Raw genomic sequence first — 114,416 nt, 5'->3', positions numbered from 1 at the left:
CGACGCGCAGCAAAGTTGACTTTCCCGATCCATTTTTGCCAGTCAAAACCAGCGCTTGGCCTGCTTCCAAGCCGAATGAAAGCCCCTCAAAAATCAGGTCTTCGCCCCGGCGCGCAGCCAGATTGGCAGCCTCAAGATGCATGACTTTTCCGTGGTTTAATTTTTCAGTCATCGCAATGCAAAAAAATCCGAAATGGGTCACGCACTCTCTGGCACCTTTCATAGAAATTATCTATAAGACCCGCAACCACGCCAGCGGTCGGCGTGAATTTCATCCTTGCGCCGAACATGGGCTTCGCTCCACGTGCGGACAGCGGAAATGGCCGTACCCGCATCCTGATGTGCATTACGTGCATAGGCGTCCGCACGATTGTGTTCGCTATCAGAAACGGGGTCTCTCGTGTCTAAATCTCTTGACAGCTTCAATTGTCGTTCCACGCTCACCGTGAACGGTAAGGACTACGTCTATTACAGCCTGCCCAAGGCTGAGGCGAATGGCCTGCCGGGTGTTTCGAAGCTCCCTTACTCGATGAAGGTTCTGCTCGAGAACCTGCTGCGCTTCGAAGACGGCCAGTCGGTGACGAAGGAACACATCCTTGCTGTGGCCGAATGGCTGAACAATAAGGGCGCTGTCGAAAACGAAATCGCCTATCGTCCAGCGCGGGTGCTGATGCAGGATTTCACTGGCGTTCCCGCCGTCGTCGACCTCGCCGCGATGCGCGACGCGATGGTGTCGCTCGGTGGCGACCCAGAGAAGATCAACCCGCTGGTTCCCGTCGACCTCGTCATCGACCACTCGGTTATCGTCGACGAATTCGGTACGCCGCAGGCATTTGCCAAGAACGTGGAACTGGAATACCAGCGCAACGGCGAGCGCTACCGCTTCCTGAAGTGGGGCCAGCAGGCATTCAAGAATTTCCGCGTCGTTCCTCCGGGCACCGGCATCTGTCACCAGGTCAACCTCGAATATCTCGGCCAGACCGTTTGGACGAAGGAAGAGGACGGCGAGACGATCGCTTATCCGGATACCTGTGTCGGCACCGACTCGCACACGACGATGATCAACGGCCTTGGCGTTCTCGGCTGGGGCGTCGGCGGTATCGAAGCGGAAGCGGCCATGCTCGGTCAGCCGGTCTCGATGCTCCTGCCTGAAGTCATCGGCTTCAAACTCACCGGCAAGCTCAAGGAAGGCGTCACGGCGACCGATCTCGTGCTGATGGTCGTGCAGATGCTGCGTAAGAAGGGCGTTGTGTCGAAGTTCGTTGAATTCTTCGGCCCTGGCATGGACAACATGCCGCTCGCCGACCGCGCGACGATCGGCAACATGGGTCCGGAATACGGCGCGACCTGCGGCTTCTTCCCGGTTGACGGCGAAACCATCAACTACCTCAACATGTCCGGCCGCACGAAGGACCGCATCGCGCTTGTCGACGCTTATTCGAAGGCTCAGGGCATGTGGCGCGAAGGCGACGGCTCCGATCTCGTCTTCACCGACACGCTGGAACTCGACCTCGGCGACGTCGTGCCCGCCATGGCCGGCCCGAAGCGCCCGGAAGGCCGCATCCCGCTCGAAAACATCGCGTCGGGTTTCGCCGGCTCGATGGACGCCGACTACAAGAAGCCCGGCCAGCTCTCGAACCGCTATGCGGTTGAAGGCACCGACTTCGATCTCGGCCATGGCGACGTGGCCATCGCAGCCATCACCTCCTGCACCAACACCTCCAACCCGTCGGTTCTGATCGCCGCAGGCCTTCTCGCTCGCAATGCCGTTGCCAAGGGCCTGAAGACGAAGCCGTGGGTCAAGACGTCGCTAGCGCCCGGATCGCAAGTCGTTGGTGAATATCTGGCGAAGTCCGGCCTGCAGGCCGACCTCGACAAGCTCGGCTTCAACCTCGTCGGCTTCGGCTGCACGACCTGCATCGGCAACTCCGGCCCGCTGCCGGCGCCGATCTCGAAGACGATCAACGACAAGGGTCTGATTGTTTCGGGCGTTCTTTCGGGCAACCGCAACTTCGAAGGCCGTATTTCGCCCGACGTTCAGGCGAACTACCTGGCATCCCCGCCGCTCGTCGTTGCCTACGCGCTCGCAGGCTCGGTCCAGAAGGATCTGACCAAGGAGCCGATCGGCGAAGACCAGAACGGTAAGCCTGTTTACCTCAAGGACATCTGGCCGACCTCGCACGAAGTGCAGGACTTCATCCAGAAGTACGTCACTCGCGAACTTTACGAGACGAAGTACGCCGACGTCTTCAAGGGCGACGAAAACTGGCAGGCCGTCAACGTGCCGGCCGGGCAGACATATGCCTGGGACGACAAGTCGACCTACGTGCAGAACCCGCCCTATTTCGTGGGCATGGGCAAGACCGGCTCGGGCATTTCGGACATCAAGGGTGCTCGCGTTCTCGGTCTCTTCGGCGACAAGATCACCACCGACCACATTTCGCCGGCCGGTTCGATCAAGGCTGCGTCTCCGGCTGGTGCTTACCTACTCGAGAACAATGTCGGCGTCGCCGACTTCAACCAGTACGGCACGCGCCGTGGCAACCATGAAGTGATGATGCGCGGCACGTTTGCCAACATCCGCATCCGCAACCACATGCTCGGCCCGAACGGCAAGGAAGGTGGCTACACCATCCACTACCCCTCCAAGGAAGAGGAATCGATCTACGACGCGGCCATGCAGTACAAGACCGAGGGCGTTCCGCTCGTCATCTTCGCAGGTGTCGAATATGGCAACGGCTCGTCGCGCGACTGGGCAGCGAAGGGCACCAACCTGCTTGGCGTCAAGGCCGTGATCGCGCAGTCCTTCGAGCGTATCCACCGGTCGAACCTGGTCGGCATGGGCGTCATCCCCTTCGTCTTCGAAGAGGGCACGACCTGGCAGAGCCTCGGCCTGAAGGGCGATGAGATCGTCACCATCGAAGGTCTCGAGAACATCAAGCCGCGCGAAAAGAAGATCGCCAAGATCACCTATGGCGACGGTTCCGTGAAGGAAGTACCACTGCTGTCGCGCGTCGATACGCTCGACGAAGTGATCTACCTTAACAACGGCGGCATCCTGCAGACGGTTCTGCGCGATCTCGCTGCCTGATTGTTAACAGACTTCCATGACAATGACCGCCGGAAAGAGATTTCCGGCGGTTTTCGTTTGAGCGAGAAGTCTGAATACCTGGTCACGACGATGTGTCTCAGCTTGGCTTGTCCGAAGCATGCTCTCACCCGTTCGTGACTTTCCGTTTCGACCGAGAACCACTATCTCTACCCTCAGATATCGGAACCTGCAGTGAAACTTGGCGGCAGGTACTGAAGAAAAAGGTGCAGTGAATGTCCGCGAGGTTTTTGATTTCTGTGGTTGCAGGTGTGGCGCTTGCCGGCCCACTTTTCGCCCAGGAGACGCCGAAGGGCGTAGTCGAACTTTTCACCTCTCAGGGCTGTTCTTCTTGTCCGCCCGCGGATGCGGTTTTCCGTAAGATTGTCGAGGCTGGTGGGGTTATCGCGCTCGCCTATCACGTCGATTACTGGAATTATATGGGCTGGGCCGACACGCTGAGCTCGAAGGAAAACACGGAGCGGCAGTATGGCTACGCTCAGACGATGGGTCGCGCCAATGTCTATACGCCGCAGGTCATCATCAACGGCCGTGACCACGTGGCCGGCGCCGACCTTGGCGCGATCAACAAGAAGATCGATGGCTATGCCGCCGAAGGAATGGGTCTTTCCGTGCCGGTGAAGGCCGAGATGCGCGGCGACCAACTCGAGATCAAGATCGGAGCAGGGCAAGGCAAGGCCAATGTCGTCATGGTGTATTTCAACCGTGAGAAGACCATCGATGTCGAGAAGGGCGAGAACAGCGGCCAGAAGATTGCCTACCTGAATAGCGTTGCCGATGTGGAGACGGTCGGCATGTGGGAGGGCAAGGAAACGAGCTTGACGCTGCCGGCAAGCGTGATGCAGAAGCCGGACCTCGAGGGCTGCGCGATTCTACTTCAATCCTCCACCGCCGATGGCAATCCATCCGCGATTCTCGGAGCGACGGTCGTCATGGCCGGGAAGAACATCTAGCCGTTTCATCTGCTTCTGTGGATGGAAAACGGGGCGGCCCGGCTGATCGTATTCGGGGCTGGGGTTAAGGTCGATACGGTCAGCCGGGCCCTTTGGCGCGCTGGCGCCAAACTCAGGCATAACCTTTTATGCCTATAAAATCAGGCAAAGATCATGCACGAATCGGGTGCGACGTAGGTCCGAACGGGCCCGCGGCGCAGTCGTGAGGGAATTTCCCTTGCAAATGAGGCGCTGTTTTGACTGAATTGCGGCGCTCGGGAGATTGCACAGAGTATGATTAATGTGACCGATCGCCTGCTTGCAATTTGTAAACGCTAAGGCAAACTGTCATTTACCTGTCACGAGTGGAGGCACCGGGAGACTGATGACAGATCAGCCGGATTTGCGGCGCGGCGAAAGCCGGTCAGCCGAGAGCAGTTCCTCAGTCGTCGTGGATCTCAAGGAATACAAGCAGAGCAAGGATCCCGCTCCGGTCACGTTCCACCGGCGCGAGCTCGATGCGATTCTGTGGATCTATGGCCGCATGGTCGGCGAGGGGGAATGGCGGGACTATGCGATCGATCATCTGAAAGACCGGGCGGTCTTCTCGGTTTTCAAGCGATCGGGCGAAATGCCGCTCTTTCGCATCGAGAAGAATCCGAAGCTTGCAGCCAAGCAGGGCGCCTACTGCGTTATCAACACGCACGGCGTCATCCTGAAGCGCGGGCACGAGCTACAGCAGGTCTTGAAGGTCTTCAATAAGGCTTTGAAGCTGGTCGAGAAGTAAAGCGACTCAGGCTTTGAACAGAGTGCCGGGATAGGTCGAAGCATCCGGGTCCGAGGCCGCGCCCTCGCCAAGGGCACGTTGCATGATCATCGTGTCGAGCCAGCGTCCGTGTTTGTAGCCTGTTGCTTTCAGACGACCGGTCTCCTCAAAACCCAAGGCGCGATGCAGGGCAATTGATGCCGGATGCGCGCCACCGATCACGGCTGCCATCTGACGAAAGCCGAGATCGCTGCAGCGTTGGATCAGTTCGGTAAGCAGCAGTCTTCCGATTCCCCGACCGCGTGCCTCAGGCCCAAGATAGATGGAATCCTCCACCATCCAACGATAGGCCGGTCGTGTACGGAAAGCCGAGGCATAGGCATAACCAAGCAGGTTGCCACCCTCGTCGATCGCGGCGATGTACGGATAGCCCTGGCCCGTGATTGCGGAAAATCGCGCCGCCATCTCGTCCTGTTCGGGCGGGACGAGCTCATAGCTTGCGACACCATTCAGAACGGATTCTCGATAGATCGTCGTAATAGCCGGGAGGTCGGATGGGAAAGCGTCGCGCAGTGAGATGGGCATTCGGTCAGCCGGCGGATTTGACTAAGGACGTTTCCAGAAATCATTCTCAGGATGATCTAGCAACAAAAAAGGCGGCCGAAGCCGCCTTTTCGATAGTGTCCCTGTTCCTTATTTGCGGTTGCCCATGAACTGCAGGAGGAACATGAAGAGGTTGATGAAGTCGAGATACAGGGTCAGTGCGCCCATGATCGCCTTGCGGCCGGCAACGTCTGCGCCGTCTGCTTCGTAGTACATTTCCTTGATACGCTGCGTGTCGTAGGCGGTGAGGCCCGCAAAAATCAGCACGCCGATCACGGAGATCGCGAACTGCATGGCAGACGACGCCAGGAAGAGATTCACGAGCGACGCGATGATCAGGCCGAAGAGACCCATCATCAGGAACGAGCCCATTGCAGAGAGATCACGCTTGGTCGTGTAACCATAGAGCGAGAGTGCACCGAAGGAAGCGGCCGTTACGAAGAACGTCTGCGTGATGCTCGACTGTGTGTAGACCAGGAAGATCGACGAAAGCGACAGGCCCACCAGCGCGGCGTAGACCCAGAAGGTCGTCTGCGCAGCGGCAACACTCATCCGGTTAATCCTGAAGCTCAGGAAGAACACGGCAGCCAGCGGTGCGAGAATGACCACCCAGCGCAGCGGCGATTGGAAAAGCAATACGCCAAACTGCGTCAGTTGGCCGTTCTGGACGGCGAAATTGAAGCCCAGATAGGCCGCTACACCCGTGATCGCCAGACCCAGCGCCATCAGGTTGTAGACCTTGAGCATATAGCTGCGTAGGCCCTGGTCGATCATCTCGCCAGTCTGTACGCGGCCTTGGTAATTACGAAGGTCAGCCATAGTTTCCTCTTACAAGCTCCGGTGTGGACACGGTGTCGGGCGCAAAAACCCGGGCGCCGCTGCGGAGCCCAGCATGCCTGCACACAATATGAGCCTTTCGGCTTTCGCAAACAAGGCCCTTGCAACCCGAGATCGGGTTAAATCGCCGTAAGGTGAAGGGAATTTCTCCGTTCGGTCAATCAGAGTTCGCGCAAAACGGGTGCTGCCTTCTGCCCTAAGATACGCCACGTGCCGACGAGCCCTATGCCCACGGTGAGCACCAGGGCAGTGACGAGCGTCAGCCCGGCGACGTCAGGCAGGAAATGGGATGGGATACGCATGATCCGGGCAGTGATGAACCATGCCGCGACGCCGCCGGCAAAGAGAGCGAATACCGCAGTCGCGGCGCCAAGGATGAGGTACTCGTAGCAGAATGCGCGGATCAGCATTCGCCGCGTCGCGCCAAGTGTCTTGAGGACGACCGCGTCATGGGTACGAGCGCGGTTGCCGGCGGCAAGTGCGCCCGCGAGCACGAGGACCGATGCGATGAGGGCAACGGAGGCGGCGGCGCGGATCGCTGTGGCCAGTTGCCCCACCAACGCATTGACGATGTCGATTGCGTCCTTGACCCGGACGCTGGTGATCGTCGGATAGGTGTTCGTTACCGACTTCAGGATTGCGGCCTCCGCGGCGGAGGTTGCCGTCGGGTCGGTGAGTGTCGCCAGCCAAGCATGCGGGGCGCCGCGGAACGTATTCGGCGAGAAGATCATAACGAAGTTGATGGAAAGCGATTCCCATTCGACCTTGCGGAGATTGGCGATCTTGGCGGTGATGTTGCGGCCAAGCACGTTGACGGTGACGGTGTCGCCGATCTTCAAGCCGAGTTCCTTGGCTTCCTCGGCGGAAAAGGATACTAGCTGCTCGCCGCTGTATTCCTTCGGCCACCACGAACCCGCGGTCAATGATGCATTTTCCGGCAGCGCTTCCGAATATGTGATGCCGCGGTCGCCGCGCAGTACCCACTGGCCGCCAGGTGGGACCTTTCGCTTCGTCACATCCTCACCGTTGAAGGCAAGGATGCGTCCGCGCAGCATCGGCACTTCGACCAATTTGCCGTCCGGGGAGCCGGCTTTGACAACGCTCCGGAATTTCTCGAGTTCGGATCCCTGAATGTCGACGAAGAAGAAGTTCGGCGCGCCGGCGGCCATGCGTCCGGTCAACTGCTGCCGCATGTTGCCGTCGATCAGGGTGAGGGTGACGAGCAGCGCGAGCCCAAGACCGAGCGACAGCACGACGGAGGGCGTCAGCGCGCCGGGGCGATGGATGTTGCCGATCGCGAGGCGCAGGGCCGGCGAGTTGACACGCGGACTGCGGCGCGCGAGCCACGCAATACCGGCCGCGACCAGCCGCAGGATAACGAAAGCGAAGGCGATTGCCCCGACAAAGATGATGGCAATAAAGCGATCGTAGGCGGTGGCGATGGCGAGACCGGCAAGCGCAAAGAGAAAGGCTGCGGCAAGGAGGATGTAAGGCCAGGAGGGAAGGCCGCGCGCTTCAAAACCCTGCTCGCGGAACAACGCTGTTGCCGGAACCTCGCGGGAATGTCCGAGCGGCATGATGGCAAAGGCCAGCGTTGTCAAAATGCCGAACAGAACCGCGAGGGCCAAGGCTCCGGGGTAGAATGTGAGGTCGGTGGAAACGGGTAGGAATTGCGCCAGAAATTGCGATGCGACGATCGGCGCCAGCGCACCGATGACCAAGCCGACGACAATGCCGCCGAGAGCAATGATTGCAATCTGAAAAAGGTAAATCAGAACCACCGTCGCCGCCGGTGCGCCGAGGCATTTGAACGTTGCGATCGTCGTGCGCTTGGAATCCAGGAAGGCGCGGACGGCATTCGCGACGCCGACACCGCCGACAATCAGCGCCGTCAGTCCGACCAAGGTCAGGAACTGCGAGAAACGCTCGATGTTTTCAGTCAGTGAAGGGGCCGCGCGATCGCTCGTACGAATCGACCAGCCGGCAGACGGAAATTCCTTCGTCGCCCGATCGCGGATCGTGGATCTCTCGTTGGGATCGTCCATGCGGATCTTGTAAACGTGTTCCACCAAGCTACCCGTCTGGATGAGGCCCGATGCCTTGAGAGCGTCCCTGCTCACGAGAAGGCGCGGCGCGAAACCGAAGCCTTCCGAAACTGCGTCCGGTTCGGTCTTGATCGTCCCGGTAATGTTCAGAATGGCACTGCCGAGCAGGATTTCATCGCCAATGGAAAGACCGAGACGCTCCAGGAGGAGCGGCGCCGCCACCGCGCCAAACGTCCCGCTCTGTCCGGATAGAAGCGTGTGTAATGGGTAATTCGGGGCGGCTTCGAAGGCGCCGTAGAGTGGATAGGCGCCGTCGACCGCCTTGACTTCTACCAAGGCCTGATCCGAGCCGTCGGGCTTGCGCGCCATCGAACGCAGGCCAGTCGAGACTGACACGTTTCCGAAGCCGCGCAGGAAGCCCATTTCTGCTTCCGTCGCCTCGCGGTTATTGAGCTCGAAGCGCACGTCGCCGGCGAGGATCTCCTGGCCCTGCGTTGCGATCGTGTCGGCAATCGACTGCGAAACGGAGTTGACCGCCGCAATGGCGCCGGTGCCGAGAGCAATACAGGCGAGAAAGATGTAGAAGCCACCAAGCCCACCGCGCAGCTCCCGAAGCGCGAGGCGAAAGGCGAGCGAGACACGCGCGGTCACCAATGTCATGCAATCGCCGCCTCAGGCTGCACTGGCGCGCTGTCGCCCTCGATCTGGCCGGACCGAACCCGAATCTGCCTGGAGCAGCGTTTGGCGAGTGCCGCGTCGTGAGTGACGAGCAGCAGCGTCATGCCACGCTCAGCCTGCTTCGAAAACAGCAGATCGGCAATCTGGCGGCCGGTGTCGGTGTCGAGGTTGCCGGTTGGTTCGTCGGCGATCAGCAGTGCAGGCGAGGGTGCGAGCGCGCGTGCAATGGCCACACGTTGCTGCTCGCCCCCGGAAAGCTGGCCGGGATAGTGGTTCAATCGATCGCCGAGCCCCACGGATTTAAGCTCACGCCGGGCGATATCGAAGGGATTGGGAAGGTTGGCGAGTTCGAGCGGTACGGCGACGTTTTCCAGCGCCGTCATGTTGGCAATCAGATGAAAGGACTGGAAGACGATACCGATGTTGCGCCCACGGAAGTCGGCCACCTGGTCTTCACTTAGCGCATGTAATGGCGTGCCGCTGACGTTGATCTCGCCACTATCAAGCTTCTCAAGTCCCGCAAGCACCATCAGCAATGTCGATTTGCCGGACCCCGACGGCCCCACGATACCGACCGACTCGCCGGCGGCAATCGTCAAGTCGATGCCTTTCAGGACATGGACGGAGGCGGCGGCACTGCCAAGCGTCAAATCGGCGCGCTTCAACTCGATGATGGTTTTTGCCAACAGTATTCGCCCTATATAGATGCCGATCGTGCTGCCAATCTAGGGAAAGCAGAATGAGATTTAAAGTTGCCGGCCTTCACATCGCCGTCATTGTTGCTTCGCTGATCTTCGCGGTCGCCGCCAGTGCAAGGACAATCAGCCTGGTTGGCTTTGGCGACAGCCTGATGGCGGGCTATCAACTCCCGCCCGGCGACGGCTTTCCAGAGAAGTTGCAGGCAGCCCTGAAGGCCAAGGGAGTGGATATCTCGATCGCCAATGCAGGCGTGTCCGGGGACACGACGACCGGCGGTCTTGCACGCATCGACTGGTCTATCCCTGGCGGCACCGATGGCGTTATTCTCGAGCTCGGTGCCAATGATGCGCTGCGCGGCATCCCTCCACAAGAGAGTGAAAAGAATCTTGATCAGATGATTGCCCGGCTAAAGGAACGAGGTATTGCGGTCCTTCTTGTCGGCATGCTGGCGCCGCCGAACATGGGCGGAGACTATGCGGCACAGTTCAACTCCATCTACCAGAAACTTGCGCAAAAACATGGCGTTGCGCTTTATCCTTTCTTTCTCGATGGGGTTGCTCTCGATGCCAGTCTGAAGCTTGATGACGGCATGCATCCGAACAGCAAAGGCATCAATGTGATGGTCGAAAAGATGGAGCCGGCTATCACGCAATTCTTGGGAACGATTTCTACTGTGAAGAATTAGGGACTTGCGCAGGTGTTCAATGCGTGATTCCGTGTGAGCACCTGCAAAAGATTCGGGGAGTGCTCGTTATGCCGAGACTGTTTACCGCCCTCGAAATTCCGCGCAATGCCGCAATGAGCCTCTCATTGCTGCGCGGTGGTCTCCCTGGTGCAAGATGGATCGATGTGGAAAACTACCACATCACTTTGCGGTTTATCGGCGATGTCGACGGCCGTACGGCAGACGAAATTGTCGATCGGCTCGACCGCATTGACCGGCCCGAATTCCAGATACGTCTTGATGGTATCGGCGCCTTCGGATCCAAGAAGCCGCATTCGGTTTGGGCCGGTGTTTCGCCTTCGCCTGAGATGCATGCTCTGCAGGCGGAAATCGAGCGGATCTGCCAGCGCATCGGATTGCCGCCGGATCCCCGTAAGTTCACGCCGCACGTCACGCTCGCGCGGCTGAAATCATCTCGCGTCGATGACGTGGTGCACTATCTGGCGGGTCGCGGCAATTTCCAGACTTCGGCCTTCACTGTTCCGCGTTTCGTGCTGCTGTCGTCACGGGAATCGGTTGGTGGCGGTCCCTATCTGACTGAAGAGATTTTCCCCCTCCATGAGGCATTGTCTGTTCCCAGCCCCTCCAGCAGCTTTCTGCAGCCGGTGAAGAGCCTGGCGTAGACAAGTTCGAAGTCCTCCCGGTCGCCGTAGTAGGGGTCGGGAATGTCCTCGCCGGTTTCAAGCGCAATGTCACCGAACAAGTGGACATTCATGGCTTCTGGATGCCTGCGACGAAGTTCGGATAGGTTTTCCTGATCCATCACGAGGATCAGGTCGAAATGGCCGAAATCCTCCATCGTGATCTGGCGAGCGCGTTGCCGAGAAATGTCTATCCCGTGTCCTTTCGCTGTTATGATCGAGCGCCGATCGGGATGATCACCTTGATGCCAGCTGCCCGTGCCGGCAGAATCGATCTCGAAACGACCAGCAGAGCCCGCCTCGTCGACAAGATACGAGAAGATGCCCTCGGCGAGAGGTGAACGGCAGATATTGCCCATGCAAACAAACAGGATGCTAATGCGTTTCATCTGTGGTCCATATTACAAAAGAGGAGGGACGATCGCATGAAACGGGAAAAACTGGAACGCCAAGCTATCGCCGTCGAACTTTCCAAACTTGACGGCTGGTCGCTCGATGAAAGCGGCGCAGCGATATCGCGAAGCTTCAAATTCCGCAATTTCGTCGAAGCGTTCGGCTTCATGACGGAAGCTGCGCTCGCGGCGGAACGGCTCAATCATCATCCGGAGTGGTTCAATGTCTATTCGCGCGTCGACATCAAGCTGAACACGCACGATGCAGGCGGTCTGACCGAGCTGGACTTCAGGCTGGCCGCGGAAATGGAGAAAGCGGCGGCACGCCGGCTTGATTGAATCCGGTGCCATCATCACCATTTGTGCGCGTGAACAAGAGGACCAATCTGGAATGGACGACGTCAAATTCGGTGAGATCCTGCTGCCGGGCGACGAGGATACGCAAAGCCGGCGAGAGCAGACTGTGCGCAAGAAATTCTGGCCGACCTTCAAGAAGGCCGTGCGGCAGATTCCATTCACACGCGATGTCGTCGCAGCATTCTATTGCGCAATGGATCCACAGACGCCCACGCGGGTGCGTGGCGTGCTTCTTGCCGCGCTTGCCTATTTCGTCATGCCGATCGACATGATCCCGGATGTGTTCGCGGTGATCGGTTTTTCGGACGACGTTGCGGTTCTTTCGGCAGCCTTCGCCATGGTCAGCAGGCATTTGCAGCCAAGGCACTATGAAGCAGCGGATCGCGCGCTTGCCGACAAGCCCGAAGGCATGAAGACGATCTAGCCGTGTCGGCGCATCAGGCGCCCTCGGCCTCAAGTATCTTCCTGAGCTTTCCAAAGGCCAACCGGATACGGGACTTGACCGTTCCAAGCGGCAGGCCCGTCGCTTCGGCGATCTGCGAATGCGATTGACCGAGAAAGAAGGCGGCGCGCAGCATTTCCCGTTGCTCTTCCGGCAGTTGACGGACAGCGGCGCGCACGTGGGCGTCACGGTCGTCGTTCGCAAGGATTTCGTCCGCGCCGGTTTCCGCAACCGGTCGCAAAGCCGGATCTGCATGATCGAGGACGCGTGCATTGGCCCGGCGCTGCAGATCGATTCGGCGGTTGCGGGCAATGCGAAAAAGCCAGGTCGACAGCGACGATCGGCTCGCATCGTAGAGCCCGGCCTTGTGCCAGAGTACGATCATCACTTCTTGGACGAGTTCCTCGGCCTCGCTGCTCGCCATTCTCTGGCGTAACAGCCAAGATTTTAGCCGCGGCGCAAAGTAGTCGAACAGCACGGCGAATGCCTCTTGGTCGCGGCGTTCCGCAACGGCCCTGACGAGGGCGGCGAAGCGCTGTTTCTCCTCGGCATTCATATCCCGTGCAAAGTCCCCTGCCGCAGCGAATTCTCCAACGGATTTCCAACGCTTATTGACCTACAACGGTTTCTGAAAAGGTCAAACTCTTGCCTGAATCTTTATGTCTTAAATCATTCGTGACGATGGTCTGCGTGCGCACACAGTACTACGCCACCACGGGCGAGGCGCCAGCGCCCGGCGTTGACACTTGGGTGAGAATGGCACAGGCAGGGACTTCTCGCAGTCCCTGTTGACGCTTTGGTAACCTGAATTAAGTCAAAATAAAGCAGATCGTGATTATGCGCCGCCCGCTCGCTTCGGGCTCGAATCGCAAGAACCGGCAGGATATCCATGTTTCGTAAAACTACCGCAATCGCCATTTCCCTCGTTCTCGCCAGCGCCGGCATTGCATCCGCTCAAACCAAGAAGACGCAGCCCGCGGCACCGGCAGCGCAGCAGCAGGCTGCTCCGGCTTCGACAGCGCCGACGCGGATACAGCAGTTCCAGGCCTGGGGCGCCTATTCGTACAAGTCCGGCGCGAGCACCGTTTGCTATGTGTTGTCCGTACCGACGGAAAAGAAACCAGCGAACATCGATCACGGTGACAACTTCTTCATCGTCTCGCAGCGCCCCGGGCAGAACATTTCCTACGAGCCGCAGGCAATGATGGGCTACATCGTCAAGGAAAACTCGAAGATCGATGTCGTTATCGACAACAAGACCTTCGTGATGTTCACCAAGGACAAGGCCGGCTGGGTCGAGAATGCGGCCCAGGAGCCGGCGCTCGTCGCCGCCATGAAGAGCGGCCACTCGATGACCGTCAACGCCACATCGCGCAAGGGAACATCGACGTCGTACAGCTACTCGCTGTCCGGCATCTCCGCCGCACTGAAGCAGGTTGAAGGCTGCAAGTAAGCGCCTGCCTCGGTAGCGAAATTTCAGGAGGCCGGCCTTGCGCCGGCCTTCGTCGTTTCCATCTATAGTGACGCGCGGTGAAAATGATGCTAAAGGCCCGCGCAACAGCGGATAGATCGCGGCTTTGCCGCCGGTTCCGCATTCAATTTCTGCCATCATGCCTGTCGTGCCCGCAAGTCATCCGGCTTACCGGGGCGATCGCATGTTGAATTCGGGATAAGAGACTATGTCCGTCATGGATGCGATGACTGTTACCAAGCCTGCCGGCACGCTGCCGCAGCTCGACGCGGGCCAGAAGCCCTCGCTGATCGGCCTCAGCCGTGAAGAGATGGGCGCTGCGTTGCGCGAAAAGGGCGTGCCGGACAAGCAGATCAAGATGCGCGTTGCCCAGCTCTGGAATTGGATCTACGTGCGCGGTGTGTCCGATTTCGATCACATGACAAACGTCGCCAAGGACATGCGCGAGATGCTGAAGCGGCATTTCACCATCGCGCGTCCCGAGATCGTCGAAGAACAGGTTTCCAATGACGGTACGCGGAAGTGGCTCCTGCGTTTCCCTCCGCGCGGAGCCGGGCGTCCAGTCGAGATCGAGGCGGTCTACATCCCGGAGGAGGGCCGCGGCACGCTTTGCATCTCGAGCCAGGTCGGCTGCACCCTGACCTGTTCCTTCTGTCATACCGGCACGCAGCGGCTGGTACGCAATTTGACGGCCGAGGAGATCCTTTCACAGCTTCTCCTGGCGCGCGACCGGCTGGGCGACTTCCCCGATCGCGAAGCGCCGCAGGGCACGATCATGCCGGCGGAAGGCCGCAAGGTCAGCAACATCGTGATGATGGGCATGGGCGAGCCGCTCTACAATTTCGATGCCGTGAAGCAGGCGCTGCTGATCGCGACCGATGGTGATGGGCTGTCGCTCTCCAAGCGTCGCGTGACGCTCTCGACCTCGGGCGTCGTGCCTGAAATCTTCCGTACCGGTGACGAGATCGGCGTGATGCTGGCGATCTCGCTGCATGCCGTGCGCGACGACCTGCGCGACATCCTGGTGCCGATCAACAAGAAGTATCCGTTGAAGGAGCTGATCGACGCCTGCCGCAAGTATCCAGGGCTTTCGAACGCCCGACGCATCACCTTCGAATATGTGATGCTGAAGGACGTCAACGACAGTCTGGAAGACGCCAAGGGTCTGATCCAGTTGCTCAAGGGCGTGCCGGCGAAGATCAACCTCATTCCGTTCAACCCCTGGCCGGGCACCAACTACCAGTGTTCCGACTGGGCGCAGATCGAGAAGTTCGCCGATTTCATCAACTCGGCCGGATATGCCTCGCCCATCCGCACCCCGCGCGGCCGCGACATTCTCGCCGCCTGCGGTCAGCTGAAGTCGGAGTCGGAGCGCATGCGCAAGACCGAGCGGCTGGCCTTCGAGGCGATGATGATTGCCAATCACGGCGCGGATGATTGATCAGCAAGTTTGATCTTTCAAACACCTCCGGACGATTGATTTCATGGCCTGCTTTTCCTAGAAGCAGGCCAAAATCATATCTGGAGGATACCCAATGCGTTCAATTCTGCTTGCTGTCGCGGCCACGCTGGCCCTGACCCTGCCTGCCAAGGCCGAAGATGTCACCGTCGCGGTCACGGCGATCGTCGAGCATCCGGCTCTCGATGCAGCGCGCAAGGGTGTCCTCGATGTACTGACGGCCGCCGGCTACAAGGAAGGCGAAAACCTGAAGTTCATGTTCGAGTCGGCCCAGGGCAATCCGGCCACGGCTGCGCAGATCGCACGCCAGTTCGCTGGCGAGGGCCCGAACGTCATCGTTCCGATCTCCACGCCGTCAGCTCAGGCCGTCGTTTCCGCGACGCGCGACATTCCGGTTGTCTTCACGGCCGTTTCCGATCCGCTCGGTGCGCAGCTGGTGAAGAACATGGACAAGCCCGGCGGCAACGTCACCGGTCTGTCCGACATGTCGCCGGTTGCCGAGCACGTTGCGCTGATCAAGGAAATCCTGCCGAACGCCAAGACGATCGGTTACCTCTACAACTCCGGTGAAGCGAACTCGGTGTCACTGCTTGCCGTCCTGAAGGTGGAGGCCGAGAAGGCCGGCCTGAAGGTTGTTGAATCAGCCGCCACCAAGTCCGCTGAAGTGCAGGGCGCTGCCCGCGCGCTCGTCGGCCGTGCCGATGCGATCTACATCCCGACCGACAACACGATCATCTCGGCACTCGAAGGCGCCGTTGCCGTTGCCGAGGAAGCCAAGCTGCCGCTCTTCACGGCGGATACCGATTCCGTTTCGCGCGGCTCGGTCGCGGCGCTCGGCTTCAACTACTACGATGTCGGCAAGCAGACCGGCGAAATCGTCGTTCGCATCCTCAAGGGCGAAAACCCGGGCGACATTCCGGTGAAGGTTGCCGCTGGTAGCGATCTCGTCATCAACAAGGGCGCGGCCGCCAAGATGGGCGTTACGCTGCCGGAAAGCGTGCTGAAGCGCGCAACCAAGACGATCGACTGATCACCGCATATTTAGAGAAACTTGCCATCCAGCCGCTCCCGTTTTACGCGGGGGCGGCTGATGGTATTAAAAGCTTGAGCCCGGCAATAGGCCGGACAAGTCAGAAGAAAGGGCAGGAGCCTTGAGTCAGATCGCATTCTGGGGAGCCGTGGAGCTGGGGCTGGTCTATGCCTTCGTTGCGCTCGGCGTTTACCTCGCATTTCGTGTGCTGGATTTTCCGGATCTGACGGTTGACGGCTCTTTCCCACTCGGTGCTGCGGTAACGGCGGTTCTCATCATCGCTGGCGTAAATGCCTGGCTTGCTGCGCTTATTGCGATGGTTGCGGGCGCTGCGGCCGGTCTCGTAACCGCGATGCTCAATGTGCGCTTCAAGATCCTGAACCTGCTTGCGTCGATCCTGACGATGATTGCGCTCTTCTCGGTCAACCTACGCGTCATGGGCAAACCCAACGTCGCTCTGATCAATGCGGATACAATGATCAGCCCGTTCTTCGGTCATGGTCTGCGTGATTTCTATGTACGGCCGCTCTTCGTCGGCGTCCTCGTCGTCGTTGCCGTGATCGTCGTTTGGCGCTTCCTTGAAAGCGACTCGGGTCTGGCGATGCGCGCGACCGGCGCAAATGCCCGTATGGCCCGCGCGCAGGGCGTCGACACAAGCCGCCAGATCTATCTCGGCATGGCGATCTCGAATGCGCTGGTTGCCTTCGGTGGCGCGCTCTTCGCGCAAACCAACGGTTTTGCGGACGTTACTTCGGGCGTGGGAACGATCGTCGTCGGTCTTGCGGCCGTCATCATCGGCGAAACGCTGCTCGGTCGCCGTGGCCTGCTGATCGCGCTGGTCGGCTGCGTGCTCGGCTCGATCCTCTACCGCATCGCCATCCAGCTGGCACTCTCGACCGATGTCATCGGGCTGCAGGCATCGGACCTTAATTTCGTGACGGCCGTTCTGGTTACAATAGCGCTTATTCTTCCCCGTCTTCGCCGCGGAGGTGCCGCATCGTGATCACGCTCAAGGATATCAAGGTCGTCTTCGGCAAAGGTACGCCGCTGCAGAAACAGGCGCTGAACGGCGTCAGCCTGACAATCGAAGAAGGCTCGTTCGTCACTGTTATCGGCTCGAACGGGGCGGGCAAGTCGACGCTGCTCGGCGTTCTTGCCGGCGACGTGCTCGCCAGCGAAGGTCAGGTTCTCATCGGCAAGACCGATGTCACGCGCAAATCGACTGCCGCGCGTGCGGGCCTCGTTGCCCGTGTCTTTCAGGATCCACTGACGGGAAGCTGCGGCTCGCTCTCGATCGAGGAAAACCTTGCACTTGCCGCGCGTCGCGGTGAAAGGCGGGGGCTCGTCTCCGCGCTGGGTCCGAAGCGGCGCGAGCATTTCCGCGAGCGGATCGCCGAACTTAATCTCGGCCTCGAGAATCGGATGCGGGACCGCATGGACCTGCTTTCAGGCGGTCAGCGTCAGGCGGTGTCGCTTGTCATGGCGACGCTCGCGGGCTCCGAAGTGCTTCTGCTCGACGAGCATACGGCGGCGCTCGATCCTGGCATGGCCGAGTTCGTCATGGGGCTCACGCAGAAGATCGTCTCGGAGCGCAAGCTGACGACGCTGATGGTCACCCACTCCATGCGACAGGCGCTCGATTATGGCCACCGCACGATCATGCTGCATGGTGGCGAGATCGTTCTCGACGTCAGCGGCGACAGCCGCAAGACGTTGCAGGTCGAAGACTTGATCGCGATGTTCCGCAAGATGCGCGGCCAGACGCTTGACGACGATGCGTTGCTGATCGGCTGACGATAGACAATTTTCCGGGAAGTCAGACTTCCCGGAGATCTCTTAGCGCGCCTGCGTCAGCAGGATTTTTGCCGCGAAGACGGAGAAGACGCCGGCGAAGGTAAAGTCCATGCCGCGCAAGACCTTCTTGTTGTTCTGCAGCCAGCTGGCCAGCCAGTCGGCCGCAAAGACCACAGCAGCGTTGACCGGCATGCCGATCAGGATGAAGCAGAAGCCAAGAAACAGCAGCTTCTGCGTCACCGTCGGATCGCCGGCGCTAACGAACTGCGGCAGGAAGGTCATGAAGAAGATGATGACCTTCGGGTTCAAGAGGTTGACCCAGAAACCCGAGGAGATGTTGGCAAGCGGCGTACCTGCTGCCGCTTCCACCTTGTTGACCGAAAGCTTCGAGCCGTAGCGGACCGCCTGGACGGCAAGCCAAAGCAGATAGGCGGCACCGCCGGTCTTCAGGATCAGAAAGGCGGTCGGCGACGCGGTAATCAGGGCCGAGACACCGAATGCGACCAGCATTGTGTGGACGACGATGCCAAGACTGGTGCCGAGCACGACGAACAGCGCCGCCTTCTTGCCCTGCGCCAGAGCGCGGCTGATGGACAACGTCATGTCTGGCCCGGGCGTTGCCGCAAGCAGCAGAGTCGCGGCAGCAAAGGCGAGAAGCGTGGCGAAGCTGGGTAGAAAGTCCATGATACACTCTGAAAGCCGGAAAAACGTTGCCTGCTTTTACCCGGCTCCCGGAAAATGTCTAATCAAACCTTCTAATACAACCTATTCCTTCCGCTCGAGATAGGCCTTGAACTTGTCGGAATAGTCCTTGTGCCAGCGCGAGAGCGGCGGGCGGTTTTCGATGACGTCCCCCATTGCCCAGGCCATGCGGCGTTCGTCCACCGCGCGAGCCACGTCGTTATCGGGGCAGAGGATGTAGAAGTCGCCGCGTTCCAGGCTTTCAATCATGAAGTCGACGGTCTGTTCCGCGGTCCACGCGGCGGCTGGTTTTTCGGCGCGATCGCCCTTGGTGAGACCGGTGAAGACGAAGCCGGGGATTAGTAGGTGGGCTGAGATCTTCGAGCCCTCGGTGTTGCGCAATTCGTGCTCGAGCGCTTCGGTGAACACCTTCACGCCGGCCTTCGAGACATTATAAGCCGGATTGCCGGGTGGCGTAGTGATGCCCTGCTTGGAACCGGTGTTGATGATCAGGCCCGGTTCGCCGTGGGCAAGCATGTGTTGGCCGAAGGTCCTGACGCCGTGGATGACGCCGAGCAGGTTGACGCCGAGGAGACTGTCCCAATTCGCCTGGGCGCTGAAGATCGACGTTTCGGGGCCGATACCGGCGTTGTTCATGAGAATGTGTACCCGGCCGAACCGCTGGATCACGGTCCGTTCAAGGGCTTCCAGAGACTCCTTCTGAGCGACGTCTGTTTCGACGGCGAGTACATGCTCCTCGCCCGAGATGGCTTTCAGTTCCTCTGCGGCCGTTGCCAACCGGTCGCCGCCGAGATCGGCGATGGCAACGCTCATGCCCGCACGGGCGAAGTGCTTTGCCGCCGCAAGCCCGATGCCGGAAGCACCGCCGGTGATGACGGCCACGTTGGATTTCTTGATGATGTCTTGGATTTTCGTCACGGCCAGCCACTCCTCAGCATTGTGCGGACGCTGGCAGATATGGGCTGCGCTCTCGGCCTGTCAAACATTATCCGAGCCGCGTAGGGCCGCCGTTGCCCTTGCGTCCTGCGCCGATCTCGCTAAAAGTGCCGAGCCATACCGGGCTTGGCGGGCTTGCCGCTGCCCTTTTGCAACGGACCTCATCATCATGGCATCGCACAAAGACGTAAAGAAAGTCGTCCTCGCCTATTCCGGCGGTCTCGACACCTCGATCATCCTGAAGTGGCTGCAGACCGAACTCGGCGCAGAAGTCGTGACCTTCACCGCCGACCTCGGCCAGGGCGAAGAGCTGGAGCCGGCGCGGAAGAAGGCCGAGATGCTCGGCATTAAGGAAATCTACATCGAGGACGTCCGCGAAGAGTTCGTGAAGGACTTCGTGTTCCCGATGTTCCGCGCCAATGCCGTCTATGAGGGCGTCTATCTGCTCGGCACCTCGATCGCCCGTCCGCTGATCTCCAAGCACCTGATCGATATCGCCCGCAAGACCGGCGCCGATGCGATCGCGCATGGCGCAACGGGCAAGGGCAACGACCAGGTTCGTTTCGAGCTCTCCGCCTATGCGCTGAACCCCGATATCAAGATCATCGCGCCTTGGCGCGACTGGTCGTTCAAGAGCCGTACCGATCTGCTCGCGTTTGCCGAAGCCCACCAGATCCCGGTCGCCAAGGACAAGAAGGGCGAAGCGCCGTTCTCCGTCGACGCCAACCTGCTGCACTCCTCGTCCGAGGGGAAGGTTCTGGAAGATCCGGCACAGGAAGCCCCCGAGTACGTGCATATGCGCACGATTTCTCCGGAAGCGGCTCCCGATAAAGCAACCACCATGAAGGTTGGCTTCGAGAAGGGTGATGCCGTTTCGATCAACGGCGTACGCATGAGCCCGGCAACGCTGCTTGCGGCGCTCAACAACTACGGCCGCGACAACGGCATCGGCCGCCTCGACCTCGTCGAAAACCGCTTCGTCGGCATGAAGTCGCGCGGCGTTTATGAGACGCCCGGCGGCACTATCCTGCTTGCCGCGCACCGCGCCATCGAATCCATCACCCTCGACCGCGGTGCTGCGCACCTCAAGGACGAGCTGATGCCGCGCTACGCCGAGCTGATCTACTACGGCTTCTGGTTCTCGCCGGAGCGCGAAATGCTGCAGGCTCTGATCGACAAGAGCCAGGAGCATGTCGAAGGCGAAGTGACGCTGAAGCTCTACAAGGGCAATGTCATGGTCACCGGCCGCGAGAGCCCGAAGTCGCTCTATTCCGACAAGCTGGTTACGTTCGAAGACGACCAGGGCGCCTACGACCAGAAGGACGCTGCCGGCTTCATCAAGCTTAACGCGCTGCGTCTGCGCACGCTGGCCAAGCGCAACCTCTCGAAGTAATCGAGAGCTGCCGCAAGAGATCGAAGGCCCGCCTCGTGTGGGCCTTTTTCATTCGTCTGCTGTGGCGTGGGAAAGTGTTGCGGCGCGTTGCGAGGCGCGCACGAACCAGACGTAGCTCACGATCGAAATCAGCGCCATGATCGGGATCACGGTTCCGAACGCAAGCAGCGGCATGCCGATCAACGAACCCGCGACGCCGCCGGCAAAGCCGCCACCCATCTGAATAAAGCCCATCATCGCCGAGGCCGAACCGGCGATATGCGGGAAGGGGTAGAGGCCCGATGTCGTCATATGCGGTGTCAGGAACGCCAATCCGAAGGCCAGAAACGCGATCGGCCCCATGATCGAGAGATAGGAGGGCGTTACAAAATGGACTGATAGCGCGATCATGATTGCGGCGAACCCTAGCAGGCCAAGCCCGCCGCGCACGGAACCGTCACCGCCCAAGCGGGGTGCGGCGTACCGAAGGCAGACGGAGCCGAGGAAGTAGGAACCCGATTGCATCATCATGCCCAGGCCGAAGGCGGTCGGTGAAAGGCCGACGACGTTGATCAGGATGAACGGGAGCAGCGTCGCCTGCGCGTAAAGCGCGCCGATCGAGCCTCCGAGAACGAGCGAGGCGGAGACGAAGCGGGTTTCGCGTGCAAGTTCCAGATAGGCGCGAAGCAGCGGGACCGGGCGCGCGCGGCGTGGATCCGGCACGCTCGTTTCGCGCATGAAGACGATCACGCCGAAACAGATCAGCAGTCCGAAGCCGATCAGGAGGAAGAAGACGGATTGCCAGCCGAAGGCGGCCAGGGCCAGCCCGCCGATCGTCGGCGCCGCGGCCGGTCCGATGGCAATCATGATGCCAATCAGGTTCATGATGCGAGAGGCTTCCGTCCCGGTGAATTGGTCACGCACGATGGCGCGCGCCACAGTTATTCCGACAGAGGCGCCGACGCCCTGGATTAGGCGGCCGGCAAGCAGCCACTCGATGCCGGGCGCAAAGGCGGCAAGCAGGCTGCCGACCACATAGATGCCGATGAAGAGGAGGGTGGCGGCGCGGCGGCCGAAGGCATCGGAGAGCGGACCGGCAAGCAGCTGCGCAACCGAGAAGCCGGCGAAATAGACTGACAGCGTCATCTTGATCGCGGAGTCTGATGTCTGGAACGCATGGACGAGCTCCGGCATTGCCGGCGTATAGATCGACATCGAGATCGGGCCGATGGTTGCGAGGAGCGCGCCGAGCATGCTCGTTCGCCGTTCGCTCATCCGGAATGGGGGCATAAGGGTATTCGGTTCTGGTGACATGCACGGTCGGTGCGAAGGCTGCGGCTTTTCTTCTGTCGGAAGCCGCGTGATCCGGCAATTCAAAAATATGATGGATCGCCATGACAGCTTGACGCCTTTCGATTGGCGCATAAGCTGCGGCTGACCTTTCCGGAGTTTCTCGATGACGCAATCCTTGCTCGCGGGCGCCTTTCTGGCAGCCCTTCTCTACGTGCTCATTCCAGGTCCTGCCTTCCTGGCGTTGCTCGGCATCGGCGCCGGGCAGGGCCGCCGTGCCGGCGCAATGTTCGTCAGCGGCCATCTGGTCGGCGATCTGCTGTGGGCATCGCTGGCGCTGATCGCGATAATCGGGGCGAAGACGATAGGGACCTTCGTGTTCGACGCGCTCGGCCTTCTCTGTGGTTTCTATCTTGCCTGGATCGGCTGGAATGCCGTGCGGGCAAAGCCGAAGGGTGAGGGGCAGGCGCTGATGGTGGTGGAGCGACCATTCCGTCGCGGCCTGATCTTCGGCGTCACCAATCCCAAGGGATATCCGGTGGCGCTGGCGACGTTTACCGCGCTCGTCGCGGGCTCGGCGAGCGCGCTGCAATTTCACACCCTGCCCATCCTGCTGGCGGTTTCGTTCCTTGGCTTCATCGTTGCCGACATGATCCTGATCACCATCATCGGCGCGGGAACGGTCCGGCGGTTTTACCGTTCGCACGAACGGCTGATCGTGCGCTGCTCGGGCGTGCTCTTCATGGGTTTTGCCGCGCAGGCGCTCTGGCATGCAACGCCCGGGCTGCTCGGGTGGCGCAAGGCCTGAAATCAGACGTCGAGGAAGCTGACGACGGAGTCGAGCCGTGCCACCGTTTCCGGGTCGCCGATCGAGATCGCGATCTGCAGCTGATCCTTGTAGTAGTCCCGGAAATTGAAGCTCGTCGCGTCGGTCACATCGGACAGGTCGAGGATGTTGCCCGACGGATCGATCGTACGCATCGGCAATGGCTCGGAAATCGTAGCAAACGTGTCCTGGTTGATCGCGCCGGCGTCGAAGCTCTGCCTAGCATATTGCCGCAATTCGTTGGCGCTGATCGCGGAAAAATCCGGTGTATCTGCGTTGGTTTCATTCACTTGGAACGCCGCCGAGGGCGTCTGCTCCGTGCTGAATAGCGCGTCTAATTCACTGTAATGACTGGAGCTATCTGAGTTTCTTCGAAAAAGAAAATTCGGCGAAGACCGCACAGAAAGGATTTCCATGGCGCGTATCCACTTGCAAAGAGATGATGCGCGAAATTACCGCGCGTGGCGAACGTGCGTCAATCCTTAACGATTAGTTAATTCTCACGCATGATTTCTTGCCATGAACTTTTCGTAGTCCGGCCGGGAGATGTGCGTCTGATCTGCAATACCAATTGCCAATGCGCGTCCCTATATTGCCTGTTCAGTTGCCTGCGACAAAGGATTTCCGAATGCCTTCCACACCAGAATTCAACCCGGCACTCGTCGAATGGAACGGTCTTCACGGCTTGCCGCGTTTCGATGCTCTCAATGATGGCGACTTCGCTCCTGCCTTCGATGCAGCGCTCGCTGCGCACGAGAAAGAGATCGACGCGATCGCTGGTAACGCCGAGGCGCCGACATTCGAGAACACCGTCGCTGCTCTCGAGGTCGCGGGCGATGAACTGTCGCGCGTGTCGGCGCTGTTCTGGAACCGGGCGGGCGCGCATACCAACGATACGATTCAGGCGCTGGAGCGGGATATCTCGCCGAAGATGTCGCGCCACTATTCCAAGATCGGCATGAATGCGGCGCTGTTTGCTCGCATCGATGCCTTGTGGGAGGCGCGCGAAAGCCTTGGCCTGACACTGGAGCAGACGCGCGTGCTGGAGCGGCACTGGAAGGGCTTCGTCAAATCGGGCGCCAAACTGCCCAAGCCTGAGCAGGAGAAACTCGCTGTCATCAACGAGAGGCTAGCCGGTCTCGGCACCCAGTTCGGCCAGAACGTGCTTGCCGACGAGAAGAGCTGGGCACTGATCCTTTCCGATGGCGCGGATCTCGACGGCATTCCGGAATTTCTCAAGGATGCGATGGCGGCGGCTGCGCGCGAGCGTGGCGAAGAGGGCAAGTTTGCCGTCACCCTGTCGCGTTCGATCATCGAACCTTTCCTGACCTTCTCCGAGCGGCGTGACCTGCGGGAGCAGGCCTTCAAGGCCTGGGTTGCGCGCGGCGAGAACGATGGCGCCACTGATAATCGCGGCATTATCAGGGATACGCTTGAGCTTCGCGATCAGGTCGCGAAGCTCCTGGGTTACGGCAACTTCGCTGAACTGAAGCTCGACAACACCATGGCGAAGACGCCCGACGCCGTAAACCACCTGCTTCGGGAAGTATGGGCAAAGGCGGTCAAGCGCGCCGGCGAGGAAGAAGCCGACATCGCCAAGCTGATCGCGGACGAAGGCAAGAACCATGACGTCATGCCCTGGGACTGGCGGCACTATGCCGAGAAAATCCGGGCGCAACGGTTCAATTTCTCCGAGGCCGAGCTGAAGCCCTATCTGCAACTGGAGAAGATCATCGATGCCTGCTTCGATGTTGCCGGCCGGTTGTTCGGCATTCGCGCCGTCGAGAAGAAGGGTGTTCCGGCCTACCATCCCGATGCGCGCGTGTTCGAGATCCGCGATCGCGAAGACCGGCTGGTCGCACTCTTCCTCGGCGACTACTTCGCGCGCAGCTCGAAGCGCTCGGGCGCCTGGATGAGCTCGTTCCAGTCTCAGCACAAGCTGCCGCTGAAAAACGGTCGCAGCGGCGAACTGCCGATCATCTACAATGTCTGCAACTTCGCGAAGCCCGCCGAAGGCAAGCCGGCGCTGCTGTCGCTCGATGACGCGCGCACGCTGTTCCACGAGTTCGGCCATGCCCTGCATGGAATGCTGTCAAACGTCACCTACCCCTCGGTTTCGGGCACGGGTGTTTCGCGCGATTTCGTTGAGCTGCCGTCGCAGCTTTACGAGCATTGGCTGACAGTGCCGGCGATCCTGAAGCAATATGCCGTGCACTTCGAAACCGGCGAGCCGATGCCGCAGGCCCTGCTCGACAAGGTTCTCGCAGCGCGCACCTTCAACTCCGGCTTCAACACGGTCGAGTTCACCTCGTCCGCGCTGGTCGACATGGCATTCCATACCCGCGACAAAGTCGAGGATCCGATGGCCGTGCAGACCGAGGTGTTGTCGGAGCTCGGCATGCCGAAGTCCATCGTCATGCGCCATGCCTCGCCGCACTTCCAGCATATCTTCTCCGGTGGTTATTCAGCCGGCTACTATTCCTACATGTGGTCCGAGGTTCTCGATGCGGATGCTTTCGCCGCCTTCGAGGAAACCGGCGATGCGTTCAATCGCGAGATGGCGGCCAAGCTCAAGGATAACATCTATTCGGTCGGCGGCGCGATCGACCCTGAGGATGCCTACAAGGCTTTCCGCGGCAAGTTGCCGAGCCCGGATGCCATGCTGGTGAAGAAAGGGTTGGCGACGTTAGAAGAACTGTCGGGCAGCGACGCCTGAGACGACAGCTATCGCGCGTCAACGATGCGCGAGGGCTAAAGTATTGACGGAAGACTGCATCTTGCTGCTTCGTCACATGACTGTCACTGAACGTTAATAAGCAACCGGCATCGATTTTCAACCGATGCCGGTTTTTTCATGGCCCCTCAACCTTCAGAGACCAATGCGGCCGTTTCGACGGCCGGCGTGGAATTGCACTATGGGGCGACGCCCGTTCTGAAGGGCATTGATATCTCGCTTTCCAAGGGCAAGACGCTGGCGCTTCTCGGGCCGTCCGGCTGCGGAAAGACTACTCTGCTGAGGCTTGTCGCCGGGCTGCTCGCGCCGACAAAGGGCTCGATCGCGATCGCCGGGCGCACCGTTGCCGATGCCGCAAGCGGCGCCTTCTCGCCGCCGGAAAAGCGCAATCTCGGCATGGTGTTTCAGGATTATGCGCTGTGGCCGCACATGACTGTTGGCGGCAATGTCTCTTTTCCCCTCGAAATGCGCGGTGTCGGCAAGTCCGAGCGGGAATCCCGGACGATGCGGGCATTGGAACGCGTCGGCCTCGGCGCCTATGCGGACCGCAGGCCGAGCGATCTCTCCGGTGGCCAGCAGCAGCGTGTCGCGATCGCGCGAGCGATAGTTGCCGAGCCGCAGCTCATTCTCTTTGACGAACCGCTGTCCAATCTCGATCGCGAACTGCGCGAGAACATGGTGGGCGAACTTGCCGAGCTGATCGCGACACTTGGCCTGACGGCAATTTACGTCACGCACGATCATAGCGAGGCGCTGACGCTGGCGGACGACGTCGCTGTCATGCGTGGCGGGTTGATCGAGCAGCTGGCGTCGCCCGATGAGTTGATCGAGAAGCCCGCAACGCCTGAGGTCGCTGACTTCCTGCGCCTCGGCGGTGTCGCCGAGCTCGAATATCGCGACGGGCACTGGTTCTTCAAAGGCAGCAGCCTCGCGCTGCTGCGCGGTGTCGATGGCGTCGATTGCGCCGTTCGCGTCCTCATCCCCACCGGATCGATCACCGCAGGCGAGATCCTGCCGGGTACGCTTGCCGCAACCGTTCTGCGTTCGCAGTTCCGCGGCGATGGCCATCTGGCGACCGTCTCCCTGGTCGGCGCCGAAAAGATAGAATTGCAGGTTTTGAGCCGCGCCAAGCTGCGACCCGGCGAGGGCATCGGCCTGTCGATCGACGCCAGCCAGATCCGCTGGTTCGGCAAACAGGTTTATTCGTCCAAAGAGGAGAATTTGGAGCATGTTTAAGTCGTTGAAGAGCATCACTTTCGGCGTTCTCGCCGCAACGTTGATGGCGGGCGTCGCCCATGCCGACATCACGGTCTACACCGCCGGTCCGCAGGGGCTGATCGACAAGCTGTCCGTCGGCTTCACCAAGCAGACGGGCGTCAAGGTCAACGTCTTCCAGGCAACGACCGGCAAGGTCATGGCCCGTATCGAAGCAGAAGCCTCGAACCCTGTCGTCGACGTTCTCATTTCGGCTTCCTGGGATACAGCGACCGACTTCGCCAAGCGCGGCTGGCTCGTATCCTACACCAGCCCGAACGCCGCCAAGGTTCCTGACTTCCTGAAGACCGACACGGCTGTTGCCCAGGGCATCTCGGCGCTCGGCATCGCCTGGAACACCAAGAGCGGCACGCCGAAGCCGGCCGAGTGGGCAGACCTGACGAAGCCTGAATACAAGGACATGGTCAACATTCCGGATCCGGCGCAGTCCGGCTCGTCCTTCGAGTTGACGGCGGCTCTTGCCGGTCAGGACGGCTTCAAGCTCTTCAAGGACCTGAAGGACAACGGCGCAATCATCGCCGGCGCCAACGCCGAAGCCCTGAACCCGGTTCTGCAGGGTGCGAAGGCTGCCGTCTTCGGCGCCGTCGATTACATCACGCTCAATGCCAAGGAAAAGGGCGAGGCCATCGATGTGATCTTCCCGGAATCCGGCACCGTCATCGCGCCACGTCCGGCCATGATCCTCAACTGGTCCAAGAACCAGGACGAGGCGAAGAAGTTCATCGATTACATGCTTTCTGACGAGGGCCAGAAGCTCGTTGCCGACCAGATGCTGATGCCGGCCCGTACCGACATTCCGGCAAACCGTCCGCTGATCAGCGATCTGAAGCTGCTGAAGTACGACACCGCTGCCGTTTACGGCAAGCGGAAGGAAACGCTGAAGCAGGTCACCGACACGTTCGGCGGCAAGTAAGGGCAGGGCGATGAGGACGAACGATAGTAGCGGTGCTGCGCCTGCCGCCTGGCTGGCGATCGCAGGATTGACTGTTATCGTCGTCGTTCCATTCATCGCCGTTGTACTTCAGGGCATCTTCCCCAACATCGGACAGGGCTCGTTCGCGGGCCCTTTCTCCTCGTTTGTTGCGACGCTTTTCGATAGCGCATTGATCGGCATGGCCGGCAACACCATTCGGCTCGGCAGTTGCGTGGTATTGGCCTCAGCGCTGGTAGCGGTGCCGCTCGGGGTGTTTCGGGCGCTTTATCGCATCCCGCTCGCGCCGCTCTGGGATGTGCTGCTGCTCGTTCCATTCATGATCCCTCCCTACATCGCGACGCTCGGCTGGATCATGACACTGCAGCCGCGCGGCTATCTTCAGCAGATCGCGGGATTCAACCTCGCGCCCTTTCTCTTTTCGCTTTTCGGCATGACCATGGTCATGGCCTTCAATACCTTTCCAGTCGTCTATTTCGCCGTATCGCGCACGGTCGAGGCCGTCGGTGCACGCTATGCCGATGTCGGCCGGGTGTTTGGCGCGTCGCCGGCGCGCGCCTTCTGGCGGATCACGCTGCCGCTGTCGGCGCCGGGGCTCGTTGCCAGTCTGATGCTGGTGTTTGCTGCGGCGATCGAGGAATACGGCACGCCGGCAGCGCTTGGTCGCCGCGCCGGTTTCCAGGTGCTGGTCACCGGCATCGACCTGCGGATCTCGGATTGGCCGATCGATCTGCCGGGAGCGGCGATCCTGTCGATCCTGCTCGTCGTCATGTCCCTGCTGACATTCCTGCTGCAGCGATGGATCCTGGCCCGCCGGTCCTACCAGACCGTAGGCGGCAAACCTGCTGCCAAGGACAAGCGACCGCTTGGGGCGATGAAGGTTCCCGTTATGATCGCCTTTGCCGTGGTTGCCTTCCTGGCGACCGGCGTGCCGCTGCTCTCGATTCTGTTCACGGCGCTGTCGCGGACGATTTCCGGCGGTCTGGCCCTCGACAACATCAGCGCCGAGAACTTCCTGTCCGTCTTCAACAACAGCGCCGGTGCTCTAGTGGCGCTTCTCAACAGTTTCTCGCTGGGCATTGGTACAGCGTTGATTACCGGCCTCATCGGCGTTCTGGCCGCCTATACCGTGGTCAAGACGAAGATTCGTGGGCGCGTGGCGATCGACACGATGACGATCCTGCCAAATGCGCTGCCGGGCATCGTCGTTGCCGTCGGGCTGATCCTTGCTTGGAACATGCCCTGGTTGCCGGCGACCCCCTACAACACGGCATTCATCCTGCTGCTTGCCTATTGCTGCATCCTGCTGCCGCAGCCGGTGCGCTACACGACGGCAGCCTTCCAGCAGATCGGGGACAGTCTGGAAGCGGCAGCCCGAGTCTTCGGCGCCAGCGGAGTGATCGCCTTTCGCCGCATCCTCCTGCCGCTCGTCTTCCCGAGCCTTGCTTCGGCGATGCTGCTGGTCTTTGCGCTTGCCTCGCGCGAACTTGTGGCCTCGGTTGTCGTGGCGCCTGTCGGCATGCAGACGATTGCCACCTTCATCTGGCGTCAGTTCGAGCAGGGATCGATCGGGCTCGGCATGGCGATGGCCTTCATCGCCATCCTCATCACGACGCTATTGCCGCTTCTGCTGCTGACGCTGCCTCGCCGCAGCGGATTGGTGGCGGAGTAGCAATTCTCTCTCGGCCGTCGTTGCACGTAACAAAACTGTCGCTGAAGTTTCGAAAAACCGTCATGCCGTCTTCAAGTGGATGACATGACAGCCGCCATAGGTTCGGCCCTCCCGTTAGCCGGATAGACCTTGGCATGACATTGACTGAAACGACCCGCCGACGCTTCCTCTCATCCATGGGCGCCGTTGGCGGATTTGCACTGGCGGGGCTGGCTATGCCCTACTACGCTCGAGGCTCTTCCAGCCGCCGGTCTTTACCGCAGGCGTGCAATCAGGCGATGTCGATGCGAATTCCGGCGTGGTCTGGGCGCAGGTAAACCGGCCGGCGCGGCTCTATGTCGAATATTCGACGAGCGACCGGTTCGCCAATGCGGTGCGTGTCGCGCCTCTAGATGTGACGCCCGATACGAATCTTGCGGGAAAGCTGCTGCTTCAGGGCCTCCCTAACGATCAAGAGATATTCTATCGCTTCCGCGCGGTCGATCTGCAGGACGTCAACGACCTGTCGGAGCCCATCAATGGACAGTTTCGTACGGCGCCATCGGGCAAGCGCAGCATCCGTTTTGCATGGTCCGGCGATACGGCTGGCCAGGGCTGGGGCATCGACGACGAGGGAATGCGGACCTATTCGACGATTGCCTACCATCGCCCCGATTTCATGATTCACTCCGGCGATACCATCTATGCCGACAATCCCATTGCCGACGAAGTCAGGCTTCGAGACGGCGGCGTCTGGAAGAACCGTATCGTCACCGAGGCAAAGCGCGATATTGCGCAGACACTCGACCAGTTTCGCGGCCAGTGGGCCTATAATCTGCTCGACGATCACGTGAAGGCGTTCAACGCGGTCTGTCCGGTGTTCTACCAATGGGACGATCACGAGGTGCTGAACAACTGGTCGCCCTCGACCGACCTTCGTGATGACGATCGCTACAAGGAAAAATCGATCGCCACGCTTGCGGCCCGCGCCAGCCGTGCTTTCCACGAGATGACGCCGATCCGCGACGTGGCCGATGAGCCTGGGCGGATCTACCGAAAGGTGTCTTACGGTCCGCTGCTCGACGTCTTTTTCATAGACCTTCGCTCCTATCGCGGCCCGAACAGCCATGGGCTCGATACCGAGCCGACGCCGGAATCTCGGCTCCTGGGTGAGCGCCAGGTGGCGTGGCTGAAGCGCGAGCTGGTCCGCTCGACGGCGACCTGGAAGGTGATCGCCTGCGATTTGCCGATCGGGCTGGTAATCTGGGACGATTACGGCAACCGCACAGGCGGCGAGTCGATCTCCAACGGGGACAATGGCGCCCCGCGCGGTCGCGAGCTGGAGTTCGCCGATCTGCTGCGCTTCATCCGGGATGCCGACATAACGAACATGATCTGGCTGACGGCCGACGTGCACTATACGGCTGCGCATTACTACGATCCCGGCAAGGCCAAGTTCCGCGAATTCCTGCCGTTCTGGGAGTTCGTGGCGGGTCCGTTGCATTCCGGAACCTATGGTCCGCAGGAACTCGACATGACTTTCGGGCCGCAGGTGAAGTTTATGAAAGCCGCACCCGGCGGTGCGGAGCAGAACCTGCCGCCGTCGGCCGGCATGCAGTTCTTCGGGCTTGTCGACATCGACGGGCAGACCGAGCAACTGACCGTGAGGCTGATGGATCGGAACGATACCGAGCTGTGGCGGACGACGCTCGATCCGCAGATATCGAGTTGACGTCCATGCATGGCAGGCAATCCGGCCTCCCCCCTTTCGCATTCGCGAAAAACACTGTAAGAGCCGCCCAAATGAAATTGGCGCCTTCTCCCAGCGCGGCGCCCCAGCTTCAGAGATATAGACATATGGCACTTCGCAACATCGCGATTATCGCGCACGTTGACCATGGCAAGACGACACTGGTTGACGAGCTCCTGAAACAGTCCGGTTCGTTCCGCGAGAACCAGCGCGTTGCAGAACGCGTCATGGATTCCAACGATCTGGAAAAGGAACGCGGTATCACGATCCTTGCCAAGGCGACCTCGGTCGAGTGGAAGGGCGTTCGCATCAACATCGTCGACACCCCCGGCCACGCCGACTTCGGCGGTGAAGTCGAGCGTATCCTGTCGATGGTGGATGGCGCGATCGTTCTGGTTGACTCGTCGGAAGGCCCGATGCCGCAGACGAAGTTCGTCGTCTCCAAGGCGCTGAAGGTCGGCCTCCGTCCGATCGTCGCGATCAACAAGATCGACCGTCCCGATGGCCGCCATGAGGAAGTCATCAACGAAGTGTTCGACCTCTTCGCCAGCCTCGACGCGACCGACGAACAGCTCGACTTCCCGATCCTTTACGGTTCCGGTCGCGATGGCTGGATGAACGTCAACCCTGAAGGTCCGAAGGACCAGGGTCTCGCGCCGCTGCTCGACCTCGTGCTCAGCCACGTTCCGGAGCCTACGGTTGCCGAAGGCCCGTTCACGATGATCGGCACGATCCTGGAAGCCAACAACTTCCTCGGCCGTATCATCACCGGCCGCATCAATTCCGGCTCGATCAAGCCGAACCAGGCCGTCAAGGTTCTCGGCCAGGATGGCAAGCTGATCGAAAGTGGTCGTATCTCGAAGATCCTCGCCTTCCGCGGCATCGAGCGCACCTCGATCGACGAAGCACATGCAGGCGACATCGTCGCGATCGCCGGCCTCTCCAAGGGCACGGTTGCCGACACCTTCTGTGATCCAGCCATCACCGAAGCGCTGACCGCGCAGCCGATCGATCCGCCGACCGTTACCATGTCCTTCATCGTCAACGACAGCCCGCTCGCCGGAACCGAAGGCGACAAGGTCACCTCACGCGTCATCCGTGACCGTCTGTTCAAGGAAGCCGAAGGCAACGTCGCGCTGAAGATCGAAGAAGCCGAAGGCAAGGATTCGTTCTACGTGTCCGGCCGCGGCGAATTGCAGCTCGCCGTTCTGATCGAAACCATGCGCCGCGAAGGCTTCGAGCTTGCCGTATCGCGTCCGCGCGTCGTCATGCACCGCGACGAGAACGATCAGCTGATGGAGCCGATCGAAGAAGTCGTCATCGACGTCGATGAAGAGCATTCCGGCGTCGTCGTGCAGAAGATGTCCGAACGCAAGGCTGAAATGACCGAGCTGCGTCCTTCGGGTGGCAACCGCGTTCGCCTCGTGTTCAATGCTCCGACCCGCGGCCTGATCGGCTACCAGTCGGAACTGCTGACCGACACGCGCGGCACCGCCGTCATGAACCGCCTGTTCAAGGACTACCAGCCCTTCAAGGGCGAAATCGGTGGCCGCACGAACGGCGTTCTCCTGGCGAACGCTCCGGGCGAAGCCGTTGCCTACGCCATGTTCAACCTTGAAGATCGCGGTCCGATGATGATCGAGCCAGGCGAAAAGGTCTACATGGGCATGATCATCGGCATCCACAGCCGCGACAACGACCTCGAGGTCAACGTCCTCAAGGGCAAGCAGCTGACCAACATCCGCGCCGCCGGCAAGGACGAAGCCGTCAAGCTGACGCCGCCGATCCGCATGACGCTCGACCGCGCTCTCTCCTGGATCCAGGACGACGAGCTGATGGAAGTGACGCCGAAGTCGATCCGCCTGCGCAAGATGTATCTGGATGCCAACGATCGCAAGCGCTTCGCCAAGGCAAAGACCGCCTAAGTCGAGCAGGCTCATCCAAGACTTCGAAACCCCGGCCATCGCGCCGGGGTTTTTTATTGTGTGCCGCGTCGAATCTCGCTTGTCGCAATAGTTAAAGAAGCGTTAAATTTCAGTTGTCGTCCACATGTTAAGTCTGTGGGCAAGCAACCTGAATGCGCGGTGTGCGTATGGTTAATTGCCGGCAATCGGACCAGAGTACGCGTTATGAAGACGTTGTCGATCGATGTTCGGCGGGCCGAGCCGCACGATTCCCGAGCCATTTCGGAAGTGCATCGGCTTGCGTGGCAGCACACCTATGCGGGGATCATCCCGCACCGTGCGTTGCGGCAGATGATCGAGCGTCGCGGTGAGAATTGGTGGCGCAAGGCCACCCGAGGGCCGGCAACGCTTCTCGTTCTCGATGTGGCCGGCACCGTCGCGGGCTATGCGACGCTTGGCCTCAATCGCGCCCGTGCTCTGCCTCAGGAAGGTGAGATTTACGAACTCTACCTTCGCCCAGAATATCAGGGCATTGGTCTCGGACATATGCTTTTCGGCGAAGCGAGACGCCTTCTGAAGTCATTGGGCTGCAAAGGGCTGGTTGTTTGGTGCCTTGAGGAGAACGAGAACGGGGCTCACTTCTACCGCAGCCACGGTGGTATCGACTATTGCGAAGGCATGGAAACCTTCGACCGGAAGCAGCTAAAAAAGATCGGCTTCATCTGGGGTTGAGGGCCCGCCTCGCCTTATCGCTTTTTCAGCGAAAATGACCGCTGTGGTCGTCACGAAAACTTGCAAATAACATTCAACTTATATAAGTCGCGGCTCACGTTCTTGGCGCGTGAGGGGGACAGGCATGTTGGATGGCTTTTGGACGCGTCTCGACTGCGGCGGTGACCGGGCCGCGCTCCTGCTGCCGTCCCGGCCTGCCGTCACTTACAGAGAGCTTGCCGATCGCGTAGCAACGCTGAGCCGCGCTCTCGGTACCAGCAAAAAGCTGATCGCCGTCGAAGCAGCGCAATCCGAGCATTCGATTATCGCCTATCTCGCAGCCCTTGCCGGCGGGCATGCCGTCGCGCTGCTGCCGTCCGAGGACCGCGTCGCCTGGTCATCGTTCCTGGAGCGGTTTGCGCCCGAGATCGTCTACCGCCGCGAGGGCGGGCGCTGGCGGCTCACCGAAACAAACCTTGGTTCCGGTGGTGTGCCGGTGCATCCTGATCTTGCCCTGATGCTCGTGACGTCGGGTAGTACGGGCAGTGGCAAGGCCGTGAGGTTGTCAAAGACAGCCGTCGCCGCTAATGCAGAGCAGATCGCCGGCTATCTTGGCCTGCAGGCAAGCGACGTTGGTGCCTTGGTCCTGCCACTTCATTACTCGTACGGTCTGTCGGTTCTGAATTCCCACCTTGCCGTCGGTGCCGCCGTCTGGATGCCCGGGACATCGGTCCTTGAGTCGACCTTCCTCGATGATTTCAGAACAGCGCGATGCACGAACTTCGCAGGCGTTCCGCATTCCTACGAGCTCCTCGAGCAACGCGGGTTTCGCGAGCAGCACTATCCCGATCTCCGTTTCATGACGGTTGCCGGCGGACGTATGGAGTCGGAGGCGGTGCGGCGCTACCACGGGTGGCTGCAATATGAGGGCCAGCGCTTCTACGTGATGTATGGGCAGACAGAAGCGACCGCACGAATTGCTTACGTCCCTCCTGAGCATCTGCCTGGGAGTGCAGATCGGATCGGGACCGCGGTGCCGGGCGGTGAGCTGTGGCTGGTCGACGAGAAGGGTGCAATAATCACGGACACCGACGTTGCCGGCGAACTGGTCTATCGTGGGCCCAACGTCATGCTCGGCTACGCCGACACCCGTCAAGATCTGGCGCGCGGTGCTGATATTGAGGAGCTTCGGACCGGTGATCTGGCCGCGCGCGACGCGGACGGACTGTTTCGGATCACGGGCCGTTTGCGGCGGATGTCTAAGATCGGCGGTGTCCGTCTCGGCCACGATGCGCTTGAAGCCGCGCTGGCTGCGAAAGGCATCACAGCCGCGGTCGTGGGCAACGACCAGCAGCTGCTTGCGGCCTTTGCAGGGTCGCAACGCGAGGAGGATGTTCGTGAGGCGCTGGCGGTGATTGCAGGCATCGGCTTGCCACAGGTGCGCGCGATCGGCTTTGAGGAGCTGCCGCGGCTTGCCAACGGTAAGATTGACTACGAACACCTCCGTTTACGCATGGAATCCCCGACGGCGTGCGAGCAAGCCACGGTCTTGAGCCTGTTTCGCGAAGTGTTTTTTCCCCGACGCATCTCGCCCAACGACAGTTTTGCAGAGCTTGGCGGGGATTCATTGCGTTATCTCGAGCTTACAGTTGGTCTCGAGCGGCTGCTTGGCAGGGTGCCGGATGGTTGGGAAAAGATAACTGTCGGTGTGCTGGCGGGTCTATCGCATTCGACGAACCCCCAACGAACGATCGCCAGTGACATTCTCCTGAAATCCATTGCAATCCTGCTGGTGGTGCTCCATCACGCCACGCCGTGGCCCATTCCTGGCGGTGCGGGCACAATGTTGGTGCTGTGCGGATACGGGCTGGCGCGCTTCCAGTCCAGTGCGCTTTTCGCCGGGGACCTGAGGCGTTTTCTGCTGCCGCTTAGCCTAGTTCTCTGGCCGTACTATCTTGTCGTCCTGGGTTTTAGTATTGCCTGGGGTGCAATACCGTGGGCCTCGGTCTTCCTGGTTGGCAACCTTGGCTTCGCTGAGCCTGATCGCCATGAAATGCTGCCTTATCTCTACTGGTTCGTGGAGGCTTTCGCGCAGCTTCTGATGCTTTGGGGAGCCTTGTTTGCTGTGCCGAGCATTCGCCGTTCTGCGGCAAGGGATCCTTTCCGTTTCGGCATGCTGTTTTTGGCGTTTGCCGTCCTCGCGCATTTCGCGGTCCCGGTGCTCTCGCCAATTGGGCAGCGGCAGATATTCACCCTTGCCTGGGTGTTGCACCTTGCGGTTTTCGGATGGTGCGCGGCTTTTGCAAATTCGAGGAGACGACGACTTGCGGTAATCGCCGCCGGATGCGCGGTGATGCCGCTTATGGCCTATACCGGCGGAAACTGGGCAGGGTCCTGGGTCCTCTATGGTATGCAGTTACCGGTACTTGCCGTCCTTCTCTACGTGCCTCGGGTCAAGCTGCCCACGACGCTTGCCGCCGTGCTGGTTGCGGTCGCGGCCGCGAGCTATCACATTTACCTGCTACACCGGATTCTGCCGGAGGCCTTGTTTGATAGCGCCGATCCCGCGACCTTTAACGCGCCGCTACCGGTCGCAGTATCGGTCGTGTCCGGTCTATTGAGCGGCATACTTGCCCATCAGCTCCAGCGTCGCGTCATGCTTGGCCAACGCTTGTGGGCAGGGTTGAGCCGGTTCGGCGATTACCTGCGCCAGTCAGGCCGACAGGGGATGTCGTTCGGATCGAGTCGGCCCCTTGTAAGGGAACAGCAGAGAAGCCGCGTGTCGCCTTGATGACCTCCTAGAGGGGCCCAATCCACATTGGCGTGTTGCGTTGCGGGATGATTCCCAGTATCTGGCAACCATCGACTTAATCTTTAGAGGGAAGCTCTATGCGCATCGACGCCGTTTCCATTGGCAAGAACCCGCCGGAAGATGTCAACGTCATCGTTGAGGTGCCCGTCGGCGGCCACCCGATCAAGTACGAAATGGACAAGGAAGCCGGTACGCTGGTTGTCGATCGCTTCCTCTATACGCCGATGACTTACCCGGGCAACTACGGCTTCGTGCCGCATACGCTCTCCGAAGACGGCGACCCGATCGACGTCCTCATCGCCAGCACCCGTCCGCTCGTTCCGGGCTGTGTCATCAACGTGCGCCCAATCGGCGTTCTGAAGATGGAAGACAATTCCGGCAAGGACGAGAAGATCATCGCCGTACCCTCGCCGAAGCTCACGCTGCGCTACGAGAAGGTGAAGGACTACACCGACCTTCCGGATATCACGCTGAAGCAGATCGAACACTTCTTCGAGCACTACAAGGATCTTGAGCCCGGCAAATGGGTGAAGATTTTTGGTTGGGGCGATTCCAAGGAAGCCGGCGCATTGATCCTCGAGGCGATCGAACGCGCCAAGAAGGAAAAAGCGTAATCAGCTTCCGAGAAGAGCACTCAATTTCCTGATCAAATCCTCCGGGTCGCCATCGATCCGGAGGATTTTTTTACGTGATGTGTCGCCGGAGGCGATACTGACGGATGATTTCGCGACCGCAAGCGACTTCGCTATGAGCGCGATCAAGGCTTTGTTCGCCTTACCCTTCTCGGGAACCGCAGCCACCCTGGCTTTGAGGCGAGACTTGCCCTCGGCGTCTACTTCAATGCCGTCAATGGCATCGCGCCCGCCGTTGGGCGTCAAGCGAACTGCCAGAGATATGTGGTCGGTGAAAGCAGCCCAGGGCCGGCTCACGCCACCAGCGGGAAGATCGAATTCCACATCAGCGAGCGCACGAAGAAGATGATCAGCAGCAAGATGATTGGCGAAATGTCGATACCGCCAAGGTTCGGCAGCACGCGGCGGATCGGCCGTAGCAGCGGTTCGGTGACGTTGTAGAGGAACATGCCGACCGAATTGACGAACTGATTGCTGGAGTTGATTACGTTGAACGCATACAGCCAGGAGAAGATAGCGCTGGCGATCAGCACCCAGGTATAGAGATTCAAAGCCAAATCAATGGTTTGAAAAAGCGCAAGCATTGCAATCTCCAGTTCGTTGTTGACAGACATGTAGACATTGGCGACTAAACGAGCAAGTGCTGTCTCGAAACGCATTGTAAATCATGTTTAACAGCGGCGTCGTGCGTTGGCGTCTGGCCTGTTGTCCTGGAAAGCCCTCATGTCCTTTTCGCCAACCGGAGACCGTTTTGCCGCGTTCCGGCATCCTTCATATACTCGGTTCTTCTTCGCACGATTTCTCCTGTCCTTTTCGCAACAGATCGTCAGCGTGGCGGTTGGCTGGCAGATGTATGATCAGACCGGCAGCGCGATCTATCTCGGCCTGATTGGCCTTGTGCAATTTCTGCCGTCCCTGGTCCTGATCCTTGTCACGGGGTCGGTCGCCGACCGGCATAACCGGCGTGCGATCGCTGCCCTTTGCTCGCTTGTCAGCGCGCTGTGCACGCTCGCACTGTTGTTGATGACGATTACGGGCACGTTCTCGCCACTGCCGGTCTTTGCTGTGCTGCTGGTGTTTGGCATCGAACGCGCCTTCATGTCGCCGGCCGTTCAATCGCTCGCACCAAACCTTGTGCCAGCACAAGACTTGTCGAATGCCATCGCCTGGAATTCGTCCTCATGGCAACTGGCGGCGATTACAGGTCCGGTTCTCGGCGGTCTCTTGTATGGCATCAGCCCTCACACGGCCTACACGGTCGCTGTTGTCTTCGCCGCGCTCGGCGCAGCACTGCTCTACACGATCCCCAAGCCGCCGCAGAAAACGACCGGCGAAGCCAAGAGCTGGGATATGATCCTCGGTGGCTTCCGCTTCATCCGCGCCGAGAAAGTCGTGCTCGGCGCCATATCGCTGGACCTCTTTGCGGTGCTGCTCGGCGGCGCGACGGCACTGATGCCGATCTTTGCGCGGGATATCCTGACCCTCGGCCCGTGGGGGCTTGGCCTTTTGCGATCGGCACCGGGGGTCGGTGCGATTGCCATGGCGATTTTTCTCGCTGCCTATCCACTCAGGCATAGTGCGGGCGTTGCCATGTTCATCGGCGTTGCCCTGTTCGGTATCGGCACGATCGTGTTCGGATTCTCGACCAGCACGGAGCTATCCATCGCGGCGCTGGCTATCATGGGGGCGGCCGACATGATTTCCGTCTACGTGCGAGAAAGCCTGATCGCCCTCTGGACGCCGGACGAGTTGCGCGGCCGGGTCAATGCCGTCAACATGGTCTTTGTCGGCGCATCCAACGAACTCGGCGAGTTTCGCGCCGGCACCATGGCTTCCATTTTTGGCGCCGTCCCCGCGGTTGTCATTGGTGGCATTGGGACACTTGCTGTGGCGGCAATTTGGGCAACGAGCTTTCCCAAGCTGCGCAAGATCGACAGCCTTGATGCGCCCGAGCGGCTTGAACAGGCGTGACAGTCTTCAGGTCGAGATAATGACCTCTGCTTCGATTTCGACGGGAAAGTTCAGCGGTAGGCCGGCAACGCCAATCGCTGATCGGGAGTGGCTGCCGACTTCCGGTCCGAACACTTCGATGATCAGCTCGGTAAAACCGTTGATGACGGCCGGCGAATTGGCAAAGCGCGGCGCGCAATTCACCATACCGAAAACGCGGCACCAGCCAGTAATGCGATCAAGGCTTCCTAGTTCCCGCTTCAGACTGCCCAACATGGAAAGCGCTACTTTCCGAGCGGATGCCTTGGCCTCCTCAATGGAGATGTTCTCACCAACCGCTCCGAACGGGCCTGCAGGCGTACCATCGGTGTTCTGTGGGCCGTGACCCGAGACGAATGCGCGATTACCGCGCACGTTCACCCACGGAAATGGAAGGACCATGTTGGAAGGCAGTTTCAATGGCTGCGGTAGAACCAATCCCAACGCGGCAAGTCTCTGCTCGTAATTGGCCATGGAATTCCTCCGGAGATAGCTTTGCTCGTCATTGCTCGGGTACGGAAATCCCAAGATCTGATCTTGGATCGGAACATTCTTAACTGGGGGTATCGCCAAAGTGGTCGTAGGCGATCCTAGCACGCCGCGGTGCAGGGCGCACGCCGCTAAGCGGAAAGGACGGCTTTGGAGGTTGCGACGGATTTCTTGGCCTCGAAAACAATGTCGAGGAACTCACTCAGCCATGCCTTCAGCGGCGCGTCGAAGAGCATCCGCCCTTCCAGATGTTCGCGACCCTGCTGGGCGTTTGGAAGAATGAAGCGATGAGCGCCGTGGACCACCCAGCGGTGCATCATCGCGCGTGTCAGTTCGGCATGGAACTGGAGGCCCCAGGCATGGCCATCATAACGAAAGGCCTGATTGGGATAGGTGTCGCCTTCGGCCAGCAATTCCGCCCCGCGTGGCAGGTCGAAGCCTTCGCGGTGGAAATGATACACCATCCTCGGCCAGTGCATCAGCAGACGGCCTTTCTCGGTCGGGCGTAGCGGATACCAGCCGATTTCGGTGGAGCCGTCGGCATTTGCCTGAACCTTGCCGCCGAGTTGCCGGACAAGCATCTGTGCGCCAAGGCAGATGCCGAGCAGTGGACGCTTTTCTCTGAGGGGCACATCGAGCCAATTGATTTCGGTCTTGACGAAGTCATCCGTATCGTTGGCGCTCATCGGCCCACCGAAGACGACTGTGCCCGCATGTTCGACAAGTGTAGACGGAAGCTTGTCGCCGAGAACCGGGCGTCGGATATCGAGCCGGTATCCCTTCTCGACCAGCAGCTGACCGACCCGTCCGGGGCTTGAACGCTCCTGATGGAGAACGATCAAGACTGGACGTTTGTCGTGCTTCGGTAAGCCGTCAGTCGGCATCGTCCTGCACCACCTCGGTATCCGTGACCCGTCGCGCGGCCTCCTGCCGCTTCTGGATCCGCTCGCGGGCGGAAACGCCGAGAAGTTCGGCGATGCGCCAGATCGCATCGTCCTCCATTTCGCTGCGCTCGCCATCGGCATAAACGATGTCCCAGAGAACCCCGATCAGCTCCAGCCGCTGTTCGGTGTTGAGGTGACGCTTGAGATCCGAGGTGAAGCGGTAGTAGTCGACGGCATCGCTTTCCGCTTCCTGGCCGGCGGCCATCAGTGCGTCGAGTTGCTTGCGATCGAGCCCGTACTGATCCTTCAGCAGTTTGCGAAGCCGCTTTGTTTCACTGTCCGTGACCTGCCCGTCGGCCTCCATCACCTGCATGCAGAGCGCTGCCACCGCGATGCGCGGATCGTCGGGCGCGAAGCCTTTCTTTGTGTTGTCGGAAGTCAGATTCTGAAAGAATTCCTGGAAGCGTTCGAACATTTAGGTCCTGTTTAATTAGAAAAGGCGGAGCCGTGTCTTGGGTTCTGGTTCCGCTGCTGGATTGCGAACGCCGGGATCGTCCGGCAGGCCGCCAAAGAAGGGGCGCGGTTCGGGTGAAGGGGCTGCGTCAGTCGGCTGTTTGCTTGGCCCGGGCGGCTTCGGAGACGGCCGCGCCGCCTCGGCGATCGTCGCAGCCCGCTCGAGTTCGATGATGCGATGATCGCTTGACAGGCCATCAGAACGGGCCGCTCGCACGGGCGGGAGCGTTTTCAGCGCGCTGTCGATCGAGATCGTTGTGCTTTCGTCAACTGCCTTGTCCACGTGGTCGAACGGCGCTTTCCAGACAAAAGCGTCCAATCGACCGCTGACTGGCGAGAGCGGCAACCATTTGTCGGAAACGAAACCGTCCGCCACCCACGCCGGATCGCGCGGAGCCTTCAGGGCTTGGGCAAGCCAGTGGCGAATACGACCTTGATCGCCAGTTTCGGCCTCCTCGATGTCGGCAAGCAGCAGGAAAACGGCTTCGCGTGGCTCGATGCGGGCAGCGGCCTCCGCCTTGGCGCGGGCCTTGGCAAAATCCTGGGTGTCGAGAGCGGCCTGCGCCACGAGAAGCAGAGATTCGACGTTGTTTGGCCGCATTGCTTCCAGGCGCTCGGCGCGCTTGAGGCGGTCGGCAGCAGAATCGCCGCTGCGCGCACGCACATAGGTGCGGCCGATGTCCGGATGCGGGTTGGACTTCCATGCCTGTTCGAGGATGGAGGCCGCCTTGCGCAGCTTGTCTTCACGGAACAGGGCTTTAGCGGCGATAATTGCGGCAGGCTCGAAGTCGGCTGATAGCTTGAGGGCGTGTGTGGCGTCGTCGCGCGCGCCTGCCGGATCGTTCTCGAGTTTCTCGGTGGCGCGAGCGGTCAACAGAACGGCACGAAGCCTGTCAGCCTCGGCCTTTTCGATGACGTGACCCGCCTTTTGCTGCTCCAGCAACCGCATCGCATCATCCCAGCGCCCGGCCTGGCTGCGATACTCGAGCGTTGCCTGGGCGGCCCATGGCAGATAGGGCGCATTGTCGGCAGCCTTTTCGGCATATTGCCGGGCCGCTTCGTTGGCGCCGAGGCGCTTGGCTTCGAGATACAGCCCACGCAACCCGAGTTCGCGAGTCTCGGGATCGTTGGTCATCTCCTCGAACTTGGCACGCGCTTCGTCGTGGCGGCCCTCGATCAACGCGGCCTGCGCCTCGAGAAGTGCGATCAGCGGCTCCTGATCGGCGCGGATCAAGCCGCGGGAGCGGGCGGCCATTTTGCGAGCCATCAGCGCATTGCCGGCGCCTGCCGCAATCAGGCCAGTCGACAGCGCCTGATAGCCGCGATCGCGCTTGCGGGCGCGAAAATAGCGGGTGACGGAATAGGGCGACGTCCAGATTGTTCGCAGCAGCCACCATACAATCATCACGACTGCAATGAGCGCAATCAGGGCGCTCGCAGCGACGATGAGCCGGGTCTGGTAGAGTTGGCCCTCCCAAATCAGCGAAAGATCGCCCGGGCGATCGGCCAGCCATGAAAATCCGTAGCCAAGCGCGAGGACCAGGAGGGCGAATATGACGAGTCTGACCATGCCTCAGCCCTCCTTGCCAGCGTTGGAAACGGCCTTGGACAAGGCGCTGCTCACGAGATCTTCGACGCGGATGCGGGCTTCCAGAGATTGCTTGAAGGCGGCGGATGCCTGTTTAGCCTCAGCCGGCAGGTCGGTCCATTCAGATGCGGCACCCTGCAGGTCGCCGTTCTTCACCTTGTCTTCCATGCGTGCGGCGATCGCTTCGACGCTTTCGCCATCGACGTTGCCGACAGGCCGGACCTTTATAAGCGACTTGGCGCCCGCCATCAACCGGTCGGACCAACTCTGGTTGGCGTCGGTCTGATTGACGGAATCAACGATCGCTGTTGCGACATCCGGCACCTGGCGGGCCAACTCGGCACGCGAGGGAACGCCGGTCGCTGCAAAATTGCGCAGATCCGCGATCGCCGGGTCGTCGGGGGAGACCCCTGCTAGGGTGTCGAGTTCGGCGACGAACGGACCACCGCGATCAATTGCCGCCTTCAGCGCGGCGGCGGCGATCGCCTGCGCAACGGCGACATCCTGCCGTGGCTCGTTGAGTTTCTTTTCCGCCTCGGCAAGTCGTTGCTCAATATCCGCGCTGTCGGAGGATTTCTGCTCCGAGGCTTGAGTGACGGCGCCACGCAGTTGATCAATCTGGCCGGTCAAATCGGCAATCTTTTGATTGAGAGCATTGACCGCAGTCGTGTCGGCGACCGCGGCGGGCGGGTTTTTAGCCGTCGCCTCCAATGCGGCGATACGCTGCTCCAGCGCACCTGTGTCGGAAGTGGGCGGAGCGGCGGCGAGATTGGCGACCGATTGCTTAAGGCCGTCGATCTCTGCTGAGAAATTGGCGACGTCAGCCGATGGTGTCGGAGGCGCGGACGAGCTTGGCAGGTAGCCTGCATATTGAATGGCGCCTGCGCCAACAAGCGCAATCAGGCCGCCGACGATCCCGGCTGCGATCAGGCCCGACGTACCGCTGTGCGATGGGGCGGCGGGCGGTGCTGGCGGAACGGGATTGCTCGGCCCGTGCAGCTCTGGTGGGGGTTCGGCAGCGGCCACCGGCGTTTCGTCGGGCAACGGCTCGCTGGTCAGGTCGGGCTGTGCTGGAGGCTCGTCCGCAGCGCTCGTATCCGGCTTATCGATCGGCTCTTCGGCTTTCGCTTCGGTATCCTTGGCAGAAGCAAATTCCTGCGTATCCAGATCGATGGTGACCGGCTTTTCGGTGTTCTTCGAGTGGCGAGGCGGATTTCCTGGTGCCATGAGATCCTCTTACTGATGCATTGCAACGAAACTAGTCAGTGATGCTATTCAAGGAAAGAGGTTAGATAAAATTTGGGCGCGCTCGCATTCAAAGGAGCGACAAAAGGCTGCGCTCTTCCGGCATCTCCGCAATGCTTACGGTACTCTGCAGCGACGCGGGGATCACCTCCGCGACGGATTTGCTGAGGCAAAGGAAGCGCATTCCGTCCATACTGCCGTCCTGCATCTGCGCCGCGGCCGCGCGGACGAAATTTTTAGCCGTTTGGCGCGAATAGAGGAGGATCGCGTCGGGCCGCTGATGGGTGAAGATCGTTTCCAACGTTTGAGGTGCGGGGTCGATCGGCTCCATCCGATAACATTCTACGACGACGATCTGCAGGCCGATTTCATTCGCGCGCTTCTCGAAGGTCGCTGCTCTTGGCGACCCGGCGAGATAGACGACAGCGCCGCCCGCCTGTTTCGCGATTGTCTCGGCAAGCTCGATGCCACTGCCGCTCGATGCGGTGACGGAGGTAAAACCGATCGTCCGCGCTTCTTCGGCCGTTGCATCGCCGACCGCAAAGACGGCGCGCGCGCGATGGATGGCAAGTTCGGCTGCATGCGATGTAAGCGCCCTGATTGCTTCGGCACTGGTGATCGCTATGCTGCCCTTGGTCGTGCTTAAGCCGCGCAGCGCCGCACTGGCGTCGTGAACCGGTCGCGACAGGGGCAGCAATATCGGCTCGTGTCCTAGCTCGCGAAGGCGCTTGGCGGTGCGCTCGCCCGAATGCTGAGGACGGGTCACGAGCACGCGCATCGGAAGCTAACTCCAGTCGTTGAAGAAGCTGCTGCCGGCGCGTGCGCGGATTTCCTGCCCCGCACGGGTGCCCAGGGCCGCCGCGTCGCGCCTGTGGCCGTCGACGCTGACAGCGTGCTGATTGCGACCGTCAGGTGTGATGATCAGGCCGGAAAAGCGAACCTGGTCGCCTTCACAAATGGCATAGCCGCCGATTGGCGTGCGGCAGGAGCCATCCAAAGCGGCGAGAAAAGCCCTTTCACAGGAAACTGCGTCGAAGGTCGCCGCATCATTGATGGGAGCAAGCAGGTCGTCGATGCGGGCGTCGCCGATACGGCTCTCGATGCAGATTGCCCCTTGAGCCGGCGCGGGCGGAAAGGTCTCCGCCGAAAGAATATCTGTGATCACCTCAACCTTGCCGAGCCGCTTCAAGCCGGCGAGCGCAAGCAGCGTGGCATCGACCTGGCCTTCCTGCAACTTTCTCAGTCGCGTATCGACGAGGCCGCGAAAGGTAATGACGTTGATGTCGGGCCGCATTCTGCGGATCAGCGCCTGGCGGCGGAGCGACGAAGAGCCAACGGTTGCGCCGTGCGGCAAATCAATCAGCTTCGGTGCCGTTCGCCCGATCACCGCGTCACGGACATCCTCGCGTGGCAAGTAAGCGGAAAGACAGAGCCTCTCCGGAAGTCGCGTCGGCATGTCCTTGGCGGAATGCACGGCGATGTCGAGGTCGCCACTTGCAAGCTGCTGTTCCAGTTCTTCGGTGAAAAGCCCCTTGCCGCCGATCTCGGCCAGCGAGCGGTCGGTGATGCGATCGCCCTTGGTGCTGAGAACGACGATTTCGAACATCTCTGCGGGAAGCCCGTGCGCTGCCATCAGCCTGTCACGGGCTTCGTGAGCCTGGGCGAGCGCCAGCGGGCTGCCTCGGGTGCCGATCCGGAAAGGTTTTGTTTGCATCCGCATTGATCCGTTGTTACCGGAGTTCCTCGTAAACGGGTTTAAGACCCATCGCAATCAACGATCAGGTTTCATGGCGCCCTTTCTACGCATCCTCGGCATCGAAACAAGCTGCGACGAAACCGCCGCGGCAGTGGTCGAGCGTGCCGTCGACGGCCAGCCGACGGTGCGCTCGGACGTTGTCTTGAGCCAGCTCGAAGAGCATAGCGCTTACGGCGGCGTAGTGCCCGAGATCGCTGCGCGCGCCCATGTCGAGGCCCTCGATACGCTGATCGACGAGGCCTTGAAACGCGCCAATGTGTCGCTCTCCGATATCGATGCCATCGCGGCAACCTCGGGGCCTGGGCTGATCGGTGGTCTGCTCGTCGGGCTCATGACCGGCAAAGCGATCGCCAAGGCGTCCGGGAAACCGCTCTATGCGGTCAATCACCTCGAAGGGCATGCATTGACGGCGCGGCTGACGGACGGGCTTGCATTTCCCTATCTGATGCTGCTCGTGTCCGGCGGACATACGCAGCTTATTCTCGTGCGCGGCGTCGGACAATACGAACGCTGGGGCACAACGATCGACGATGCGCTCGGTGAGGCTTTCGACAAGACGGCGAAATTGCTGAGCTTGCCCTATCCTGGCGGACCCGCGGTCGAGCGCGCCGCCAAGAGCGGTAACCCCGATCGGTTCAACTTTCCGCGACCGCTGGTCGGAGAAGCAAAGCTCAATTTCTCGTTCTCCGGTCTGAAGACGGCCGTGCGTCAGGCGGCGAGCGACATCGCACCGTTGACGGAGCGGGATGTCGCGGACATCTGCGCCTCCTTCCAGAAAGCGATCTCACGGACCCTGAAGGATCGCATTGGTCGTGGGCTCGCGCGCTTCACGGCCGAGTTCCCAAATGTTGACGGCGGACCGGCACTTGTGGTTGCCGGTGGGGTTGCGGCCAATCTGGAGGTTCGCAGTACCCTGCAGTCGCTTTGCGACAAGCATGGCTTTCGTTTCGTCGCGCCGCCGCTGCATTTGTGCACGGATAACGCGGTGATGATTGCCTGGGCAGGTCTGGAGCGCATGGCAACGGGCGTCGCACCGGATGATCTCGATGTGCAGCCGCGCTCGCGCTGGCCGCTGGATTCAAATGCCGAGACATTGCTTGGCTTCGGCAAGCGTGGAGCGAAAGCATGAGCGAAAAGATTGCTGTCATCGGCGCTGGCGCCTTTGGAACGGCGCTTGCCGCAGTGATTGCCCTCACCGAGCGCAATGCGGTGACGCTGGTCGGCCGCGATCCTGAGTTGATCGCCGACCTGAAGGCCGAGCATCGGCATGACGCGGCCTTGCCGGGCATTGCCTTGCCGGAGTCGCTTGGCTTTTCCGCCGAACCGGATGCGATTTCCGATGCTGACATCGTGCTCTTCGCGATGCCGTCGCAGGCACAGGCGGATGCGGCGAGGCAGTACCGACCCTATCTCGCAAGCAATGCCGTTGTGGTGACCTGCGCCAAGGGCATCGAGAGGGCGACAGGCAACCTCTTGACCGACATGCTGGAGCGCGAAATTCCGGGTCACCCCGTTGCCGTGCTATCGGGGCCTGGCTTTGCTGCCGATATCGCAAAGGGATTGCCGACAGCGATGGCGATCGCTGCATCGGACATGGATGTGGCCGAAAGGCTGGCCCACGCCATTTCCGGGCGGACGTTCCGGCTCTATGCCTCATCTGATCGGATCGGCGTCCAGCTTGGCGGTGCGCTGAAGAACGTTCTGGCGATCGCCTGCGGGATCGTGGAGGGCGCGGGGATCGGTGACTCTGCGCGCGCGGCGCTAATTGCCCGAGGGCTTGCCGAGATGTCGCGGTTTGTCGTCGCCAAAGGCGGGCAGGCGGATACTGTGCCTGGCCTCTCCGGCCTTGGTGATCTGGTCTTGACGGCGACCAGCCACCAGTCGCGCAATCTTCGCTTCGGCATTGCCCTTGGTCGTGGCGAGACCGTCGACCCCTCTCATGGCGAACTCGTGGAGGGCGCTTTTGCAGCGGCCGTGGCATCGCGTCTGGCACAGTCGCTTGGTGTCAGCATGCCAATTACCGATGCCGTGTCCGCCATCATCGAAGGCAAGCTCGGCATTGCCGAGGCCATCGATCAGCTTATGACGCGTCCGATAACGACTGAATAGGAGTTCCGATATGCTTTTTGCTCTCCTCTGCAAGGATAAACCCGATCATCTCAACGTTCGCATGGAGGCGAGACCCGCCCACGTGGAGCACCTCAACAAGCTCAGTGCCGAGGGTGTACTGAAGATGGCCGGCCCGTTTCTGGATGCCGAAGGCAAGCCCTGCGGCAGCCTCGTCATCATTCATGCAGATACGATCGAAGCAGCGAAGGCGCTGGCCGACAGCGATCCCTACACCAAGGCCGGCCTCTTTGAGAGTGTCGATATCAAGCCCTTCAATTGGGTCTTCAACAATCCGGAGGCATGAGCGTGGCGCATTGGCTTTACAAATCCGAACCCGCCTCCTGGTCGTGGGAGCAGCAAAAGGCTGCCGGCGAGAAGGGCACCGAATGGACCGGCGTCCGGAACTATCTCGCGCGCAACAACATGCGGGCGATGCAGCTGGGCGACAAGGGCTTCTTCTATCACTCCAACGAGGGCCTCGAGATCGTCGGTATCGTCGAGGTCTGCGCACTGTCTCATCCTGACTCGACCGCCAAGGGCGATGACCGCTGGGACTGCGTCGATATTCGCGCCGTCTGCGACATCCCCAAGCCGGTCTCGCTGAAGGACATCAAGGCCAACGAGAAGTTCGCCAAGATGTCGCTCGTCACCTCCATGCGACTTTCGGTCCAGCCGGTCACGGACGAGGAGTATCTGGAGATCTGCCGCTTGGGCGGGCTCGACAATCCGCCGCGTTGAGCGACCATTGAAGACCGATCCAGAAATCTTCATCCGCGCCAATACCGGCGTGATGGCGCCGCCGCATGTGCCGGAGATTCGGCTGCATCTGGCAGACGAAGCCCATGACTTGTGGCTCAAGACGGAAGATGAACTCGCGGAGATCGGTCTGCCGCCTCCGTTCTGGGCGTTCGCCTGGGCGGGCGGTCAGGGACTGGCGCGGTACATACTCGACCATCCCCAGACTGTTGCCGGCAAGCGCGTTATCGATTTCGCCACGGGCTCCGGCCTTGTCGCGATCGCGGCAAAAATGGCCGGAGCGACGAAGGTTATTGCCGCCGACATCGATCCGTGGACCAAAACCGCCGTGCGGCTCAACACGGGACTGAACAAGGTCGACGTCGACTTCAGCGATGCTGATCTGATCGGCACTCACGTCGACACAGATATTCTGCTCGCCGGCGACGTCTTCTACGACAGCGATTTTGCTGCGGCGATCGTTCCGTGGTTCGAGACGCTCAGCCGCCAAGGGATCACGGTCTTCGTCGGCGATCCGGGCCGCGCCTACCTTCCCAGGAAGCGCCTGGAATTCTGCGCAGCCTATCAAGTCCCGGTTACGCGGGCACTTGAGGACAGCGAGGTGAAGAAAACAACTGTTTGGCGGTTCACGGCCTGATCACACAAACACCTGCCTCGTAGGAGCAAGCGCTGCTCTTTGCCGTCACGCTGATGACCTTGGCCATTGGCGCCAGACCGGTGGTTTGGACTTGCACCGGAAAGCCATAGTTGCTGCCGACCGCGTAAGTTCCGCCATCGCTGTCGTAGACGTAGGATGATCCCGCATAGGTGCCGCCTACGCTTCCGCCGCTCTGTGGTGCAACGACGACGATGACATTGCGTCCACCATAACCGCCGTAACCGCCGCCATAGCCGTTGTAGCCGCGATAAGGAAACGAGGCGCGCTTGATCAAAGGTGTGCGCCTGTGGCCATAGCCGAACCGGCCATATCCATCGGCGAAATGTGGTCGGCCATGGTTTAAGCCACGAAACGGCCGGCCGAGGATCATGGGAGTACGATGCCCAATGAAAACCTTGCCACCGTGGCGAGAGAACGAATTGTGGCCGAAGTCGCCGGCGGAGGTCGGCATTGCGATCAAAGCGGCAGCGGCAAGGGAAACGAGCACGGAGGCAAGCTTCAGCATCGCGCGGATCTCCAAAATGGAACTGTTAACAAAGCGTTAACAGCAAAATGCGCCAAAAGCAGCTAATTGTCCAGAAGACACCCCTACATGCCGGTTGCGTCGGGAAACAGGCCGGCCGTCAAGCGCAGTTCGCGCCACCCAGAGACGCAAATCGATTAAATTAAATTGGGGTTGCAATTATACTTGTCGTTAGGGGCTTACGTGATTAAACGTCGCCATTGATGCGACGCACACAAACAAATTTGTCCTTCGTGTGATCGCCTTGAATGCTTCCTGATGTCGGGAGCGCAGAGAAGACGCCGCGAGGTTCTGATGGCGAATGTGACAAATAACCGGCCCCTGTCGCCGCATTTGCAAATTTACAAACCAATCCCCACCATGGTCATGTCGATCGTTCACCGCATTACCGGTGGCGCTCTTTACGTCGGCACACTGCTGGTCGCCTGGTGGCTGATCGCGGCTGCGACCGGTCAGGCCTACTATGATTGGGTGAACTGGATCCTCGGGAGCATCGTCGGCAAGCTCGTGCTGCTCGGCTACACCTGGGCGCTTCTGCACCACATGGTTGGTGGTTTCCGTCACTTCGTCTGGGATCTCGGTCACGGCTTCGACAAAGAAGTCTCGACCAAGATGGCCCAGGCCTCGATCGTCATATCGCTCTGTCTGACCGTGCTGGTCTGGGTGATCGGCTTCCTTATTCGCTTCTGAAGGTTGTTCTCATGGATATGCGCACCCCCCTGGGTAAGGTTCGCGGCCTTGGCTCGGCCAAGGAAGGAACCGATCATTTCTGGCGTCAGCGCGTCACGGCGGTTGCCAATGTGCCGCTTTTTCTCTTCTTCATCATTTTCATGATCGTTCACGCAGGCGAGCCGTACTCCGATGTCGTTCACGCTCTGTCGAACCCGCTCGTTGCGGTCGTGATGGGCCTGATGGTCGTTTCCGGCGTCATTCACATGCGGCTCGGCATGCAGGTCATCATCGAGGACTACGTTCATGGCGAATTCGCCAAGATCGGCCTTCTGATGCTGAACACCTTCTTTTCGATCCTGATGGCGGGGCTCTGTCTCTTCGCCATTCTGAAAATTGCTTTCGTAGGATAACCGTATCATGGCACCGACTTCACCCGCTCAGAATAGGAAGGCCTACAAATACGTCGATCACTCTTATGATGTGATCGTCGTCGGCGCCGGCGGCGCTGGTCTTCGCGCCACCCTCGGCATGGCCGAGCAGGGCTTCAAGACTGCCTGCATCACGAAGGTATTCCCGACCCGCTCGCACACGGTCGCCGCCCAGGGCGGTATCGCCGCTTCGCTGCGCAACATGACGCCTGACAGCTGGCAGTGGCATCTCTACGACACCGTCAAGGGCTCCGACTGGCTCGGCGACGTCGACGCCATGCAGTATCTGACCATGGAAGCGCCGAAGGCGGTCTATGAGCTCGAGCACTACGGCGTCCCCTTCTCGCGCAACGAAGAGGGCAAGATCTACCAGCGCCCGTTCGGCGGCCACATGCAAAACTACGGCGAAGGCCCGCCGGTACAGCGCACCTGCGCGGTTGCCGACCGTACCGGCCATGCCATCCTGCACACGCTCTATGGCCAGTCGCTGCGCAACAACGCCGAATTCTTCATCGAGTATTTCGCGCTCGACCTGATCATGTCGGATGACGGCAGCCGCTGCACCGGCGTTGTCGCCTGGTGCCTGGACGACGGCACGATCCATCGCTTCGCCGCCAAGATGGTGGTGCTGGCGACCGGCGGTTACGGCCGCGCCTATTTCTCGGCGACCTCGGCGCACACCTGCACCGGCGACGGCGGTGGCATGGTTGCCCGCGCCGGCCTGCCTTTGCAGGACATGGAGTTCGTTCAGTTCCACCCGACCGGCATCTACGGTTCGGGCTGTCTGATCACCGAAGGCGCGCGCGGCGAAGGCGGCTACCTCGTGAATTCCGAGGGTGAGCGCTTCATGGAACGCTATGCCCCTTCGGCGAAGGACCTTGCCTCACGTGACGTCGTCTCGCGCTGCATGACTTTGGAAATCCGCGAAGGCCGCGGGGTCGGCAAGGCCAAGGACCATATCTTCCTGCACCTCGACCATCTCGATCCAGCCGTTCTGCACGAGCGCCTGCCGGGCATTTCCGAGAGTGCCAAGATCTTCGCCGGCGTCGACGTGACGCGCGAGCCGATCCCGGTTCTGCCGACCGTTCACTACAACATGGGCGGCATTCCGACGAATTATTGGGGCGAAGTGCTGAACGCCGACAGCTCCAACCCCGAGCGGATCATTCCGGGCCTGATGGCGGTCGGAGAAGCCGGCTGCGCGTCGGTGCACGGCGCCAACCGCCTCGGCTCCAACTCGCTGATCGACCTCGTGGTCTTCGGCCGCGCCGCGGCGATCCGCGCCGGCGAGGTCATCGACCGTGCTGCGCCGATCCCGCATCTCAACGTTGCTGCCTGTGACAAGATCATGGATCGCTTCGATGGTCTGCGCCATGCCAGCGGCGGTACGCCGACGGCGGTGCTGCGCGAAAAGATGCAGCGCGCCATGCAGGAAGATGCTGCCGTGTTCCGTACACAGGAATCGCTGGAGTCGGGCTGCAAGCGCATCTCCGCCATCTGGCAGGAAATGCGTGACATCAACGTCACCGATCGCTCGATGATCTGGAACTCCGACCTTGTCGAAACGCTCGAGCTGCAGAACCTGATGGCCAACGCCATCACCACGATCTACGGGGCCGAAGCACGCAAGGAGAGCCGCGGTTCTCACGCCCGCGAAGATTACACGGAAGGCGCATTCGCCGGCCGCGACGACGTCAACTGGCGCAAGCACACGCTCGCCTGGGTCAACGACGCAGGCGACGTCAAGCTCGACTACCGCCCGGTTCACACCGAGCTCATCGCAGAGGGCATCGATCCAAAGAAGATCGCGCCCAAGGCTCGCGTGTACTAAGAGGAACTGGACATGGTTGAACTCGCTCTTCCCAAGAACTCCCAGATGCGCGAAGGCAAGGTGTGGCCGAAGCCGGCTGGCGCCAAGAATACCCGCGAATTCCGCGTCTACCGTTGGAGCCCCGACGATGGCCAGAACCCGTCGATCGACACCTTCTATATCGATGTCGATAATTGCGGCCCGATGGTGCTCGACGGTCTCCTCTACATCAAGAACAACATCGATCCGACGCTGACGCTGCGCCGTTCCTGTCGCGAGGGCATCTGCGGTTCCTGTGCGATGAACATCGACGGCACCAATACGCTTGCTTGCACGAAGGGCCTGGACGAGATCAAAGGCTCGGTGAAGATCTATCCGCTGCCCCACCTACCTGTCGTCAAGGATCTGGTCCCTGATCTCACCAACTTCTATGCCCAGCATCGCTCGATCGAGCCGTGGCTGAAGACGGTTTCGCCGACGCCCGCCAAGGAATGGAAGCAGAGCCACGAAGATCGCCAGAAGCTCGATGGCCTCTACGAGTGCATCCTCTGCGCCTGCTGCTCGACCTCCTGTCCAAGCTACTGGTGGAACGGCGACCGCTATCTCGGTCCGGCCGTTCTCTTGCAGGCCTACCGCTGGTTGATCGATTCCCGCGACGAGGCAACCGGCGAACGTCTCGATAATCTGGAAGATCCTTTCCGCCTCTACCGCTGCCACACGATCATGAACTGTGCGCAGACTTGCCCGAAGGGTCTGAACCCGGCGAAGGCGATCGCCGAAATCAAGAAGATGATGGTCGAGCGTCGCGTTTGATCCATCCAGCAAAGGGCCGCAGATGCGGCCCTTTTCTTTATCCGGTCACGAAGCCTTGATTTGCCCGGGATTGCGCCAAATTTGTCTCGGGGTTACGGCGATGCTCCCACATCGACACAATTTCTCCTCGCGCTGGCTTGATTCAACACAGCCTTTCAAGATAATTCCGCCGTGATTGCGCGGCAACTTCAGGACAATACTGGAAAGATCAGGAGTATCATGATGCAGTTCAGACATATGGCGACAGGTTTCGTGGTTATTCTGTCGTTAGCTGGCTGCCAGCGCACCGCATATAATGACGCAAGCTATTCTGCCCCCGCGCCGCTGACGGCTCAGCCCGTTCCCTCGGTTCAGGGCGGGCAGCTTCCTCCGCCTTCCGGCTCCGCCCAGTTCCCAGCCGCGCCGACGACCTCGGCACCTGTCGCTGGTGGTCAGCCGGGTGCGATGGCTGCGAATGCAATGGACGTCACCAAGGAATCGATGGTCGGCAGCTGGCGCGTCAACGGCTCCTGCGACATGTTCCTGACGCTTACCAATCTCGGCAGCGGCTCGCGCGGCGGTACGCGCGGTTGCGTCGGCGAGTTGACAGCGATGGGTTCCTGGGAAGTCTCCGGCAAGCAGGTCCTCCTCAAGGACCGCAGCGGCAACCAGATCGGCAGCGTCTATAAGACCGCCGACAATGCCTTCAGCGGCCAGACCAATACCGGACAGCCGATCAGCCTCAGCCGTTAAAAGATTGGGCGGCGAAGGCCGCCGATCCTGCATAGGCGGACCTCCTTTATGCAACCCATGCCAGACTACACCCTGAGCGTCAGCGAACAATTGAAGTCGCTGACGGCTTCGGGTGCGCTTCAAATCGATTCAGCCCAGATGCACGTGGCGAAATGCCTGGATCGGGTGCTGTCGGGGCTGAAACAGCGGCGGCCGGCGGCGAAGGCGAGTGCTCTGGGCTGGTTGTTTGCCAACAAGAAGAAGCCGTCGGAAACGGTCAAGGGGCTCTACATTCACGGCAGCGTCGGCCGCGGCAAAACCATGCTGATGGATATGTTCTTCGCGATGGCACCATGCGCGAAGAAGCGGCGCGCGCATTTTCATGAGTTCATGACCGATGTGCACAATCGCATCGCAGCGCACCGGCTAAAGCTCAAGCAGGGCGAGACCAAGCAGGCCGACCCCATCCCGGTCGTCGCGGCAGCTCTCTATGATGAGGCCGAACTGCTTTGCTTCGACGAGTTCACGGTGACGGACATTGCTGACGCGATGATCCTATCGCGGCTTTTTTCCGAACTCTTCCGGCGCGGGTGCCTGCTGGTCGCGACCTCGAATGTCGAGCCCGATAACCTATACAAGGACGGCCTCAATCGAAGCCTGTTCCTGCCCTTCGTCGATCTCCTGAAGCAGAATGTCGAAATCGTGACGTTGGACTCTCCGACCGACTACCGGATGGAGAAACTCGATAGCCAGCCTGTCTACCTGACACCGATCGATGACCGGACCGACATGGCGATGGATGCGTCCTGGATGCAGGCGCTTCATGGCCGCAAGGCGCAGCCCTTGGAAATTCCGATGAAGGGACGATCGATCCATGTGCCGCGGGCGGTCGATCGCCTGGCGCGCTTCACCTTTGCCGATCTTTGCGAGAAGCCGTTGGGTCCAGCGGACTTTTTGGCGGTTGCCGAACGTTTCGACGCCATCTTCGTCGATCATGTGCCGTTGCTTGGTCCGGAGAAGCGCAACCAGACGAAACGTTTCATTATCCTAATAGACACGCTTTACGATCATGCGGTGCGGCTCTATGTGTCCGCTGCAGCGATGCCTGAAAATTTGTTGACACAAGCGCGTGGTACCGAGGGCTTCGAATTTGATCGTACCGTCTCGCGCCTTTTCGAGATGCGCAGTGCCGAGTATCTCGCATTGCACCACGAGCGGCGGGCTGCCGAGTAATTTTTAGTGACGAATTATCTTACGTTTACGTAAGAATTTTATGATCTAAACGATTGAAATTCCTCGCTCAAAAATAATCGTTTGCCATTTTTTGGCTTTGGGTCTATGCGATTGCGGCATTGGGCGATGCCCCCTCCGCGCGTCGCCTGACGAATTTTGATCGCAAAGGAAACAGCGAAATGGCGCGTAACAAGATCGCACTCATTGGTTCTGGCATGATTGGTGGCACGCTGGCACATCTCGCCGGCCTGAAGGAACTGGGTGACATCGTTCTCTTCGATATCGCCGATGGCATTCCTCAGGGTAAGGGCCTCGACATCGCGCAGTCCTCGCCGGTTGAAGGCTTCGACGCCAACCTCACCGGCGCCAGCGATTACTCTGCGATCGAAGGTGCCGACGTCTGCATCGTCACCGCCGGTGTTGCTCGCAAGCCGGGCATGAGCCGCGACGACCTTCTCGGTATCAACCTCAAGGTCATGGAACAGGTCGGCGCCGGCATCAAGAAGTATGCCCCGAACGCCTTCGTAATCTGCATCACCAACCCGCTCGACGCCATGGTCTGGGCGCTGCAGAAGTTCTCTGGCCTTCCGGCCAACAAGGTCGTCGGCATGGCCGGCGTTCTCGATAGCTCGCGCTTCCGCTTGTTCCTCTCCAGGGAATTCAACGTTTCAGTACAAGACGTCACCGCATTCGTTCTCGGTGGCCACGGCGACACGATGGTGCCGCTCGCACGTTACTCGACCGTTGCCGGCATCCCGCTCACAGACCTCGTCACCATGGGTTGGGTCACCAAGGAGCGCCTCGAAGAAATCATCCAGCGCACCCGTGATGGCGGAGCTGAAATCGTCGGCCTGCTGAAGACCGGCTCTGCCTACTACGCGCCGGCCGCTTCGGCGATCGAGATGGCTGAATCCTACCTCAAGGACAAGAAGCGCGTCCTGCCTTGCGCAGCGCAGCTGACCGGCCAGTACGGCGTCAAGGACATGTATGTCGGTGTGCCCACCGTCATCGGTGCCGGTGGCGTCGAGCGCATCATCGAGATCGATCTCAATAAGGCTGAGAAGGAAGCGTTCGACAAGTCCGTCGGTGCTGTCGCCGGCCTGTGCGAAGCCTGCATCAACATCGCGCCTGCGCTGAAGTAATCAGTTGCGCGCCGACGCAATCCAAACAGGAACAAATCCATGAACATTCATGAATACCAGGCCAAGGCTCTCTTGAAGGGCTATGGCGCTCCGGTCGCCAAGGGCGTGCCGATCCTCAAGGTCGAGGAGGCCGAAGCTGCCGCCAAGTCGCTGCCGGGTCCGCTCTATGTCGTCAAGAGCCAGATTCACGCCGGTGGCCGCGGCAAGGGCAAGTTCAAGGAACTCGGCCCCGACGCCAAGGGCGGTGTTCGCCTCGCCAAGTCGATCGACGAAGTCGTCGCTCACGCCAAGGAGATGCTCGGAAACACGCTGGTCACGGCGCAGACGGGCGAAGCCGGCAAACAGGTCAACCGCCTCTATATCGAAGACGGCGCCGACATCGAGCGTGAACTCTACTGCTCGCTGCTCGTTGATCGCTCGGTTGGCCGCGTTGCCTTCGTCGTATCGACGGAAGGTGGCATGGACATCGAAGCTGTCGCCCACGACACGCCTGAGAAGATCCATACGATCGCCATCGATCCGGAGGCTGGTGTCACGGCTGCCAACGTTGCCGCGATCTCCAAGGCTCTCGAACTGACCGGCGCTGCCGCCGAAGATGCCAAGTCGCTATTCCCAGCGCTCTACAAGGCGTTCGGCGAAAAGGACATGGCGCTCCTCGAAGTCAACCCGCTGATCGTCATGAAGGACGGCCACCTGCGCGTCCTCGACGCCAAGATGTCCTTCGACGGCAATGCGCTATTCCGCCATGACGACGTCAAGGCGCTGCGCGACGAGACCGAGGAAGACGCCAAGGAAATCGAGGCCTCGAAGTGGGATCTCGCCTACGTCGCTCTCGACGGCAACATCGGCTGCATGGTCAACGGTGCCGGTCTCGCCATGGCGACGATGGACATCATCAAGCTCTACGGCAAGGAGCCGGCAAACTTCTGTGACGTCGGCGGTGGCGCTGGCAAGGAGAAGGTCGCGGCGGCTTTCAAGATCATCACCGCAGACCCGAAGGTCGAGGGCATCCTCGTCAACATCTTCGGCGGCATCATGCGTTGCGACGTCATCGCTGAAGGCGTTGTCGCAGCTGTGCAGGAAGTCGGCCTGAAGGTTCCGCTCGTCGTTCGCCTCGAAGGCACCAATGTCGAGCTCGGCAAGAAGATCCTCAACGAGTCCGGTCTGGCGATCACCGCTGCCGACGATCTTGACGACGCGGCGAAGAAGATCGTCGCGGCGATCAAAGCCTAATCTGGAAGGACCGGAAAGAATGTCTATCCTCGTCAACAAAGACACGAAGGTCCTCGTTCAGGGCCTGACCGGCAAGACCGGCACCTTCCACACCGAACAGGCGCTCGCTTATTACGGCACCAAGATGGTCGGCGGTATTCACCCGAAGAAGGGCGGAGAATCGTGGTCCTCAGGCGTCGACGGCACTTCCCTGCCGATCTTCGCGACCGTTGCCGAAGCCAAGGAACGGACCGGCGCCGACGCGACCGTGATCTACGTCCCGCCGGCAGGCGCTGCGGACGCGATCATCGAGGCGATCGAAGCCGAGATCCCGTTCATCACCTGCATCACCGAGGGCATCCCGGTCATGGACATGGTGCGGGTGAAGGCCAAGCTCGACAAGTCGAAGTCGCGCCTGCTCGGGCCGAACTGCCCGGGCATCCTGACGCCGGAAGAGTGCAAGATCGGCATCATGCCGGGCTCGATCTTCCGCAAGGGTTCGGTCGGTATCGTTTCGCGCTCCGGCACGCTGACCTATGAAGCCGTGTTCCAGACCTCGAACGAAGGCCTCGGCCAGACGACGGCTGTCGGCATCGGCGGCGACCCGGTGAAGGGCACCGAGTTCATCGACGTGCTGGAAATGTTCCTGGCCGACGACGCCACGACCTCGATCATCATGATCGGCGAAATCGGCGGCTCGGCTGAAGAAGACGCAGCACAGTTCCTGATCGACGAAGCCAAGAAGGGCCGCAAGAAGCCGATGGCCGGCTTCATCGCGGGCCGTACCGCGCCGAAGGGCCGTACGATGGGTCACGCCGGTGCCGTCGTGTCCGGTGGCAAGGGTGACGCGGAATCGAAGATCGCGGCCATGGAATCGGCTGGCATTCGCGTTTCGCCGTCACCAGCTCGCCTCGGCAAGACGCTGGTTGAAGTCCTCAAGGGCTGATCCGATCTATATCCCGGGCAGCCTTAGCGTCTGCCCGGGCCTCGACTTCGAATGAAATGAGCCGCGGGCAGGCGGCTAACGACAGATGCGGCAAGCCGGTCGAGTATCCGGCGGAATCACAAGTCAGGAGGCGGACGAAAGCGTCCGCGTGTAACCATGGCACGGCAAGAAGCCAACGAGCAGTTTCAGATCACCTCGTTCCTGGATGGCGCCAATGCTGCCTATATCGAGCAGCTCTATGCGCGCTATGAAGAAGACCCGAGCTCGGTCAACGAGGAATGGCAGTCCTTTTTCAAGGCACTGGAAGACAATCCGGAAGATGTGAAGAAGGCGGCCAAGGGTGCATCCTGGCGCAGGACGAACTGGCCCCTGCAGCCGAAGAGCGACCTTGTTTCGGCACTCGATGGCGACTGGGGTACAGTCGAAAAGATCATCGAGACCAAGGTCAAGGGCAAGGCGGAAGCCGCTGGCAAGCCGACCGATGGTGCCGACATCCTGCAGGCCACGCGCGATTCCGTCCGCGCCATCATGATGATCCGCGCTTATCGCATGCGCGGTCACCTGCATGCCAAGCTCGATCCGCTGGGGATCGCGGCACCGGTCGAAGACTACAAGGAACTGTCGCCAGAAGCCTACGGCTTCACCCAGGCTGACTATTCCCGCAAGATCTTCATCGACAACGTTCTCGGCCTCGAATACGCGACCCTGCCGGAGATGATCGAGATCCTCGAGCGCACCTACTGCTCGACCCTCGGCGTCGAATTCATGCACATCTCGAATCCGGAAGAGAAGGCCTGGATCCAGGAGCGCATCGAAGGTCCGGATAAGGGCGTCGCTTTCACCCCGGAAGGCAAGAAGGCGATCCTTGCCAAGCTGGTCGAAGCCGAAGGCTACGAGCAGTTCCTCGACGTGAAGTTCAAGGGCACCAAGCGTTTCGGTCTCGACGGCGGTGAATCGCTGATCCCGGCGCTGGAGCAGATCCTGAAGCGCGGTGGCCACCTCGGTCTGCGTGAAGCCGTGTTCGGTATGGCGCATCGCGGTCGTCTGAACGTGCTTTCGCAAGTCATGGGCAAGCCGCACCGTGCCATTTTCCACGAGTTCAAGGGCGGTTCCTACGCGCCTGACGAAGTCGAAGGTTCGGGCGACGTCAAGTACCATCTCGGCGCCTCCTCGGACCGCGAGTTCGACGGCAACAAGGTTCACGTCTCGCTGACGGCCAACCCGTCGCATCTTGAAATCGTCGACCCCGTCGTGATGGGCAAGGCCCGCGCCAAGCAGGATATGGGCGCCACCGTCTGGGACGGTGACACCATTCCGTTGTCCGAGCGTGCCAAGGTTCTGCCGCTGCTGATCCACGGCGACGCGGCGTTTGCCGGCCAGGGTGTGATTGCCGAAATCCTTGGCCTGTCGGGTTTGCGCGGTCACCGCGTTGCCGGCACGATGCACGTCATCATCAACAACCAGATCGGCTTCACCACGAACCCGGCCTTCTCGCGTTCTTCGCCTTATCCGTCCGACGTTGCCAAGATGATCGAAGCGCCGATCTTCCACGTCAATGGCGACGATCCGGAAGCGGTTGTCTATGCCGCCAAGATCGCCATGGAATTTCGCATGAAGTTCCACAAGCCCGTCGTCATCGACATGTTCTGCTACCGCCGCTACGGCCACAACGAAGGCGACGAGCCGTCCTTCACGCAGCCGAAGATGTACAAGGTCATCCGCGCCCACAAGACGGTTCTGCAGGTCTATGCCGATCGTCTCGTTGCCGAAGGCCTGCTGACAGACGGCGAAGTCGAAAAGATGAAGGCCGACTGGCGCGCGCACCTCGAGCAGGAGTTCGACGCCGGCCAGAGCTACAAGCCGAACAAGGCCGACTGGCTGGACGGCGAGTGGTCGGGCCTGCGCACGGCTGATAACGCCGACGAACAGCGCCGCGGCAAGACCGCCGTTCCGATGAAGTCACTCAAGGATATCGGCCGCAAGCTTTCGGAAATTCCGGAAGGCTTCCATGCGCACCGCACGATCCAGCGCTTCATGGAAAACCGCGCCAACATGATCCAGACGGGCGAGAACCTCGACTGGGCGATGGCGGAAGCACTTGCTTTCGGTTCGCTAGTTGTCGAAGGCCACAAGATCCGCCTCTCCGGTCAGGATTGTGAACGCGGCACCTTCTCGCAGCGTCATTCGGTTCTCTACGATCAGGAAACAGAAGAGCGCTACATTCCGCTTGCCAACCTGTCGTCCAACCAGGCCCGTTACGAAGTCATCAACTCGATGCTTTCGGAAGAAGCCGTCCTCGGCTTCGAGTACGGCTATTCGTTGGCTCGACCGAACGCGTTGACGCTCTGGGAAGCCCAGTTCGGCGACTTCGCCAACGGTGCACAGGTCGTCTTCGACCAGTTCGTCTCGTCGGGCGAACGCAAGTGGCTGCGCATGTCCGGCCTCGTCTGCCTGCTGCCGCATGGCTACGAAGGCCAGGGTCCGGAGCACTCCTCGGCTCGCCTCGAACGCTTCCTGCAGCTCTGCGCCGAAGACAACATGCAGGTCGCCAACGTCACGACGCCTGCGAACTACTTCCACATCCTGCGCCGGCAGCTGAAGCGCGACTTCCGCAAGCCGCTCGTCCTGATGACGCCGAAGTCGCTTCTGCGTCACAAGCGGGCTGTGTCGACCCTCGCGGAACTGGCCGGCGAGTCCTCCTTCCATCGCCTGCTCTGGGACGATGCGGAGGTCATCAAGGACGGCCCGATCAAGCTGCAGAAGGACGCGAAGATCCGTCGTGTGGTCATGTGCACCGGCAAGGTCTATTACGACCTTCTGGAAGAGCGCGAAAAGCGCGGCATCGACGATGTCTACCTGCTGCGCGTCGAACAGCTCTATCCATTCCCGGCAAAGGCACTCATCAACGAGCTTTCCCGCTTCCGGAACGCAGAGATGGTCTGGTGCCAGGAAGAGCCGAAGAACATGGGCGCATGGTCGTTCATCGACCCGTATCTGGAGTGGGTGCTCGCCCATATCGATGCGAAGTACCAGCGCGTCCGCTACACCGGTCGTCCGGCCGCCGCTTCGCCGGCAACGGGTCTGATGTCCAAGCATCTGTCGCAGCTCGCCGCATTCCTCGAGGATGCGTTGGGCGGCTAAGGGATCGGGGCGATGGCATATTTCTTTCTGAGACTTGCGCCGCCTCGCCCCCGTTTCCCGCACGATGCGACCGGGGAGGAAATGGCCGCGATGAAGCGTCATGTCGCCTACTGGCACCAGAACGCAGAAGAGGGATCGGCGATCACCGTCGGTCCCGTCTTCGAAGGCGAGGGGGCCTGGGGCATGGCAGTCGTCTCGGTGGAGGATCAGAAGGCGGCGCAGGCGCTCGCCGACGCCGATCCGATCATCCTTTCCGGTTACGGTTTTCGCTTCGACATATTGCCGATGCCCTCGATCATTCTCCGGCCATCTGCTGCCGGAAACGAATAAACGAACACAAGCAAATCAGGATTTGAACAATGGCCACAGAAATCCGCGTTCCAACTCTCGGTGAATCCGTCAGCGAGGCAACCGTCGGTACCTGGTTCAAGAAGGTCGGCGATGCCATCAAGGCCGACGAGCCGATTCTCGAGCTTGAGACCGACAAGGTGACCATCGAAGTACCGGCTCCGGCTTCGGGCACGCTGTCCGAGATCGTTGCCCAGGCTGGCGAGACCGTCGGTCTCGGCGCGCTGCTCGGTCAGATCGCCGCGGGCGCCGGTGCTACCGCTGCCCCGGCTGCTGCTGCCCCCGCCGCAGGTCCGGCAAAGGTAGCCGAACCTGCTGTTGCAGCCGCCGCTGCTCCGGCAGCTGCCGCTTCCGCGATGCCGCCGGCACCGGCTGCCGCCAAGATGCTCGCAGAAAACAACCTGTCGGCCGATCAGGTCGATGGATCAGGCAAGCGCGGCCAGGTTCTGAAGGGCGACGTGATCGCCGCTGTTGCCAAGGGCATCTCCGCTCCTGCAGCAGCTGCAGCACCCGCCGTTCCGGCTGCTGCTCGTGGCCCGTCGACGGTCGAGGATGCGGCACGCGAAGAGCGCGTGAAGATGACGCGCCTGCGCCAGACGATCGCCAAGCGCCTCAAGGACGCTCAGAACACCGCCGCCATGCTGACCACCTACAACGAGGTGGACATGAAGGCCGTCATGGACCTGCGCGCCAAGTACAAGGACGTCTTCGAAAAGAAGCATGGCGTGAAGCTCGGCTTCATGGGCTTCTTCACCAAGGCGATTACCCACGCGCTGAAGGAACTGCCGGCTGTCAACGCCGAGATCGACGGCACCGACATCATCTACAAGAACTTCTGCCACATCGGCATGGCCGTCGGCACGGACAAGGGCCTCGTCGTCCCCGTCATCCGCGACGCCGACCAGATGTCGATCGCCGAGGTCGAAAAGGAACTGGCGCGCCTCGCCAAGGCTGCCCGCGACGGCTCGCTGTCGATGGCCGACATGCAGGGCGGCACCTTCACGATCACCAATGGTGGTGTCTACGGCTCGCTGATGTCCTCGCCGATCCTGAACGCCCCGCAGTCAGGCATCCTCGGCATGCACAAGATCCAGGACCGCCCGGTTGTCGTCGGCGGCCAGATCGTCATCCGTCCGATGATGTACCTCGCGCTCTCCTACGACCACCGCATCGTCGATGGCAAGGAAGCCGTGACCTTCCTCGTCCGCGTCAAGGAAAGCCTGGAAGATCCGGAGCGTCTGGTTCTCGATCTCTAAGCATTCGACTGGGCCGCGTGAGCGGCCCTTTCCACCTCGGCGGGGCGCGCAATGTCGCTGGCAATCTCCACAGGGCGTATGATCAAGAGGCCTCCCTTTGCCAAGGGTGGGGTCGGGGCGTTGCTCGCATTCTTGCTAGCACTACCAGGAATCGCCATGGCCGCACCCGACTGCCGGCAGGCGAGTGCGGTCTACGCAGATCGGGACGGAGCTTACGAGTTGCGCTTTACGCCGATCAATTCTGAGGCGGCTGCTGCCAACAACCGGTTTACGCTGAAAGTCTTGAAAACCTCGATCGAACTCGACGGCTATGTGATGCCGTCCGACGACCCTGAACGCGCTGTCGGTATTCTCATGTTCAAGTGCCCAGGCGGCGATGTGACCGGCGCGGACCTGGACGCCTGCACCATCTGGCGAGGCACGGTCTATAGCGCTAACACCAGGGGCGAGATCGATAATTTGCAGCCTGAAGCGGCGGCTGCCGCCGACAGCATCCTGTTACCTGGCCTTGGTCGGGCGATCCGCCAATCGCAGATATGGGGCAATGGCAAGGCGACGGTTGCGCCGTGGGATGTCCTGGCATTCAAGGAGTGCGCGAAATGACACAACGACCCGTCCTTCTCGTTACCGGCGGCAGCCGAGGCATCGGTGCGGCTGTCTGCCGCCTCGCTGCCCGCCAGGGCTGGGACGTTGCCGTGAACTACGCCGCGAACCGCGCTGCCGCCGACGCTATCGTCTCTGAGGTTGAGGCAGAAGGTGGCGATGCCATCGCGATCAAGGGGGATGTCGGCAGCGCGCAGGATATCATTTCGATGTTCCAGACTGTCGACAAGCACTTCGGGCGGCTGGATGGACTGGTCAACAATGCCGGCATCGTCGATGCCCAGCAGCGCGTCGACGAGATGAGCGTCGAGCGGCTTGAGCGGATGATGCGCGTCAACGTCACCGGCTCGATTCTCTGTGCGGCCGAGGCCGTTCGCCGCATGTCGTCGAGGCATGGCGGCAAGGGCGGGGCGATCGTCAACATCTCGTCAATGGCGGCCGTTCTGGGCTCGGCCTCGCAATATGTCGACTACGCCGCCTCGAAGGCCGCGATCGATACGTTCACCATCGGCCTGTCGCGAGAAGTGGCAAACGAGGGCGTGCGCGTGAACGCCATCCGCCCCGGCGTCATCGATACCGACATTCACGCATCCGGCGGCCTGCCGAACCGCGCACGTGACCTGGCGCCAAGCATTCCGATGCAGAGGCCCGGCACGGCAGAGGAGATCGCCGACGCTGTCCTCTACCTTCTCTCGCCGACGGCTTCCTATATAACGGGCGCCATACTCAACGTCAGCGGCGGCCGTTAGGGCGCGGAGACCATATCGCCATGCAATATTTCTTTGAGTTTCTCGGCCTGATGGCCGTCTTTTCGATCTTCATCGTCGTGCCGGGCGCCGACTTCGCCGTCATCCTGCGCCAGAGCATCGTGCATGGCCGTCGTGCCGCCATGATGACCGGCCTTGGCATGGGCTTCTCGCTGCTCTTTCACATCAGCTACACGATCCTCGGCCTCGGCCTGATCGTCTCCAAATCGCTGATGCTATTTGCCATGATCAAATGGGCGGGCGTCGCCTATCTCGTCTATCTCGGCATCAAGTCCTTTCGCGAGCCGGGCTTCAAGGTGAATGAGATCGAGGTGACGGAGGAAGACCGCAAGCCGATCTCGGCGCTCAAGTGCCTGGGGATGGGCTTCATCACCAACGCGCTCAATCCGAAGCTGGTCCTGTTTTTCCTGTCGCTGTTCTCGACGCTGGTGCATCACGATACCCCTGCACTGATCCAGTTCAGCTACGGCATCGGCATGGCCACCGCGCTCGTCGCCTGGTTCGTCGGCGTCTCCACCTTCTTCACCGTAAAGCCCATTCGCGACCGCTTCATCGCAAGCGGCAAATGGTTTAACCGCATCACCGGCGCCGCTCTGGTCGGCTTCGGTTTCCGCCTCGCGCTCGCCCGCGCGGCTGACTAAGCAAATAACGAAAAGGAAAAGAAACAATGTCCTACGATGTGATCGTTATCGGAACCGGCCCCGGCGGCTATGTCTCTGCCATCAAGGCAGCCCAGCTCGGCCTCAAGGTCGCTGTCGTCGAAAAGCGCGCAACCTTTGGGGGCACCTGCCTGAACGTTGGCTGCATCCCGTCCAAGGCGCTGCTGCATGCTTCCGAAATGTTCCATCAGGCTGGCCACGGCATGGATGCGCTCGGCATCGAGGTCGCCGCTCCGAAGCTGAACCTTGAAAAGATGCTGGCGCACAAGGATGCGACGGTGAAGGCCAACGTCGACGGCGTTGCCTTCCTCTTCAAGAAGAACAAGATCGATGCTTTCCAGGGGACCGGCAAGATCGTGTCGGCTGGCAAGGTTTCCGTGACCGCCGAAGACGGCAAGGTCCAGGAAATCGAAGGCAAGAACATCGTCATCGCGACTGGCTCCGACGTCGCCGGCATTCCGGGCGTGAAGGTCGATATCGACGAGAAGGTGATTATTTCCTCGACGGGCGCGATCGCTCTCGAGAAGGTGCCGGAAACGATGATAGTCGTCGGTGGTGGCGTCATCGGCCTCGAGCTCGGTTCCGTCTGGTCGCGCCTCGGCGCCAAGGTCACCGTCGTCGAATATCTCGACACCATCCTCGGCGGCATGGACGGCGAAGTTTCAAAGCAATTCCAGCGGATGCTCGCCAAACAGGGCGTCACCATCAACCTGAGTTCCAAGGTCACCGGCGTCGAAAAGGGCGGCAAGGGTGCCAAGGTGACCTTCGAGCCTGTCAAGGGCGGCGATGCGCAGACGCTGGAAGCCGAGGTCGTTCTGATCGCGACCGGCCGTACGCCCTACACGGCCGGCCTTGGTCTGGAAGAAGCGGGCGTCAAGCTCGACAATCGTGGTCGCGTCGAGATCGACGGCCACTTCCGCACCAACGTTGCCGGCATCTACGCAATCGGCGACGTCGTGAAGGGACCTATGCTCGCCCACAAGGCGGAAGACGAAGGCGTGGCACTCGCAGAAATTCTCGCCGGCCAGCATGGGCATGTGAACTACGACGTCATCCCGAGCGTCGTCTACACGCAGCCGGAAGTCGCTTCCGTCGGCAAGACCGAGGAAGAGCTGAAGGCTGCTGGCGTTGCCTACAAGGTCGGCAAGTTCCCGTTCACGGCCAATGGCCGCGCCCGCGCCATGCTGGCGACCGACGGCTTCGTTAAGATCCTCTCCGAGAAGGAAACCGATCGCGTTCTCGGCGGCCATATCGTCGGCTTCGGCGCCGGCGAAATGATCCACGAGATCGCCGTTCTGATGGAATTCGGTGGTTCTGCGGAAGATCTCGGCCGCACCTGCCACGCGCACCCGACGATGTCGGAAGCGGTCAAGGAAGCGGCTCTCGCCGCCTTCTTCAAGCCGATCCATATGTAATATTAAATTTCGGCAATGTGCGAACGGCTGCTTGTCTCCCGACAGGCGGCCGCTTTACTTTTGAACGATTCTAAATTGTTCGAAAGGAGAGCCGATGCAAGCCGCACCTGTCGATGCATACAGCTTGCCGCAACGCCTTCTTCACTGGGGTATGGCGCTACTCATCTTCTTTAACCTGCTATTTCCCGACGGCATGAACGAATGGCATCGGGCCATGCGTCGCACCGGCATTGCCACTGCCGAACAGGTCACGGCTGCAAACATTCATGCCTATGTCGGCATTGCCATTCTGGTGCTTGCGATCATGCGGGTTTGCCTGCGTTTTTCCCAGGGTGCGCCGATCGAAATCGCGGACGAGCCCGCGATATTCCGCCTCGCCTCAAAGGTTGTGCATTTCGGTCTCTATGCATTCATCTTCGGGATGCCGCTGACCGGAATTGCTGCCTATTATTTTGGAATGGACGCAGTCGGATCGCTTCACGCTGAAGTGCTGAAGGTTATCCTCTGGGCGTTTATCGCGGCGCATGTTGCCGGCGCGCTCGTTCACCAGTTCTATTGGAAGACGAATGTTCTCAGGCGCATGACCGCTGGACGCTAGGCCTGTAAGGCTCTAGTTGACGGCGGTGACGGTGAAGCCCTGCTTACGCAACAGTTCGATGACGCCACCGTCGCCTGGGAGATGCAGGGCGCCGACAGCCATGAAAACGTTGCCCTTGGCGAGGATCGGCGCAGCGCGCTCGGCCATCACCTTGTTGCGGTCAAGGATGATGCGCTGCTCGAAGGCGGCATAGTCGCTGTCTTCGTCCTCGCCGCCGGGTGAAACGGTCTTCAGCATCGGGATCGTCATGCCGATATCGCCGGAAAGATAGAGATCGGTCATCGTCTCGACGACATCGTTCATCTTGGAGCCGAGCGCCAGCGTCTCGATCAGCGATTTCAGGTGGAACTCGGTGGGCAACTCAGCCATCGCCTGCAGCTGTTCGGCCAGCGTTTCGAGACCTTTGACCTGCTTGCCCGAGGCGACGGCATCCGTCGCGATCTTCTGGTCGAGGAATTGAACGCCTTTCGCCTTGCGAGCCATTTCGCAGCCGGGAAGCGCAACCACGCTCGAGATCATCCAAGGGCGCATGCGAGAGACCGCTGCAAGCGGGATGCCGCGCAGCTTCAGGCCGGATTCCAGCCGCGTATAATCGTCGCGGGAAAGAAGCTTCTCGATCGTCGTGCCGTCGGTGAACATCGTCAGTTCCGGCCGCATCAGCAGCGCAGCCGACGCCTTCTTTTCGTCGAGGATCTCATCGGATTCGATGATGATAGTATCGGCAGCATCATGGGCAGCCTGCGCGCGCGGCGGCAGATTCAGCACGCGAGGATCGGTCACATGCATACTGCCGAGCAGCCAGGACGGGGCGATCCCTTCCTTTTCGATCTTCCAGAAAATGCCCTTGCCGTTCGGCACGGCATCCGCCTCTTTCATCACTTCGGCGTATCGGGCGGGGTCGCTCTGTTTGAGATCGGTCAGGATATTGTGGCCGGTACAGGCATCGTCGCTAGCGGCTGCCGCCGGGGACACAGAAAACAGCACGGCGATCAAGGTCGCCGCAAGCAGCATGTGAAACGCGGCGATCAGCCAGAGAAGGACATTGCCCGGCGATGGGATGTCGAGGCTGCGGTCGCCGATGGAGATCGTCATGATGGTGTTCCGGTCACTATGATCGCTAAGCCTACGCCCAGCGTGCGGATATTCCTTTAAGAGAAGCCGTTAACAAAAGATTACGCCCGAGGATGGGCACGGTCGTAAACTTCAAGCAATCGTGAGGAATCCACACCTGTATAGACTTGGGTGGTAGAAAGGCTGGCATGGCCGAGCAGTTCCTGGATGGTCCTGAGATCCCCGCCGCCGGCCAACAGGTGAGTTGCAAAGGAATGGCGCAGCGCATGCGGTGTCGCCGTTTCCGGAAGGCCGAAGGCGCTGCGCATCTTCTGCATGGTGCGCTGAATGATCGCAGCTTGCAGCTTGCCGCCGCGCGCGCCGCGAAAAAGAGGTTCTGCGCCTTCGAGATGATAGGGGCACAACGACCGGTATTTCTCGACGGCGTCGACGACCACGGTCAGCAGAGGCACAAGACGGGTTTTGTTGCCTTTGCCGGTGATGCGCAATGTAGCTGCGCCGCGATTGAAGTCGCCGGGCGTCAGGTCGAGGGCCTCGGAGATACGCAGCCCGCAGCCGTAGAGCAGAGCAAAGACGGCGGCGTCGCGGGCGGCAATCCAAGGCTCTTCATGCAACTGAGCCTCGTCGCTGACGACGGTGATGGCTTGCCGGTCGGATAAGGGTTTAGGCAGTGATTTCGGCTGTTTAGGTGAACGGACAGCGCTGACGCCAGCGGCATTCACCAGTCCCTTCTTTTCGAGGTAACGCAGCAGTGATCGCAGCCCGGCGAGATTGCGTCCCAACGAACGGGCGCCAGAGCCTTCCTTGCGTCGTGCCGCAAGAAAAGCGCGGAAGTCCGCAGGCCGCAATGCGTGGATATCTTTCAGCGTTGCGGGGCCGCCGAGGTGCCCGGTCAGAAAAGTCAGGAACTGACGCGTATCGCGTTCGTAGGCATCGAGCGTATGCTCCGACAGACGTCGCTCGCGAGCCAGGCTATCGAGCCATGTCGAGCGCTCGGCCATCAGGCTGGGGTCAGCGATGATCAGGAGTTCGTTCACGTGTTCGGCCTTGAATTTGCCAATCCTGCCGCCAATTCTGAGGGAGCGATAGTTATGGAATTCCTAATGCCGGCCAAGTGCTTGTCATGCTTCCATCATATCATTCCGCGTAACCGGTTTCCCAACGACGCAGGATCTTGAATGCCACGGCGCCAACCCACGACCGCTTTTGGACAGTTCGCGGAAGCGATCGCACTCGTCTCCCATGGCAAGCCGGGTCACATCGTCGATACGTTGATCGCCGAACGCGGGCAGCGGATCGTGAAGCATCCGCTTTGGCCGGTCATGCGGCCGTTTCTCTATACGCTGCTCCGCTACAACCGGGCGGTCAGCTTTGCCAACGATGTTGCGAACATGCCGGGCTTCCAGTGCTTCGAGTATATGAGCAACCTGCTGAAGCTCGACATCAATGTCAGGCATGGCGACCGCATTCCCGAGACCGGCGGCTTCATTCTCGTCAGCAATCATCCGACCGGCATTGCCGATGGTGTCGCCGTCTTCGACCTCCTGAAGCACAAGCGACCGGATGTGATGGTGTTTGCGAACCGCGACGCCGTGCGCGTCAATCCGCGTTTTGCCGAGGTCATTATCCCCGTCGAGTGGCGGGAGGAGTACAAAAGCAAGCTCAAGACTCGCGAAACGCTGCAGATCACCAACCATGCGGTCAGGGAAGGCAAGGCAACAGTGCTCTTTCCCTCTGGTCGCATCGCCTACTGGGCGAACGGACGGCTGAATGAGCGCCCGTGGAAGACCTCGGCGGTCGGTCTTGCCCGCAAGTACAATCTGCCGATCTTGCCGGTGCATTTGACAGCGCGGAACTCCGGCCTGTTCTACTGGTTTGCGAAGTGGTCGACCGAGCTTCGGGACATGACCGTCTTCCACGAACTCCTCAACAAGCGCGGCGACCGCTTCGATTTCGTGGTCGGTAACCTGATCCCCGTGGAATATCTCGATGGCGATATCAACGAGGTAACCAAGGCGCTGGAAGAGCACACCGTCCACGCGCTTGCCGCAGATGGCGGAGCACAATTCCTGCCGCTGGTCCCGCCCGCGGAACGGGAATTGGTCAGCGCCCATTCAATTCGCTGATTGGATAGGCTAAAGCGAGGCATGCTGCTCCGCTCGATGTTTGCACAGAATTACCGGTCCCTGCGATCGATCCGTATGGATCTTTCCGGGATTAACCTCTTCATCGGCGAGAACGGCGTCGGAAAATCCAACCTCTACCGCGCTCTCCAGCTCATCCAAGCGGCAACGCGAGGGCGCCTGGCGCATGAGATCGCCGCCGAGGGCGGGATGTTTTCGGCGCTGTGGTCCGGCCCGCGCCGGGATGCCGACGGACCGTTCCGGATTCGCCTCGAAGCCGAAGTTGTCGACGAGGAACGAGCGATCACCTTCCGTTATCGCGTCGAGGCGGGGTTGCGGCCGGCGGCGGCTGCGGCGGGATTTCCCTTTGAGCCTCAGATCAAGGCTGAAGAGTTGTCGATCGAGACGGGGACGCGGCCGGTGACGATGATGAAGCGTGCCGGCCCGGCCATTTCCGTTCGTGGACCGAATGGGCGGATGCAGGATTATCCGGAGCAGGCGCTGACATCGGAAACCGCGATCGCGCTGCTCGGTGATGCCGGCCACTATCCCGAGATCGGAACGTTCCGGCGTGCAGTCGACGGATGGCGTTTCTTTCACGGCTTCCGGACTGATCGCCTGTCACCACTGCGCTCCCCCTGTCTTGCTGTCACCGCGCCGCTGCTCGATGAGGATGCCAGCAACATTGCTGCCGTCTTCGCGACGCTGGCGCATACGCGGGAGGATACGGTCGAACTCGATCGTGCCGTCGCCGCGGCCCTTGGCGGTGCGCGGCTCGTTGTGCCTTTGCCCGAGGAAACAGCGTCGTTCGGTCTATCCTTTCCTGAGTTTCCAAACCGCGTATTCCAGCCGCGCGAATTGTCGGACGGGCAGATACGGTTCCTCGGTCTGGCCGCAGCACTGATGTCCTATCGGCTGCCGCCGCTGATTGCGCTCAACGAACCAGAGGCAAGCCTCCATCCCGACATGCTGCCCCCTCTGGCCGACATGATCGCGGAGGCCGCCCGCAGCAGCCAGATCTGGATCGTTACGCATTCCGAAGCGCTGGCGGTCGCCGTGCGCGAAAAATGCGGTGCCCGCGCCCGCCACGTGGTGCGCCAGGACGGCGCAACGTGGATCGAGGGCATGCGGCTAACGGGCGTTATCGATGACGACGAGTAAACCGGTGGCACCAGTCTTGCAGGTTTTCTTTTGGTGCCGATCCGGGCATGGTCTCGCCCGATGAGCACAGATTCGTCCGATCTCTTTGGAGCGCTGTTCGAGACGCCACCGGCAAACCGCACGGTTCCGGTGCTTGTTCCGATGCCTGCGCCGAAGCCATATTCATATGCCGTGCCGGAAGGGATGGCGGTCGAACCCGGTTCGGTCGTACAAGTGCCGCTCGGTCCACGGCAAGTGATCGGCGTCGTCTGGGACGGAGGAGAGGACGGTGTCGATCCGAAGAAGCTCAGGCCGATCAGCCATGTCTTCGATTGCCCGCCGCTGAGCAAGGAGATGCGCGAATTCATCGATTGGGTCGCGAGCTACACGTTGTCGCCACCTGGGCTCGTGGCGCGGATGGCGTTGCGCGCGCCGAACGCCTTCGAGCCGGAGCCGATGGTGGAGGGGCTACGCTTCGTTGGCGGCGCCCCGGAGCGGATGACCCCAGCGCGCGCCCGGGTACTCGATATTGCCGGCGACGGTCTGTCTTGGACCAGAAGCGGACTTGCCCACGCCGCTGGCGTGTCGACCAGCGTCGTCGACGGCCTGGTCAGCCAGGGTATTTTCGAGACGGTGTTCCTGCCGCCCCCGCCGGTGGTCGCCAGACCGGATCCGGATTTTGTGGCCGCGCGGCTCGAAGGTCCGCAGAAGGAAGCGGCGGACGAGATTCTCTCTGAAGTTCGAAAGGGCGCGTTCGCCGTTTCGCTGATCGACGGAGTTACCGGTTCGGGCAAGACCGAAGTCTATTTCGAAGCGATCGCAGAAACGCTGAAGCGCGGCAAGCAGGTGTTGATTCTCCTTCCGGAGATTGCCTTGACGGCGAGCTTTCTGGAGCGGTTCCAGGATCGCTTCGGCGCCAAGCCGGCGGAATGGCATTCCGATCTGGCGCCACGCATGCGCGAAAAGGTCTGGCGTCAGGCAGTCACGGGCGAGGTTCGCGTCGTCGCCGGCGCGCGCTCGGCGCTGTTCCTGCCGTTCGAGGACCTAGGCCTTATCATCGTCGATGAAGAACATGATCCGGCCTACAAGCAGGAAGACCGTGTCTATTACAATGCGCGCGACATGGCGGTCGTGCGTGCGCGCATTGGTGATTTCCCTGTCGTTCTCGTCTCCGCCACCCCCTCGGTCGAAAGCCAGGTCAATGGGCAGAGCGGGCGCTACAGCACCATTCACATGCCGACCCGCTTCGGCGACGCGGCGCTGCCGGATCTGCATCTCATCGACATGCGCCGTCATGCGCCCGAGCGCGGCGGCTTCCTTTCGCCAGTGTTGATTCGAGCGATCGGTAAGACGGTCGAGAAGCAGCAACAGGCTCTCCTTTTCCTGAACCGGCGGGGTTATGCGCCGCTGACGCTTTGCCGCGTTTGTGGTCACCGCTTCCAATGCCCGCAATGCTCTAGCTGGCTCGTCGAGCATCGATTCAAGAGGCAGCTGCAATGCCATCAGTGCGGTCATGCCGAGCGGACGCCGGAAGCCTGTCCCGAATGTGGCACGCTTGATCACCTCGTTGCTTGCGGGCCGGGCGTCGAGCGTATCGCCGAAGAGGTGGAACGTCATTTTCCCGAGGCACGGACGATCGTGCTCTCGTCCGACATGATGGGCGGCGTCAAGCGGTTGCGTCTTGAGCTCGAAGCCATCGCCAAGGGCGAGGCCGATATCGTCATCGGCACGCAGCTTGTCGCCAAGGGTCACAATTTCCCGCTGATGACGCTGGTCGGCATCGTCGATGCCGATCTCGGCCTCGCCAACGGCGATCCACGCGCCGCCGAGCGGACCTTCCAACTCCTGTCGCAGGTGACAGGCCGCGCCGGGCGTACCGGCCTGAAGAGCCACGGACTGCTGCAGACTTACCAGCCGCAGCATCCGGTTATGCAGGCGATCGTCTCAGGCGATCCGAGCGCCTTCTACGAACGCGAGATCGCCGAGCGGGAGCGCGCCATCCTGCCGCCGTTCGGACGGTTGGCGTCGATCATCGTCTCGGCGGAAGCGCGCCACGATGCAGAAAACCATGCTCGTGGCATCAGGAACGCGGCACCTCATGTCTCCGGTATCTCCGTCCTCGGGCCGGCGGAAGCGCCGCTCGCGCTGGTGCGCGGCCGCTATCGCTTCCGGCTCCTTGTGCACGGGCGGCGGAACTCCGACATGCAGGCATTTCTCAGGACCATGCTTGCACAGGCGCCGAAGGAGCGCGGGTCGGTACACGTGCAGCTCGATGTTGACCCTCAAAGCTTCTTGTAGATCGCTGGCTTGCGGGCTTTTGCCCGGCACGCCAATCATGCCATAAGGACGGCGAAGCAGGGGATTCGGGGTCGAATATGGACTTTTATTTTCCAACGGAGTTTGGCGAACAGCTCGCCTTTGGCGCGGCCGCATTCACGGCGCTAGTGGGCTTCGTCATCATGTTTGCGCCAGGTTACGCGATGCGGCTGTTCGGCGTCATGCCGCGCGAGGGTCGGCGTGACGGTTATGCCGAGCAACGCTCCGTCGGGGGCTTCTATCTCGGCTTCGGCCTCTCGGCCATCATGCTGGCACAGAACTGGATTTACATGGCGCTTGGCGCCGCCTTTGCCATGGCGGCGTTTGCACGCATCATTTCGCTCCTTTCAGATAAGGGGAGTACAATTCTCAACTATTTACTCCTGGTTGTGCAAATCATTCTGGCGGCGCTTCCGCTCGCCTATGTTTTCGGTTTCTTTTCCGCTTGAGTTGAGCGGATATCGCTCGCGCTGAGCTCTTCGCTGCCGGGCCTCGAGCATTTTTGCGCTAGAAATCGATGGGAAAGCAGTATTAGGGCGTTACGCGTGTTGCGAGTCCGAACATCCTATGTTAGACGGACCCCGAATTTCGGAAGAAGCAAGAGGCTTCTCTTGCGATTTCTGGGGGAAATCATAACGAATTCAAGATCATAGGTCAGGCGCCCGCCGACGACCGGATTCTTGGGTTGAAATCAGGGAAATTTGGGCCAGTGGCAGACACATCCCAGCTTACTTCTGGTGTTGCAGAGCGCTATGCCTCGTCGCTGTTCGAGCTGGCGCTCGAGCATGGCGCCGTTGAAGTCGTCACCAAGGACCTTGACCGGTTCCAGGCGATGCTCGATGAGAGCGAAGACCTGAAGCGTTTCGTTTCGAGCCCTGTTTTCTCGGCCGACGATCAGCTCAAGGCAATCACTGCCATCAGTGAGAAGGCTGGCATCAGCGGCTTCTTTGCGAATTTCCTGAAGGTCGTGGCGCGTAACCGCCGCCTCTTTGCCCTCCCGGGCATGATCAAGGCCTTCCGCATCATTGCTGCAAACCAGCGTGGCGAAATCACTGCCGACGTTACTGCGGCGCATGCGCTCACTGCAGCGCAGGAAACTGAATTGAAGGCGGCGCTCAAGGGCGTCACCGGCAAAGACGTGGCGATCAACGTCACGGTTGATCCGTCAATTCTTGGTGGTCTGATCGTGAAGGTCGGGTCCCGTCAGATTGATACGTCTCTTCGTACAAAACTCTCTACCCTTAAGCTTGCATTGAAAGAGGTCGGCTGATGGATATCCGCGCTGCGGAAATTTCCGCAATTCTCAAAGACCAGATCAAAAACTTCGGTAAAGAGGCAGAAGTCTCGGAAGTCGGTCAGGTTCTCTCCGTCGGTGACGGTATCGCTCGCGTTTACGGTCTGGACAATGTTCAGGCAGGCGAAATGGTCGAATTCCCCGGTGGCATCCGTGGTATGGCGCTGAACCTTGAATCTGACAACGTCGGTGTTGTTATTTTCGGTTCTGACCGCGACATCAAGGAAGGCGACACCGTCAAGCGGACCGGCGCCATCGTTGACGTTCCGGTTGGTCCGGAGCTGCTCGGCCGCGTTGTCGACGCTCTCGGCAACCCGATCGACGGTAAGGGCCCGATCAACGCGACCCGCCGTGCGCGCGTCGACGTCAAGGCTCCTGGCATCATTCCGCGTAAGTCGGTTCATGAGCCGATGTCGACCGGCCTCAAGGCTATCGACGCGCTCATCCCGGTCGGCCGTGGCCAGCGCGAGCTCGTCATCGGTGACCGCCAGACCGGCAAGACCGCGATCATTCTCGACACGATCCTGAACCAGAAGGCTATCCACGACAACGGCCCAGACGGCGACAAGCTGTTCTGCGTCTACGTCGCTATCGGCCAGAAGCGTTCTACCGTTGCCCAGTTCGTCAAGGTTCTCGAAGAACGCGGCGCAATGAAGTACTCGATCGTCGTTGCTGCAACGGCTTCCGATCCTGCTCCGATGCAGTACCTGGCGCCGTTCGCCGGCTGCACGATGGGCGAATTCTTCCGCGACAACGGTCAGCATGCTCTGATCGGTTATGACGACCTGTCCAAGCAGGCTGTCGCATACCGCCAGATGTCGCTGCTGCTGCGCCGCCCGCCGGGCCGCGAAGCTTATCCGGGCGACGTTTTCTACCTGCATTCGCGTCTCCTCGAGCGTGCTGCAAAGCTCTCCGACGAGAAGGGCGCTGGCTCGCTGACGGCTCTGCCTGTCATCGAAACCCAGGGTAACGACGTTTCGGCGTTCATTCCGACCAACGTGATCTCGATCACCGACGGCCAGATCTTCCTTGAAACCGACCTGTTCTACCAGGGCATTCGTCCGGCCGTTAACGTCGGTCTGTCGGTTTCGCGCGTTGGTTCCGCCGCTCAGGTCAAGGCCATGAAGCAGGTTGCCGGCTCGATCAAGGGCGAACTCGCCCAGTATCGTGAAATGGCTGCCTTCGCCCAGTTCGGTTCGGACCTCGATGCTTCGACGCAGCGCCTGCTCAACCGCGGTGCACGCCTGACCGAACTCCTGAAGCAGCCGCAGTTCTCGCCGCTGAAGACGGAAGAGCAGGTTGCGGTGATCTTCGCAGGTGTCAACGGCTACCTCGACAAGATCCCGGTTAACCAGGTCGGCAAGTTCGAACAGGGCCTGTTGTCGTACCTTCGCTCGGAAGGCTCGGCTATCCTCGACACGATCCGCACGGACAAGGCAATCAGCGACGATACGAAGGGCAAGCTCACGGCTGCCGTCGATAGCTTCGCGAAGTCCTTCGCCTAATCGGACCCAAAGGACGGATAACGGATGCCTTCACTTAAGGATCTGAAAAACCGGATCGCCTCCGTCAAGGCGACGCAGAAGATCACCAAGGCGATGAAAATGGTTGCCGCGGCGAAGCTTCGGCGTGCCCAGGAGGCGGCCGAGGCCGCCCGTCCGTACTCGCAGCGCATGGGTGCCGTTCTGGCAAACATCGCTGGTGCGATGACGGAAGCCGACGGTGCTCCTGCGCTGATGACCGGCACCGGCAAGGACCAGGTTCACTTGCTGGTCGTCTGCACTGCCGAACGCGGTCTGTGCGGCGGCTTCAACTCGCAGATCTCGCGTTTCGCGCGCGATCACGCTCGCAAGCTCATTGCTGAAGGCAAGACCGTCAAGTTCTTCACCGTCGGCAAGAAGGGTTACGACGTTCTGCGCCGTGAATTCGCCTCGCTCATCGCCGAGCGCAAGGAATTGCGCGACGTGAAGAAGGTCTCCTTCGAGAATGCGGATCAGATCGGCAAGCGCATCATCGAGATGTTCGAAGCCGGCGAGTTCGACGTCTGCACGTTGTTCTATTCCGAATTCAAGTCGGTCATTTCGCAGGTTCCGACGGCACAGCAGCTCATCCCGGCATCGGCCCCCACGGCAGTTGTCCAGGATGCGGAGCATGCCGGCGCAGTCTACGAATACGAGCCGGATCCGGCATCGATCCTCGAGGATCTGATTCCGCGCAACATCTCGGTCCAGATTTTCCGCGCGCTCCTTGAGAATGTCGCTGGTGAAATGGGCGCCAAGATGAGCGCCATGGACAATGCAACGCGCAACGCTGGTGAAATGATCAACAAGCTGACGCTTTCCTATAACCGTCAGCGCCAGGCTCAGATCACCAAGGAACTCATTGAAATCATTTCGGGCGCGGAAGCGCTCTGAGGTTAGGGAAAGAGGGTAAGAAGATGGCTAAGGCAGCTACCCCCAAGAAGGCCGCGGCAGGCTCCGCCGGCAAGGTTACGCAGGTTATCGGCGCCGTCGTCGACGTTGCTTTCGAAGGCGAACTGCCGGCGATCCTGAACGCACTCGAAACAACGAACGGCGGTAACCGTCTCGTGCTCGAAGTCGCTCAGCATCTTGGTGAAAACGAAGTCCGCACGATCGCCATGGACTCGACCGAAGGTCTGGTTCGCGGTCAGCCGGTTTCCGACACCGGTGGCCCGATCACCGTTCCGGTCGGTCCGGAAACGCTCGGCCGCATCATGAACGTCATCGGCGAGCCGGTTGACGAAGCTGGCCCGCTGGTTACATCAGGCAAGCGCGCGATCCACCAGGATGCGCCTGCCTACGTCGACCAGTCGACTGAAGCACAGATCCTCGTCACCGGCATCAAGGTCGTCGACCTTCTCGCTCCTTACGCAAAGGGCGGCAAGATCGGCCTGTTCGGCGGCGCAGGCGTCGGCAAGACCGTTCTCATCATGGAACTGATCAACAACGTCGCCAAGGCGCACGGTGGTTACTCGGTATTCGCAGGCGTGGGTGAACGTACCCGCGAAGGCAACGACCTTTACCACGAAATGATCGAATCGGGCGTGAACAAGCATGGCGGCGGCGAAGGCTCCAAGGCTGCGCTGGTTTACGGCCAGATGAACGAACCGCCGGGCGCCCGCGCACGCGTTGCTCTGACCGGTCTGACGATCGCTGAAGACTTCCGCGACAAGGGCCAGGACGTTCTGTTCTTCGTCGACAACATCTTCCGCTTCACGCAGGCAGGTTCTGAAGTGTCGGCTCTGCTCGGCCGTATTCCTTCGGCCGTTGGTTACCAGCCGACGCTCGCTACGGACATGGGTCAGATGCAGGAACGCATCACGACCACGACGACCGGCTCGATCACTTCGGTTCAGGCCATTTACGTTCCCGCCGACGACTTGACCGACCCGGCTCCGGCAACTTCGTTCGCCCACCTGGACGCAACGACCGTTCTGTCGCGCTCGATCGCTGAAAAGGGTATCTACCCGGCAGTTGACCCGCTCGACTCCACGTCGCGCATGCTCGACCCGATCGTTGTCGGCGAAGAGCACTACGAAGTGGCTCGTAAGGTTCAGTCGACGCTGCAGCGCTACAAGGCCCTGCAGGACATCATCGCGATCCTGGGCATGGACGAACTGTCCGAAGAGGACAAGCTCGCCGTTGCCCGCGCCCGCAAGATCGAGCGCTTCCTGTCGCAGCCGTTCTTCGTTGCTGAAGTCTTCACCGGTTCGCCGGGCAAGCTCGTAGCGCTCGAAGACACGATCAAGGGCTTCAAGGGCCTGGTCAACGGCGAATACGACCACCTGCCGGAAGCTGCCTTTTACATGGTCGGCTCGATGGAAGAAGCTATCGAGAAGGCTAAGAAGCTGTCCGCAGCTGCCTGATGAGCGACGCTCTCAACGAGATCTTCTGCTGCGACGCCCTTCGGGAAGTCGCAGCAGAGCTTCCCGCCCCTGCTGCCCCGACGATCTACAGATCGGACGACGGCAAGATGATGATGGTGGTGGGATTGATCCAGACCGAAGAGGGTCTTGGGTATCTTGATCAGGCGATAGTGCACTGCCCGTTCTGCGGGACCAATTTGCAAGATACAGAAGCTGCCGAGAAGGTAAGTCACTGATGGCTGACAATTTCAATTTTGAACTCGTATCTCCCGAGCGTCTGCTCCTTTCGGAGATGGTGACCGAAGTTGTCATTCCGGCAACCGACGGCGAGATGACCGTTATGGCGAACCACGCCCCGACGATGACGACGATCAAGCCGGGCATCGTCAGCGTTCGTTCGGCCAACGGCTCGAAGCAGGACTACGTTGTTTTCGGCGGTTTCGCCGACATCCTGCCGACAGGCTGCACGCTGCTGGCAGAGTCTGCCGTCATTGTTCAGGATCTCTCCAAGGACGAACTGACGCTGCGCATTGAGGCGGCACAAAGAGAAATCGCAGATGCCGTTCATCACGAGCACAAGTCGCGCCTCGAACACTACATCATGGAACTGACGCACCTTCGGGGTGTGATCGACCAGGACTGACCCGTGCCCGTCACGGTGTCATGAGGCGGCCTTTAGGGCCGCCTTTTTGTTTTCCGGGACCCCTTGGCTCCCGGTGTTCCGATGGCCTTTCGGTCACGCGAACGTTCGGCTACAACACCTCAAGTCACATTGAGGTCGATGTCATGGAAGAGGGCTCCCCTAATCCGTTCCGAAAGCTGCTGACGGTTGGCGAAGTCGCGGAGCGTAGTGGTCTTGCCGTCTCTGCACTGCATTTCTACGAAGCGAAGGGTCTCATCTCGAGTATTCGTTCGCGTGGCAACCAGCGCCGCTTCGGCCGTGATGTGCTTCGTCGCCTCGGGATCATCAAGGTCGCGCAGCGCGTAGGCATCCCCTTGGCGGAGATCCAGGCGGCTTTCGAAACATTGCCGCAGGGCCGCACGCCGACCGCGGGTGACTGGCAGCGCCTGTCTCTCCTATGGAAGCAAGACCTCGATGTTCGCATTGATCGGCTCGTCGCCCTGCGCGATCGGTTGACGGATTGCATCGGCTGTGGTTGCCTCTCGGTTGAAAGCTGCCCGCTGCGCAATCCGTATGACCGGCTGGCTAAAGATGGGCCGGGTCCGCGTCTGCTGGAAACCAACGACGTCTAAGCGACGTTCCCCTTGCGTATCAACACACTATGGAAGCCGCAGACGGCGCGTCCCGGAGGAATGAATGTTTCACCCTAAGCTGTTTGAAAACCGCAATGTGGTGGTCACCGGCGGCGGCAGGGGCATTGGCCTCGAAGTCGCGCGGCAATTTCTCGATTGCGGCGCCCGCGTGCTGGTGCACCTCGGCCGAAGCGCCGAGCGTGATTTGCCAGACTTCTTGCTGACGGCGGAGGAGGACCGCAGGGCGTTTCTCGTTACGGCCGATTTTTCGACACCGGGCGGCACGACAGGATTCGCTGAAAAGGTGCGCGCCACGTTCGATCGCGTCCACGCATTGATCAACAATGCCGGCACCATGGTCGGCCGGTTTCCCGCCGATACGTTGACCGACGAGCAGTACGAGACGATCGTCCGGTTGAATCAGACCTCGGTCGTTGAGGTAACGCGAGCTCTTTTGCCGGCTCTACGCGCATCGCACGAGGCGGCGATTGTCAACACGGTCTCGATTTCTGCGCTGACAGGCGGCAGCCCCGGTTCCGCGATCTACTCGGCGTCGAAGGCATTTGTAGCAACCTATTCGAAGGCGCTAGCAAGAGAGCTCGCGCCGGACGGCATCCGGGTCAACTGCGTTTCACCGGGAACGATCGAAACCGACTTCCACCAGCGGTACTCGTCGACAGAAAAGCTTGAGCAGACCCGCAAGACGATTCCGCTGCAGCGATTGGGCACCTCGGAAGATTGCGCACCCGCCTATCTCTTCCTTTCGGCGCCTTCGCTTTCCGGTTACATCACGGGTCAAGTGCTTGAGATCAATGGTGGTCAGCTCATCTGCTGAGCTGGCGGGACTTTTTTTGGCATTTTGACAGATCCAAACAGCTGGTTGCTGCGAATATGTTATTGTCGCGCTTCATACATATTGTTTATACAACCAGAGATAAACAATGCACTTGCCTACACCGGGGTCGGGCATGGCCGATCGGGATCTGCAGAAGCTCTCTGCTAGAGCGCGGGAAGCCAGCGACTTTCTCAAGGCACTCTCCCATCATACGCGACTGATCATTCTCTGCCTTCTGACGGATGGAGAGAAGACTGTGGGCGAGCTTGAGGAGAGCCTTGGCATTCAGCAAGCGATGGTGTCGCAGCAGCTGGCGCGCTTGCGTTTGGACGGTCTGGTCTCCAGTCGTCGTGACGGACGGCTCATCTACTACAGCGTCGCCCATCCCGATACGACGGCGCTGCTACGTTTCCTGTTGGCGATGTTTCCGGGGAAGCAGGACAACTGACAACCGGCCTTGCGGACCGGTCCGCTGGACGTGAAGATGACGGTGTGCCGCAGTTCGGCGCGGAGGCCGGATGATCGACAAGCTGGAATTCTTTATCGCGCTCGCCAACGAGAAACATTTCGGCCGCGCAGCCGAGGAATGCGGCATTTCGCAGCCGACGTTGTCCGCCGCCATTCGTCAGCTCGAGGATCAACTCGGCGTGATGCTGGTGCAACGCGGCTCGCGCTTCCAGGGGCTGACGCCTGAGGGCCAACGCGTGCTCGAATGGGCGCGGCGCATTGTCGGCGATGCCCGCACGATGCGCGAGGAGATGCGGGCGGCGCGCAAGGGGCTTTCAGGCCATATCAAGATCGCCGTCATCCCAACAGCGCTGGCGATGCTGCCGCGCATTACCACGCCATTTCAGGAGCGGCACCCCGATGTGACGTTTTCCATCGTCTCCCGCAATTCCCTGCAGGTGCTCAGTATGCTGGAAAATCTCGAGATTGATGCGGGGATCACCTATCTGGAGAACGAGCCCCTTGGGCGGGTGACGAGCGTGCCGCTCTATGCCGAGCAGTACAACCTGATTACCGCCGCCGGCAGCCCTTTGTCCGATCGCGATAGCGTTACCTGGAAGGAAGTGGGTAGTCTTCGGCTTTGCCTATTGACGGCGGACATGCAGAACCGTCGTATCATCAATCATCACCTGGCTGAAGCCGGCGTTACGGCACATCCGACGCTCGAGTCAAACTCGATGATTGTGCTCTTTTCCCATGTTCGAACTGGACGCTGGGCGAGCATCATGCCGCGCAATGTCGCGAAATCCTTTGGCTTTCCAGCAGAAATCCGGATGATTCCAATCACCGAGCCGCAAGCGCATCATCTTGTCGGCCTGGTTGCGACGCATCGTGAGCCGTTCACGCCGTTGGTCTCGGCTCTGTTGCATGAGGCCCGAGTTCTCGCCGAAGAACCGGAATTTTGATAGGAATCTTCTATCGTTTGACGGAACAGCATTATTGATCGTTTCGTCTAACCCTGAGAAAGTTCTATAATGAACACACGCGAGCGGTTCTGTCGGCCATAGGGTTCTGAGGAAAGCCCGCCTGCCCAGCGTCGCCACGTGCAATTTGCAGGCCGTGGGAGGGCTGCTGATGAACATCCACGTCGCCAAAGGCGATATCGCAACGCGCACGATCGCGATCATCGATCAACTCAAGCATCTCGAAGGGCCGTTGCTGCCGATCCTGCACGAGATTCAGGATGAGTTCGGCTATGTCCCGCAAGAGGCACTGCCCGTTATCGCAAGCGAGCTGAACCTTTCGCGCGCCGAGGTGCATGGTGTCGTCAGCTTCTATCATGATTATCGCGATCATCCCGCCGGCCGGCATGTGCTGAAGCTCTGTCGTGCGGAAGCCTGCCAATCGATGGGCGGTGACGGGCTGGCCGAGCGCGTGAAGGTTCTGCTTGGCGTCGACTGGCACGGCACGACGCCTGACGGAGCGATCACCCTCGAACCCGTCTTCTGTCTTGGGCTCTGTTCGTGCTCGCCGTCCGCGATGATGGATGGCGAGGTACATGGCCGAGTAGACGCTGCCGATCTCGAGGCGCTGATTTCGGAGGCACGTCGATGACCGTCCGGATTTATGTTCCCTGTGATGCCGCTGCCCTGGCGTTGGGTGCAGAACGCGTCGCTAGCGCGATCGCCGAGCAGATTGCCGCTCGCGGCCTCGACGCCAAGATCGTGCGCAATGGCTCGCGCGGCATGCACTGGCTGGAGCCGCTGGTCGAGGTGGAAGTCGCTGGCAAGCGGATTGGCTATGGGCCGGTGAAGGCGAAGGACGTCGTTTCGCTGTTCGATGCGGGCTTGGCCACTGGCGGGGATCATCCGCTCTGTCTTGGCGAAGTGGCGGAACTGCCGTTTCTCAAGCGCCAGACGCGCCTGACCTTCGCCCGCTGCGGCATCACCGATCCGCTCTCGCTTGACGATTATGAGGCGCACGGCGGGCTCGCCGGCTTGCGCCGTGCGGTTTCGATGCTGCCTGCCGATGTCGTCAAGGAAGTTACCGATTCCGGCTTGCGCGGCCGTGGCGGCGCAGGCTTCCCGACCGGTATCAAGTGGAAGACGGTGCTCGACGCGCCGGGCGAGCGCAAATACATCGTCTGCAATGCGGACGAAGGCGACAGCGGCACCTTCGCCGACCGGATGATCATGGAAGGCGATCCCTTCGTGCTGATCGAGGGTATGGCGATCGCGGGCCTTGCGACGGGCGCCACCAAGGGCTTCATCTACACGCGGTCGGAATATCCGCATGCGATCGCGGCGATGAGCCGGGCGATCGATATTGCCCGCAGTGCAGGGATACTCGGTACTTCGGTTCTGGGCTCGGGCAAGACTTTCGACATGGAAGTCCGAACGGGTGCGGGCGCCTATGTCTGCGGCGAGGAGACGGCGCTTCTCAACAGCCTTGAAGGCAAGCGCGGCATCGTGCGCGCCAAGCCGCCGCTACCGGCCCACAAGGGGCTCTTCGACTGTCCGACCGTCATCAACAACGTCATTTCGCTCGCTTCCGTGCCTGTGATCATGGACAAGGGGGCAGCCTACTATCGCGACTTCGGCCTTGGCCGTTCGCGCGGCACCATTCCGATTCAGATCGCCGGCAACGTGAAGCATGGTGGTCTGTTCGAGACCGCATTCGGCATTTCCCTCGGCGAACTCATCGATGACATTGCCGGCGGAACCGCATCCGGTCGGCCGGTGAAGGCAGTTCAGGTCGGTGGTCCGCTTGGCGCCTACTTCCCGCGCGCCCTGTTCGATACGCCGTTCGACTACGAGTCTTTCGCGGCCAAGGATGGGTTGATCGGCCACGCCGGCATCGTCGTGTTCGACGAAAGTGCCGACATGTTGAAGCAGGCCCGCTTCGCGATGGAATTCTGCGCCGTCGAAAGCTGCGGCAAGTGCACGCCCTGCCGCATCGGCTCGACGCGCGGCGTCGAGACCGCGGACAAGATCGCGCGCGGCATCGAACCAGAGAAAAACCGCGAGCTGCTTGCCGATCTCTGCAACACCATGAAGTTCGGGTCGCTCTGCGCGCTCGGGGGCTTCACGCCCTATCCGGTCATGAGCGCCATGACGCACTTCCCCGAAGATTTCGTTCCCACACCTCTCATCGAAGCGGCGGAGTAAGACTATGCCTCTCGTCCATGAAACCGATTACGGCACGCCGGCCTCGACCTCCGAAACCATGGTGACGCTCACCATCGACGGCAACCAGGTGACGGTGCCCGAGGGAACGTCCGTCATGCGCGCCTCGATGGATGCGGGCATCGAGATCCCGAAGCTCTGCGCCACCGACATGATGGATGCCTTCGGCTCCTGCCGGCTTTGCCTGGTCGAAATCGAGGGGCGGGCGGGCCTTCCTGCGTCCTGCACGACGCCGGTTGCTCCCGGCATGGTGGTCTCGACGCAGACGAACCGCCTGAAGGATGTCCGCAAAGGCGTGATGGAGCTCTACATCTCCGACCACCCCCTCGACTGTCTGACCTGTGCTGCTAACGGCGATTGCGAGCTGCAGGACATGGCGGGCGCCGTCGGCCTGCGCGACGTGCGCTATGGCTATGATGGCGACAATCACGTCAAGGCGCGCAACAACGGCGATCTCAATCTCAAATGGGCGCCGAAGGACGAGTCCAACCCCTATTTCACCTTCGATCCGGCAAAGTGCATCGTCTGTTCGCGCTGCGTGCGCGCTTGCGAGGAAGTGCAGGGCACGTTCGCGCTGACCATCGAAGGCCGTGGCTTCGATTCTCGTGTTTCGGCCGGCATGCACGAGGACTTCGTCTCGTCTGAATGCGTTTCCTGCGGCGCCTGCGTGCAGGCCTGCCCGACAGCGACGCTGATCGAAAAGTCGGTAATCGAGATCGGCCAGCCCGAGCATTCCGTCGTCACCACCTGCGCCTATTGCGGCGTTGGCTGCTCCTTCAAGGCGGAGATGCGCGGCGAAGAGCTGGTGCGCATGGTGCCTTGGAAGGACGGGCAGGCGAACCGCGGCCACTCCTGCGTCAAGGGCCGCTTCGCCTATGGCTATTCCAGCCACAAAGATCGCATCCTCAATCCGATGATCCGCGAGAAGATTACCGATCCCTGGCGCGAAGTGAGCTGGGACGAAGCCTTTGCGCATGTCGCCTCCGAGTTCCGCCGCATCCAGTATCAGTACGGCCGCGATTCCGTCGGCGGCATCACCTCGTCTCGCTGCACGAACGAGGAGACCTATCTGGTGCAGAAGCTGGTGCGTGCCGGCTTCCGCAACAATAACGTCGATACATGCGCTCGCGTCTGCCATTCGCCAACCGGATACGGCCTCGGCCAGGCTTTCGGCACCTCGGCCGGCACGCAGGACTTCGACAGCGTCGAGCAGAGCGACGTCGTCGTCATCATCGGCGCCAATCCGACCGACGGCCATCCGGTCTTTGCCTCGCGCCTGAAGAAGCGGCTGCGTCAGGGCGCCAAGCTTATCGTCATTGATCCGCGCCGCACCGATATCGTGCGTTCGCCACATGTCGAGGCGTCCTATCATCTACCGCTGAAGCCCGGCACGAACGTCGCGATCCTGACGTCGCTGGCGCATGTCATCGTCACCGAGGGATTGTTCAACGAGGCCTTCATTCGCGAGCGTTGCGACTGGTCCGAATTCGAGGACTGGGCAACCTTCGTCGTCGAGCCGCATCACAGCCCTGAAGCATCGGAGAAGTTCACCGGTGTTACGGCCGATCTCGTGCGCGGCGCTGCGCGTCTCTATGCCAAGGGCGGCAATGGCGCAATCTACTATGGTCTCGGTGTAACCGAACACAGCCAGGGGTCTACGACCGTCATGGCGATCGCCAACCTTGCGATGGTGACCGGCAATATCGGTCGTCGCGGCGTCGGCGTGAACCCGCTGCGCGGCCAGAACAATGTGCAGGGTTCGTGCGACATGGGCTCCTTCCCGCACGAACTGCCCGGCTATCGTCACATCTCCGACGACGCGACGCGCGACATCTTCGAGAAGCTCTGGGGCGTCAAGATCAGCAACGAGCCGGGTCTGCGCATTCCAAACATGCTGGACGCGGCGGTCGATGGGTCGTTCAAGGGCCTTTACGTCCAGGGTGAGGATATCCTGCAGTCAGACCCCGATACCAAGCACGTCGCGGCCGGCCTTGCCGCCATGGAGTGTGTCGTCGTTCACGACCTCTTCCTGAACGAGACGGCGAACTACGCGCATGTCTTCCTGCCGGGCTCCAGCTTCCTGGAGAAGGATGGGACGTTCACCAACGCCGAGCGCCGTATCAACCGCGTTCGCAAGGTCATGAGCCCACGCAACGGCTATGCCGATTGGGAGGTCACGCAGAAGATGGCGCAGGCCATGGGCCTTGGTTGGAACTATACGCATCCTTCCGAGATCATGGACGAGATCGCGGCGACGACGCCAAGCTTTGCGCTCGTCTCCTACGACTATCTCGACAAGATGGGTTCTGTGCAGTGGCCATGCAACGAAGCGCATCCCGAGGGGTCGCCGATCATGCATGTCGACGGCTTTGTTCGCGGCAAGGGCAAGTTCATCCGCACCGAGTATGTCGCGACCGACGAGCGGACGGGGCCGCGCTTCCCGCTACTGCTGACGACTGGACGCATCCTCAGCCAGTACAATGTCGGAGCCCAGACGCGCCGTACTGACAACGTTGTCTGGCATGCCGAGGACCGCCTGGAGATCCACGCGCATGATGCCGAACAGCGCGGCATTCGCGATGGCGACTGGATCAAGCTGATGAGCCGCTCGGGCGACACGACGCTGCGAGCGCTGATCACCGACCGCGTGGCGCCCGGCGTCGTCTACACGACCTTCCACCATCCAGACACGCAGGCAAACGTCATCACGACGGACTTCTCCGACTGGGCCACCAACTGCCCGGAATACAAGGTCACGGCGGTGCAGGTTTCGCCCTCGAACGGCCCGACCGATTGGCAGCGTGACTACGACGAGCAGGCACGCCAGAGCCGCCGCATCGTCAGCAAGCTGGAGCCCGCAGAGTGATGATCGACCGGCCGAACCGCATTGCCGTGAAGCGCACCGCCTGTAGCGGCGGTGTCGTCACGCCCGGCGAGCGGATCGTTCCGGAGGAGGTGCCGATCGCCTTTTCCTATGGTGGCAGCACGCATGCCGTGATGATGGGAACACCTGCGGACCTCGAGGATTTTGCGATTGGTTTCAGCCTCACCGAGGGAATCATTTCCGAAGTCGACCAGATCGCGGGGGTCGAGATTGTCGCGGGCGATAAGGGCATCGACGTTCAGATCACGCTGGTCGACGAGGTCGCTACGGCACTGACAGCACGGAGACGCAGCATGGCCGGACCGGTCGGCTGCGGCCTCTGCGGCATCGAGTCGATCGAGCAGGCTGTTCGCAAGGTGCCCGATGTGGCGGCAGTCCCTCTTAAGATTACCCATCGAGACATCATCGAATCCGTTTCACTGCTGAATGGCGCACAGACGTTGCATCGCGAAACGCGCGCGGTCCATGGAGCCGGCTTCTACCTGCCGGGCAAGGGACTACTTGCAGTGCGCGAAGATGTCGGTCGTCACAATGCACTCGACAAGCTTTGCGGCGCGGTGATTGCTCAAGGGCAGTCGGGAGCCGAGGGTATCGTTGCTGTCACCAGCCGTCTGTCCGTCGAGATGGTGCAGAAGGCGGCCATCCTCGGCAGTCCGGTGCTCGTTGCTATCTCAGCACCGACCGCGCTTGCTATCCGAACGGCCGATGAGGCCGGCATGACTCTCGTCGCCTTGGTGCGCGGTGAGGATTTCGAAGTTTTCACGCATCCACAGCGCATCCAACCGGGAACGATCTCCGATGTCGCATGATACGCAGTCCAAACTGGTTTATATGGCCAACCAGATCGCGACGTTCTTCAAGAGCCAGCCGGAGAGCGAAGCCGCGGAGGGTGTGGCGACGCATATCAACAAATTCTGGGAGCCGCGCATGCGGCGGCAACTGTTCGAGATCATGGAACGGGAAAGCCATGGCCTTAATCCGCTCGTCGTGCAGGCCGCCCCTTTGATCAAACGCCCCGAGGCTGCGGCGACAGTATCGCACTAGTGCTTCGGTAGGTGCAGAGAAGCCGGCAGCGAGCCTTCGCTGCCGGTCGTTTTTAGTCGGGCGTTTTGCGCTGATCTAGAATTCTTCCCAGCTGCCGGCGGCCGGAAGCGCTGCCCCATGCGCCTTCGCAACGCGAGCGATCAGATGACGCGCCGGAGAGGCCGGATGTTTCTGCACGGTCCTTGGACTATGCGCTTCGTCAAGGCGGAATTGAGCCAGCAGCCCGCGCAGTGCCTCCGCTTCGCCAGCCAGCTTGTGGCTTGCGGCCGTGCTCTCTTCGACCATGGCTGCATTCTTTTGTGTGGCTTGGTCCATGGAATTAACGGCCTGATTAATTTCCTTGAGACCGGTCGCCTGCTCTTTGGAACCCTCGACGATCGCTGCCACATTCACGTTGATATCGCCAACCTGCGCCACGATCGTCTCCAACGCCTTTCCGGTCTCGCCGACCAGGTTGACGCCGTTTCTCACCAGCTCACTTGACGTCGTGATCAGGGACTTGATCTCCTTTGCCGCACTCGCCGAGCGTTGCGCGAGTTCGCGGACTTCCTGAGCGACGACGGCAAAGCCCTTGCCAGCCTCACCGGCGCGGGCTGCTTCGACGCCCGCATTCAGCGCTAGGAGATTGGTCTGGAAGGCAATGTCGTCGATCACCCCGATGATATTGGTGATCTCACGTGACGATTGCTCGATCTGGTCCATGGCAGAGACGGCATTGCGGACAACCAGGCCGGATTGTTCTGCGCCCAGCTTCGTCTTGGCAACCAGTTTCCCTGCTTCGTCGGCGCGATGGCTGGAGTCGTTGACTGTCGTGGTGATCTGTTCGAGCGCCGCGGCGGTTTCCTCAATCGATGAGGCTTGCTGTTCCGTACGCTTTGAAAACGAATCGGCGGCGGAACCGATCTCGCGGGAGCCGGCAGCAATCGCATGGGCGCTTTCGCCGATGGTCTTCACGGTCTCGGCGAGCTTGGCGACTGTTGCGTTGAAGTCGTGGCGAAGCTGTTCCATTGATGGCACGAAGGGCGAGTCGACCGTTTTCGTCAGATCGCCTTCCGACAGATGGCGCAGCGCTTCGCCGAGTTGGCTGATCGCGCTCATTCGTTGGGTCACGTCGGTCGCAAACTTCACGACCTTGTAGACCCTGCCGTTTGCGTCCTTGATTGGGTTATAGGCTGCCTGGATCCAGATTTCCTTGCCGCCCTTGCCGTAACGAACGAATTCATTGGAGATGAATTCGCCCTGTGCGAGACGGCGCCAGAAGTTTGCGTATTCGTCCGTCCGGATATACGCCGGGTCACAGAACATGCCGTGATGCTTACCGGTGATCTCAGTGAGCGAGTAACCCATCGCACTGCAAAAGTTCTCGTTTGCCGTCAGGATTTCACCGGTAGGGGTAAATTCGATGGCAGCCTGAGACCGCGAAATGGCATCGAGCTTACCTGCATCCTCGACGGACTTCTTCTTCACGTCCGTGATATCAGCCGCGAACTTGACGACCTTGTAGGGCCTGCCGTGCTTGAAGACCGGGTTGTAGGAGGCTTGGATCCAGATTTCGCGGGCACCCTTTGCAAGCCGCTTGTAGGCGCCTGCATCATATTCGCCACGGCCCAGACGGGCCCAGAATTCGCGGTATTCCGCAGTGGCGGCGTAAGCTGGATCACAGAACATGCTGTGATGTTTGCCGACGATCTCCGTTAGGCTGTAACCAAGCGCACCACAGAAATTCTCATTGGCCGCGAGTACGTTGCCCTTCAGGTCGAACTCGATGATGGCCTGTGACTTCGAAATGGCATCAAGAACATGCTTAGAATCAGGCGATAGACCGAACATTCCCCATCCCTCGTGATGCAGGCGCCGATTTTGGCGTCAGCCAATGAAGAAGCTCGCGGGCACATCGACCTCGAGACATGCACAAGGGCGGACCGATCCGTCCTGCGGCGCCTACTATAGAGGGAGAATAACCAGCGACTTCTCAACCGATGATGAAGTGGGGACGGTTAATGAGATATGTATAAGAAATAGCGAATTTAATATTCGTTCTACAGTAGAACTTGTGATCGATTTCTTATAATGATTGTATCTGTCAACAAAAAAGCCCCTCTCGAAGAGGGGCTTTTTATCGTTGGGTCAGTGATGATGTCAGGCGGCGAGGTCGTCGGTTTCGCTTTCCTTGAACATCTTGGCGAGGTTGAGGAAGCAGATCATGCCATTTTCGGAGGCGATGATACCTTCGCAATAAGCCCGGTCAAAGGACGCTGTGACTTCCGGAACCGGCTGGACCTGGCCGGAAGAGATCGTCAGGATATCCGAAACGCGGTCGACCAGCATGCCGATGACCATGTTGTGGACTTCCGCCACGACGATAGCGCTGCGCTCGTTCGCCACGGTGCTCTTCATGCCGAGTTTGAAGGCGAGGTCGATGATCGGGATGACCGAGCCGCGAAGATTCATGACGCCGATGACATCAGCCGGCGCATGCGGGATCGGTGTCGACGGTGCCCAGCCGCGGATTTCGCGGATTGTCGTCGTCTTAACGCAGAATTCCTGTTCGTGCAGTCTGAAGGCAATGATCTCCAGCGTATCGCCGCTGAAGTTCGTGGAATTGATCGTAGCCATTCGTATTGTCCCAACCGTCAAAAGCCAGGGCAGAAGCAACCGCGCCACCATTGGCGCAGATGGACTTTGCCTTCAAACCGCGCGTGTCTCCCGAGGAAGGATTAACGATACGGTTACTCCGGACCTTAACGGAAGAGTGTTGCCCAAATCTAAATTGAGGCATCCAATTTTTGGTCAGGCGAGGGGTTGGGTTGGATCTCGGAATTAGGAGAAACTACGCGGGAACGGCGGGATGACACTCCCGCCGCCGTATCCGTTCGTCGCCTCAGGCGAGAGTCTTTTCGATCTGCTCTATGGCCCAGTCGACCTGGCTCTTGGTGATCACCAGCGGCGGGGCGAGGCGGATCGTGTTCTCGTGTGTGTCCTTGGCGAGCAGGCCGCGATCCTTGAGGGTGTAGCAATACTGGCGGGCGCCGCCGGCTTCCGGCACGAGCTCGACCGCCATCATCAGTCCGCGACCGCGCACGTCCTTGACGATGTTGGAGCGGATGGAGCGCAGCCCTTCCAGGAAATAGTTGCCCATCTTCTCGGCGTTCTCGATCATGCCTTCCTCGGTCAGCACCTTGAGCGCGGCGCGCGCCACGGCGCAGGCAAGCGGGTTGCCGCCGAAGGTCGAGCCATGTTGCCCTGGCTTCAGGACACCGAGCACCTCGGAATTGGAGAGCACGGCGGAGACCGGATAGAAGCCACCGGAGAGCGCCTTGCCGATCAGCGTCACGTCGGCCTCGATTCCCTCGTGCTCTTCCGCCAGAAGCTTGCCGGTGCGGCCGAGGCCGGTCTGGATCTCATCGAGGATCAGCGTCACCTTGTTTTCGGTGCAGAGCTCGCGCACGCGCTTGAAGTAGCCGCTCGGCGGGATGATGACGCCGGCTTCGCCCTGGATCGGCTCGATCAGGGCTGCGACGGTGTTTTCATTGATGGCAGCGGCAAATGCGTCGATATCGCCGAAAGGAACTGTCCGGAAGCCAGGCGTGTAGGGGCCAAAGCCAGTACGGGCATCGGGGTCGGTGGAGAAGCTGACTATGCTTAGCGTGCGGCCATGGAAATTGTCGGCGCAAACGATGATCTCGGCCTTGCCTTCAGGCACGCCCTTCACTTCATAGCCCCACTTTCGCACGGCCTTGATGGCGGTTTCGACCGCTTCGGCGCCCGAGTTCATCGGCAGGATCTTGTGCGAGCCTGTTAGCGCCGCCAGTTCCTCGTAGAGATGAGCGAGCTGGTCGTTGCGGAAGGCACGCGAGGTAAGCGTCAGCTTACCTGCCTGCTCGACCATCGCCGCCAGAATTTTCGGATGGCAATGGCCCTGGTTCACAGCAGAGTAGGCAGAGAGGCAGTCAAGATACTGCTTGCCATCCGTATCCCAGACATAGACGCCTTCGCCCCTGGTCAGCACGACATCGAGCGGCTTGTAGTTGTGGGCGCCGAGGCGCTGTTCGGTATCGATGAGGTTCTTGGAATTGCTCATGTCGGTTCTCCTCAGGCGGCGCGGGTCGGACGGTCGAAGATGCGGCGGCCGAACAGGCTTGCCGTCAGCTCCACCAGAATCCGCGCGCTCTTGCCGCGATCGTCGAGGAAGGGGTTGAGTTCGACGAGATCAAGCGACGAGACGAGGCCGCTGTCGCAGAGCATTTCCATGATCAGATGTCCCTCGCGGAAGGTTGCGCCACCGGGCACCGTGGTGCCGACGCCGGGGGCGATCTCGGGATCGAGGAAATCGACGTCAAGGCTCACATGCAGCAGACCGTTTACATCGGAGACCGCGCCAAGTACCTGACGGATCGCCGCGGCAACGCCCTGTTCGTCGAGCCAGCGCATGTCGAAGACGTTGACGCCGTGTTCATTGATCAGATCCCGCTCCGGCGCATCCACCGATCGGATACCGACCTGGAAGACGTTCTGGGGATCGACGAACGGACGGTCCTTCGGCAGGATTTCCGCAAGTTCGGCCTTGCCGCAGAAATAAGCGACCGGCATGCCGTGAATGTTGCCGGAGGGCGACGTCGCAGGCGTATTGAAATCGGAATGGGCGTCGAGCCACAGCACGAAGAGCGGCCTACCTTGCTCTGCCGCATAGCGCGCCATGCCGGATACGGTGCCCATCGACAGGCTGTGATCGCCGCCGAGAATCAGCGGAAAGCGCCCGGCGGTCGCGGCTTCGTAGACGCCGGCTTCGAGCGCGCGAGTGAATGCGCCGACGACGCGCAGATTATGTGCTTTCGGATGGTTCGGCAGATCGCGTGCCGGAACGACATGCACGTCACCGGCATCGACGACATCATGACCGAGATCGATCAGCGTCTGGTCGACGCCGGCGATGCGAAGTGCGGCCGGCCCCATGGCGGCGCCGCGGCGTCCCGAACCCTCTTCCAGCGGTGCTCCGATGAGCGTGACCGATCTTGCTTGTGGCTGCATGCGTCTTCTCCAGCTCGCGTTTTCGGAAGGCATATTGAAATATCGGCACGGCGACAAAAAGATGAAAAAGTGCCGATAATGCGCTACGATTGATCAGTTTGATAAGTGCATTTTGACAAAGTGACGGTCATGGACGATCTCGATCAGGAACTTCTCAGCGCTTTGCGCCATAATGCGCGCACGCCAGTCTCTTCGCTAGCGGCAATGACGGGTGCATCGCGTGCGACGGTCGCGGCGCGCATCGACCGGTTGGTTGCCAATGGCACCATCACGGCATTCACCGTGCGCACCGGCCATGAAACCCGCGCGGCGGGCGTGCGCGCCATTGTCATGATCGAGGTGCTCGGCAAGCTTGCGGACAAGGTCGCCGATCAGCTTCGCGGTCTGCCGCAGGTGCGCGCACTGCACAGCACCAACGGCAGATGGGATTTCATTGCCGAACTCGAGGATCGCGATCTCGTCTCCTTCGACGAAACACTGCGGCGAATCCGGTTGGTCAACGGCATCAATACGACAGAAACCAATATCCTGCTGAAGACCAGCAAGACCAGCTTTTAATACTCGTGCTCGTAGACGACGCCCGCCTCTCCCTCGCCATCTCCACCTGCGCCGGCGCGCAACTTCACGCCGCGGCCGACATCGAAATTGATGATCGCCTTGGCGCCGCCCTTGCCGGTGGTCTGCTGTAGTTCGAAATAGGTCCGGTCGTTGAGATAGCGGCCAACGCTGACACTGGTGCGGCCTTTGGCATCGGTACTGATGTCGAAGTCATCGACGCCGAGCTGGTTGCGAAGGCCCTGGAACAACGATCCGGAACGGCCGCCGGCCAGCTGACTGACGGCATCGGCGAGCTGAGCGATTTGAACCGGCGACAGCTTCGACATCGACTGACCGAAGATCAGCTGTGCCAGAACCTCGTCCTGCGGCAAGGCGGGCGACGACGAGAACGTGATCGCCGGGTCGGTGGCCAGTCCCGCCACATTGACCGTCAACGTCGTCGAGCCGGAGGTCGAGCTGGCTTCCATATCGAGGGCGGGGGTGAGATCGCCGGCAAAGCTGATCCGGCTTCTGTTGGTGAAATCGAGGCGCCGGTTGAGAATCGTCATGCGTCCGCGCCGCATTGTGAAACCACCCGAAACGATCGGAGCTGCGGCGGTTCCCCGGATCGTGACGCTGCCGCCGAGTTCAGCATCGATGCCGCGACCGCGCACGAAAATTTGCGAAGGAGCATCCAGCTGAAGATCGAGATTGATGGTGTTGGACTTCGCGCGTGCCCCTTGCTGGGACTCGTCTCGCAGTTGGGCGAGAACAGCTTTCGGAGCATTTATATGTCTGATGTCGATCTCGCGCAGCGAGGTCGGCAATCTCTCCGGGACGGTGATCGAAGCCCTGTCGAGCCGCAGCCTGCCGTTCAGGGTGGGATTTGCGAGCAGCGGACCGCGCAGGCCGATCGTGCCATCGACGGTCGCCACGACGAGCGTTCCATCGACATAGACGGCCCGATCGAGCCTGACGTCGATGTTGGCAGGGAAATTGGAAGCGGGTTGTATCCCGATGCTGCCGGACACCGAGATGCTGCCGCCGCTGGCGAGCTGACCGGTGAGCCGCGAGATCACGGCTTCATTGCCCGTGAACCGGATGTCTGCTGTCAGATTGTTGATCGCGAGGTTGCGGCGGACATCGACGAACCTCGCGCCGCTGGTCGCCACGGTCCCGTTGATGGACGGCGCGGCGGCGGTTCCGCCGATCTGCAGATTGACGTTGGCAGTACCATCGGCGACGAAACCCTGGGTCGCGAGTTGTGAGCCGAGGACAGCGAATGGCAGACTGCCAGAGAAGCGCATGTCCAAGGCGCGATTGCCGGTAATGGTGACGCTCCCGCCGCCCCGCAAGGACAGCCCGCTATCGCCGGCCACATTGGTATCGATGGTCAGCCGGTTGTCCTGCAGTCTTCCGTTCGCAGCGATGCTAAGCGGTGAAAGGCCGGCACTTCGGGTCTGGCTAGTCGCTGCCCCCCTCCAGTCAAGGTTGAAGTCCACGGCGGGCATGGGCAGCCTGCCCGATGCCCTGACGGTGCCCGAGATATTGCCTTCGGCGGCAAGCCCCGGAACGAAGGCGTTGGCAAGCCCGGCAGGAAGATTGGAGATGTCGGCATTAACAGCTAGCGATCGGGCATTCTGCCCGGCGATGACGAGGTTGCCGCCGGCCTTCATCGACACGCCGGTACCGCTGAGATTTGTCGTGAAGTCCAGCCGACCGTCCGCAAGCCTTCCGCCCGCGTTCGCCGAAAGCGGCCGGATGCCGGATGCCCGTGTCTGGGTCGTTGCGGCGTCCTTCCAATCGAGGTTGAAATCGATGATCGGATTGGTGGGCGTCCCTGACGTCTTGGCGGTGCCTGAGATGGTTCCTTCCGCGCCGAGGCCAGGGACAAAGCCGTTGGCGAGGCTCGCGGGCAGATTCGCGATATCGGCATCGACCGAGAGGCCCTGGACGCTTGCCCCCTGCAGGTTTGCCGTCCCCTTTGCCCTCAAGAGGCTGCTGCGACTGCTGGTCAAGGTAGCATCGAAGGCGATCTTGTCATCCGCGACATTGCCGGACGCATTCAGCGTGAGGCCCGAAAGGCCGGCCGCCCTGGTCTGGCGGGTCCCGGCATTGTTCCAGTTGAGCTTGAAGTCGACGGCGGGAATCGGGAGGGAGCCGGACGCGGTCGCCGTGCCCGATATCGTTCCCTCGGCACCAAGATCGGGGACAAAGTTGTTCACCAGCGCGGCGGGAAGGTTGCTCAGTGTCGCATCCGCCTGCAGGCTTTTCACGGCTGTGCCTTCGAGCATGACTTTACCGTTCGCCGTCAGAGCGGAGCCGGCGTCGCCATTCAGATTTGTCTGGAAGTCGAGCGTGTTGTTGGCGAATGTGCCCTTGGCGCCGAGCGTGAGGGCAGAGAGGCGTGCCGCCTTGGTATGGGCAGTCGCGAGGTCCTTCCAAATCAGGTCGAAGCTTGCCGTCGGCTGTTGCAGTGTTCCGGACGCGGATGCCGTGCCTGAGACCGTGCCGCTGGCGCCGAGACCAGATACGAAGGCGTTTGCGAGGCTCGCTGGAACGTTGCGTATCGTTGCGTCAGCCGTGAGGTTTTCGATTGTCGTTCCTGCCAGCGAGACATTGCCCGAGGCGTTCAGCGCCATACCGCCGTTGGCCGTAAGGTCGGCCTGGACATTCAATTTCTCATCGGCAAAGTTGCCCTTTGCTGCCAAGCTCATGCCCGAAAGGCGCGCTGCCCTGGTGTGGCTGGTGGCGGCGTCTTTCCAGGTGAGATCAAAGGTTGCCGCTGGCTTCGGCAACTTGCCGGTGGCCGATATGGTTCCCGATATCATGCCTTCTGCGGCAAGATTCGGAACAAACCCGTTGGCGAGAGCGGCCGGAATGTTGGCGATCTGCCCATCGAGTTTCAGTGTTTGAGCATCGGCGCCGGCAACGACGAAATTGCCGTTGGCCTGCAGCGACATGCCGCCGCTGCCTCGCGCGTCGGCATCGAAGTTGAGAATGTTGTCCTTGAGATTGCCGCTCGCCGTCAGCCCAAGCGATGAGAGCTTCGCACTTCGGGTCTGGCTCGTTGCGGCATTCTTCCAATTCAGTTTGAAGTCGAGCGTCGGTGCTGGCAGCTTTCCGGCTGCGGTCACGTTGCCCGAGATCGAACCTTCGGCAGCCAGGTCCGGAACGAATGCGTTCGCCAAGCCCGCTGGGATGTTGACGATATCCGCATCGACCTTCAGCGATTGCGCATCCGGGCCGCCGGTCACCACACTGCCGCCGGCTTTCAGTGCGACGCCGCCTTTGCCGCTGGCGTTGGTTTCAAAATTCAGCGTGTTGTTGGCAAACGTCCCGCTTGCATCGATCGCCAGCGGCGAAAGGCCGGCGTCCTTTGTCTGGCTGGTCGCCGCGTCCTTCCAATCCAGGTCGAAGTTGGCAATCGGCGCTGCGGGTGTTCCAGTCACGGCAGCCTTGCCCGAAATCGTGCCTGAGGCATTGAGTTTCGGAACGAAACTATTGGCGAGGCTTGCGGGTAGCTCCCGGATATCAGCCTTAATATCGAGAGTTTCGCCAACCGTGCCGGTGACGCGAACCGAGCCGTCGCCGGTCTTCAGTTCGACGGCGCTCAGCGTCACGGTGCCGCCACTGATCGACACTTCTGACGGTGATGCAAGTTCTACCCGGATGTTGCGGGGTTCGGCCAAGAAGCGGTCCAGGCGAAGCAGCGTCGTGCCGGCGTTCACTTCGACGCTGCCGGATGCGACCAACGGATTGGCGTCATAGGTGGCGCCGAGATCGAAGTTTGTCCGGTTCTGCTGCTGCGTGAAATTGAGCGCCAGGCTCTCCGCCTTGTTGGGCCCGGAGGCAAGCTCTTGCGCCGTGATTGTGCCCGTCGCGGCAAAGGCCTTGAGGTCGGTAACAGCGACGTTGATATCAGGGCCGACGATGGCAAAGGTATCGCGCTTCAGGCCGCTGCCGGATGCGACGACTTTGAGGGCGATCTTACCGTTGTCGTTGGCAATATCGACCGATCCCTTCAGGTCACCTTCCGCCTTCTGTCCGCCCAGTGCCGCGAGCAGACCGATATCCGGAAAGTCAAACGTCGCCTGTCCGGTCGGCTCGAAAGCAGGTGACAGTTCGAGGTTGCCCGTCAGTCGGTTTTTGCCAACGTCGCCGGCTATCGACGGAAGCTGCAACTTCCCGTCAACGATCTGGACAGCCGTGGCAACGTTGATTGGCTGGTTGTCGATCGTGCCCCTAGCCGTGATTTCCGCTTTTGGTGCCTTTGGATCGGCCGTTCCCGAGAGATTGAGCTCAAGTTGCTTGACCTGACGCCCGGCCATCACGAGCGACGGCCCCTTGATATTAGCCGCTACCGCGAGAGCAGAAACATTTCCCTTTGCGCTCAGCTGATAGTTCAGTTCGCCCGATGCGGTTTCCAGCAGCGCCTGAACATTGGGAATGCGGCCGGAGAGATTGGCGTCGAGGTTCTCCTCGTCGAGCACCACTTGGCCGGTCGCTTCGAGAGCGTTCGACTTGATGGAGAGGTTCGAGATGTTGAACTTCGAGGGAATCGTTCCCGCAACCTGCCCCTCGATGACGATCGGAGCATTGAAACGGGTTGCGACTGCCGGCGGCAGTGCGGCCGGTTGAGCAGTCAGCTTGACGTTGCCCGTAATCGCGCTGGCGCTCAGCTTGTAGGAGCCGTTGAGATTTGCATTCGCTGCCGCGCTTTCGATCGTGGCACCGTTGAAGCCGAGTGCGTCCGGGGAGATCTGCAACGGCAGCGTGATCGTGACCGGGCCTTTGATGGCGCGATTGATGTCGGGATTGACGAATGACGTGTCACCTGCGGCAAGCGTAATCTGAACGCTTCCCGTGCGACCGGCGAGATTGAAGTTGTCGCTCTTGGCGGTCAGCTTCACGTTGCCCATCGTCGCCTGCGGCAAGGCGGCCGAATCGAGCGAGGCGCTGGCATTAAGGCGCGAAGCCTTCGCGTCGCCCGTCAACGAAAGATTGATACCCGCTACCAGGAGACGGGCTTCACCGTCAGCCAGAGGCCAGCGGAAATCAACCGGCCCGGACGTTCCCAACAGATTGGCGTTCAGACTGTTGTTGCCTTTTGGATCGAGCGTGCCTGATGCCGCGATGACAACGGCGCCGGTCGCCAGATTGCCGGTCTGGATGTCGATCTTGCCCCTATTGTCAAAGTTCGCGGCGACGTCGATGTTCGTCTGTCCCGCAAAGAGCGGACGGAAGGCGGCCGGCAGCAGCGAGCTGAGGTCGCCGCCGCCCTTCAGGTCAAGGTGATGCAGGTTCTCCGGCGTCAGGGTGTGATGCGCCTCGATCGAGGCGCGCTGCTGTCCATCGAGAGCGGCCTGCAGCTGTCCCCGCCAATCCGAGAGGGGTCCGTCTCCCGTCAAGCCGATCTCCACCGCCGGGTTGCCAGGCAGCCCCAGCAGGCCGGCGAGCAGCCCACCCTTCGGTTCCGTCAGCTTTGCCTTGAGCCGCAACTGATTGCGGTCCGGCAGGAAGGCGGCATCTGCGATCAGCTTGGCATCCGGGGCATCGTGCCGATGGACGTTGATCGACGCATTGCCCCCGTCATTGTCGGCCCGCACGCTGCCGTCCGCGGCAAGCGAGAAAGCCCGTCCGATCAGAGGTTGAGCAAGGTTGATTTCCGGTAGGGCGATCTTGTCGATGTCGATCTTGATCGGCAACGAAAAGCCTGTGTCCGCTTCGCCTGTTGCGGCCGGGCGCGACGGTAGCGTGCGCACCGGCTGCCGCAGCACGTGAATAGCCGTGGCTTCAATGCTTCTTGCATGGAACCTGCCGGTAAGAAGCGCGAGCGGATTCCAGCTTATGGCAAGGCCATCGACCTGCGCGAAGACGCCCCTGGTGTCGGAGAGCACAATCTGGCTCGCCCGCAGCCCACCCGTCAGCAGTCCCTCCGGCTCCTGAACCTTGATGGTCATGTCCCGGTTGGAGATGCTGGAGGCGACCCTGTCGGTGATGATGCGCGCGCCAAAGGATGTGAAGCCGAAAACACCGATGGCGACGGCAAGCAGGATGAGGAGGGTGCCGACGGAATAGCCGAGCAGCCGCACGATCCAGTTCAAGATTTTCGCCAGTGTCTGCATGGGCGCGGACATTACTCCGTTTCTGTTGCGGCTCAAGGCACACGAAGGCGCCGCGGGTTGCCAGTATGTTAGAATGCCTGGCCGATGCCGGCGTAGATACCGTAATCCGTGCCATCCTCGTACTTGTTGAGTGGCACGGCAAAATCAAGCCGCAATGGACCAAACGGCGTCGCATAGCGAATGCCGATGCCTGCACCCGCCCGAATGTCAGAGAAATCGGGCGCGATGTCCGCTGAAACCGTCCCCACATCGATGAACGGCACTATGCCGATCGTATCGGTGATCTTTACGCGGGTCTCGAACGACGCAGTGACATAGGATGCTCCGCCGGTCTCTTCGTTGTCAGCGTTCCTCGGCGAGATTTCCTGGTAGCTAAAGCCGCGAACCGAGCCGCCGCCGCCAGCGAAGAATCGGCGTGTAGCAGGAATGTTCTGGAGGTCGTCTGCCCCTACGAGAAAGCCTGCCGAAAGCTTGCCGGCAAGAACGATGCGGTCCTCCGCTCCCAACGCGTGATATCCGGTGATCAAGCCCTCGAAGCTCGAGAAGAAGGTCCCGTTGTAGGCCTCGTAGCTTGGCGTTGCCTTGAGCATTCCCCGATAGCCTTCGGTCGGGTCGAACTTGTTGTCGCGTGCGTCGCGGTCGTACTGGAAGGGCAGTGAGAAGGTCAGATAGCTGTTGCTGCCAAACGCATCATCATCGCGTTCCCAGCTCACCTCGCCCGCGCCGGTTATCGTATCCAGGTCGGACAGTTCGTAGGAAAGGCCGAGGGACGCAGTGACGAGCTTTGCAGTGTAGGCATCGGGGTTCTCGGTTTTGGCAAGGATGCTGGCCCGGAGGGTCGCGGCCGGAACGAACGCGCCGGGTTTGGTGAAAGTGACACCTGCTGAATAGTCGAGATCGCCAACGTTGGTCGTTTCGCCCAGGCGGCCCACCGACCCTTCGATGCGCAGTGCTTCCGCTTCTCCGAAGAGATTGCGGTGACCCCAATAGCCGTTGATCCCGAAGCCGTCCGTGGTCGAATACTGAGCGCCGATACCGAGATAGCGTTGCTTTCCCTCCGATACCTCGATCGTCATCGGCAACGTGCCATCCGGTGCCAGAGCGTCTGCCTCGTGAATGGTCACGCTGGAGAAGACCCCCAATGCGCGCAGTCGCTCACCGGCTTTCCTCAATGCTTCCGGCGAATATTGCTCGCCCCTGTTCAGCCGCGAGTAGCGCTGGATGAAGTCTGGCTTTACCGCCTTTGCACCGGCGACATCGACGTCGCCGACCGGCGCTACCGGACCGCCTTCGGCGGCGAGAACAATGTCGACAGTGTTGGTCCGATGGTCAGCGATGACTTTGCGAGTCGTCAGCTTCGCCAGCGGGCGGCCCTCGCTTTTCAACTGTTCGACAATCGTGTCGCCGGCCTTGATGATCGTCAACGATCCAGCCGTCTCGCCTGGAGCAAGATCGTAGTCCGCGGGGTTGCGGCGCGCGGCGTCGCCGCCGAACTGCACTTCTTGGACCTTGAAGACGGGGCCGGCGGCGACGTTGATCGTAACTGGGACAGGGCGTGAGCGATTGAAGGTCGGATTGGGCGGAAGAGCGTCGATATCCCTGCCATCGACTCTGATTGTCACCACGCCGCCGTAGCGCGCCTTCTCATAAAGGGCGGCGATCAGCCGTTCGCGATCGTCTCTGGCCTTGACGACGACGCCGAGGTCGCCCGACACGGGCCGGTCCTTGTCGCCCACCAGACGTGAACTGTTTTCCAGTGCTTCCTTGAGATCCGGATCGCTGCTGTCGGTCGTCAGCGTGACATCGTAGCGGACAGGATCAGGCACCTGGTCGGCCGCCAAGTCGTCATCCTTGCCCCACAATGTGATGCCGAAAAGCTTGAAGGCGAAAGCCTCCGAGATCAGAGCCGGCGAAAACGCGAATGCAACCGCGACCACCAAGATGGTGCCTACGCGCCGATACGCTATACCCGGTTTCGGTGCCGTCCCTCTAATTTGCATCCGCCGCTTTTGGTTACACTAGAATTGCTTCGCGCCCCCCGGCCGGCGGCAACCTTAGCGGCAAATTTCCTCGGCGTGTACCGTTTTAAATCGCCTAGCCGCTGAAATGGTGGAAAAAATGAGAAATCCCGGGCGTGGAGCCCGGGATTTCGAGACGCATTCTGCCGCTCAATAGCCGCCGCGGCAATCGTCGATATAACGGCGACCGTACTGGTCGCGGTAATAGCACTGTCCGGGCTGCTCGGCGACGCGGCCGATGAGGGCGCCCGAAACTCCGCCGATCGCTGCGCCAACGGCAGCTCCACGAACGTTGCCCGTCACCGCACCCCCGATAATCGCGCCGGAGGCAGCGCCGATGCCGGCGCCCTGCTGGGTTGGTGTGCAGCTTGCAATCGAAAATCCAATCAAAGCGAGTGCAACAATCTTCTTAATCAAATTCTTCTCCTAGGTTGGTCGCCCTCCAAGAGCGGTGGCCGTCCCTGATTCTTGTTTTTGTCATGCTAGTCGTCAAACTGTGGCGCAAAAAGAGCAGGCTGCCTTCGAAGCCTGTTTTTCGCACAATGAAGGTGGAGCTTTGGTCCGAATTCGGAGCAATCGGACACGGGGAATTTAATTAACCTCCCGAAAGTAGCGGTTGATCCTAAAGCGAAAACATCAAATGATACCGTCCGCGCCTGGAGGAGGCGCGAGGAGGAAATCATGGCGAAAGTGAAACTGACGGTGAACGGCCGGGCAGTCAGCGGTGACTGTGAAGAGCGTACGCTTCTTGTCCATTTTATTCGCGAAAAACTCGGCCTGACGGGAACCCACGTCGGCTGTGATACAAACCAATGCGGTGCCTGTGTCGTTCACATGGATGGCAAGTCGGTGAAGAGCTGTTCGATCCTTGCTGTCCAAGCGTCGGGTTCCACCGTCACCACTATCGAGGGGCTCGCCAGCAACGGTGAATTGCATCCGGTTCAGGCGGCCTTCAAGGAGCATCACGGTCTGCAATGCGGCTTCTGCACGCCTGGCATGGTGATGACGGCCGTCGACATGATTTCGCGCCACGGCGGCCAGCTGGACGAACAAACGGTCCGTCATGAGCTCGACGGCAACATCTGTCGATGCACCGGCTACCACAACATCGTCAAAGCCGTCCTATCTGCCAACGAGCAGATGCACGGCGCTGCCAAGCAGGCGGCCGAATAGCTCTCAGGAATTGTCTGGCTGACTGCCGAACACGATTCTCTTTGGCAAAATGCCAGGCCCGAAACCCCATTGGGAGGACATCATGGGTGTTGAAGGAATTGGTGCACGCGTCGCGCGCAAGGAAGACAAGCGGTTCCTGACCGGCAAGGGCCGCTATACGGACGACATGGTCGTGCCGGGCATGAAATTCGCCTATTTCATCCGCAGTCCGCATGCACACGCCAAGATCAAGGGGATCGATGCAGCCTCGGCAAAAGCAATGCCGGGCGTTATCGACGTGCTTGACGGCAAACAGCTGCTCGCCGACGGTATCGGCAACCTCATCTGCGGCTGGATGATCCATTCGAAGGATGGGTCCCCGATGAAGATGGGAGCTTGGCGCCCGCTCGCGACCGAAACCGTTCGTTATGTCGGCGATGCCGTCGCGGTGGTCGTCGCGGATTCGCTTGCGGAAGCAAGGGACGCAGCGGAAGCCGTCGTCGTCGACTATGAGGAATTGCCCGTGGTCGTCGAGGCGGTTGAGGCGTTGAGGTCCGGAGCGCCGCAGATCCATCCTGAAGCTCAGAACAATCTGATCTTCGATTGGGAACTTGGCGACGGCGCCGCAACCGACAAGGCGCTTTCCGCAGCGGCGCATGTCACGGAAATAGAGATCCACAACAACCGCCTGTCGCCCAATGCGATGGAGCCCCGTGCTGCGCTCGGTATCTATGACGCTGCCGAAGATCACTACACCTGCTACACCACCAGCCAGAACCCGCATGTCGCCCGCCTCGTGATGAGCGCGTTCTACAATGTCGCGCCCGAGAACAAGCTGCGGGTGATCGCCCCCGATGTCGGCGGCGGATTTGGATCGAAGATCTACATCTATCCAGAGGAGATCGTCTGTCTCTGGGCTTCCAAGAAGACTGGCGTGCCGGTGAAGTGGAACTCCGATCGCACCGAAGCCTTCCTGACGGATGCGCACGGCCGCGACCATGTCTCGACGGTGAAGATGGCGTTTGACAGCGACCACCGCATCATCGGGCTAAAGGTCGACACCATCTGCAATCTCGGCGCTTACATGTCGCTGTTTTCGTCGGCGGTTCCGACCTACCTCTACGCAACGTTGCTGTCGGGCCAGTACGATATCCCGGCCATCCATGCCAATGTGCGTACGGTTTATACCAACACCGCGCCGGTTGATGCCTATCGTGGCGCTGGTCGCCCCGAGGCCACCTATCTGCTCGAGCGGACGATGGAAACGGCAGCCCGTGAGCTTGGCATTTCGCCGGCCGAGCTGCGGCGGAAGAACTTCATCCGCTCCTTCCCGCACCAGACGCCTGTCATCATGAACTACGACGCCGGTGACTACGAGGCATCGCTCAATGCCGCCATGCAGGCCGCCGATTGGAACGGCTTCGCGGCGCGCAAGGCAGAGGCGGCGAGCCGGGGCCTGAAGCGCGGCCTCGGCATGAGCTGCTACATCGAGGCGTGCGGCATCGCTCCCTCGCAGGCGGTCGGCTCGCTTGGTGCTGGCGTCGGTCTGTGGGAATCCGCCGAGGTACGGGTCAACGCGGTTGGCACCATCGAGGTGCTCACCGGGTCGCACAGCCACGGACAGGGGCATGAAACGACCTTCGCGCAGCTCATTTCCGATCGTCTCGGCGTTCCGCTGGACAGCGTGTCGATCGTGCACGGCGACACCGACAAGGTGCAGATGGGCATGGGCACCTATGGCTCACGCTCCGGCGCCGTCGGCATGTCGGCCGTGGTCAAGGCGCTCGACAAGGTCGAAGCCAAGGCCAAGAAGATCGCTGCCCACCTGATGGAAGCCGACGAGGGCGATATCGTCATCGAGAATGGCGAGGTGAAGGTTGCCGGTACCGACAAGAGCCTTCCGTGGTTCCAGGTGGCGCTCGCCGCCTACACCGCACACAATCTTCCGGGAGGAATGGAACCGGGGCTGAAGGAGACTGCCTTCTACGATCCCTCCAACTTCACCTTCCCGGCCGGCTGCTACATCTGCGAGGTCGAGGTCGATCCGGAAACCGGCAAGACGGAGATCATCCAGTTCGTCGCGGCGGACGATTTCGGCAACATCATCAACCCGATGATCGTTGAAGGCCAGGTACACGGCGGTATCGCACAGGGTATCGGTCAGGCTCTGCTCGAGGCTGTGCATTATGACGAGAACGGTCAGCTGTTGACGGCAAGTTTCATGGACTATGCCATGCCGCGTGCCGACGATCTGCCGTCGTTCAAGGTATCGCATCAGGTAACGCCATCCCCGAGCAATCCGCTCGGCATCAAGGGCTGCGGCGAGGCCGGTGCGATCGGATCTCCGCCGGCGCTCATCAACGCCATCACCGATGCCATCGGCAACAACATGCTGACGATGCCGGCCACACCGCAGAAGGTGTGGATGGCAGCACGTGCGGTTCATTGAGGAGGAACGACGATGTATCAGACCAACTATCACCGCGCGTCCTCGGTCGATGAAGCCGTCAGGATGATTTCGGGGACGTCGGAAGGCAAATATGTTTCCGGCGGCATGACATTGATCCCAACGATGAAGCAACGCCTTGCCGCGCCGAGCGATCTTGTCGATCTCAGGCATATTCCGGCAATGCAGGGCATCAGGGTCGATGGCCGCAAGGTCACCATCGGGGCCGCAACGCCGCATGCGGAGGTCGCCGCGTCGGCGGCTCTGCGTGCGGTTTGTCCCGCGATCTGCGATCTCGCCGGCATGATCGGCGATCCGCATGTGCGGCACATGGGCACGATCGGCGGCTCGATCGCCAACAACGACCCTGCGGCGGACTACCCTTCGGCCATGCTGGCGCTGAATGCACGCATCATCACCAACAAGCGTGAGATCCTCGCCGACGATTTCTTCACCGGTCTTTTCGAGACGGCATTGGAGGAGGGCGAACTGCTCACGGCGGTAAGCTTCGAGGCTCCCGACAAGGCCGGCTATTCGAAGTTTCCAAATCCGGCGTCGCGCTACGCAATGATCGGGGTTTTCGTTGCCAAAGGTGCTGGGGGCGTAAGGGTCGCCGTCACCGGGGCTGGCTCGAATGGCGTCTTTCGCGAGTCGGCGATGGAAACAGCTCTTAACGCCAACTGGTCTCCCGGTTCGGTCGCTGGCGTCGATGTCAAACCTGCCGGGTTGATGTCCGACCTGCATGCCAGTGCGGAATACCGCGCCAACCTCATCAAAGTGATGGCCAAACGCGCCGTTGCCGCCGCTGGTTGACGAAGCCGACCAATCGCGAGGCAGTCAGACTGCCTCGCGATTTTCATCGCATCTGCCTCAAAATGAGCTTTTTCGAATTAAAATAATTCAAGACTATGGGCCTTTTGACGCAGTTAATGGTAAAGCGAGGGCGAAGGGTTGACGTGCGCGCGTCCGTTGGCAAAAAACGCTCGCACGATACTGGAGCAGATGATGGATTTCGAAGCGTTCTTTAAAAACGAGCTGGATGGGCTTCACACGGAAGGCCGCTATCGCGTTTTTGCCGATCTTGAGCGTCACCGCGGCAGCTTTCCGCGCGCCACGCGACACACGGCGGACGGTCCGAAGGACGTCACGGTCTGGTGTTCCAACGACTATCTCGGCATGGGCCAGAACCCGAAGGTGATCGAGGCGATGAAGAACGCTATCGATCACTGTGGCGCGGGTGCGGGAGGCACCCGGAATATCTCTGGCACTACCCACTACCACGTTCTGCTCGAGCGCGAGCTTGCCGATCTGCACGGCAAGGAAGCGGCGCTGATCTTCACCTCGGGCTATGTCTCGAACTGGGCGGCACTCGGTACGCTCGGCGCCAAGATCCCCGGCCTCATCATCTTCTCCGACGCGCTAAACCACGCCTCGATGATCGAAGGCATCCGCTATGCCAAGTGCGACAAGGTGATCTGGAAGCACAATGACGTGGCCGATCTCGAAGCCAAGCTGGCGGCCGCCGATCCGAAGGCGCCGAAGCTGATCGCGTTCGAATCCGTCTATTCGATGGATGGCGACATCGCCCCGATCAAGGAGATCTGCGATCTCGCCGACAAGTACGGCGCGATGACCTATCTCGACGAAGTGCATGCCGTCGGCATGTACGGACCGCGCGGCGGCGGCATTGCCGAGCGCGAGGGCCTGATGGATCGCCTGACGGTGATCGAGGGAACGCTCGGCAAGGCGTTCGGCGTCATGGGCGGCTACATCGCCGCCTCGACGGCGCTCTGCGACTTTATCCGCTCCTTTGCATCTGGCTTCATCTTCACAACGGCGCTGCCGCCGGCGCTTGCCGCCGGTGCGGTTGCCTCGATCCAGCATCTGAAGGTCAGCCCGTTCGAGCGTGCGCGGCACCAGGATCGTGTCCGCAAGCTGAGGGCACTGCTCGATCAGCGCGGCATTCCGCATATGCCGAACCCGAGCCATATCGTGCCTGTGATGGTTGGCGATGCCGCCAAGTGCAAGTGGATCTCGGATCTGCTGCTCGACAATTGCGGTGTCTACGTCCAGCCGATCAACTACCCGACGGTGCCGAAGAAGACCGAGCGCCTGCGCATCACCCCGACGCCGCTGCACAGCGATGCGGACATCGAGCATCTGGTCGAGGCGCTGCATTCGCTCTGGTCGCGCTGTGCGCTGGCCCGGCACGTGGCCTAAGGTTCGCTATTTGGGAAAGCAAGGCCGCCGTCAGGCGGCCTTTTCGTTGAAGGCTACCAGTTCCGCCGCAAGCCTGCGGGCCTCGGCGTCGGCAGCAAAGACGTCGTCCATCGTCTTCGCTTCGCCTGACGCGATCATCTTGTCCATCACCGCTTCGGCAATGTCGGCCATAGCAAGGAAACCGATCCGTTCCTCGACGAAGGCATGAAATGCAATTTCCTCGGCCGCGTTCATGATGGCGCCCTGCAGCCCGCCACGTTCCAGCGCTGTGCGCGCCAGCCTCAATGCCGGGAAACGCTCTTCGTCAGGTGCCTCGAAGTCCAAACGCGAGAGCTTGGCGAAATCCAGCCGTTCGACGTTCAGCTTTGGTCGGCGCGGGTAGTCGAGTGCGTAACCAATTGCCGTCCGCATGTCTGGGCAGCCGAGCTGGGCAATGATCGATCCGTCGGTGTAGCCGACCATGGAGTGGATGATCGACTGAGGGTGGACGATCACTTCGATCTGATCGGGGCGCACGCCGAAAAGATGTTTCGCCTCGATCATCTCCAGCGCCTTGTTGAACATCGAGGCGCTGCCGACCGAGATCTTCAGTCCCATTGACCAGTTGGGGTGCGCTCGCGCTGTTGCTGCGGTCACATTCGCCATGTCGGCCCGCGACCAGGTACGGAAGGGGCCGCCCGAGGCCGTCAGGATAATCCGTTCGACGGCATGCCGTTGATCCTCGTCCAGAGACTGGAAGATCGCGCTGTGTTCGCTGTCGACGGGGATCAGCCGTCCGCCGCCCTTTGCCACGGCATCGACGAACAGGTCGCCGGCCGACACCAGGCATTCCTTGTTGGCGAGCGCGATCGTGGCGCCTTTGCGGGCCGCAGCCAGGGTCGGCGCCAGTCCGGCCGTCCCTACGATTGCGGCCATCACCCAATCCGCCTCGAGGTCCGCGGCTTCCGCCAAGCCCGATACGCCGGCAGCCACGGCGATACCGCTGCCGGACAGTTCTTCCTTCAGCGAGTGATACTTGTCGTCGCTTGCGGTGACCGCAAACCTGGCGCCAGACGATTTCGCCTGCTGCGCCAGCAACTGGACGTTCTCGTTGCCGGTGACGACAGCGATCTCGTAGCAGTCCCGTCCACCCAATTGCTCGACAACGTCGAGCGTATTTTGTCCGATCGAGCCGGTTGAGCCAAAAATACTAAGGCGCCTCGGCGCGCTTTCGCCTGCTGTCATCGGTGATTTCGCCAAAACACTTGCATTGGCTCTGGCTGTACAGGGGATTGAAATAGGCGGCAAGTGTGCGGCGCAGCAGAAATCTAACGCCCAGCAGGATGCCACTGCTTTCGTCAGCGATCTCTTGCCGCGGAGCGAAACCAACTGGCTGGTTGCCGCGTTTTGTTATGGTCGAAGCAGGAGGAAGGCAGATGGTTTTCAAACAACCGACGTTCTTTGGCGAGCCTTATGAAGCGGAGTCCGGGGCTGAGAAGGATGCAGCGCTCGAGGAGGCCGTGGCGAACGCTCTGGCCGTCGCTGGTGGGATTGATGCTGCGGATGTAAACGTGACGCTCGATGATGGCGCTGTTGTATTGACTGGCCTGGTTGCCACCGCGGCAGAAATCGAGCGCGCAACGGCCGTCGCACGAGCCATCGCCGGAACACGACCCGTCCGCAATGAAATCAAGATAGCGTAACTAACCCTCAGCCAGCGAAACGTTCCATTTCGAAAACGGCCACTCTGTCCGTCTTCGGCGTGGTAATTGGCCCTGTCGATTTGTAGGCGGTCGCGAGCAGCAGGCCGCTGACAATAAGATATGCGAATGCAAGCAACGTCAGCTTCATACGCATGGCGAGCACTCCTCTCTTCTACGCCTCAAACGCAGTACAGGTCAGAAAGTTCCGACTTCCGATGGCCGTCAGAAAATGTGATCTGCTCGCCTGGCACTGGCTTGTGTCGCCGCTCCTGTCGTAAAGGGAAAGATAGGGCCACCTGTTTCAACGCCGTGGCTTGATGCATTTGCAAATGGAGGTGGGTATGCGCAAAGCGATTATCGTATGGGGCGGCTGGAGCGGTCATGAACCTGAAGCCTGTGCGCACCGTGTCGGCGAGCTGTTGCGCGAGGATGGCTTTGCCGTCGAGGTGACCGCCGACCTGGGCATATTTGGCTCAGCCGCGATCGCTAAGGCCGATCTGCTTGTGCCCGTTATTACCGGCGAGAAGCTCGAGAAAGCGCATGCCCACGGCTTGGTGGAGGCCGTGCGTGGCGGTCTCGGCCTCGGCGGACATCACGGGGCGCTTGCGACCTCGTTTAAGGAAAGTGCGCCGTTCCGCTATGTTTCCGGCGTTACCTGGGTCGCCCATCCCGGCAACATCATCGACTTTCGCGTCAACGTGACGCGCCAGCACGACCCGGTGATGGAAGATATTCCCGATTTCGATTACCGGTCAGAGCAATATTACCTTCACTATGATCCGTCGGTCGATATTCTGGCGACGACGAGCTTTTCCGGGGAGTATGATGCGGCCGCCCGCAACGTCACGATGCCGGTCGCCTTCAAGCGCCACTTCGGTGCGGGACGCGTATTCTATACGGCACTTGGCCATGTCGCGAGCGAGTTCGATCACCCTTACATGCGCCTCATTCTTCGTCGCGGTCTTTCGTGGGCGGCGCGCTCCTAGCTAGGAGGTCCGGCCTGTCCTGCATCCGGCAAAGACGTCGAGCTTCGCGTTGTAGGCGGATGTCGAGACATTCATCATCCCGAGCACGCTGTGGAACAGGTTGTCGTGGGATGTCGGCTGGGCAGCCGACTGGCCAAGACATGTCTTATCGAGCGCCATCGAAGCCGTGAAATCGGGGTCGAGCCAGACGAGGAACGGAACGTGTGTCTGTTCCTCGGGAGCAAGGATGTAGGGTGTGCCGTGAAGGTAGAGACCCTTTTCGCCGAGCGACTCGCCGTGATCCGACATGTAGATCAATCCGCTGGCGATCTTGTCGCTGCGGGCCTTGAGCCTATCGATGACAGAGGAAAGGAAATGGTCGGTGTAGAGGATTGAGTTGTCATAGGCATTGACGATCTCGTCGTCCTTGCACTTCCCTAGCTCGGCCGTCTCGCACTCAGGCATAAACCTCCGGAATTCCTTTGGATAGCGCAGATAGTAGGCTGGCCCGTGGCTGCCGATCTGATGCAGCACAAGCACGCTATCCTTCGTCACGCCGTTCAGCCATGCGTCCAGTTTGTCGAAAAAGATGCCATCCTGGCATTCACGGTTCTTGCAGAAACGTGGGTCGGTCGAATTCGCGAGGTTGACGAATTTGATGCGTGCTGCGGCGCCCTTGCTGCCGGTGTTGTTGTCGAACCAGGCCACATCGATCCCGGCGTGGGCGAGAACATCCATCAAGCCCTCGTTCTCCATACCCTTCGTGTGGGTGAAGTTCGCGCGCGTTAACTGCGAGAACATGCAAGGGATCGACGTAGCCGTCGCAGTGCCACAGCTTGTCGTCTGCGGGAAGTAGGTAACGCCCTGCTTCCGAAGCTCGGGGTTGGTGTCGCGACGGTAACCGCCGAGCGAAAAGTTCATCGCCCTTGCCGTCTCTCCAGCAACGATGATCGTCACGCGCGGTTTTTGGGCGTTCATGACTGGAACGACTTTGGCGTCGGTGCCGAGCGGCTTGACGATAAGCCGCGCTTCCTTGCGCGCCTGGATGAAGTATCGTGTGGTGCTAACGATCGGGGTGACAGGGTTCAGGCTCTTAACGATATCGCGGTGCTGCCGGATTGCCGCGGTGTATTCCTTGGCGTAGACGCCCGCGACGGCGCCGAATATCACGAGGCAGCCGACGATCGTCACACTGTTCCACCAGAGCTTCTGCAGCACCGGGCGGTGAACCACCCTGACCCACAGGATCAACGCGATCGGGATGACAGCGAACAGAAGGACGTGCCAAAGGAAATCCGGCGTGATCAGGTGATTTGCTTCGGCAGGTGTGGTTTCCATTGCGTTTCGGATCATGTCCGAATCGACAATCACGCCGAAGGAGTCGGTAAACCACGCGGCAAGCGAAGCCGCGAGAACGAGGAAGATCAGGACCGGCTTGATGACGTACTTTGCCGAGAAGGCCGTGGCAAAGGCCACGAACAGAACAGATACCGCGAGGTAGAGGGCGGCGACCGCGATCGGTGTCGCGCCGACGTAAGCGTGAACCTTTCCCCAGAAAGTCCGGTTGGTGAACAGGACGAGATAGAGCGCCGTGATGGCGGACAGCGAAATGCTGCCAATTTGTGGCCGATAAGGCGATTGTCGTTTCAAGAGGCGGGGGCCCTCGGTGTCTCGTTGTTCGCACGGGCGAACTTCAGTCCACCGCAGCAGCCACCTACCATGTGTCATAAAACTGACGCATACCTGAAAGGGGCGAGCGCAGTCGAAATGGTTGAGAGCAGCTAGATATTCTCTGACGTGTAAATGTCGAACGGCAGAAACGACTGTCCGGGGACCGCGTCGCCTTCTGATCCGATGGATGCCGTCATCAAGGTAACCAGTTCGCTGCACAGGCTTTTGACGGGCGTGGCTATGGCCATGGTCACCACATCATCGGCGAGGGCCGAGTGCGAATCCGGCGTCAGTTCGTTGACGACGACGACGAGCTTGCCTGCGAGGCCCTCTTCGCGCACAGCAGAGATAGCGCCCTCCATTCCGCCACCGCAGACGTAGAATCCGACGAGATCCGGATGTTCCTTAAGGAGATTGACGGTGGCCTCATGGGTTATCTCGGGCGTTTCGAGATTGATCAGCGTCTCGAGAACTTCGAACTCAGGAGCGTTTTCGCGGAAATACGAGCGGAAGCCGATCTCCCGCAACTCGTGTCCGTGATAGCGGTGGCTGCCGACGAAACAGACGACCTTTCCTGGCCTCTTGGCGGCCTTTGCGATCATCCAGGCTGCGGTACGACCGACCTTTCGATTGTTCAATCCAACATAGCCCTGCCGCACGCCGCTTGCGAGATCGGACAGGATCGAGAAGGTCGGGATTCCCCTGGCCTTTAACGCTTCCACTTCGGCGGCGACGGCAGGATAGTCGGGGCCGACCAAGGCGATGGCCTGGTTGCGGCTGGCAAGAAGCTTCAAGGTTTCGATGATCGCGGCTGGCGTCGATGCGGTCGCATATTCTACCTGAGCGGTGATGCGAGACGTTGTGTGGGCATGCGCGGCATGTTCGATTTCGCGGGCGAGCGTCTGATAGAAGGATTGCGTCGGACGCTGCAAAAGAAAGCCCAGCCGATGGTGCGGGAGATCCTGAAAAACGCGCTGTCTGAGCAGGCCGACCGCATGGTAGCCGATTGAGGCAGCCGCGTTATAGACCCTTCGCGCCGTCTCCTCACGAACGCGATGACGACCGTTCAGCACGCGATCGACTGTTGCGACGCTGACACCGGAGGCATCCGCCAGATCCTGGATCGTTGGTCGCTTCACCGTCGGCCCTTTGCAAGAATCCCTCATTGTGATGTGTCGCAATGATAGGTTTTGATAGAATACATCAAGGCTGCATTGTCGCTCGATGAAAGTCAACATATTCTCGTCTGCACAGGCCGGGAGGAACGACGTGCGGGAGGTTGCGATGGCGGATCAGATGAGGAAGCGAGACTACAGCCTGC

At 60.6% G+C, this 114,416-nt stretch carries 106 protein-coding genes and 1 pseudogene (2 of these 107 cut by a window edge); 73 read left to right on the top strand and 34 right to left on the bottom strand.

The annotated features are described in order from the left end of the window. A protein-coding gene (gene ccmA / locus RGCCGE502_RS23215) for a heme ABC exporter ATP-binding protein CcmA (RefSeq protein WP_016556643.1) crosses the window boundary here: on the bottom strand, positions 1–142 show its 5' end (the start). 503 nt of this gene lie to the left of the window's left edge; only the first 142 of its 645 coding nucleotides appear in the window; its start codon is at positions 140–142; its stop codon lies beyond the left edge, outside the window. A gap of 258 nt (positions 143–400) precedes the next feature. Here ccmA and acnA point away from each other — a divergent pair, with 258 nt between their 5' ends. From acnA to RGCCGE502_RS23200, 3 genes are all read left to right on the top strand, one after another. Then, on the top strand, positions 401–3,091 hold the full coding sequence (gene acnA / locus RGCCGE502_RS23210) for an aconitate hydratase AcnA (protein ID WP_016556642.1): 2,691 nt from the start codon (positions 401–403) through the stop codon (positions 3,089–3,091). A gap of 233 nt (positions 3,092–3,324) precedes the next feature. Further along, entirely contained in the window at positions 3,325–4,062 is a 738-nt protein-coding gene (locus tag RGCCGE502_RS23205; protein ID WP_016556641.1) for a DUF1223 domain-containing protein, read from the top strand. Positions 4,063–4,426: 364 nt separating this feature from the next. Then, positions 4,427–4,828, top strand: a complete 402-nt coding sequence (locus tag RGCCGE502_RS23200) for a DUF2794 domain-containing protein (protein ID WP_016556640.1) — start codon at positions 4,427–4,429, stop codon at positions 4,826–4,828. Positions 4,829–4,834: 6 nt separating this feature from the next. Here the strand turns inward: RGCCGE502_RS23200 and RGCCGE502_RS23195 are convergent, their stop codons facing one another. The 4 genes from RGCCGE502_RS23195 to RGCCGE502_RS23180 form a co-directional block, all read right to left on the bottom strand. Beyond that, complete coding sequence (locus tag RGCCGE502_RS23195; RefSeq protein WP_016556639.1) at positions 4,835–5,392, bottom strand: GNAT family N-acetyltransferase; 558 nt, start codon at positions 5,390–5,392, stop codon at positions 4,835–4,837. 108 nt (positions 5,393–5,500) lie between these two features. Further along, positions 5,501–6,229: a Bax inhibitor-1/YccA family protein gene (locus RGCCGE502_RS23190; protein ID WP_016556638.1), complete on the bottom strand. Its 729-nt coding sequence runs from the start codon at positions 6,227–6,229 to the stop codon at positions 5,501–5,503. Positions 6,230–6,408: 179 nt separating this feature from the next. After that, positions 6,409–8,952 carry an ABC transporter permease gene (locus RGCCGE502_RS23185; RefSeq protein ID WP_016556637.1) on the bottom strand — a complete coding sequence of 848 codons (2,544 nt, stop codon included), beginning with the start codon at positions 8,950–8,952 and terminating at the stop codon, positions 6,409–6,411. Continuing rightward, positions 8,949–9,656 carry an ABC transporter ATP-binding protein gene (locus RGCCGE502_RS23180; RefSeq protein WP_016556636.1) on the bottom strand — a complete coding sequence of 236 codons (708 nt, stop codon included), beginning with the start codon at positions 9,654–9,656 and terminating at the stop codon, positions 8,949–8,951. Before RGCCGE502_RS23180 ends, RGCCGE502_RS23185 begins: the two co-directional genes overlap by 4 nt. 53 nt (positions 9,657–9,709) lie before the next feature. Between RGCCGE502_RS23180 and RGCCGE502_RS23175 the strand changes: the two genes are divergently transcribed. After that, positions 9,710–10,354 (top strand): arylesterase, encoded by a 645-nt coding sequence (locus RGCCGE502_RS23175; RefSeq protein WP_016556635.1) that lies wholly within the window; start codon positions 9,710–9,712, stop codon positions 10,352–10,354. A 68-nt stretch (positions 10,355–10,422) separates the two neighbouring features. Further along, on the top strand, positions 10,423–11,016 hold the full coding sequence (gene thpR, locus RGCCGE502_RS23170; RefSeq protein ID WP_016556634.1) for an RNA 2',3'-cyclic phosphodiesterase: 594 nt from the start codon (positions 10,423–10,425) through the stop codon (positions 11,014–11,016). Here thpR and RGCCGE502_RS35720 read toward each other — a convergent pair. Continuing rightward, the gene (locus RGCCGE502_RS35720; RefSeq protein WP_081647301.1) at positions 10,923–11,423 is read right to left on the bottom strand and encodes a low molecular weight protein-tyrosine-phosphatase; all 501 of its coding nucleotides are present in this window, start codon (positions 11,421–11,423) and stop codon (positions 10,923–10,925) included. The two genes, thpR and RGCCGE502_RS35720, sit on opposite strands and share 94 nt — an antisense overlap. A 36-nt stretch (positions 11,424–11,459) precedes the next feature. Here RGCCGE502_RS35720 and RGCCGE502_RS23160 point away from each other — a divergent pair, with 36 nt between their 5' ends. Both RGCCGE502_RS23160 and RGCCGE502_RS23155 read left to right on the top strand, forming a co-directional pair. Then, entirely contained in the window at positions 11,460–11,765 is a 306-nt protein-coding gene (locus tag RGCCGE502_RS23160) for a 4a-hydroxytetrahydrobiopterin dehydratase (protein WP_016556631.1), read from the top strand. A gap of 52 nt (positions 11,766–11,817) precedes the next feature. Next, a complete protein-coding gene (locus RGCCGE502_RS23155; RefSeq protein WP_016556630.1) occupies positions 11,818–12,207 on the top strand; it encodes a YkvA family protein in 390 nt (129 codons plus the stop codon). A gap of 13 nt (positions 12,208–12,220) precedes the next feature. Here RGCCGE502_RS23155 and RGCCGE502_RS23150 read toward each other — a convergent pair whose 3' ends face one another. Then, entirely contained in the window at positions 12,221–12,781 is a 561-nt protein-coding gene (locus tag RGCCGE502_RS23150) for a sigma-70 family RNA polymerase sigma factor (RefSeq protein ID WP_016556629.1), read from the bottom strand. A gap of 333 nt (positions 12,782–13,114) precedes the next feature. On the opposite strand from RGCCGE502_RS23150, the gene RGCCGE502_RS23145 reads away from it, so the two are divergent. The 5 genes from RGCCGE502_RS23145 to RGCCGE502_RS23125 all read left to right on the top strand — a co-directional run bounded on the left by RGCCGE502_RS23145 (position 13,115) and on the right by RGCCGE502_RS23125 (position 17,979). Beyond that, on the top strand, positions 13,115–13,678 hold the full coding sequence (locus tag RGCCGE502_RS23145) for an invasion associated locus B family protein (protein WP_016556628.1): 564 nt from the start codon (positions 13,115–13,117) through the stop codon (positions 13,676–13,678). Between the two features lie 226 nt (positions 13,679–13,904). Then, positions 13,905–15,137: a dual-specificity RNA methyltransferase RlmN gene (gene rlmN / locus RGCCGE502_RS23140; protein ID WP_016556627.1), complete on the top strand. Its 1,233-nt coding sequence runs from the start codon at positions 13,905–13,907 to the stop codon at positions 15,135–15,137. A 94-nt stretch (positions 15,138–15,231) separates the two neighbouring features. Next, the gene (locus RGCCGE502_RS23135) at positions 15,232–16,185 is read left to right on the top strand and encodes an ABC transporter substrate-binding protein (protein WP_016556626.1); all 954 of its coding nucleotides are present in this window, start codon (positions 15,232–15,234) and stop codon (positions 16,183–16,185) included. A gap of 121 nt (positions 16,186–16,306) precedes the next feature. Beyond that, positions 16,307–17,188, top strand: a complete 882-nt coding sequence (locus RGCCGE502_RS23130; protein WP_016556625.1) for an ABC transporter permease — start codon at positions 16,307–16,309, stop codon at positions 17,186–17,188. Continuing rightward, on the top strand, positions 17,185–17,979 hold the full coding sequence (locus RGCCGE502_RS23125; protein WP_016556624.1) for an ABC transporter ATP-binding protein: 795 nt from the start codon (positions 17,185–17,187) through the stop codon (positions 17,977–17,979). Before RGCCGE502_RS23130 ends, RGCCGE502_RS23125 begins: the two co-directional genes overlap by 4 nt. A 42-nt stretch (positions 17,980–18,021) precedes the next feature. Here the strand turns inward: RGCCGE502_RS23125 and RGCCGE502_RS23120 are convergent, their stop codons facing one another. Together RGCCGE502_RS23120 and RGCCGE502_RS23115 are read right to left on the bottom strand one after the other, a co-directional pair. After that, positions 18,022–18,663, bottom strand: coding sequence for a LysE family translocator (locus tag RGCCGE502_RS23120; RefSeq protein ID WP_016556623.1), 642 nt, complete (start codon positions 18,661–18,663; stop codon positions 18,022–18,024). A gap of 81 nt (positions 18,664–18,744) precedes the next feature. Continuing rightward, complete coding sequence (locus tag RGCCGE502_RS23115; RefSeq protein WP_016556622.1) at positions 18,745–19,599, bottom strand: SDR family NAD(P)-dependent oxidoreductase; 855 nt, start codon at positions 19,597–19,599, stop codon at positions 18,745–18,747. 187 nt (positions 19,600–19,786) lie between these two features. Here RGCCGE502_RS23115 and RGCCGE502_RS23110 point away from each other — a divergent pair, with 187 nt between their 5' ends. Continuing rightward, positions 19,787–21,010: an argininosuccinate synthase gene (locus tag RGCCGE502_RS23110; RefSeq protein ID WP_016556621.1), complete on the top strand. Its 1,224-nt coding sequence runs from the start codon at positions 19,787–19,789 to the stop codon at positions 21,008–21,010. 48 nt (positions 21,011–21,058) lie between these two features. On the opposite strand, the gene RGCCGE502_RS23105 is transcribed toward RGCCGE502_RS23110, so the two are convergent. Further along, the gene (locus RGCCGE502_RS23105) at positions 21,059–22,243 is read right to left on the bottom strand and encodes a multidrug effflux MFS transporter (RefSeq protein WP_016556620.1); all 1,185 of its coding nucleotides are present in this window, start codon (positions 22,241–22,243) and stop codon (positions 21,059–21,061) included. A 202-nt stretch (positions 22,244–22,445) separates the two neighbouring features. On the opposite strand from RGCCGE502_RS23105, the gene RGCCGE502_RS23100 reads away from it, so the two are divergent. Continuing rightward, a complete protein-coding gene (locus tag RGCCGE502_RS23100; protein WP_016556618.1) occupies positions 22,446–23,087 on the top strand; it encodes a LysE family translocator in 642 nt (213 codons plus the stop codon). A 2-nt stretch (positions 23,088–23,089) separates the two neighbouring features. On the opposite strand, the gene RGCCGE502_RS23095 is transcribed toward RGCCGE502_RS23100, so the two are convergent. Beyond that, entirely contained in the window at positions 23,090–23,521 is a 432-nt protein-coding gene (locus tag RGCCGE502_RS23095) for a hypothetical protein (protein ID WP_040675484.1), read from the bottom strand. Positions 23,522–23,733: 212 nt separating this feature from the next. Between RGCCGE502_RS23095 and RGCCGE502_RS23090 the strand changes: the two genes are divergently transcribed. The 9 genes and pseudogenes from RGCCGE502_RS23090 (at position 23,734) to ppa (ending at position 37,487) form a co-directional block, all read left to right on the top strand. Next, the gene (locus RGCCGE502_RS23090; protein ID WP_016556616.1) at positions 23,734–25,821 is read left to right on the top strand and encodes a M3 family metallopeptidase; all 2,088 of its coding nucleotides are present in this window, start codon (positions 23,734–23,736) and stop codon (positions 25,819–25,821) included. A 138-nt stretch (positions 25,822–25,959) separates the two neighbouring features. After that, on the top strand, positions 25,960–27,075 hold the full coding sequence (locus tag RGCCGE502_RS23085; RefSeq protein ID WP_016556615.1) for an ABC transporter ATP-binding protein: 1,116 nt from the start codon (positions 25,960–25,962) through the stop codon (positions 27,073–27,075). After that, complete coding sequence (locus tag RGCCGE502_RS23080; RefSeq protein ID WP_016556614.1) at positions 27,068–28,027, top strand: ABC transporter substrate-binding protein; 960 nt, start codon at positions 27,068–27,070, stop codon at positions 28,025–28,027. Before RGCCGE502_RS23085 ends, RGCCGE502_RS23080 begins: the two co-directional genes overlap by 8 nt. Positions 28,028–28,037: 10 nt before the next feature. Continuing rightward, on the top strand, positions 28,038–29,717 hold the full coding sequence (locus RGCCGE502_RS23075; RefSeq protein WP_016556613.1) for an ABC transporter permease: 1,680 nt from the start codon (positions 28,038–28,040) through the stop codon (positions 29,715–29,717). A gap of 134 nt (positions 29,718–29,851) precedes the next feature. Further along, positions 29,852–31,428 (top strand): annotated as a pseudogene (locus tag RGCCGE502_RS23070) (alkaline phosphatase D family protein). 125 nt (positions 31,429–31,553) lie between these two features. Next, positions 31,554–33,371, top strand: coding sequence for a translational GTPase TypA (gene typA, locus RGCCGE502_RS23065; protein ID WP_016556611.1), 1,818 nt, complete (start codon positions 31,554–31,556; stop codon positions 33,369–33,371). Between the two features lie 204 nt (positions 33,372–33,575). Then, entirely contained in the window at positions 33,576–34,082 is a 507-nt protein-coding gene (locus RGCCGE502_RS23060; protein ID WP_016556610.1) for a GNAT family N-acetyltransferase, read from the top strand. Positions 34,083–34,206: 124 nt separating this feature from the next. Continuing rightward, positions 34,207–36,852 (top strand): AMP-binding protein, encoded by a 2,646-nt coding sequence (locus tag RGCCGE502_RS23055; protein ID WP_016556609.1) that lies wholly within the window; start codon positions 34,207–34,209, stop codon positions 36,850–36,852. Between the two features lie 98 nt (positions 36,853–36,950). Continuing rightward, positions 36,951–37,487 carry an inorganic diphosphatase gene (gene ppa / locus RGCCGE502_RS23050; RefSeq protein ID WP_016556608.1) on the top strand — a complete coding sequence of 179 codons (537 nt, stop codon included), beginning with the start codon at positions 36,951–36,953 and terminating at the stop codon, positions 37,485–37,487. On the opposite strand, the gene RGCCGE502_RS23045 is transcribed toward ppa, so the two are convergent. Then, entirely contained in the window at positions 37,488–37,802 is a 315-nt protein-coding gene (locus RGCCGE502_RS23045) for a DUF167 domain-containing protein (RefSeq protein ID WP_016556607.1), read from the bottom strand. Next, positions 37,799–38,089 carry a YggT family protein gene (locus RGCCGE502_RS23040; RefSeq protein WP_016556606.1) on the bottom strand — a complete coding sequence of 97 codons (291 nt, stop codon included), beginning with the start codon at positions 38,087–38,089 and terminating at the stop codon, positions 37,799–37,801. The genes RGCCGE502_RS23045 and RGCCGE502_RS23040 overlap by 4 nt, the downstream gene beginning before the upstream one ends. Positions 38,090–38,228: 139 nt before the next feature. On the opposite strand from RGCCGE502_RS23040, the gene RGCCGE502_RS23035 reads away from it, so the two are divergent. Further along, positions 38,229–39,476: an MFS transporter gene (locus RGCCGE502_RS23035; protein WP_016556605.1), complete on the top strand. Its 1,248-nt coding sequence runs from the start codon at positions 38,229–38,231 to the stop codon at positions 39,474–39,476. A 6-nt stretch (positions 39,477–39,482) separates the two neighbouring features. On the opposite strand, the gene RGCCGE502_RS23030 is transcribed toward RGCCGE502_RS23035, so the two are convergent. The 7 genes from RGCCGE502_RS23030 to hemC all read right to left on the bottom strand — a co-directional run bounded on the left by RGCCGE502_RS23030 (position 39,483) and on the right by hemC (position 45,927). After that, positions 39,483–39,968, bottom strand: coding sequence for a RidA family protein (locus RGCCGE502_RS23030; protein ID WP_016556604.1), 486 nt, complete (start codon positions 39,966–39,968; stop codon positions 39,483–39,485). 146 nt (positions 39,969–40,114) lie between these two features. Beyond that, positions 40,115–40,867 carry a glutamine amidotransferase gene (locus RGCCGE502_RS23025; RefSeq protein WP_016556603.1) on the bottom strand — a complete coding sequence of 251 codons (753 nt, stop codon included), beginning with the start codon at positions 40,865–40,867 and terminating at the stop codon, positions 40,115–40,117. Beyond that, positions 40,857–41,342, bottom strand: a complete 486-nt coding sequence (locus RGCCGE502_RS23020; protein ID WP_016556602.1) for a tellurite resistance TerB family protein — start codon at positions 41,340–41,342, stop codon at positions 40,857–40,859. Before RGCCGE502_RS23020 ends, RGCCGE502_RS23025 begins: the two co-directional genes overlap by 11 nt. A 15-nt stretch (positions 41,343–41,357) precedes the next feature. Beyond that, on the bottom strand, positions 41,358–42,950 hold the full coding sequence (locus RGCCGE502_RS23015; RefSeq protein WP_016556601.1) for a heme biosynthesis protein HemY: 1,593 nt from the start codon (positions 42,948–42,950) through the stop codon (positions 41,358–41,360). A 3-nt stretch (positions 42,951–42,953) separates the two neighbouring features. Then, complete coding sequence (locus tag RGCCGE502_RS23010; protein ID WP_016556600.1) at positions 42,954–44,195, bottom strand: COG4223 family protein; 1,242 nt, start codon at positions 44,193–44,195, stop codon at positions 42,954–42,956. A gap of 88 nt (positions 44,196–44,283) precedes the next feature. Next, complete coding sequence (locus tag RGCCGE502_RS23005) at positions 44,284–44,991, bottom strand: uroporphyrinogen-III synthase (RefSeq protein ID WP_016556599.1); 708 nt, start codon at positions 44,989–44,991, stop codon at positions 44,284–44,286. A gap of 6 nt (positions 44,992–44,997) precedes the next feature. Beyond that, positions 44,998–45,927 (bottom strand): hydroxymethylbilane synthase, encoded by a 930-nt coding sequence (hemC, locus tag RGCCGE502_RS23000; RefSeq protein ID WP_016556598.1) that lies wholly within the window; start codon positions 45,925–45,927, stop codon positions 44,998–45,000. A gap of 73 nt (positions 45,928–46,000) precedes the next feature. Here hemC and tsaD point away from each other — a divergent pair, with 73 nt between their 5' ends. From tsaD to RGCCGE502_RS22975, 5 genes are read left to right on the top strand one after another with little or no spacing between them, the layout of a single operon-like run. Then, positions 46,001–47,098, top strand: coding sequence for a tRNA (adenosine(37)-N6)-threonylcarbamoyltransferase complex transferase subunit TsaD (gene tsaD / locus RGCCGE502_RS22995; RefSeq protein WP_016556597.1), 1,098 nt, complete (start codon positions 46,001–46,003; stop codon positions 47,096–47,098). After that, a complete protein-coding gene (locus tag RGCCGE502_RS22990; protein WP_016556596.1) occupies positions 47,095–48,078 on the top strand; it encodes an NAD(P)H-dependent glycerol-3-phosphate dehydrogenase in 984 nt (327 codons plus the stop codon). The genes tsaD and RGCCGE502_RS22990 overlap by 4 nt, the downstream gene beginning before the upstream one ends. A gap of 10 nt (positions 48,079–48,088) precedes the next feature. After that, positions 48,089–48,382, top strand: a complete 294-nt coding sequence (locus tag RGCCGE502_RS22985) for a YciI-like protein (RefSeq protein WP_016556595.1) — start codon at positions 48,089–48,091, stop codon at positions 48,380–48,382. Between the two features lie 2 nt (positions 48,383–48,384). Continuing rightward, positions 48,385–48,816 (top strand): EVE domain-containing protein, encoded by a 432-nt coding sequence (locus tag RGCCGE502_RS22980; RefSeq protein ID WP_007794193.1) that lies wholly within the window; start codon positions 48,385–48,387, stop codon positions 48,814–48,816. A 7-nt stretch (positions 48,817–48,823) separates the two neighbouring features. Continuing rightward, positions 48,824–49,471: a class I SAM-dependent methyltransferase gene (locus RGCCGE502_RS22975; protein WP_016556594.1), complete on the top strand. Its 648-nt coding sequence runs from the start codon at positions 48,824–48,826 to the stop codon at positions 49,469–49,471. Here RGCCGE502_RS22975 and RGCCGE502_RS22970 read toward each other — a convergent pair. Beyond that, the gene (locus tag RGCCGE502_RS22970; RefSeq protein ID WP_016556593.1) at positions 49,461–49,997 is read right to left on the bottom strand and encodes a hypothetical protein; all 537 of its coding nucleotides are present in this window, start codon (positions 49,995–49,997) and stop codon (positions 49,461–49,463) included. The two genes, RGCCGE502_RS22975 and RGCCGE502_RS22970, sit on opposite strands and share 11 nt — an antisense overlap. A gap of 312 nt (positions 49,998–50,309) precedes the next feature. Here RGCCGE502_RS22970 and sdhC point away from each other — a divergent pair, with 312 nt between their 5' ends. The 17 genes from sdhC (at position 50,310) to RGCCGE502_RS22885 (ending at position 67,769) form a co-directional block, all read left to right on the top strand. Then, entirely contained in the window at positions 50,310–50,705 is a 396-nt protein-coding gene (gene sdhC / locus RGCCGE502_RS22965; RefSeq protein ID WP_016556592.1) for a succinate dehydrogenase, cytochrome b556 subunit, read from the top strand. Positions 50,706–50,716: 11 nt separating this feature from the next. Then, positions 50,717–51,097: a succinate dehydrogenase, hydrophobic membrane anchor protein gene (sdhD, locus tag RGCCGE502_RS22960; protein ID WP_016556591.1), complete on the top strand. Its 381-nt coding sequence runs from the start codon at positions 50,717–50,719 to the stop codon at positions 51,095–51,097. A 7-nt stretch (positions 51,098–51,104) separates the two neighbouring features. Then, a complete protein-coding gene (gene sdhA / locus RGCCGE502_RS22955) occupies positions 51,105–52,946 on the top strand; it encodes a succinate dehydrogenase flavoprotein subunit (RefSeq protein ID WP_016556590.1) in 1,842 nt (613 codons plus the stop codon). Between the two features lie 12 nt (positions 52,947–52,958). Next, positions 52,959–53,738, top strand: coding sequence for a succinate dehydrogenase iron-sulfur subunit (locus RGCCGE502_RS22950; protein WP_016556589.1), 780 nt, complete (start codon positions 52,959–52,961; stop codon positions 53,736–53,738). A 222-nt stretch (positions 53,739–53,960) separates the two neighbouring features. After that, positions 53,961–54,470, top strand: coding sequence for a protease inhibitor Inh/omp19 family protein (locus RGCCGE502_RS22945; protein WP_016556588.1), 510 nt, complete (start codon positions 53,961–53,963; stop codon positions 54,468–54,470). A gap of 48 nt (positions 54,471–54,518) precedes the next feature. Beyond that, the gene (gene zapE / locus RGCCGE502_RS22940; protein ID WP_016556587.1) at positions 54,519–55,682 is read left to right on the top strand and encodes a cell division protein ZapE; all 1,164 of its coding nucleotides are present in this window, start codon (positions 54,519–54,521) and stop codon (positions 55,680–55,682) included. 179 nt (positions 55,683–55,861) lie between these two features. Next, positions 55,862–56,824, top strand: a complete 963-nt coding sequence (mdh, locus tag RGCCGE502_RS22935) for a malate dehydrogenase (RefSeq protein WP_016556586.1) — start codon at positions 55,862–55,864, stop codon at positions 56,822–56,824. A gap of 39 nt (positions 56,825–56,863) precedes the next feature. Then, on the top strand, positions 56,864–58,057 hold the full coding sequence (sucC, locus tag RGCCGE502_RS22930; RefSeq protein ID WP_016556585.1) for an ADP-forming succinate--CoA ligase subunit beta: 1,194 nt from the start codon (positions 56,864–56,866) through the stop codon (positions 58,055–58,057). Positions 58,058–58,076: 19 nt separating this feature from the next. Further along, positions 58,077–58,982, top strand: coding sequence for a succinate--CoA ligase subunit alpha (gene sucD / locus RGCCGE502_RS22925; RefSeq protein ID WP_016556584.1), 906 nt, complete (start codon positions 58,077–58,079; stop codon positions 58,980–58,982). Positions 58,983–59,138: 156 nt separating this feature from the next. Continuing rightward, a complete protein-coding gene (locus tag RGCCGE502_RS22920; protein WP_016556583.1) occupies positions 59,139–62,123 on the top strand; it encodes a 2-oxoglutarate dehydrogenase E1 component in 2,985 nt (994 codons plus the stop codon). A 12-nt stretch (positions 62,124–62,135) separates the two neighbouring features. Continuing rightward, positions 62,136–62,453, top strand: coding sequence for a YciI family protein (locus tag RGCCGE502_RS22915; RefSeq protein ID WP_016556582.1), 318 nt, complete (start codon positions 62,136–62,138; stop codon positions 62,451–62,453). Between the two features lie 29 nt (positions 62,454–62,482). Continuing rightward, complete coding sequence (gene odhB / locus RGCCGE502_RS22910) at positions 62,483–63,727, top strand: 2-oxoglutarate dehydrogenase complex dihydrolipoyllysine-residue succinyltransferase (protein ID WP_016556581.1); 1,245 nt, start codon at positions 62,483–62,485, stop codon at positions 63,725–63,727. Between the two features lie 78 nt (positions 63,728–63,805). Continuing rightward, complete coding sequence (locus RGCCGE502_RS22905) at positions 63,806–64,330, top strand: hypothetical protein (RefSeq protein ID WP_439332349.1); 525 nt, start codon at positions 63,806–63,808, stop codon at positions 64,328–64,330. Next, the gene (locus tag RGCCGE502_RS22900) at positions 64,327–65,079 is read left to right on the top strand and encodes an SDR family oxidoreductase (RefSeq protein ID WP_016556579.1); all 753 of its coding nucleotides are present in this window, start codon (positions 64,327–64,329) and stop codon (positions 65,077–65,079) included. The genes RGCCGE502_RS22905 and RGCCGE502_RS22900 overlap by 4 nt, the downstream gene beginning before the upstream one ends. 20 nt (positions 65,080–65,099) lie before the next feature. After that, on the top strand, positions 65,100–65,738 hold the full coding sequence (locus RGCCGE502_RS22895) for a LysE family translocator (RefSeq protein ID WP_016556578.1): 639 nt from the start codon (positions 65,100–65,102) through the stop codon (positions 65,736–65,738). Between the two features lie 26 nt (positions 65,739–65,764). Beyond that, on the top strand, positions 65,765–67,171 hold the full coding sequence (gene lpdA / locus RGCCGE502_RS22890) for a dihydrolipoyl dehydrogenase (RefSeq protein ID WP_016556577.1): 1,407 nt from the start codon (positions 65,765–65,767) through the stop codon (positions 67,169–67,171). A 94-nt stretch (positions 67,172–67,265) separates the two neighbouring features. Beyond that, positions 67,266–67,769 (top strand): cytochrome b, encoded by a 504-nt coding sequence (locus tag RGCCGE502_RS22885; RefSeq protein WP_016556576.1) that lies wholly within the window; start codon positions 67,266–67,268, stop codon positions 67,767–67,769. Between the two features lie 12 nt (positions 67,770–67,781). Here the strand turns inward: RGCCGE502_RS22885 and RGCCGE502_RS22880 are convergent, their stop codons facing one another. Both RGCCGE502_RS22880 and RGCCGE502_RS22875 read right to left on the bottom strand, forming a co-directional pair. Continuing rightward, on the bottom strand, positions 67,782–68,861 hold the full coding sequence (locus tag RGCCGE502_RS22880) for a TraB/GumN family protein (protein ID WP_016556575.1): 1,080 nt from the start codon (positions 68,859–68,861) through the stop codon (positions 67,782–67,784). Positions 68,862–68,941: 80 nt separating this feature from the next. Further along, positions 68,942–69,877: a tyrosine recombinase XerC gene (locus RGCCGE502_RS22875; RefSeq protein ID WP_016556574.1), complete on the bottom strand. Its 936-nt coding sequence runs from the start codon at positions 69,875–69,877 to the stop codon at positions 68,942–68,944. A 141-nt stretch (positions 69,878–70,018) separates the two neighbouring features. Between RGCCGE502_RS22875 and RGCCGE502_RS22870 the strand changes: the two genes are divergently transcribed. The 19 genes from RGCCGE502_RS22870 (at position 70,019) to RGCCGE502_RS22780 (ending at position 89,248) form a co-directional block, all read left to right on the top strand. Then, positions 70,019–70,966 (top strand): GNAT family N-acetyltransferase, encoded by a 948-nt coding sequence (locus RGCCGE502_RS22870; protein ID WP_016556573.1) that lies wholly within the window; start codon positions 70,019–70,021, stop codon positions 70,964–70,966. 21 nt (positions 70,967–70,987) lie between these two features. After that, positions 70,988–72,124, top strand: a complete 1,137-nt coding sequence (locus tag RGCCGE502_RS22865) for an AAA family ATPase (protein ID WP_016556572.1) — start codon at positions 70,988–70,990, stop codon at positions 72,122–72,124. 60 nt (positions 72,125–72,184) lie between these two features. Continuing rightward, entirely contained in the window at positions 72,185–74,401 is a 2,217-nt protein-coding gene (locus RGCCGE502_RS22860) for a primosomal protein N' (protein WP_016556571.1), read from the top strand. Positions 74,402–74,478: 77 nt separating this feature from the next. Then, entirely contained in the window at positions 74,479–74,868 is a 390-nt protein-coding gene (locus tag RGCCGE502_RS22855) for an AGROH133_08824 family phage infection protein (RefSeq protein WP_016556570.1), read from the top strand. A 260-nt stretch (positions 74,869–75,128) separates the two neighbouring features. Continuing rightward, a complete protein-coding gene (locus RGCCGE502_RS22850; RefSeq protein WP_016556569.1) occupies positions 75,129–75,689 on the top strand; it encodes a F0F1 ATP synthase subunit delta in 561 nt (186 codons plus the stop codon). Further along, positions 75,689–77,218 (top strand): F0F1 ATP synthase subunit alpha, encoded by a 1,530-nt coding sequence (gene atpA / locus RGCCGE502_RS22845; protein ID WP_016556568.1) that lies wholly within the window; start codon positions 75,689–75,691, stop codon positions 77,216–77,218. The genes RGCCGE502_RS22850 and atpA overlap by 1 nt, the downstream gene beginning before the upstream one ends. Before the next feature lie 24 nt (positions 77,219–77,242). Next, a complete protein-coding gene (locus tag RGCCGE502_RS22840; RefSeq protein WP_016556567.1) occupies positions 77,243–78,127 on the top strand; it encodes a F0F1 ATP synthase subunit gamma in 885 nt (294 codons plus the stop codon). A 23-nt stretch (positions 78,128–78,150) separates the two neighbouring features. Next, positions 78,151–79,599 (top strand): F0F1 ATP synthase subunit beta, encoded by a 1,449-nt coding sequence (gene atpD, locus RGCCGE502_RS22835; protein WP_016556566.1) that lies wholly within the window; start codon positions 78,151–78,153, stop codon positions 79,597–79,599. Continuing rightward, the gene (locus tag RGCCGE502_RS22830) at positions 79,599–79,835 is read left to right on the top strand and encodes a hypothetical protein (RefSeq protein WP_016556565.1); all 237 of its coding nucleotides are present in this window, start codon (positions 79,599–79,601) and stop codon (positions 79,833–79,835) included. The genes atpD and RGCCGE502_RS22830 overlap by 1 nt, the downstream gene beginning before the upstream one ends. Further along, complete coding sequence (locus tag RGCCGE502_RS22825) at positions 79,835–80,242, top strand: F0F1 ATP synthase subunit epsilon (protein ID WP_016556564.1); 408 nt, start codon at positions 79,835–79,837, stop codon at positions 80,240–80,242. Before RGCCGE502_RS22830 ends, RGCCGE502_RS22825 begins: the two co-directional genes overlap by 1 nt. Before the next feature lie 143 nt (positions 80,243–80,385). Beyond that, complete coding sequence (soxR, locus tag RGCCGE502_RS22820) at positions 80,386–80,853, top strand: redox-sensitive transcriptional activator SoxR (protein WP_016556563.1); 468 nt, start codon at positions 80,386–80,388, stop codon at positions 80,851–80,853. A gap of 64 nt (positions 80,854–80,917) precedes the next feature. Then, positions 80,918–81,688, top strand: coding sequence for an SDR family NAD(P)-dependent oxidoreductase (locus RGCCGE502_RS22815; RefSeq protein WP_016556562.1), 771 nt, complete (start codon positions 80,918–80,920; stop codon positions 81,686–81,688). 106 nt (positions 81,689–81,794) lie between these two features. Further along, positions 81,795–82,136: an ArsR/SmtB family transcription factor gene (locus RGCCGE502_RS22810; RefSeq protein WP_016556561.1), complete on the top strand. Its 342-nt coding sequence runs from the start codon at positions 81,795–81,797 to the stop codon at positions 82,134–82,136. Between the two features lie 70 nt (positions 82,137–82,206). Continuing rightward, entirely contained in the window at positions 82,207–83,100 is an 894-nt protein-coding gene (locus RGCCGE502_RS22805) for a LysR family transcriptional regulator (RefSeq protein ID WP_016556560.1), read from the top strand. 169 nt (positions 83,101–83,269) lie between these two features. After that, entirely contained in the window at positions 83,270–83,749 is a 480-nt protein-coding gene (locus RGCCGE502_RS22800) for a formate dehydrogenase subunit gamma (protein ID WP_016556559.1), read from the top strand. Then, the gene (locus tag RGCCGE502_RS22795) at positions 83,746–85,302 is read left to right on the top strand and encodes a formate dehydrogenase beta subunit (protein ID WP_016556558.1); all 1,557 of its coding nucleotides are present in this window, start codon (positions 83,746–83,748) and stop codon (positions 85,300–85,302) included. Before RGCCGE502_RS22800 ends, RGCCGE502_RS22795 begins: the two co-directional genes overlap by 4 nt. 4 nt (positions 85,303–85,306) lie before the next feature. Further along, positions 85,307–88,186, top strand: a complete 2,880-nt coding sequence (gene fdhF, locus RGCCGE502_RS22790; protein ID WP_016556557.1) for a formate dehydrogenase subunit alpha — start codon at positions 85,307–85,309, stop codon at positions 88,184–88,186. Next, positions 88,186–89,013 carry a formate dehydrogenase accessory sulfurtransferase FdhD gene (fdhD, locus tag RGCCGE502_RS22785; protein WP_016556556.1) on the top strand — a complete coding sequence of 276 codons (828 nt, stop codon included), beginning with the start codon at positions 88,186–88,188 and terminating at the stop codon, positions 89,011–89,013. The genes fdhF and fdhD overlap by 1 nt, the downstream gene beginning before the upstream one ends. Continuing rightward, complete coding sequence (locus RGCCGE502_RS22780) at positions 89,003–89,248, top strand: formate dehydrogenase subunit delta (protein WP_016556555.1); 246 nt, start codon at positions 89,003–89,005, stop codon at positions 89,246–89,248. The genes fdhD and RGCCGE502_RS22780 overlap by 11 nt, the downstream gene beginning before the upstream one ends. A gap of 75 nt (positions 89,249–89,323) precedes the next feature. Here the strand turns inward: RGCCGE502_RS22780 and RGCCGE502_RS22775 are convergent, their stop codons facing one another. From RGCCGE502_RS22775 to rocF, 4 genes are all read right to left on the bottom strand, one after another. Then, a complete protein-coding gene (locus RGCCGE502_RS22775; RefSeq protein WP_016556554.1) occupies positions 89,324–91,078 on the bottom strand; it encodes a methyl-accepting chemotaxis protein in 1,755 nt (584 codons plus the stop codon). A gap of 309 nt (positions 91,079–91,387) precedes the next feature. Then, the gene (locus tag RGCCGE502_RS22770; RefSeq protein ID WP_016556553.1) at positions 91,388–91,864 is read right to left on the bottom strand and encodes a chemotaxis protein CheW; all 477 of its coding nucleotides are present in this window, start codon (positions 91,862–91,864) and stop codon (positions 91,388–91,390) included. A 265-nt stretch (positions 91,865–92,129) separates the two neighbouring features. After that, positions 92,130–93,329 carry an ornithine--oxo-acid transaminase gene (gene rocD, locus RGCCGE502_RS22765; protein WP_016556552.1) on the bottom strand — a complete coding sequence of 400 codons (1,200 nt, stop codon included), beginning with the start codon at positions 93,327–93,329 and terminating at the stop codon, positions 92,130–92,132. Between the two features lie 11 nt (positions 93,330–93,340). Then, the gene (rocF, locus tag RGCCGE502_RS22760) at positions 93,341–94,276 is read right to left on the bottom strand and encodes an arginase (RefSeq protein ID WP_016556551.1); all 936 of its coding nucleotides are present in this window, start codon (positions 94,274–94,276) and stop codon (positions 93,341–93,343) included. A gap of 129 nt (positions 94,277–94,405) precedes the next feature. On the opposite strand from rocF, the gene RGCCGE502_RS22755 reads away from it, so the two are divergent. Beyond that, a complete protein-coding gene (locus RGCCGE502_RS22755; protein ID WP_019280515.1) occupies positions 94,406–94,834 on the top strand; it encodes an Lrp/AsnC family transcriptional regulator in 429 nt (142 codons plus the stop codon). Here RGCCGE502_RS22755 and RGCCGE502_RS22750 read toward each other — a convergent pair. From RGCCGE502_RS22750 to RGCCGE502_RS22740, 3 genes are all read right to left on the bottom strand, one after another. After that, positions 94,831–100,941 (bottom strand): translocation/assembly module TamB domain-containing protein, encoded by a 6,111-nt coding sequence (locus RGCCGE502_RS22750; protein WP_019280514.1) that lies wholly within the window; start codon positions 100,939–100,941, stop codon positions 94,831–94,833. The two genes, RGCCGE502_RS22755 and RGCCGE502_RS22750, sit on opposite strands and share 4 nt — an antisense overlap. A gap of 68 nt (positions 100,942–101,009) precedes the next feature. Next, positions 101,010–102,941 carry an autotransporter assembly complex protein TamA gene (locus tag RGCCGE502_RS22745; RefSeq protein WP_051158722.1) on the bottom strand — a complete coding sequence of 644 codons (1,932 nt, stop codon included), beginning with the start codon at positions 102,939–102,941 and terminating at the stop codon, positions 101,010–101,012. A gap of 168 nt (positions 102,942–103,109) precedes the next feature. Continuing rightward, positions 103,110–103,373, bottom strand: a complete 264-nt coding sequence (locus RGCCGE502_RS22740) for a YMGG-like glycine zipper-containing protein (protein WP_040675527.1) — start codon at positions 103,371–103,373, stop codon at positions 103,110–103,112. A 267-nt stretch (positions 103,374–103,640) separates the two neighbouring features. Between RGCCGE502_RS22740 and RGCCGE502_RS22735 the strand changes: the two genes are divergently transcribed. The 4 genes from RGCCGE502_RS22735 to hemA all read left to right on the top strand — a co-directional run bounded on the left by RGCCGE502_RS22735 (position 103,641) and on the right by hemA (position 108,777). Next, the gene (locus RGCCGE502_RS22735) at positions 103,641–104,132 is read left to right on the top strand and encodes a (2Fe-2S)-binding protein (protein ID WP_016556546.1); all 492 of its coding nucleotides are present in this window, start codon (positions 103,641–103,643) and stop codon (positions 104,130–104,132) included. An 82-nt stretch (positions 104,133–104,214) separates the two neighbouring features. Beyond that, a complete protein-coding gene (locus RGCCGE502_RS22730; protein WP_016556545.1) occupies positions 104,215–106,560 on the top strand; it encodes a xanthine dehydrogenase family protein molybdopterin-binding subunit in 2,346 nt (781 codons plus the stop codon). A gap of 12 nt (positions 106,561–106,572) precedes the next feature. Then, on the top strand, positions 106,573–107,370 hold the full coding sequence (locus RGCCGE502_RS22725; protein ID WP_016556544.1) for an FAD binding domain-containing protein: 798 nt from the start codon (positions 106,573–106,575) through the stop codon (positions 107,368–107,370). A 192-nt stretch (positions 107,371–107,562) separates the two neighbouring features. Further along, positions 107,563–108,777, top strand: coding sequence for a 5-aminolevulinate synthase (hemA, locus tag RGCCGE502_RS22720; protein WP_016556543.1), 1,215 nt, complete (start codon positions 107,563–107,565; stop codon positions 108,775–108,777). A gap of 30 nt (positions 108,778–108,807) precedes the next feature. Here the strand turns inward: hemA and dxr are convergent, their stop codons facing one another. Beyond that, complete coding sequence (gene dxr, locus RGCCGE502_RS22715; protein ID WP_016556542.1) at positions 108,808–110,001, bottom strand: 1-deoxy-D-xylulose-5-phosphate reductoisomerase; 1,194 nt, start codon at positions 109,999–110,001, stop codon at positions 108,808–108,810. A gap of 191 nt (positions 110,002–110,192) precedes the next feature. Between dxr and RGCCGE502_RS22710 the strand changes: the two genes are divergently transcribed. Next, entirely contained in the window at positions 110,193–110,459 is a 267-nt protein-coding gene (locus RGCCGE502_RS22710; RefSeq protein ID WP_016556541.1) for a BON domain-containing protein, read from the top strand. Between the two features lie 7 nt (positions 110,460–110,466). Here the strand turns inward: RGCCGE502_RS22710 and RGCCGE502_RS37490 are convergent, their stop codons facing one another. Then, positions 110,467–110,613 (bottom strand): hypothetical protein, encoded by a 147-nt coding sequence (locus RGCCGE502_RS37490; RefSeq protein WP_007789498.1) that lies wholly within the window; start codon positions 110,611–110,613, stop codon positions 110,467–110,469. Positions 110,614–110,800: 187 nt separating this feature from the next. On the opposite strand from RGCCGE502_RS37490, the gene RGCCGE502_RS22705 reads away from it, so the two are divergent. After that, complete coding sequence (locus tag RGCCGE502_RS22705) at positions 110,801–111,445, top strand: ThuA domain-containing protein (protein ID WP_016556540.1); 645 nt, start codon at positions 110,801–110,803, stop codon at positions 111,443–111,445. Here the strand turns inward: RGCCGE502_RS22705 and RGCCGE502_RS22700 are convergent, their stop codons facing one another. Continuing rightward, entirely contained in the window at positions 111,446–113,074 is a 1,629-nt protein-coding gene (locus RGCCGE502_RS22700) for a phosphoethanolamine transferase (protein ID WP_016556539.1), read from the bottom strand. Positions 113,075–113,205: 131 nt separating this feature from the next. Then, complete coding sequence (locus RGCCGE502_RS22695) at positions 113,206–114,234, bottom strand: LacI family DNA-binding transcriptional regulator (protein ID WP_016556538.1); 1,029 nt, start codon at positions 114,232–114,234, stop codon at positions 113,206–113,208. A 145-nt stretch (positions 114,235–114,379) separates the two neighbouring features. Here RGCCGE502_RS22695 and RGCCGE502_RS22690 point away from each other — a divergent pair, with 145 nt between their 5' ends. Next, positions 114,380–114,416: the 5' end (the start) of a fatty acid desaturase family protein gene (locus tag RGCCGE502_RS22690; protein ID WP_016556537.1), read on the top strand. It continues 1,052 nt past the right edge of the window; 37 of the gene's 1,089 nt are visible here — the first part of the coding sequence; its start codon is at positions 114,380–114,382; its stop codon lies off the right edge, out of view.

Source organism: Rhizobium grahamii CCGE 502 (genome assembly GCF_000298315.2).
Taxonomy (GTDB): Bacteria; Pseudomonadota; Alphaproteobacteria; order Rhizobiales; family Rhizobiaceae; genus Rhizobium; species Rhizobium grahamii.
The sequence above is the reverse complement of the archived record's forward strand: the minus strand, read 5'-3'. Positions and strand labels throughout refer to the sequence as shown.

Bases quoted from the DNA above. Each gene is read 5' to 3' on its own strand.
- RGCCGE502_RS23205 (WP_016556641.1), top strand. From the start codon at position 3,325: ATGTCCGCGAGGTTTTTGATTTCTGTGGTTGCAGGTGTGGCGCTTGCC.
- RGCCGE502_RS23200 (WP_016556640.1), top strand. From the start codon at position 4,427: ATGACAGATCAGCCGGATTTGCGGCGCGGCGAAAGCCGGTCAGCCGAG.
- RGCCGE502_RS23195 (WP_016556639.1), bottom strand. From the start codon at position 5,392: ATGCCCATCTCACTGCGCGACGCTTTCCCATCCGACCTCCCGGCTATT.
- RGCCGE502_RS23190 (WP_016556638.1), bottom strand. From the start codon at position 6,229: ATGGCTGACCTTCGTAATTACCAAGGCCGCGTACAGACTGGCGAGATG.
- RGCCGE502_RS23185 (WP_016556637.1), bottom strand. From the start codon at position 8,952: ATGACATTGGTGACCGCGCGTGTCTCGCTCGCCTTTCGCCTCGCGCTT.
- RGCCGE502_RS23175 (WP_016556635.1), top strand. From the start codon at position 9,710: ATGAGATTTAAAGTTGCCGGCCTTCACATCGCCGTCATTGTTGCTTCG.
- thpR (WP_016556634.1), top strand. From the start codon at position 10,423: ATGCCGAGACTGTTTACCGCCCTCGAAATTCCGCGCAATGCCGCAATG.
- RGCCGE502_RS35720 (WP_081647301.1), bottom strand. From the start codon at position 11,423: ATGAAACGCATTAGCATCCTGTTTGTTTGCATGGGCAATATCTGCCGT.
- RGCCGE502_RS23160 (WP_016556631.1), top strand. From the start codon at position 11,460: ATGAAACGGGAAAAACTGGAACGCCAAGCTATCGCCGTCGAACTTTCC.
- RGCCGE502_RS23155 (WP_016556630.1), top strand. From the start codon at position 11,818: ATGGACGACGTCAAATTCGGTGAGATCCTGCTGCCGGGCGACGAGGAT.
- RGCCGE502_RS23150 (WP_016556629.1), bottom strand. From the start codon at position 12,781: ATGAATGCCGAGGAGAAACAGCGCTTCGCCGCCCTCGTCAGGGCCGTT.
- RGCCGE502_RS23145 (WP_016556628.1), top strand. From the start codon at position 13,115: ATGTTTCGTAAAACTACCGCAATCGCCATTTCCCTCGTTCTCGCCAGC.
- rlmN (WP_016556627.1), top strand. From the start codon at position 13,905: ATGTCCGTCATGGATGCGATGACTGTTACCAAGCCTGCCGGCACGCTG.
- RGCCGE502_RS23135 (WP_016556626.1), top strand. From the start codon at position 15,232: ATGCGTTCAATTCTGCTTGCTGTCGCGGCCACGCTGGCCCTGACCCTG.
- RGCCGE502_RS23120 (WP_016556623.1), bottom strand. From the start codon at position 18,663: ATGGACTTTCTACCCAGCTTCGCCACGCTTCTCGCCTTTGCTGCCGCG.
- RGCCGE502_RS23110 (WP_016556621.1), top strand. From the start codon at position 19,787: ATGGCATCGCACAAAGACGTAAAGAAAGTCGTCCTCGCCTATTCCGGC.
- RGCCGE502_RS23105 (WP_016556620.1), bottom strand. From the start codon at position 22,243: ATGCTCGGCGCGCTCCTCGCAACCATCGGCCCGATCTCGATGTCGATC.
- RGCCGE502_RS23100 (WP_016556618.1), top strand. From the start codon at position 22,446: ATGACGCAATCCTTGCTCGCGGGCGCCTTTCTGGCAGCCCTTCTCTAC.
- RGCCGE502_RS23095 (WP_040675484.1), bottom strand. From the start codon at position 23,521: ATGGAAATCCTTTCTGTGCGGTCTTCGCCGAATTTTCTTTTTCGAAGA.
- RGCCGE502_RS23090 (WP_016556616.1), top strand. From the start codon at position 23,734: ATGCCTTCCACACCAGAATTCAACCCGGCACTCGTCGAATGGAACGGT.
- RGCCGE502_RS23085 (WP_016556615.1), top strand. From the start codon at position 25,960: ATGGCCCCTCAACCTTCAGAGACCAATGCGGCCGTTTCGACGGCCGGC.
- RGCCGE502_RS23080 (WP_016556614.1), top strand. From the start codon at position 27,068: ATGTTTAAGTCGTTGAAGAGCATCACTTTCGGCGTTCTCGCCGCAACG.
- RGCCGE502_RS23075 (WP_016556613.1), top strand. From the start codon at position 28,038: ATGAGGACGAACGATAGTAGCGGTGCTGCGCCTGCCGCCTGGCTGGCG.
- typA (WP_016556611.1), top strand. From the start codon at position 31,554: ATGGCACTTCGCAACATCGCGATTATCGCGCACGTTGACCATGGCAAG.
- RGCCGE502_RS23060 (WP_016556610.1), top strand. From the start codon at position 33,576: ATGAAGACGTTGTCGATCGATGTTCGGCGGGCCGAGCCGCACGATTCC.
- RGCCGE502_RS23055 (WP_016556609.1), top strand. From the start codon at position 34,207: ATGTTGGATGGCTTTTGGACGCGTCTCGACTGCGGCGGTGACCGGGCC.
- ppa (WP_016556608.1), top strand. From the start codon at position 36,951: ATGCGCATCGACGCCGTTTCCATTGGCAAGAACCCGCCGGAAGATGTC.
- RGCCGE502_RS23040 (WP_016556606.1), bottom strand. From the start codon at position 38,089: ATGCTTGCGCTTTTTCAAACCATTGATTTGGCTTTGAATCTCTATACC.
- RGCCGE502_RS23035 (WP_016556605.1), top strand. From the start codon at position 38,229: ATGTCCTTTTCGCCAACCGGAGACCGTTTTGCCGCGTTCCGGCATCCT.
- RGCCGE502_RS23030 (WP_016556604.1), bottom strand. From the start codon at position 39,968: ATGGCCAATTACGAGCAGAGACTTGCCGCGTTGGGATTGGTTCTACCG.
- RGCCGE502_RS23025 (WP_016556603.1), bottom strand. From the start codon at position 40,867: ATGCCGACTGACGGCTTACCGAAGCACGACAAACGTCCAGTCTTGATC.
- RGCCGE502_RS23020 (WP_016556602.1), bottom strand. From the start codon at position 41,342: ATGTTCGAACGCTTCCAGGAATTCTTTCAGAATCTGACTTCCGACAAC.
- RGCCGE502_RS23015 (WP_016556601.1), bottom strand. From the start codon at position 42,950: ATGGTCAGACTCGTCATATTCGCCCTCCTGGTCCTCGCGCTTGGCTAC.
- RGCCGE502_RS23010 (WP_016556600.1), bottom strand. From the start codon at position 44,195: ATGGCACCAGGAAATCCGCCTCGCCACTCGAAGAACACCGAAAAGCCG.
- RGCCGE502_RS23005 (WP_016556599.1), bottom strand. From the start codon at position 44,991: ATGCGCGTGCTCGTGACCCGTCCTCAGCATTCGGGCGAGCGCACCGCC.
- hemC (WP_016556598.1), bottom strand. From the start codon at position 45,927: ATGCAAACAAAACCTTTCCGGATCGGCACCCGAGGCAGCCCGCTGGCG.
- tsaD (WP_016556597.1), top strand. From the start codon at position 46,001: ATGGCGCCCTTTCTACGCATCCTCGGCATCGAAACAAGCTGCGACGAA.
- RGCCGE502_RS22990 (WP_016556596.1), top strand. From the start codon at position 47,095: ATGAGCGAAAAGATTGCTGTCATCGGCGCTGGCGCCTTTGGAACGGCG.
- RGCCGE502_RS22985 (WP_016556595.1), top strand. From the start codon at position 48,089: ATGCTTTTTGCTCTCCTCTGCAAGGATAAACCCGATCATCTCAACGTT.
- RGCCGE502_RS22970 (WP_016556593.1), bottom strand. From the start codon at position 49,997: ATGCTGAAGCTTGCCTCCGTGCTCGTTTCCCTTGCCGCTGCCGCTTTG.
- sdhC (WP_016556592.1), top strand. From the start codon at position 50,310: ATGGCGAATGTGACAAATAACCGGCCCCTGTCGCCGCATTTGCAAATT.
- sdhD (WP_016556591.1), top strand. From the start codon at position 50,717: ATGGATATGCGCACCCCCCTGGGTAAGGTTCGCGGCCTTGGCTCGGCC.
- sdhA (WP_016556590.1), top strand. From the start codon at position 51,105: ATGGCACCGACTTCACCCGCTCAGAATAGGAAGGCCTACAAATACGTC.
- RGCCGE502_RS22950 (WP_016556589.1), top strand. From the start codon at position 52,959: ATGGTTGAACTCGCTCTTCCCAAGAACTCCCAGATGCGCGAAGGCAAG.
- RGCCGE502_RS22945 (WP_016556588.1), top strand. From the start codon at position 53,961: ATGCAGTTCAGACATATGGCGACAGGTTTCGTGGTTATTCTGTCGTTA.
- zapE (WP_016556587.1), top strand. From the start codon at position 54,519: ATGCAACCCATGCCAGACTACACCCTGAGCGTCAGCGAACAATTGAAG.
- mdh (WP_016556586.1), top strand. From the start codon at position 55,862: ATGGCGCGTAACAAGATCGCACTCATTGGTTCTGGCATGATTGGTGGC.
- sucC (WP_016556585.1), top strand. From the start codon at position 56,864: ATGAACATTCATGAATACCAGGCCAAGGCTCTCTTGAAGGGCTATGGC.
- sucD (WP_016556584.1), top strand. From the start codon at position 58,077: ATGTCTATCCTCGTCAACAAAGACACGAAGGTCCTCGTTCAGGGCCTG.
- RGCCGE502_RS22920 (WP_016556583.1), top strand. From the start codon at position 59,139: ATGGCACGGCAAGAAGCCAACGAGCAGTTTCAGATCACCTCGTTCCTG.
- RGCCGE502_RS22915 (WP_016556582.1), top strand. From the start codon at position 62,136: ATGGCATATTTCTTTCTGAGACTTGCGCCGCCTCGCCCCCGTTTCCCG.
- odhB (WP_016556581.1), top strand. From the start codon at position 62,483: ATGGCCACAGAAATCCGCGTTCCAACTCTCGGTGAATCCGTCAGCGAG.
- RGCCGE502_RS22905 (WP_439332349.1), top strand. From the start codon at position 63,806: ATGATCAAGAGGCCTCCCTTTGCCAAGGGTGGGGTCGGGGCGTTGCTC.
- RGCCGE502_RS22900 (WP_016556579.1), top strand. From the start codon at position 64,327: ATGACACAACGACCCGTCCTTCTCGTTACCGGCGGCAGCCGAGGCATC.
- RGCCGE502_RS22895 (WP_016556578.1), top strand. From the start codon at position 65,100: ATGCAATATTTCTTTGAGTTTCTCGGCCTGATGGCCGTCTTTTCGATC.
- lpdA (WP_016556577.1), top strand. From the start codon at position 65,765: ATGTCCTACGATGTGATCGTTATCGGAACCGGCCCCGGCGGCTATGTC.
- RGCCGE502_RS22885 (WP_016556576.1), top strand. From the start codon at position 67,266: ATGCAAGCCGCACCTGTCGATGCATACAGCTTGCCGCAACGCCTTCTT.
- RGCCGE502_RS22880 (WP_016556575.1), bottom strand. From the start codon at position 68,861: ATGACGATCTCCATCGGCGACCGCAGCCTCGACATCCCATCGCCGGGC.
- RGCCGE502_RS22870 (WP_016556573.1), top strand. From the start codon at position 70,019: ATGCCACGGCGCCAACCCACGACCGCTTTTGGACAGTTCGCGGAAGCG.
- RGCCGE502_RS22865 (WP_016556572.1), top strand. From the start codon at position 70,988: ATGCTGCTCCGCTCGATGTTTGCACAGAATTACCGGTCCCTGCGATCG.
- RGCCGE502_RS22860 (WP_016556571.1), top strand. From the start codon at position 72,185: ATGAGCACAGATTCGTCCGATCTCTTTGGAGCGCTGTTCGAGACGCCA.
- RGCCGE502_RS22855 (WP_016556570.1), top strand. From the start codon at position 74,479: ATGGACTTTTATTTTCCAACGGAGTTTGGCGAACAGCTCGCCTTTGGC.
- atpA (WP_016556568.1), top strand. From the start codon at position 75,689: ATGGATATCCGCGCTGCGGAAATTTCCGCAATTCTCAAAGACCAGATC.
- RGCCGE502_RS22840 (WP_016556567.1), top strand. From the start codon at position 77,243: ATGCCTTCACTTAAGGATCTGAAAAACCGGATCGCCTCCGTCAAGGCG.
- atpD (WP_016556566.1), top strand. From the start codon at position 78,151: ATGGCTAAGGCAGCTACCCCCAAGAAGGCCGCGGCAGGCTCCGCCGGC.
- RGCCGE502_RS22830 (WP_016556565.1), top strand. From the start codon at position 79,599: ATGAGCGACGCTCTCAACGAGATCTTCTGCTGCGACGCCCTTCGGGAA.
- RGCCGE502_RS22825 (WP_016556564.1), top strand. From the start codon at position 79,835: ATGGCTGACAATTTCAATTTTGAACTCGTATCTCCCGAGCGTCTGCTC.
- soxR (WP_016556563.1), top strand. From the start codon at position 80,386: ATGGAAGAGGGCTCCCCTAATCCGTTCCGAAAGCTGCTGACGGTTGGC.
- RGCCGE502_RS22815 (WP_016556562.1), top strand. From the start codon at position 80,918: ATGTTTCACCCTAAGCTGTTTGAAAACCGCAATGTGGTGGTCACCGGC.
- RGCCGE502_RS22810 (WP_016556561.1), top strand. From the start codon at position 81,795: ATGCACTTGCCTACACCGGGGTCGGGCATGGCCGATCGGGATCTGCAG.
- RGCCGE502_RS22805 (WP_016556560.1), top strand. From the start codon at position 82,207: ATGATCGACAAGCTGGAATTCTTTATCGCGCTCGCCAACGAGAAACAT.
- RGCCGE502_RS22800 (WP_016556559.1), top strand. From the start codon at position 83,270: ATGAACATCCACGTCGCCAAAGGCGATATCGCAACGCGCACGATCGCG.
- RGCCGE502_RS22795 (WP_016556558.1), top strand. From the start codon at position 83,746: ATGACCGTCCGGATTTATGTTCCCTGTGATGCCGCTGCCCTGGCGTTG.
- fdhF (WP_016556557.1), top strand. From the start codon at position 85,307: ATGCCTCTCGTCCATGAAACCGATTACGGCACGCCGGCCTCGACCTCC.
- fdhD (WP_016556556.1), top strand. From the start codon at position 88,186: ATGATCGACCGGCCGAACCGCATTGCCGTGAAGCGCACCGCCTGTAGC.
- RGCCGE502_RS22780 (WP_016556555.1), top strand. From the start codon at position 89,003: ATGTCGCATGATACGCAGTCCAAACTGGTTTATATGGCCAACCAGATC.
- RGCCGE502_RS22775 (WP_016556554.1), bottom strand. From the start codon at position 91,078: ATGTTCGGTCTATCGCCTGATTCTAAGCATGTTCTTGATGCCATTTCG.
- RGCCGE502_RS22770 (WP_016556553.1), bottom strand. From the start codon at position 91,864: ATGGCTACGATCAATTCCACGAACTTCAGCGGCGATACGCTGGAGATC.
- rocD (WP_016556552.1), bottom strand. From the start codon at position 93,329: ATGAGCAATTCCAAGAACCTCATCGATACCGAACAGCGCCTCGGCGCC.
- rocF (WP_016556551.1), bottom strand. From the start codon at position 94,276: ATGCAGCCACAAGCAAGATCGGTCACGCTCATCGGAGCACCGCTGGAA.
- RGCCGE502_RS22755 (WP_019280515.1), top strand. From the start codon at position 94,406: ATGGACGATCTCGATCAGGAACTTCTCAGCGCTTTGCGCCATAATGCG.
- RGCCGE502_RS22750 (WP_019280514.1), bottom strand. From the start codon at position 100,941: ATGCAGACACTGGCGAAAATCTTGAACTGGATCGTGCGGCTGCTCGGC.
- RGCCGE502_RS22745 (WP_051158722.1), bottom strand. From the start codon at position 102,941: ATGCAAATTAGAGGGACGGCACCGAAACCGGGTATAGCGTATCGGCGC.
- RGCCGE502_RS22735 (WP_016556546.1), top strand. From the start codon at position 103,641: ATGGCGAAAGTGAAACTGACGGTGAACGGCCGGGCAGTCAGCGGTGAC.
- RGCCGE502_RS22730 (WP_016556545.1), top strand. From the start codon at position 104,215: ATGGGTGTTGAAGGAATTGGTGCACGCGTCGCGCGCAAGGAAGACAAG.
- RGCCGE502_RS22725 (WP_016556544.1), top strand. From the start codon at position 106,573: ATGTATCAGACCAACTATCACCGCGCGTCCTCGGTCGATGAAGCCGTC.
- hemA (WP_016556543.1), top strand. From the start codon at position 107,563: ATGGATTTCGAAGCGTTCTTTAAAAACGAGCTGGATGGGCTTCACACG.
- dxr (WP_016556542.1), bottom strand. From the start codon at position 110,001: ATGACAGCAGGCGAAAGCGCGCCGAGGCGCCTTAGTATTTTTGGCTCA.
- RGCCGE502_RS22710 (WP_016556541.1), top strand. From the start codon at position 110,193: ATGGTTTTCAAACAACCGACGTTCTTTGGCGAGCCTTATGAAGCGGAG.
- RGCCGE502_RS37490 (WP_007789498.1), bottom strand. From the start codon at position 110,613: ATGCGTATGAAGCTGACGTTGCTTGCATTCGCATATCTTATTGTCAGC.
- RGCCGE502_RS22705 (WP_016556540.1), top strand. From the start codon at position 110,801: ATGCGCAAAGCGATTATCGTATGGGGCGGCTGGAGCGGTCATGAACCT.